106 protein-coding genes, 7 tRNA genes and 3 rRNA genes (2 of these 116 only partly in view) are annotated in these 115,343 nt (G+C 49.0%); 52 read left to right on the top strand and 64 right to left on the bottom strand.

What is annotated here, in order from left to right:
• A protein-coding gene (locus tag SPIBUDDY_RS05960) for a hypothetical protein (protein WP_013606853.1) crosses the window boundary here: on the bottom strand, positions 1-847 show its 5' portion. 353 nt of this gene lie to the left of the window's left edge; 847 of the gene's 1,200 nt are visible here — the first part of the coding sequence; its start codon is at positions 845-847; its stop codon lies off the left edge, out of view.
• A 600-nt stretch (positions 848-1,447) separates the two neighbouring features.
• Entirely contained in the window at positions 1,448-2,593 is a 1,146-nt protein-coding gene (locus SPIBUDDY_RS05955) for a hypothetical protein (protein ID WP_013606852.1), read from the bottom strand.
• 769 nt (positions 2,594-3,362) lie between these two features.
• Here SPIBUDDY_RS05955 and SPIBUDDY_RS05950 point away from each other — a divergent pair.
• A complete protein-coding gene (locus SPIBUDDY_RS05950; RefSeq protein ID WP_013606851.1) occupies positions 3,363-4,436 on the top strand; it encodes a hypothetical protein in 1,074 nt (357 codons plus the stop codon).
• Between the two features lie 84 nt (positions 4,437-4,520).
• Positions 4,521-6,641, top strand: coding sequence for a glutamine synthetase III family protein (locus tag SPIBUDDY_RS05945; RefSeq protein WP_013606850.1), 2,121 nt, complete (start codon positions 4,521-4,523; stop codon positions 6,639-6,641).
• Positions 6,642-6,660: 19 nt separating this feature from the next.
• Here SPIBUDDY_RS05945 and SPIBUDDY_RS05940 read toward each other — a convergent pair whose 3' ends face one another.
• The 5 genes from SPIBUDDY_RS05940 to SPIBUDDY_RS15635 form a co-directional block, all read right to left on the bottom strand.
• Positions 6,661-8,271, bottom strand: a complete 1,611-nt coding sequence (locus SPIBUDDY_RS05940) for an alpha-amylase family glycosyl hydrolase (protein ID WP_013606849.1) — start codon at positions 8,269-8,271, stop codon at positions 6,661-6,663.
• A gap of 477 nt (positions 8,272-8,748) precedes the next feature.
• A complete protein-coding gene (locus SPIBUDDY_RS05935) occupies positions 8,749-9,003 on the bottom strand; it encodes a hypothetical protein (RefSeq protein WP_013606848.1) in 255 nt (84 codons plus the stop codon).
• 2 nt (positions 9,004-9,005) lie between these two features.
• On the bottom strand, positions 9,006-9,767 hold the full coding sequence (locus SPIBUDDY_RS05930) for a ParA family protein (protein WP_013606847.1): 762 nt from the start codon (positions 9,765-9,767) through the stop codon (positions 9,006-9,008).
• Between the two features lie 935 nt (positions 9,768-10,702).
• Positions 10,703-12,031 carry a GH1 family beta-glucosidase gene (locus tag SPIBUDDY_RS05925; protein WP_013606846.1) on the bottom strand — a complete coding sequence of 443 codons (1,329 nt, stop codon included), beginning with the start codon at positions 12,029-12,031 and terminating at the stop codon, positions 10,703-10,705.
• Positions 12,032-12,212: 181 nt separating this feature from the next.
• Positions 12,213-12,833, bottom strand: coding sequence for an HAD family hydrolase (locus SPIBUDDY_RS15635; RefSeq protein ID WP_172634187.1), 621 nt, complete (start codon positions 12,831-12,833; stop codon positions 12,213-12,215).
• A gap of 91 nt (positions 12,834-12,924) precedes the next feature.
• Here SPIBUDDY_RS15635 and asnA point away from each other — a divergent pair, with 91 nt between their 5' ends.
• Together asnA and SPIBUDDY_RS05910 are read left to right on the top strand one after the other, a co-directional pair.
• Positions 12,925-13,959 (top strand): aspartate--ammonia ligase, encoded by a 1,035-nt coding sequence (asnA, locus tag SPIBUDDY_RS05915; protein WP_013606844.1) that lies wholly within the window; start codon positions 12,925-12,927, stop codon positions 13,957-13,959.
• Positions 13,960-13,967: 8 nt separating this feature from the next.
• Complete coding sequence (locus SPIBUDDY_RS05910; RefSeq protein ID WP_013606843.1) at positions 13,968-14,720, top strand: exodeoxyribonuclease III; 753 nt, start codon at positions 13,968-13,970, stop codon at positions 14,718-14,720.
• Between the two features lie 41 nt (positions 14,721-14,761).
• Here the strand turns inward: SPIBUDDY_RS05910 and typA are convergent, their stop codons facing one another.
• The 12 genes from typA to SPIBUDDY_RS05850 all read right to left on the bottom strand — a co-directional run bounded on the left by typA (position 14,762) and on the right by SPIBUDDY_RS05850 (position 28,509).
• Positions 14,762-16,603: a translational GTPase TypA gene (typA, locus tag SPIBUDDY_RS05905; RefSeq protein ID WP_013606842.1), complete on the bottom strand. Its 1,842-nt coding sequence runs from the start codon at positions 16,601-16,603 to the stop codon at positions 14,762-14,764.
• A gap of 18 nt (positions 16,604-16,621) precedes the next feature.
• A complete protein-coding gene (locus SPIBUDDY_RS05900) occupies positions 16,622-17,818 on the bottom strand; it encodes an MFS transporter (RefSeq protein ID WP_013606841.1) in 1,197 nt (398 codons plus the stop codon).
• Between the two features lie 217 nt (positions 17,819-18,035).
• Positions 18,036-18,971: a DMT family transporter gene (locus SPIBUDDY_RS05895; protein ID WP_013606840.1), complete on the bottom strand. Its 936-nt coding sequence runs from the start codon at positions 18,969-18,971 to the stop codon at positions 18,036-18,038.
• Between the two features lie 22 nt (positions 18,972-18,993).
• Positions 18,994-19,404, bottom strand: a complete 411-nt coding sequence (locus tag SPIBUDDY_RS05890; RefSeq protein WP_013606839.1) for an arsenate reductase ArsC — start codon at positions 19,402-19,404, stop codon at positions 18,994-18,996.
• Complete coding sequence (locus SPIBUDDY_RS05885; protein ID WP_013606838.1) at positions 19,404-19,700, bottom strand: thioredoxin family protein; 297 nt, start codon at positions 19,698-19,700, stop codon at positions 19,404-19,406. Before SPIBUDDY_RS05885 ends, SPIBUDDY_RS05890 begins: the two co-directional genes overlap by 1 nt.
• A 15-nt stretch (positions 19,701-19,715) precedes the next feature.
• Positions 19,716-20,720, bottom strand: coding sequence for a permease (locus SPIBUDDY_RS05880; protein WP_013606837.1), 1,005 nt, complete (start codon positions 20,718-20,720; stop codon positions 19,716-19,718).
• Positions 20,711-21,013 (bottom strand): ArsR/SmtB family transcription factor, encoded by a 303-nt coding sequence (locus tag SPIBUDDY_RS05875; RefSeq protein WP_013606836.1) that lies wholly within the window; start codon positions 21,011-21,013, stop codon positions 20,711-20,713. Before SPIBUDDY_RS05875 ends, SPIBUDDY_RS05880 begins: the two co-directional genes overlap by 10 nt.
• A 54-nt stretch (positions 21,014-21,067) precedes the next feature.
• Positions 21,068-22,603 carry an ATP-binding cassette domain-containing protein gene (locus SPIBUDDY_RS05870; protein WP_013606835.1) on the bottom strand — a complete coding sequence of 512 codons (1,536 nt, stop codon included), beginning with the start codon at positions 22,601-22,603 and terminating at the stop codon, positions 21,068-21,070.
• A gap of 179 nt (positions 22,604-22,782) precedes the next feature.
• Positions 22,783-23,508 carry a sulfite exporter TauE/SafE family protein gene (locus SPIBUDDY_RS05865; protein WP_013606834.1) on the bottom strand — a complete coding sequence of 242 codons (726 nt, stop codon included), beginning with the start codon at positions 23,506-23,508 and terminating at the stop codon, positions 22,783-22,785.
• Between the two features lie 99 nt (positions 23,509-23,607).
• A 5S ribosomal RNA gene (gene rrf / locus SPIBUDDY_RS05860) occupies positions 23,608-23,720 on the bottom strand.
• A 72-nt stretch (positions 23,721-23,792) separates the two neighbouring features.
• Positions 23,793-26,727: ribosomal RNA gene (locus SPIBUDDY_RS05855) — 23S ribosomal RNA — on the bottom strand.
• A 235-nt stretch (positions 26,728-26,962) separates the two neighbouring features.
• Positions 26,963-28,509 (bottom strand): 16S ribosomal RNA (locus tag SPIBUDDY_RS05850).
• Together the 16S, 23S and 5S rRNA genes form the textbook arrangement of a ribosomal RNA operon.
• Before the next feature lie 499 nt (positions 28,510-29,008).
• Here SPIBUDDY_RS05850 and SPIBUDDY_RS05845 point away from each other — a divergent pair.
• The gene (locus SPIBUDDY_RS05845) at positions 29,009-29,611 is read left to right on the top strand and encodes a GNAT family N-acetyltransferase (protein WP_013606833.1); all 603 of its coding nucleotides are present in this window, start codon (positions 29,009-29,011) and stop codon (positions 29,609-29,611) included.
• Here SPIBUDDY_RS05845 and SPIBUDDY_RS05840 read toward each other — a convergent pair.
• The gene (locus SPIBUDDY_RS05840; protein ID WP_013606832.1) at positions 29,608-31,287 is read right to left on the bottom strand and encodes an MBL fold metallo-hydrolase RNA specificity domain-containing protein; all 1,680 of its coding nucleotides are present in this window, start codon (positions 31,285-31,287) and stop codon (positions 29,608-29,610) included. The genes SPIBUDDY_RS05845 and SPIBUDDY_RS05840 overlap by 4 nt on opposite strands.
• Before the next feature lie 120 nt (positions 31,288-31,407).
• Between SPIBUDDY_RS05840 and SPIBUDDY_RS05835 the strand changes: the two genes are divergently transcribed.
• Together SPIBUDDY_RS05835 and SPIBUDDY_RS05830 are read left to right on the top strand one after the other, a co-directional pair.
• Positions 31,408-32,088, top strand: a complete 681-nt coding sequence (locus tag SPIBUDDY_RS05835) for a lactate utilization protein (protein WP_013606831.1) — start codon at positions 31,408-31,410, stop codon at positions 32,086-32,088.
• A gap of 11 nt (positions 32,089-32,099) precedes the next feature.
• Entirely contained in the window at positions 32,100-33,299 is a 1,200-nt protein-coding gene (locus tag SPIBUDDY_RS05830; protein WP_013606830.1) for an iron-containing alcohol dehydrogenase, read from the top strand.
• Here SPIBUDDY_RS05830 and SPIBUDDY_RS05825 read toward each other — a convergent pair.
• The 15 genes from SPIBUDDY_RS05825 to SPIBUDDY_RS05755 form a co-directional block, all read right to left on the bottom strand.
• Entirely contained in the window at positions 33,269-34,255 is a 987-nt protein-coding gene (locus tag SPIBUDDY_RS05825; RefSeq protein ID WP_013606829.1) for a hypothetical protein, read from the bottom strand. The genes SPIBUDDY_RS05830 and SPIBUDDY_RS05825 overlap by 31 nt on opposite strands.
• Before the next feature lie 127 nt (positions 34,256-34,382).
• Entirely contained in the window at positions 34,383-34,835 is a 453-nt protein-coding gene (locus tag SPIBUDDY_RS05820; RefSeq protein WP_013606828.1) for a PTS sugar transporter subunit IIA, read from the bottom strand.
• Between the two features lie 10 nt (positions 34,836-34,845).
• Entirely contained in the window at positions 34,846-35,328 is a 483-nt protein-coding gene (locus SPIBUDDY_RS05815; RefSeq protein ID WP_013606827.1) for a universal stress protein, read from the bottom strand.
• Positions 35,312-36,010 (bottom strand): V-type ATP synthase subunit D, encoded by a 699-nt coding sequence (locus tag SPIBUDDY_RS05810; protein WP_013606826.1) that lies wholly within the window; start codon positions 36,008-36,010, stop codon positions 35,312-35,314. The genes SPIBUDDY_RS05815 and SPIBUDDY_RS05810 overlap by 17 nt, the downstream gene beginning before the upstream one ends.
• Before the next feature lie 9 nt (positions 36,011-36,019).
• Entirely contained in the window at positions 36,020-37,441 is a 1,422-nt protein-coding gene (locus tag SPIBUDDY_RS05805) for a V-type ATP synthase subunit B (protein ID WP_013606825.1), read from the bottom strand.
• Positions 37,431-39,209, bottom strand: a complete 1,779-nt coding sequence (locus tag SPIBUDDY_RS05800; RefSeq protein ID WP_013606824.1) for a V-type ATP synthase subunit A — start codon at positions 39,207-39,209, stop codon at positions 37,431-37,433. Before SPIBUDDY_RS05800 ends, SPIBUDDY_RS05805 begins: the two co-directional genes overlap by 11 nt.
• On the bottom strand, positions 39,206-39,802 hold the full coding sequence (locus SPIBUDDY_RS05795; RefSeq protein ID WP_013606823.1) for a V-type ATP synthase subunit E family protein: 597 nt from the start codon (positions 39,800-39,802) through the stop codon (positions 39,206-39,208). Before SPIBUDDY_RS05795 ends, SPIBUDDY_RS05800 begins: the two co-directional genes overlap by 4 nt.
• A gap of 9 nt (positions 39,803-39,811) precedes the next feature.
• Positions 39,812-40,114 (bottom strand): V-type ATP synthase subunit F, encoded by a 303-nt coding sequence (locus SPIBUDDY_RS05790; RefSeq protein WP_013606822.1) that lies wholly within the window; start codon positions 40,112-40,114, stop codon positions 39,812-39,814.
• Between the two features lie 3 nt (positions 40,115-40,117).
• Positions 40,118-40,468, bottom strand: a complete 351-nt coding sequence (locus SPIBUDDY_RS05785; RefSeq protein WP_013606821.1) for an ATP synthase subunit C — start codon at positions 40,466-40,468, stop codon at positions 40,118-40,120.
• Between the two features lie 24 nt (positions 40,469-40,492).
• On the bottom strand, positions 40,493-42,484 hold the full coding sequence (locus SPIBUDDY_RS05780) for a V-type ATP synthase subunit I (RefSeq protein WP_013606820.1): 1,992 nt from the start codon (positions 42,482-42,484) through the stop codon (positions 40,493-40,495).
• The gene (locus SPIBUDDY_RS05775) at positions 42,481-43,575 is read right to left on the bottom strand and encodes a V0D/AC39 family V-type ATPase subunit (protein WP_013606819.1); all 1,095 of its coding nucleotides are present in this window, start codon (positions 43,573-43,575) and stop codon (positions 42,481-42,483) included. Before SPIBUDDY_RS05775 ends, SPIBUDDY_RS05780 begins: the two co-directional genes overlap by 4 nt.
• Complete coding sequence (locus SPIBUDDY_RS05770) at positions 43,572-43,901, bottom strand: hypothetical protein (RefSeq protein WP_013606818.1); 330 nt, start codon at positions 43,899-43,901, stop codon at positions 43,572-43,574. Before SPIBUDDY_RS05770 ends, SPIBUDDY_RS05775 begins: the two co-directional genes overlap by 4 nt.
• A gap of 76 nt (positions 43,902-43,977) precedes the next feature.
• Positions 43,978-47,283 carry a fimbria/pilus outer membrane usher protein gene (locus tag SPIBUDDY_RS05765; RefSeq protein WP_013606817.1) on the bottom strand — a complete coding sequence of 1,102 codons (3,306 nt, stop codon included), beginning with the start codon at positions 47,281-47,283 and terminating at the stop codon, positions 43,978-43,980.
• Positions 47,284-47,322: 39 nt separating this feature from the next.
• On the bottom strand, positions 47,323-48,087 hold the full coding sequence (locus SPIBUDDY_RS05760; protein WP_013606816.1) for a fimbrial biogenesis chaperone: 765 nt from the start codon (positions 48,085-48,087) through the stop codon (positions 47,323-47,325).
• 94 nt (positions 48,088-48,181) lie between these two features.
• Complete coding sequence (locus SPIBUDDY_RS05755; RefSeq protein ID WP_245523815.1) at positions 48,182-48,742, bottom strand: TetR/AcrR family transcriptional regulator C-terminal domain-containing protein; 561 nt, start codon at positions 48,740-48,742, stop codon at positions 48,182-48,184.
• A 185-nt stretch (positions 48,743-48,927) separates the two neighbouring features.
• On the opposite strand from SPIBUDDY_RS05755, the gene SPIBUDDY_RS05750 reads away from it, so the two are divergent.
• From SPIBUDDY_RS05750 to SPIBUDDY_RS05720, 7 genes are all read left to right on the top strand, one after another.
• Positions 48,928-49,001: transfer RNA gene (locus tag SPIBUDDY_RS05750), tRNA-Pro, on the top strand.
• A gap of 155 nt (positions 49,002-49,156) precedes the next feature.
• Positions 49,157-49,831 carry a lysoplasmalogenase family protein gene (locus tag SPIBUDDY_RS05745; protein ID WP_013606814.1) on the top strand — a complete coding sequence of 225 codons (675 nt, stop codon included), beginning with the start codon at positions 49,157-49,159 and terminating at the stop codon, positions 49,829-49,831.
• 100 nt (positions 49,832-49,931) lie between these two features.
• On the top strand, positions 49,932-50,654 hold the full coding sequence (locus SPIBUDDY_RS05740) for a metallophosphoesterase family protein (RefSeq protein ID WP_013606813.1): 723 nt from the start codon (positions 49,932-49,934) through the stop codon (positions 50,652-50,654).
• Positions 50,655-50,783: 129 nt separating this feature from the next.
• Positions 50,784-51,182, top strand: a complete 399-nt coding sequence (locus SPIBUDDY_RS05735) for an FMN-binding protein (RefSeq protein ID WP_013606812.1) — start codon at positions 50,784-50,786, stop codon at positions 51,180-51,182.
• Positions 51,183-51,184: 2 nt separating this feature from the next.
• A complete protein-coding gene (locus SPIBUDDY_RS05730) occupies positions 51,185-51,607 on the top strand; it encodes a hypothetical protein (RefSeq protein WP_013606811.1) in 423 nt (140 codons plus the stop codon).
• Between the two features lie 37 nt (positions 51,608-51,644).
• Positions 51,645-52,538 carry a DUF1295 domain-containing protein gene (locus SPIBUDDY_RS05725; RefSeq protein ID WP_013606810.1) on the top strand — a complete coding sequence of 298 codons (894 nt, stop codon included), beginning with the start codon at positions 51,645-51,647 and terminating at the stop codon, positions 52,536-52,538.
• Positions 52,539-52,557: 19 nt separating this feature from the next.
• A complete protein-coding gene (locus SPIBUDDY_RS05720) occupies positions 52,558-53,547 on the top strand; it encodes a bifunctional methionine sulfoxide reductase B/A protein (RefSeq protein ID WP_013606809.1) in 990 nt (329 codons plus the stop codon).
• Here the strand turns inward: SPIBUDDY_RS05720 and SPIBUDDY_RS05715 are convergent.
• The gene (locus tag SPIBUDDY_RS05715; RefSeq protein ID WP_013606808.1) at positions 53,544-54,308 is read right to left on the bottom strand and encodes a hypothetical protein; all 765 of its coding nucleotides are present in this window, start codon (positions 54,306-54,308) and stop codon (positions 53,544-53,546) included. The two genes, SPIBUDDY_RS05720 and SPIBUDDY_RS05715, sit on opposite strands and share 4 nt — an antisense overlap.
• Positions 54,309-54,384: 76 nt before the next feature.
• Between SPIBUDDY_RS05715 and SPIBUDDY_RS05710 the strand changes: the two genes are divergently transcribed.
• Genes SPIBUDDY_RS05710 through SPIBUDDY_RS05695 form a run of 4 tightly spaced genes read left to right on the top strand, consistent with a single transcriptional unit; the run spans position 54,385 to position 56,856 of the window.
• Positions 54,385-55,086 carry an AzlC family ABC transporter permease gene (locus SPIBUDDY_RS05710; RefSeq protein ID WP_013606807.1) on the top strand — a complete coding sequence of 234 codons (702 nt, stop codon included), beginning with the start codon at positions 54,385-54,387 and terminating at the stop codon, positions 55,084-55,086.
• Positions 55,083-55,394, top strand: coding sequence for an AzlD domain-containing protein (locus tag SPIBUDDY_RS05705; RefSeq protein ID WP_013606806.1), 312 nt, complete (start codon positions 55,083-55,085; stop codon positions 55,392-55,394). Before SPIBUDDY_RS05710 ends, SPIBUDDY_RS05705 begins: the two co-directional genes overlap by 4 nt.
• 36 nt (positions 55,395-55,430) lie before the next feature.
• Entirely contained in the window at positions 55,431-56,102 is a 672-nt protein-coding gene (locus SPIBUDDY_RS05700) for a TatD family hydrolase (protein WP_013606805.1), read from the top strand.
• Positions 56,059-56,856: a tRNA threonylcarbamoyladenosine dehydratase gene (locus tag SPIBUDDY_RS05695; RefSeq protein ID WP_013606804.1), complete on the top strand. Its 798-nt coding sequence runs from the start codon at positions 56,059-56,061 to the stop codon at positions 56,854-56,856. The genes SPIBUDDY_RS05700 and SPIBUDDY_RS05695 overlap by 44 nt, the downstream gene beginning before the upstream one ends.
• A gap of 32 nt (positions 56,857-56,888) precedes the next feature.
• Here the strand turns inward: SPIBUDDY_RS05695 and SPIBUDDY_RS05690 are convergent, their stop codons facing one another.
• The gene (locus SPIBUDDY_RS05690; RefSeq protein ID WP_013606803.1) at positions 56,889-57,476 is read right to left on the bottom strand and encodes a carbohydrate-binding family 9-like protein; all 588 of its coding nucleotides are present in this window, start codon (positions 57,474-57,476) and stop codon (positions 56,889-56,891) included.
• A 117-nt stretch (positions 57,477-57,593) separates the two neighbouring features.
• Between SPIBUDDY_RS05690 and SPIBUDDY_RS05685 the strand changes: the two genes are divergently transcribed.
• On the top strand, positions 57,594-58,583 hold the full coding sequence (locus SPIBUDDY_RS05685; protein ID WP_013606802.1) for a hypothetical protein: 990 nt from the start codon (positions 57,594-57,596) through the stop codon (positions 58,581-58,583).
• Here the strand turns inward: SPIBUDDY_RS05685 and ybgC are convergent.
• The 6 genes from ybgC to SPIBUDDY_RS05655 form a co-directional block, all read right to left on the bottom strand.
• Complete coding sequence (gene ybgC / locus SPIBUDDY_RS05680; RefSeq protein WP_013606801.1) at positions 58,576-58,992, bottom strand: tol-pal system-associated acyl-CoA thioesterase; 417 nt, start codon at positions 58,990-58,992, stop codon at positions 58,576-58,578. The genes SPIBUDDY_RS05685 and ybgC overlap by 8 nt on opposite strands.
• The gene (locus tag SPIBUDDY_RS05675; RefSeq protein WP_013606800.1) at positions 58,992-60,257 is read right to left on the bottom strand and encodes a diaminopimelate decarboxylase family protein; all 1,266 of its coding nucleotides are present in this window, start codon (positions 60,255-60,257) and stop codon (positions 58,992-58,994) included. Before SPIBUDDY_RS05675 ends, ybgC begins: the two co-directional genes overlap by 1 nt.
• Positions 60,254-61,483, bottom strand: a complete 1,230-nt coding sequence (locus SPIBUDDY_RS05670; protein ID WP_013606799.1) for an LL-diaminopimelate aminotransferase — start codon at positions 61,481-61,483, stop codon at positions 60,254-60,256. The genes SPIBUDDY_RS05675 and SPIBUDDY_RS05670 overlap by 4 nt, the downstream gene beginning before the upstream one ends.
• A gap of 6 nt (positions 61,484-61,489) precedes the next feature.
• The gene (gene dapA / locus SPIBUDDY_RS05665; protein WP_013606798.1) at positions 61,490-62,401 is read right to left on the bottom strand and encodes a 4-hydroxy-tetrahydrodipicolinate synthase; all 912 of its coding nucleotides are present in this window, start codon (positions 62,399-62,401) and stop codon (positions 61,490-61,492) included.
• Between the two features lie 27 nt (positions 62,402-62,428).
• Positions 62,429-63,190, bottom strand: a complete 762-nt coding sequence (gene dapB / locus SPIBUDDY_RS05660; RefSeq protein ID WP_013606797.1) for a 4-hydroxy-tetrahydrodipicolinate reductase — start codon at positions 63,188-63,190, stop codon at positions 62,429-62,431.
• 461 nt (positions 63,191-63,651) lie between these two features.
• Positions 63,652-64,401 carry a FadR/GntR family transcriptional regulator gene (locus tag SPIBUDDY_RS05655; protein WP_013606796.1) on the bottom strand — a complete coding sequence of 250 codons (750 nt, stop codon included), beginning with the start codon at positions 64,399-64,401 and terminating at the stop codon, positions 63,652-63,654.
• Between the two features lie 188 nt (positions 64,402-64,589).
• On the opposite strand from SPIBUDDY_RS05655, the gene dapA (SPIBUDDY_RS05650) reads away from it, so the two are divergent.
• Both dapA (SPIBUDDY_RS05650) and dapB (SPIBUDDY_RS16000) read left to right on the top strand, forming a co-directional pair.
• On the top strand, positions 64,590-65,453 hold the full coding sequence (gene dapA / locus SPIBUDDY_RS05650) for a 4-hydroxy-tetrahydrodipicolinate synthase (RefSeq protein ID WP_013606795.1): 864 nt from the start codon (positions 64,590-64,592) through the stop codon (positions 65,451-65,453).
• Positions 65,454-65,825: 372 nt separating this feature from the next.
• Complete coding sequence (gene dapB, locus SPIBUDDY_RS16000) at positions 65,826-67,040, top strand: 4-hydroxy-tetrahydrodipicolinate reductase (RefSeq protein WP_013606794.1); 1,215 nt, start codon at positions 65,826-65,828, stop codon at positions 67,038-67,040.
• Here the strand turns inward: dapB (SPIBUDDY_RS16000) and SPIBUDDY_RS05640 are convergent.
• The 9 genes from SPIBUDDY_RS05640 to SPIBUDDY_RS05600 form a co-directional block, all read right to left on the bottom strand.
• Complete coding sequence (locus SPIBUDDY_RS05640; protein WP_013606793.1) at positions 67,037-67,564, bottom strand: NADH-quinone oxidoreductase subunit I; 528 nt, start codon at positions 67,562-67,564, stop codon at positions 67,037-67,039. The two genes, dapB (SPIBUDDY_RS16000) and SPIBUDDY_RS05640, sit on opposite strands and share 4 nt — an antisense overlap.
• A 5-nt stretch (positions 67,565-67,569) precedes the next feature.
• Positions 67,570-68,661, bottom strand: coding sequence for an NAD(P)/FAD-dependent oxidoreductase (locus SPIBUDDY_RS05635; RefSeq protein WP_013606792.1), 1,092 nt, complete (start codon positions 68,659-68,661; stop codon positions 67,570-67,572).
• Positions 68,662-68,664: 3 nt separating this feature from the next.
• The gene (locus tag SPIBUDDY_RS05630; protein ID WP_013606791.1) at positions 68,665-68,985 is read right to left on the bottom strand and encodes a (2Fe-2S)-binding protein; all 321 of its coding nucleotides are present in this window, start codon (positions 68,983-68,985) and stop codon (positions 68,665-68,667) included.
• Complete coding sequence (locus SPIBUDDY_RS05625) at positions 68,969-69,274, bottom strand: (2Fe-2S)-binding protein (RefSeq protein WP_013606790.1); 306 nt, start codon at positions 69,272-69,274, stop codon at positions 68,969-68,971. Before SPIBUDDY_RS05625 ends, SPIBUDDY_RS05630 begins: the two co-directional genes overlap by 17 nt.
• 12 nt (positions 69,275-69,286) lie before the next feature.
• The gene (locus tag SPIBUDDY_RS05620; protein WP_013606789.1) at positions 69,287-70,462 is read right to left on the bottom strand and encodes an NAD(P)/FAD-dependent oxidoreductase; all 1,176 of its coding nucleotides are present in this window, start codon (positions 70,460-70,462) and stop codon (positions 69,287-69,289) included.
• A 34-nt stretch (positions 70,463-70,496) separates the two neighbouring features.
• Complete coding sequence (locus tag SPIBUDDY_RS05615; RefSeq protein ID WP_013606788.1) at positions 70,497-71,513, bottom strand: aspartate-semialdehyde dehydrogenase; 1,017 nt, start codon at positions 71,511-71,513, stop codon at positions 70,497-70,499.
• A 117-nt stretch (positions 71,514-71,630) separates the two neighbouring features.
• A complete protein-coding gene (locus SPIBUDDY_RS05610; RefSeq protein WP_013606787.1) occupies positions 71,631-73,544 on the bottom strand; it encodes a TRAP transporter permease in 1,914 nt (637 codons plus the stop codon).
• Between the two features lie 81 nt (positions 73,545-73,625).
• On the bottom strand, positions 73,626-74,678 hold the full coding sequence (locus tag SPIBUDDY_RS05605; protein ID WP_013606786.1) for a TAXI family TRAP transporter solute-binding subunit: 1,053 nt from the start codon (positions 74,676-74,678) through the stop codon (positions 73,626-73,628).
• Between the two features lie 502 nt (positions 74,679-75,180).
• The gene (locus SPIBUDDY_RS05600) at positions 75,181-77,505 is read right to left on the bottom strand and encodes a DNA topoisomerase III (protein WP_013606785.1); all 2,325 of its coding nucleotides are present in this window, start codon (positions 77,503-77,505) and stop codon (positions 75,181-75,183) included.
• A gap of 159 nt (positions 77,506-77,664) precedes the next feature.
• Here SPIBUDDY_RS05600 and SPIBUDDY_RS05595 point away from each other — a divergent pair, with 159 nt between their 5' ends.
• Together SPIBUDDY_RS05595 and SPIBUDDY_RS05590 are read left to right on the top strand one after the other, a co-directional pair.
• On the top strand, positions 77,665-77,907 hold the full coding sequence (locus SPIBUDDY_RS05595; RefSeq protein WP_013606784.1) for a hypothetical protein: 243 nt from the start codon (positions 77,665-77,667) through the stop codon (positions 77,905-77,907).
• Positions 77,904-78,476 (top strand): 4Fe-4S binding protein, encoded by a 573-nt coding sequence (locus SPIBUDDY_RS05590; protein ID WP_013606783.1) that lies wholly within the window; start codon positions 77,904-77,906, stop codon positions 78,474-78,476. Before SPIBUDDY_RS05595 ends, SPIBUDDY_RS05590 begins: the two co-directional genes overlap by 4 nt.
• Here the strand turns inward: SPIBUDDY_RS05590 and SPIBUDDY_RS05585 are convergent.
• Positions 78,473-79,687 (bottom strand): GGDEF domain-containing protein, encoded by a 1,215-nt coding sequence (locus SPIBUDDY_RS05585; RefSeq protein WP_013606782.1) that lies wholly within the window; start codon positions 79,685-79,687, stop codon positions 78,473-78,475. The two genes, SPIBUDDY_RS05590 and SPIBUDDY_RS05585, sit on opposite strands and share 4 nt — an antisense overlap.
• A 517-nt stretch (positions 79,688-80,204) precedes the next feature.
• Between SPIBUDDY_RS05585 and SPIBUDDY_RS05580 the strand changes: the two genes are divergently transcribed.
• From SPIBUDDY_RS05580 to purU, 5 genes are all read left to right on the top strand, one after another.
• Positions 80,205-80,372, top strand: coding sequence for a DUF362 domain-containing protein (locus tag SPIBUDDY_RS05580; RefSeq protein WP_013606780.1), 168 nt, complete (start codon positions 80,205-80,207; stop codon positions 80,370-80,372).
• 67 nt (positions 80,373-80,439) lie between these two features.
• Positions 80,440-81,105 (top strand): hypothetical protein, encoded by a 666-nt coding sequence (locus SPIBUDDY_RS05575; protein ID WP_013606779.1) that lies wholly within the window; start codon positions 80,440-80,442, stop codon positions 81,103-81,105.
• The gene (gene xseA, locus SPIBUDDY_RS05570; RefSeq protein WP_013606778.1) at positions 81,098-82,294 is read left to right on the top strand and encodes an exodeoxyribonuclease VII large subunit; all 1,197 of its coding nucleotides are present in this window, start codon (positions 81,098-81,100) and stop codon (positions 82,292-82,294) included. Before SPIBUDDY_RS05575 ends, xseA begins: the two co-directional genes overlap by 8 nt.
• 2 nt (positions 82,295-82,296) lie before the next feature.
• Positions 82,297-82,506: an exodeoxyribonuclease VII small subunit gene (gene xseB / locus SPIBUDDY_RS05565; RefSeq protein WP_013606777.1), complete on the top strand. Its 210-nt coding sequence runs from the start codon at positions 82,297-82,299 to the stop codon at positions 82,504-82,506.
• Between the two features lie 11 nt (positions 82,507-82,517).
• Positions 82,518-83,390 (top strand): formyltetrahydrofolate deformylase, encoded by an 873-nt coding sequence (gene purU / locus SPIBUDDY_RS05560; protein WP_013606776.1) that lies wholly within the window; start codon positions 82,518-82,520, stop codon positions 83,388-83,390.
• A 42-nt stretch (positions 83,391-83,432) separates the two neighbouring features.
• On the opposite strand, the gene SPIBUDDY_RS05555 is transcribed toward purU, so the two are convergent.
• From SPIBUDDY_RS05555 to SPIBUDDY_RS05545, 3 genes are all read right to left on the bottom strand, one after another.
• Positions 83,433-85,121: an ammonium transporter gene (locus SPIBUDDY_RS05555; RefSeq protein ID WP_013606775.1), complete on the bottom strand. Its 1,689-nt coding sequence runs from the start codon at positions 85,119-85,121 to the stop codon at positions 83,433-83,435.
• Positions 85,122-85,285: 164 nt separating this feature from the next.
• On the bottom strand, positions 85,286-86,395 hold the full coding sequence (locus SPIBUDDY_RS05550) for an aminopeptidase (protein ID WP_013606774.1): 1,110 nt from the start codon (positions 86,393-86,395) through the stop codon (positions 85,286-85,288).
• Between the two features lie 15 nt (positions 86,396-86,410).
• Positions 86,411-87,148, bottom strand: coding sequence for a pseudouridine synthase (locus tag SPIBUDDY_RS05545; protein ID WP_013606773.1), 738 nt, complete (start codon positions 87,146-87,148; stop codon positions 86,411-86,413).
• A 104-nt stretch (positions 87,149-87,252) separates the two neighbouring features.
• On the opposite strand from SPIBUDDY_RS05545, the gene SPIBUDDY_RS05540 reads away from it, so the two are divergent.
• From SPIBUDDY_RS05540 to SPIBUDDY_RS05530, 3 genes are read left to right on the top strand one after another with little or no spacing between them, the layout of a single operon-like run.
• Positions 87,253-88,179, top strand: coding sequence for a CBS domain-containing protein (locus tag SPIBUDDY_RS05540; RefSeq protein WP_013606772.1), 927 nt, complete (start codon positions 87,253-87,255; stop codon positions 88,177-88,179).
• A gap of 1 nt (position 88,180) precedes the next feature.
• A complete protein-coding gene (locus SPIBUDDY_RS05535; protein ID WP_013606771.1) occupies positions 88,181-88,531 on the top strand; it encodes a hypothetical protein in 351 nt (116 codons plus the stop codon).
• Entirely contained in the window at positions 88,515-89,225 is a 711-nt protein-coding gene (locus SPIBUDDY_RS05530; RefSeq protein ID WP_013606770.1) for a PHP domain-containing protein, read from the top strand. Before SPIBUDDY_RS05535 ends, SPIBUDDY_RS05530 begins: the two co-directional genes overlap by 17 nt.
• 46 nt (positions 89,226-89,271) lie before the next feature.
• Here the strand turns inward: SPIBUDDY_RS05530 and SPIBUDDY_RS05525 are convergent, their stop codons facing one another.
• Positions 89,272-89,982 carry a Bax inhibitor-1/YccA family protein gene (locus tag SPIBUDDY_RS05525; protein WP_013606769.1) on the bottom strand — a complete coding sequence of 237 codons (711 nt, stop codon included), beginning with the start codon at positions 89,980-89,982 and terminating at the stop codon, positions 89,272-89,274.
• 53 nt (positions 89,983-90,035) lie between these two features.
• Positions 90,036-91,388: an MATE family efflux transporter gene (locus tag SPIBUDDY_RS05520; protein WP_013606768.1), complete on the bottom strand. Its 1,353-nt coding sequence runs from the start codon at positions 91,386-91,388 to the stop codon at positions 90,036-90,038.
• Positions 91,389-91,452: 64 nt separating this feature from the next.
• On the opposite strand from SPIBUDDY_RS05520, the gene SPIBUDDY_RS05515 reads away from it, so the two are divergent.
• The 8 genes from SPIBUDDY_RS05515 to SPIBUDDY_RS05480 all read left to right on the top strand — a co-directional run bounded on the left by SPIBUDDY_RS05515 (position 91,453) and on the right by SPIBUDDY_RS05480 (position 96,097).
• A complete protein-coding gene (locus SPIBUDDY_RS05515) occupies positions 91,453-92,151 on the top strand; it encodes a hypothetical protein (protein ID WP_013606767.1) in 699 nt (232 codons plus the stop codon).
• Complete coding sequence (locus SPIBUDDY_RS05510) at positions 92,148-94,331, top strand: AAA family ATPase (protein ID WP_013606766.1); 2,184 nt, start codon at positions 92,148-92,150, stop codon at positions 94,329-94,331. Before SPIBUDDY_RS05515 ends, SPIBUDDY_RS05510 begins: the two co-directional genes overlap by 4 nt.
• A 183-nt stretch (positions 94,332-94,514) precedes the next feature.
• A tRNA-His gene (locus SPIBUDDY_RS05505) sits at positions 94,515-94,586 on the top strand.
• A gap of 18 nt (positions 94,587-94,604) precedes the next feature.
• Positions 94,605-94,678: transfer RNA gene (locus SPIBUDDY_RS05500), tRNA-Arg, on the top strand.
• Between the two features lie 39 nt (positions 94,679-94,717).
• Positions 94,718-94,790: transfer RNA gene (locus tag SPIBUDDY_RS05495), tRNA-Lys, on the top strand.
• Between the two features lie 37 nt (positions 94,791-94,827).
• Positions 94,828-94,909 (top strand) — tRNA-Leu (locus tag SPIBUDDY_RS05490).
• 43 nt (positions 94,910-94,952) lie between these two features.
• Positions 94,953-95,024 (top strand) — tRNA-Gly (locus tag SPIBUDDY_RS05485).
• A 92-nt stretch (positions 95,025-95,116) separates the two neighbouring features.
• Positions 95,117-96,097 (top strand): Fic family protein, encoded by a 981-nt coding sequence (locus SPIBUDDY_RS05480; protein WP_013606765.1) that lies wholly within the window; start codon positions 95,117-95,119, stop codon positions 96,095-96,097.
• Between the two features lie 68 nt (positions 96,098-96,165).
• Here the strand turns inward: SPIBUDDY_RS05480 and SPIBUDDY_RS05475 are convergent, their stop codons facing one another.
• On the bottom strand, positions 96,166-97,032 hold the full coding sequence (locus tag SPIBUDDY_RS05475; protein WP_013606764.1) for a LysR family transcriptional regulator: 867 nt from the start codon (positions 97,030-97,032) through the stop codon (positions 96,166-96,168).
• 111 nt (positions 97,033-97,143) lie between these two features.
• Here SPIBUDDY_RS05475 and SPIBUDDY_RS05470 point away from each other — a divergent pair, with 111 nt between their 5' ends.
• Positions 97,144-98,160: a YeiH family protein gene (locus tag SPIBUDDY_RS05470; protein ID WP_013606763.1), complete on the top strand. Its 1,017-nt coding sequence runs from the start codon at positions 97,144-97,146 to the stop codon at positions 98,158-98,160.
• Positions 98,161-98,198: 38 nt separating this feature from the next.
• Here SPIBUDDY_RS05470 and SPIBUDDY_RS05465 read toward each other — a convergent pair whose 3' ends face one another.
• Complete coding sequence (locus SPIBUDDY_RS05465; protein WP_013606762.1) at positions 98,199-99,152, bottom strand: pectinesterase family protein; 954 nt, start codon at positions 99,150-99,152, stop codon at positions 98,199-98,201.
• 107 nt (positions 99,153-99,259) lie between these two features.
• Here SPIBUDDY_RS05465 and SPIBUDDY_RS05460 point away from each other — a divergent pair, with 107 nt between their 5' ends.
• Positions 99,260-99,811: a GNAT family N-acetyltransferase gene (locus SPIBUDDY_RS05460; RefSeq protein ID WP_172634186.1), complete on the top strand. Its 552-nt coding sequence runs from the start codon at positions 99,260-99,262 to the stop codon at positions 99,809-99,811.
• Here SPIBUDDY_RS05460 and SPIBUDDY_RS05455 read toward each other — a convergent pair.
• Positions 99,789-100,157, bottom strand: coding sequence for an arsenate reductase family protein (locus tag SPIBUDDY_RS05455; protein ID WP_013606760.1), 369 nt, complete (start codon positions 100,155-100,157; stop codon positions 99,789-99,791). The genes SPIBUDDY_RS05460 and SPIBUDDY_RS05455 overlap by 23 nt on opposite strands.
• 267 nt (positions 100,158-100,424) lie before the next feature.
• Between SPIBUDDY_RS05455 and tig the strand changes: the two genes are divergently transcribed.
• The 8 genes from tig to SPIBUDDY_RS05415 all read left to right on the top strand — a co-directional run bounded on the left by tig (position 100,425) and on the right by SPIBUDDY_RS05415 (position 108,311).
• Positions 100,425-101,774: a trigger factor gene (gene tig / locus SPIBUDDY_RS05450; protein ID WP_013606759.1), complete on the top strand. Its 1,350-nt coding sequence runs from the start codon at positions 100,425-100,427 to the stop codon at positions 101,772-101,774.
• 90 nt (positions 101,775-101,864) lie between these two features.
• Positions 101,865-102,473, top strand: a complete 609-nt coding sequence (locus tag SPIBUDDY_RS05445) for an ATP-dependent Clp protease proteolytic subunit (protein ID WP_013606758.1) — start codon at positions 101,865-101,867, stop codon at positions 102,471-102,473.
• Complete coding sequence (clpX, locus tag SPIBUDDY_RS05440; protein ID WP_013606757.1) at positions 102,473-103,702, top strand: ATP-dependent Clp protease ATP-binding subunit ClpX; 1,230 nt, start codon at positions 102,473-102,475, stop codon at positions 103,700-103,702. The genes SPIBUDDY_RS05445 and clpX overlap by 1 nt, the downstream gene beginning before the upstream one ends.
• A gap of 1 nt (position 103,703) precedes the next feature.
• Positions 103,704-104,690, top strand: a complete 987-nt coding sequence (locus SPIBUDDY_RS05435) for a DHH family phosphoesterase (protein ID WP_013606756.1) — start codon at positions 103,704-103,706, stop codon at positions 104,688-104,690.
• A gap of 51 nt (positions 104,691-104,741) precedes the next feature.
• The gene (locus SPIBUDDY_RS05430; protein ID WP_013606755.1) at positions 104,742-105,740 is read left to right on the top strand and encodes a hypothetical protein; all 999 of its coding nucleotides are present in this window, start codon (positions 104,742-104,744) and stop codon (positions 105,738-105,740) included.
• A gap of 4 nt (positions 105,741-105,744) precedes the next feature.
• On the top strand, positions 105,745-106,350 hold the full coding sequence (locus tag SPIBUDDY_RS05425; RefSeq protein ID WP_041380598.1) for a non-canonical purine NTP pyrophosphatase: 606 nt from the start codon (positions 105,745-105,747) through the stop codon (positions 106,348-106,350).
• Positions 106,347-108,125 (top strand): oligoendopeptidase F, encoded by a 1,779-nt coding sequence (gene pepF, locus SPIBUDDY_RS05420; RefSeq protein WP_013606753.1) that lies wholly within the window; start codon positions 106,347-106,349, stop codon positions 108,123-108,125. Before SPIBUDDY_RS05425 ends, pepF begins: the two co-directional genes overlap by 4 nt.
• Positions 108,126-108,226: 101 nt before the next feature.
• A tRNA-Leu gene (locus tag SPIBUDDY_RS05415) sits at positions 108,227-108,311 on the top strand.
• Between the two features lie 57 nt (positions 108,312-108,368).
• Here SPIBUDDY_RS05415 and SPIBUDDY_RS05410 read toward each other — a convergent pair.
• On the bottom strand, positions 108,369-108,968 hold the full coding sequence (locus SPIBUDDY_RS05410; RefSeq protein ID WP_013606752.1) for a LysE family translocator: 600 nt from the start codon (positions 108,966-108,968) through the stop codon (positions 108,369-108,371).
• Between the two features lie 100 nt (positions 108,969-109,068).
• A complete protein-coding gene (locus SPIBUDDY_RS05405) occupies positions 109,069-110,379 on the bottom strand; it encodes a hypothetical protein (RefSeq protein ID WP_013606751.1) in 1,311 nt (436 codons plus the stop codon).
• A gap of 468 nt (positions 110,380-110,847) precedes the next feature.
• Here SPIBUDDY_RS05405 and SPIBUDDY_RS05400 point away from each other — a divergent pair, with 468 nt between their 5' ends.
• The 3 genes from SPIBUDDY_RS05400 to SPIBUDDY_RS05390 are packed head-to-tail and all read left to right on the top strand — an operon-like array spanning position 110,848 to position 114,226.
• Entirely contained in the window at positions 110,848-112,953 is a 2,106-nt protein-coding gene (locus SPIBUDDY_RS05400) for an FAD-dependent oxidoreductase (RefSeq protein ID WP_013606750.1), read from the top strand.
• A 6-nt stretch (positions 112,954-112,959) separates the two neighbouring features.
• Positions 112,960-113,946 carry a polyprenyl synthetase family protein gene (locus SPIBUDDY_RS05395; protein WP_013606749.1) on the top strand — a complete coding sequence of 329 codons (987 nt, stop codon included), beginning with the start codon at positions 112,960-112,962 and terminating at the stop codon, positions 113,944-113,946.
• 7 nt (positions 113,947-113,953) lie between these two features.
• The gene (locus tag SPIBUDDY_RS05390; protein ID WP_013606748.1) at positions 113,954-114,226 is read left to right on the top strand and encodes a hypothetical protein; all 273 of its coding nucleotides are present in this window, start codon (positions 113,954-113,956) and stop codon (positions 114,224-114,226) included.
• A gap of 37 nt (positions 114,227-114,263) precedes the next feature.
• On the opposite strand, the gene SPIBUDDY_RS05385 is transcribed toward SPIBUDDY_RS05390, so the two are convergent.
• Positions 114,264-115,343 carry the 3' portion of a DUF438 domain-containing protein gene (locus tag SPIBUDDY_RS05385; protein WP_013606747.1) on the bottom strand. It continues 144 nt past the right edge of the window, so only the last 1,080 of its 1,224 coding nucleotides appear in the window; the start codon falls outside the window, past its right edge; it ends in the stop codon at positions 114,264-114,266.

Genomic DNA, 115,343 nt, shown 5'->3' with positions numbered 1-115,343 from the left:
GTAAAAAAGATGCTTGCTGGGTATGGAAGTTAAAAACAAATGTTGGGAGTTCCGGCGCGTCTCCATAATAAAACCCCGGAGTCCCTGGATCTCCGGGGACAGCAGTGAATGAACTCGGATTGAGAATTGGTGTTGAATCCGGACCTGTAATCCCTTCTACGGATACATAGACTCCTTCAGTTGGATCAGTGATTGTGCTGTTGGCCCCGCTTGCATAGGTACCTACTCCGATTTCGGGAGAGACAGCAACCCCGATGCTGAAATAGGGACTAAAGGAACCATTAATGATATACGGCGTGTCAAGTTTGAAGAATCGGCCATCGGTGCCTAGATTTGCAGGTAAAGAAGCATCATACCTTCTGCCATTATCAGAATTAGTGTTGACCAAATAAATCTCAACATAAAAAGGCTTTGCTGTAATTGTCACACCATCCCACTGGTTATTTTGCTCAATCATAGGCCATTTATCACCATATAAGGTTTCAATAACTGGGGAACCCCCATAACCAGTAGGATAGGAAACACTTAAAACCTTGAAAGGTAAATATGTTCGAGTAGTATAAGCTCCGCCTTCCCAATCCTTGTAGAGTCCTGTCATGGTAATTCCACTTCCAATTTCGCTGGTATTGAGAAATGATGGATTGTAGAACGGACCATCAGAAGTGATGATAAAAGTCCCTAATTTAGTCCCTACAACCGACTGATCGGAAAAAATACCAGGGGCAAGTTCCAAATACAGGGGAGATTCCGGTACATACGACGCTTCGAGAACCAAAGCAACTAGCGGCACACTGACAGTTAGTGTTATGAGAAGTAGACATAAGAAATATCGCTTTCTCTTCATCATTGATAGTATTTCCTTTGAAAACACTCCTTGCATAAACGAAGCCACATCAAACTTCTTTATATCACTAAATTCTTACACTATCAAGTTGTAGTTTTGAAATTACATTCTCTACTTATAATGATTTGAGCAATTGAAACACAATTGTGTAAAGTATCAAGATCCCTAGACCTTCATTTGATAAAGACAAAAATGCACATCCAATGTGTGGCTACCGAACCCACCAGCAATCGCTGGTTGCGCTGGAATTGAAAGCCAGGGCAACTAAAGCCTAATCCATAGCCCTTTGGCAAGAGTCTGCTCGTTGAAGATTGCTGCCGAGAGGATGGAATACCCCAGGCTTCAGGACTGAGCTTCCACGTAGGTGGAGGCGAAATGGGAGACTTTTCTCATCGTAAGCAATGTCCTTGTCATCCTCTGCTGAAAGGTTTACTTCGAACTGAACTTGGGAAACAAAGAGACTACCAACCGTTGCTTTCGTTTCTTGGAAGAGATTCAAAATAGGTTTTTGATAAAGATGATCCTGCAGGAAAAACTTACCATCGAACTAATACTGAAAAAGCTAAGACTAGTACATGAACGGTTAGCATCAAGAATCAGCGGTTAGTTGGGTGTGCTAATTGTTACCGTAATCGTACCCGAGTATGTGCCGCTGACCTTGTTGATAACATCAGATTCATTGATACCACCGATCATCAAATCCTTGGCATTTAGTCCTGGATTAATATTTTGCCAAAGAAATGGCGTCCCTTTGGTGATTGGATCATTGTCCAAATAGAGCTGGTAATCGATTGGAGAAGCTGATCCAATTGAAGGGAAAAGTTGAAAACTGGTGGCAGTACTGGTGTCGGTAAAGGTCAAATTTTTTGTATACGTATCTCCTGCTACCCCATTATCCACTTGAATAATTGCTTGGTTGACTGTTACTTTTCCACTCCCAAAAGCTGACTCCAAAGAAAAAGAGACTTCAGGCTCAAAAAAATTGAAATAAAACGTAGGAAAGAGGGGAACATCCCCATAATAGAATCCTGGAGAACCAGGATCATCAGGATTGGTATACCCGCCTGATCCGATGATTGGCGTACTGTCCGGGCCATCAACACTATCGGTTACGACATAGTCCCCTTCAACTTCATTCACAGTACCATCATCATTAGTATATGATCCCAAGTTTGTGTCTTCATCCATAGCAACGGCTACACTGAATCGTGGGTTGAAACCGGAAGGCAGGAGATATGGAGAATCCAATTTGAAAAACTGTGCTTTCCGCCATAGACTCTGGGCGTTCCGATTTGTTTTATTCGTGTTTACCAGATACATTTCAACATAGAAAACCGACTGGGTTATCGTGTTGGAATCCCAATCAATAATCGGCCACAGGTTGTTGTATAGCGTTTGGAGTACAGGCTCTCCACCCAACCCACTTGGATATGCAGCGCTGATGATATAAAACGTATTGGTGTTTTGCACAAATGGGCCGTTTTGGTAGTCCTTCATTAAGCCAGTAACCTGTATGCCATCGCTGGCTTCACCAATATTTACCAGCGAGGGGGTATAAATCTCTCCCGTTGTAGAGGTGATAATAAATGTGCCCAGTTTTGCCCCTAAAACCGTATCACTGGTAAATGGCCCGGGAGCAATTTCTAAAGTAATCTGTGATTCTGGAACATATGTCGCTACTACGGCAGCAAACAAATGTGGAAATACCACACTTGATAAAAGCACTACTAAGATCAATTTTGCTCTCATATCCATTCATTCCTTCATATTCACCTATCATACTGCTACTACGCACATGATATGTCATATGTTATAGGTTAATTTCAACAACCATGGTACCAAGGACTATTTGTAGTCCATATTGGAATAGTAATAAGTATACACCATTGAGTAACTGTCTGTCTAATCCTTAACTATTAAGGAAATTCACTCTTTTATAATAGTTGGTTTGTAATTTAAACAAAAGGATAGGACATACATTCATCATTTCTGGTATGTCACACCTAGACCAATTCATAAGAAGATATCGATTCCCTAGCATGCTGGAATGTGAAACCCATTTATAAATTGTCAATACACCTTTTCCTGCATTGGAACTTTCTGCACTACCAAAAAGGCAACTGCATCCACCCATTTTGTACGCTATTATGAATAAGCTTTTATAGCTGTTTTGGAGAATAGATTGTTCATCACCTACCTCTCTTTTGAGGGATCTGTAGAGGTACATCCGTACACTAACAGCCGCTAGGGGCAAAGTTATCCAGAGTACCAATAGATTTGGGGGTGGGAATTTTGAAATGTAAGGAATTCTCAAAGCAAAGAAAATTGGAGTTGCCGGTATAGACCAGGGTATTGTGCAAAGGGCTCCTGAAGGCAGCTAAAGTAGCATAGGAGTAGTCAATACGCCTACCCCGTAAGCTTGGAGAAAAATTACCCTCTTTCGTTCAGAATCAAATGAACCCTGCTTATTCAACAACATCCTCTTGTCTTATGAAAGCTTCTTCGGTAGCATAAGGATATGGGAAAAATTCGGACACTCTTGCTAATATGCCTACTATTGTTATCTGCCCACCTGTCTGCTCAGATTACTGCTACGTGGGTACCCAAGGATGTGCTCTACTTTGAGCAAGGATTCAGTCCGCTCAATTCCAACAAGCTGGTTGCCCATATGGGTACCTTGACGATTACTACTGGGGGAAGCCAACTCTTTGATCCCAACATTCTCAACATAAACCTTTCGACTAGTTTTCAGTTCACCGGCCCCATCACCTGGAGCAATGATTGGCAAACCGGCTTACCTATTTACAACAATCAGGCCACCTACTTCACCTTGTACGCAGTATCAACAGTAAAGGGTGCCACCCAGGTCAATCCGTTATACCAAAGTGACGGGTCGCAACCCTTGCGTACAGAAAACGGCAATCTAAACCTTGCAGTGTTCATTGCCGACTTGTATTTGGTAAGCGACCAGGATTGGAGGCGTTTCCAGCCAGGGGCTCAGTACACGCTTACCAGCGGCACCTTTGGAGGTTTCCAAGTGGCTGTCGCCGATAACGGCGGCGGCTATTGGCCTGGGAATGACACCCTTATTCCCGTGAACAACAGCAGCCCTACCGATACCACCCCAATCTTGAGCAGTGGCACGTCCGCCCCTCCCCCGCCTGTCCCCTACGGAGAGCCGGTAAGCCAGGTTACGTACACGCTCAGCATTCTCGATGAGCAGAGCTTTACTATCACGGGTGCCTATGGAACAAGTATTGCGAAGGTGGCCCGCGCCCAACTGAGTGTGGCCAATGCACTCACCTCAAAAACATATGGGGTGAATGTTGTGTTCACCAACCAATACAACAGTCCCAGTTTCAGCCTGCATCTGGATGGGATTACCAACCAATATGCCATTCCCTATACACTGCGGTTCAACAGCCAGGATGTACTAGGAGGATCGCCGATCAGTTGGACCGGGCTGAACAACGGAACGTTTATCAGGGATATCGAAGCTACAAGGGTCGATAGTTTCAAAGCTGAAATGGCTCCTGCAGGCCTCTACTCTGATACCATTACTGTCAATATCACACCAATCGACACTATCTAGAATCAGCTAAGAAGCTTCTCTTCTTGCAATACTCCTACAAAAGTGTGTATTGTCAGAAACATACGATTAGGGAGGAAGGGCATCATGTTCGATATCGACTACGCAAAAACCCCGGTTACCGATTTCTACGGCATCAACTGCTTTACTGAAACAGAAATGGGTAAATATCTCAGCGACCCCACCATCAGGGAGCTGAAAGAGGTCCAGCGTGGTCAACGCGAACTTACCAGTGAGCTTGCTGATTATGTTGCCAGTGCAATGAAGCAATGGGCCCTTTCCAAGGGAGCAACGCATTTTTGCCATTGGTTCCAGCCGTTGACCGGGCTTACCGCTGAGAAGCATGACTCCTTCATCAGCCCTACCAAGGGGGGAAAAGTCTTGCTGGAATTTTCCGGCAAAGAGTTGATAAAAGGCGAAGGCGATGCTTCCTCATTCCCCAATGGAGGGCTCAGGGCCACATTTGAGGCGCGAGGCTACACTGCATGGGACACTTCATCACCTGCTTTTCTCAAGGATGTGAATGGAGTAAAAACCTTATACATCCCCACTGCATTCTTCTCCTACAATGGAGAGGCTCTGGACAAGAAAGTGCCCCTTCTGCGTTCCAATCAGGCTTTGGAAAAACAGACCTTGCGAGTCCTCAGGGCGTTGGGCAATACCAAGGCGAAACGAGTTGTAATCAATATCGGTCCTGAACAGGAGTACTTCCTGGTGGACAAGAAGTTCTACGATCAGAGACCCGACTTAAGGCTCTCCGGTCGGACTGTCATGGGAAACCTCGCAGCAAAAGGCCAGGAGCTCAACGACCATTACTATGGGACTATCGGAGACCGTGTTACGGTTTTTATGAGCGAGCTCAACTATGAGCTGTGGAAGCTCGGTATCAGCAGCAAGACACAGCACAAGGAAGCTGCTCCCAACCAGTTCGAGATTGCCGTCGTCTACGATGCTGCAAACTTATCCACCGACCACAACCAGCTGTTGATGGATGTACTGCAGATGGTAGCACTTCGGCATGGCATGGTAGCGCTTTTGCATGAGAAACCCTTTCTGGGTGTCAACGGGTCGGGCAAGCATGACAACTGGTCGCTCTCTACCGAAGACGGGACCAACCTGCTTGCACCGGGCAGCAATGTGGAGGACAATCTCCAGTTCTTGATTTTCCTCACCTCATTCATCAAAGCGATGGATGAGTATGCCCCACTCATCCGTTGTGGAGCGGCAACGGCCGGCAACGACCATCGCCTGGGTGCATCCGAAGCGCCTCCAGCCATTATCAGCATATACCTGGGTGATCAGCTTACTTCCATTCTCGATACCATTACCATGGAAGGATGCTGTGCCAAGAGTGACCGCCAGTTCGTCAAAATGGGTATGACCATGCTGCCGCAGCTGCCCAAGGATCTGACGGACCGCAACCGCACCAGCCCCATCGCCTTTACCGGAAACAAGTTTGAATATCGTATGGTAGGCTCTTCTCAATCGATGGCCGATCCCAACATCTATATCAATGCTGCTGTTGCCCATGTTCTGGAAGAAGTCGCCCTCCGTCTTGAGGGTGCACAGGATATCGCACTCGAGTCGCATGCAATCATCCGTGAATTCTATCAGGACCACAAACGAATCGTTTTCAACGGCAACGGCTATAGCAAGGAATGGAAGGAAGAAGCCCTTAGTAGAGGCCTTCCTGATTTCAAGGATACAGTAAGTGCACTGCCTCAGTTGGTAAACGAGAAAAGCATCGAGCTTTTTGAAAAGCAAAAGATTTTTACCCGATCGGAAATCTCCTCACGGCTGGAAATCAATTTGCAGACCTACAGCAAACAGATCAATATTGAAGCTTCCATCATGGTTGAAATGTGCAGAAAGTTTGTCATTCCTTCAGTCATACGCTACGTTGGCACTCTTGCTGACTCCATTGCGAAACAAGAGGCCATAGGGTTTGAGGTTGCAATTCAGCGGCAGACAATTTCTACGGTCCAAAACGCCTTGAATCAGGCAATCGAAGGAACGGAACTGTTGCATGTCTGTATTGCCAAGGCTCTTTCCTACAAGGATGAAGTACTCAAACAAGCACAAATCTATCGCGATGAAGTAGTTTCACAAATGCAAAACTTGAGAAGCCATCTCGACCTCATGGAAACCTACACGGATAAGACATTCTGGCCGTTCCCCAGTTATGACGATTTGCTTTTCAGGCTCTAGGAACTGAAGCACCCAGCATCTATTGTTTGGACACCAAACGATAGATGCTGCCTTGGTAGGGCTGCATGGTAATTGCATGCAGGCTGTCCATTTCAGGTTCCTGCACCATATGAGTAGAGAACAGCTTCTCACAGCGGATGTCTTTGTCCTGCAACAATGGGATACCGAACGTCTGTATCTTTCCACTCATATTGAGAAGAATCAGCCTTTGATCTTCATCAAGTTCCCTGCAATAGGCAAGAATATGGATGCAGGTCGTGTCAATGAACGAACACAAGCCAAGACGTAAAACAGAATCCTTATTGCGCAATCCTAACAGCTTTCTATAGAAATGAAGCATTGAATCATCTTCAAGTTCCTGATTCTCAACCGAATAACGGTTCGCTGCTTTTGCAAAGGGGAGCCAACTTTCTCCCGTAGTGAAACCGTTCCCTTCTCCCGTGCTCCAAATCATAGGACCACGCTCAGGATCACGACCTGGATGAAATGGCCAATACCGCTTTCCCAAAGGATCATACATTGCTGATCGGGATACCTTGGAGTTGGGGATTCCCAATTCCTCGCCATAATACAAGAAAATTGCACCACGCTGGGTGAGCAGAAACATCGCTGCCAATCGTGCCTTATTTTCATTTCCCCGTAAACGGCTTATTAGTCTCGGAAGGTCATGATTGTTTAATACCCAAGTCGGAACCCTATGTTTTCCTACAGCCTCATACCAACGCTTGGCTACTCTTTTCCATTTCAGAGCAGAAAACCGTGTATAGGCAAGCGAGAAATCAAAGCAAAGATGTAGCTCATCCTGAAACCTTCCCAAATATGAGGCAGCCAGCTCAGGCTCTCCTGGCAGCTCCACCATTATCTCGCCTACAAGCATACGCTGATCATAACCGTCGATCAGTTTACGCATCATTTTTAATTTCTGATGTGATTCAGGTCTGTTGCGGTCAAAAATATGGCGCTGCATATCATAGGGACGAGGACGGGATCCAAGTATTTTGGGATTATTTCGAAAGGCATCGTCTTTGATGATGCAATTGATGACGTCCAATCGAAACCCATCAACACCCTTATCCAACCAAAACTTCAACTGACTGAAAATCGCATCCACAGCTTTGGGATTTCTCCAGTTCAGATCCGGTTGATCAGGCAAAAACGAATGCAAGTAGTACTGTTTTCGAAGAGAATCATATGTCCAAGCCCGCCCGCCGAAGGCTGCATACCAATTGTTGGGAATGGTATCGGACCATATATAGAAATCTGACTTCTCAGTATCGCGGGATTGTTTACTTTCAATGAACCAAGGATGTTCCTTTGATGTATGATTGAGAACCAAATCGAATACAACCCGAATATTTCGCGTATGAGCTTCTGCAATAAGATTTTCAACGTCCTCCATGGTTCCAAAAACAGGATCGATTGCGCAGTAGTTTGAAACATCATACCCAAAATCAGCCATAGGAGAGAGAAAAATGGGACTGAGCCAAATAGCATCGATCAGCAGTGTTTGCAGGTAATCCAGTCGCTGAATAATTCCAGGGATATCCCCTATTCCATCCCCATTGCTATCCTGAAAACTCCTCGGATAGATTTGGTACACAACACAATCTTGATACCATGCTTCTGCCATGTTCTCGCTCCTCGCAGCCAGTATACTGTAGGTTATCTTTGGGGACAAAAGAATTTTACAGACCTATAAAATTTTTCTGTTATAGCATTACTTTCTAGTATGCTACTTTTTATATACTATTACAGTCTTTTATTATATATTTTTATTATATTACCATAGTGTATCCATTATTTTCTATATCGGTTAAGTATCTATATAATGCTATTTATTATATATTTAATATGTATATGATATATCTGTATTACTCATAACCAACTACAAATATTACCATAACTAATATATTATTTTGATATTTATTTTTATAGTATTTTGTATTATTTCGATACATTTTATATTCATATTTAAAATGATTATAATATATATTTAATAGCATAATTATTAACTATACCAGTAAATATTAATGACATACCAATAGAATTGTAGTAAAAACTACAATTCTTTCCTGGTTGCAAATCGACAGTGTTGCGAATATCAGTACTATTCCTGAGAATGCTTTTTGGAGAATTCTTTTAAAGAAAACCTTATTCCGGCAGCCCAACCCAACCCCATACTCGAGAACAGCTCTTCCAACTCCCGCTTGAATGACGGTTCGATTGAAAAGGTTGTTAACACCTTGTTCTCTTTCTTTGGAGCCCTTGTCTCCTGGGAAAAAAGTTGTTTAGCCTTTTGCCCGCTAATACTGTTTTCGGGGATTACTTCGTTCTCTGCCTCTGGGTTTCTCTTAAGTGCCATACCTATCTCCAAATCTCTTTATTAAGTGTCTGAATCGCGTCAACAGTGCTCTCTTTCAATCCTTTACCTCGTACCTTGAATAGTTGAGGCGCACAACCTGCTTCTTGTGCTTTTCTGAACAATGGATCAACCGGAATCTTATATACAGTAAAAACGCCTTCACATGCTGCAGAATAAATATCCCTATGCTGTCTGATCCTATTGTCAAAGGAATTTATAATAATCTTTGTATGCCTGACAGGTGAGCGTAAGTTTTTTCTCAACTTATTCAGCTCATCAATAAAAATCTCCAATCCATCTAGACTGAAAACTTCAGGGGTCATCGGTGTAATAACTTCGTCACTTGATATGAGTGCTGCGCGTTCTAGACGTCCTAAGCCCGGAGACAGATCAAGAATAATTCGATCATAATTTTCTGATACTTCTTTTATCAAATCTTGCAATACATACGGTTCTTCAGCCAATTTAGTTTCAGAATAAAGCTTGAGGGTTCCTCCGATCCCAAACGTAGGAAGAACAAAAAGGTTCGGTACTTGTGCAACAGATACAATTGCATCCTGGATAAAACACTTTCCTTGCACGACATCGGCCAATTCAAAGGTAGGCGCTTCATTGAGAAACCAAGACGATGCATTACCTTGGGGATCAACATCAACCAACAGAGTACGATACCCATCCAGAGCGGATTGGCATGCTAATGTACCTGAGATAGTAGTTTTCCCTACACCACCCTTTTGCAGGTGGAAAGATATCGTCCTCGCCATATTTTTAACCTTGGTAATTAGTATACTCCGAGTTTTTTCGTCGTACAAGTATTATTCTAAAACTTGTGTATCTACGTATATAATACTATATAAATACAATACAAATAAAAGTATTACTAAGTGTATTACAGTTAAAACAATATTATTTCACTTTTTTTACATGGTATTTCTATTTATTCTTATATATATCTTAATGTGTTTTTATATATATTCATACACAATCATCCATTTGTCTAAACGCATGTCAAATTATCCTGCTATTTCTGAATTATACACTAGAAATACTATTGGTTAAGCCATATTAGCATACGTTCCAACCGATTGTATTACAAAAGAATCCTTATAAGAATTTTCATGGAATCCAATTCTAGGAAGCAGGAAATATTTTGGTCCTCATATCTTTTGTATTCCAGAGCATAGGTGAGAGAGATTCCTTGGCTTGATCAAGACTCAGTGACTTCAAAGAATCACCAAGCCAGGAGACAACGAAAGCAGCTCGTTACGAATTACTCTACGTGCAATTTCTGGGCAATTTCAAACACATTAGTACTATATATTACTTTCACCAGTAATACTACGTAAAATACTATTGTATAAGTATTGTTTTAATTTTCATCTATTATTTTTCTATACGTTTTCTATATATTTATGATATGTTTTTAAAATTACTATTAACATTTCTCATACTATGCAATTGGTACGTAATACATATAGTACCTAGTGTTTAGACATAGTTATAGTATCTATCTGACTTAATTACATATTATATTTAAACTGTTTTTAATTATTTCCATATCGTTATAAATGTATATAACATCTATATCAATATTTTAGTTTATATTTTTCATATTCTTAAAATATAAAAATAAACCTATAACACATTCATATATTATAGGTTTATATAGTTATTTATATTACTTTACTATATTTTCTATCTAGTATTCACAGTATCCTGATATAATATCACGCATCATGTAGGCACTATCTTTGGGGAATCTTTCTTGACTTTCATAATCCACATAGATAATACCAAATCTTCTACTATATCCCCATGCCCATTCAAAATTATCCATGAACGACCAAACAAAGTATCCTTTGAGATTCACACCCTCATCGATTGCTTGCTTGCATGCAGCAAGATGCTCATTGATGTAATCACAGCGGAAATGGTCATGAACCCTGCCCTCAACAAGCTCATCATCACTGGCACAACCGTTCTCTGTGATGTACAGAGCAAGTCCGTTTGTAACCGTATCGAAATATTTGAGAATCCTGAGAAGCCCATAGGGTACAATCGGCCAATCCTGGTTGGTAGTTCGTTGCCATGAGGGGACTTCCCTATGAAGGAACAGATCCGACTCATCAAGAACTACCGCCCTTTCCATATAATAATTGATGCCGATGAAATCAATGGGTTGGGCGATGATTTGCATATCACCACTTTGGATTGGAAAACTGATATGCATGTCCTGTGTCACTTCCACGGGATATCCCTTTCCTACCAATGGTAACAGAAATACATCGGTGAAAATGGCTCTTGCATAGCGTGCGGCTCGCACATCCTCGGCCTTCCTGGATGCAGGTCTAGGAAGACTGGGATTGAGGGTGGTACCAATCTGAGCCTTCAGACCGCTCTTTCTATATTCCAGTATGGCTAAGCCATGTGCCAGGTTCAGATAATGGACAGCATTGTAGGCTTGTTGCGGATTTTTGATACCAGGAGCATGTATGCCTTGCAAATATCCAAGGTATGCGGTGCAGAACGGTTCATTGAGCGTGATCCACTGGTCCACGTAGGGACCAAGAGCTTCAAAGCAGACCTTCGCATACTCAGCAAATGCATATGCGGTGGAACGAACAGCCCAGCCTCCTTCATCCTGCAACACTTGCGGCAGGTCCCAATGGTAGAGTGTCGCCACTACTTTGATTCCCTTGCTGTGTAATTCCTGGCTGAGGTTGATGTAATATTCCAAACCCTTCTGGTTTACCGTACCACGTCCTTCAGGAAGGATGCGAGGCCATGCAATGGAGAAGCGATACGCCTGAAAATTCAGGTCGCTCATCAGTTGTACATCTTCCTTGTATCGATGATACTGATCGGCGGCTATGCTGCCATCATCTCCATTCATAATGGTTCCGTCTTGGCTGCAGAAGGTATCCCAAATGGAAGGTTTTCTTCCATCCTCTTCAATTGCCCCTTCCACCTGATAGCTGGCTGTAGCACAACCCCACAAGAAATCCTTATCAAACACAATGTTCTGCATGGCTTTTTCCTTCACAGTCCTTATTTTATCTCTGCAACAAATACACTAGGCATGCTACCATGGGTGAATCCACTAGACAAGCTTACGTAATTTGTAGAACAAAGTTCTACCAGTGTACCAACCAAACAAATACAATGGTTTCTGCATATTTTCATGTAATTACGACTTAAATTTTATATTACTATTGAATCATTTCCATATCTAAAAGAGCCCATCGTAAATCTGAAATATCTTCATAATGATATGCCCGGATACCAAGGCTGGAGGCCACTTCGCAGTTCTTTGCATTATCATCTATGAAAATCACCTGCTCGCCCTGGACATTCTCACATTGCAGTATATGGGTAAAGAACTCAGGTTCGGGCTTTGCCTTTCCGATCTCGCATGAAGCATAGACGGTATCGAAAACTGCATAGTGCTGCATAGTCTTATGGTGCTCATAATGAGCCGCCTCCGTATTGGTAGCACAGACCACCCGATACCCATTCTGTTTCAGCTCAGAAAGAAGTTGAAGCATTGCCTGATCAAGTTCCGGTTGGAAGTACTTAGCCCATAGCGAACCTTTGTAAGGGGGAACAACAATACCGGTTTTCTGGGTGAATCGTTCCCACATCTGTTCTTCAGTGATGCAATTCTTGCTATGTTCCTGCAGCAAGTCGGGAAGCGTAGGATCGAGCTCTGAAAAACTGTCATACTCTTGTAGGCCAAAATCCCTAAGCAGGAGTTTTTCCATACCGGTGTCGGTGTGAAGTGCAAGCACCCCACCCATATCAACCATAATCAGTGCAAAATTGGTATTCATAGAGAGCGATGATAGCATAGCAAACAGCTTCATTCCAGTGCTTTTCCTCTTTAATAAAATACAGTATGCTTCGTCAAATAAGGAGTCTTGTATGCCGAGGTTTTTCCCAGAAGGATACGTCCCTGCCATGGAGCAGAAGCAGACAGAGAAAGCGATTAAGTACGTCAAGGATACGTTTGAGCGTGAGCTCAGCGGAGGCTTGAAGCTCAGCAGGGTTACCAGCCCGTTATTTGTCCCCCGCGGATCGGGTATCAATGACGATTTGAACGGAGTAGAGAGACCTGTACGCTTTCAGATCGGAAACCTTGAGAATCGAGAGATGGAGATAGTGCAGTCACTGGCCAAGTGGAAACGAATGGCCCTTGCAGATCTTGGTTTCAAACATGGAACAGGACTCTATACCGACATGAACGCCATCCGACCGGATGATGACCTGGATGCCATCCATTCAATCTACGTAGACCAGTGGGACTGGGAGTTGGTTATGGCAAAACATGACCGAAACCTTGAATTCCTGAAGCAAGTCGTACGTAAGATTTATTCAGCAATGAAGCGGACCGAATTTTTGGTCAGCGAGATGTTTTCCTCCTGTCCCCCGACTCTTCCCGACCAGATCACCTTCATCCATACCGAGGATGCTCAGAAGCAGTATCCAAACCTTACTCCCCAACAGAGGGAGAAAGTTCTGGCACAGCAGTACGGGGCAATATTCCTTATCGGCATCGGCCTCCCCCTTGCTGATGGGATCAGCCAAGGCGGCAGAGCTCCCGACTATGACGATTGGTCGACAAAAACTGATGACCAGCATACCGGCCTGAACGGCGATATCATCGTATGGGATGCCGTTCGTCAGGATTCCATGGAACTCTCATCGATGGGAATCCGCGTTGATCGGGAAACCTTGCTCAGACAGCTACAGATACGCAATGCCCAAGATCGTGCCAATCTCTACTGGCATAAGCGTCTGCTTGCGGGAGAGCTTCCCCAGACAGTAGGTGGTGGTATCGGTCAGAGCCGGTTATGCATGTATTTACTGAAAAAAGCCCACATAGGAGAAGTCCAAGCGTCTGTTTGGCCTGAGGATGTTCTCTCGGAAGCGAAAACCCTGCAGGTTTTCCTGATGTAGGAGGAAGTATGAAACTCGTCAGTTGGAATGTAAACGGCCTTCGGGCAATACAGAAAAAGGGCTTCGATGAGTATTTGAAGCAGAGTAATGCCGACATTTTCTGTTTGCAAGAGACCAAACTGCAAGAGGACCAAATATCCTTGGTAACTGAGGGGTATCATACATATTGGAGTTTCGCCGAGAAAAAGGGATATAGCGGCACAGCTCTTTTCTCAAAGCAGGAGCCTGTGTCGGTACAACGCGGTATCGGTCATCCCTTGGACAACGAAGGCAGGACCGTTACTGCAGAATTTGAGCAGTTTTATGTTGTGTGCTGCTACACGCCGAACAGTCAGGAGGCTCTGGCCCGTCTGGACACCCGTATGGATTGGGATGAGGCGTTCAGAAGTTATGTATGCTCGCTCGCTTCAATGAAGCCCGTCATCATATGCGGGGACCTCAATGTAGCCCATCAGAGCATAGACTTGAGACACCCCAAAGCCAACGAACGAAATGCAGGGTACTCCATTGAAGAGAGGAATCAATTCACCAGTCTGCTGGATGCAGGATTCATAGATACCTTCCGCTACCTGTATCCGAATCGCGAGGGAATCTATTCCTGGTGGTCATACCGTTTCAAGGCAAGGGAGAATAATGCAGGGTGGCGTATCGACTACTGGCTGGTCAGTGAAGAGCTCAGGCAGAGTATCCTGGATAGCACCATCGATACGGAAACACAGGGAAGCGATCATGCTCCGGTGATTCTCTATCTTAATGCCTGATACTGCATAAAGGGAGCCTTTCGGCTCCCTTTAGTATAGTCTTACTTGTTCAACAAATACTGAGGAATTTCGCCTCGATTCTCGAATACTTTTCGCTGTTGCCCATCAAGGATTTTCTTGCACATCCGAATAGATAGAGGCGTAACCTCTACCAATTCATCATCCTTGATGAACTGGATCGCCTGTTCCAACGTAGGTTTGGCTACCGGCGTCAACGTCACTGCTTCGTCTTTTCCGCTCGCACGCATGTTAGTCAATTTCTTGGTGCGGGTCGGGTTAAGCAGCAAATCCCCATCGCGGTTGCGCTCACCGACTACCTGGCCTTCATAGATTGGATCACCGGGAACGATGAACCATCTACCACGGTCCTCGAGCTGCCACAACCCATAGGCTACAGCGTTGCCGCTTCGATCGCTGATCAATGAGCCGCTGAGACGGTCAGGGAAATCACCCTTATAGAGCTCATAGCCCTTCATGTACGTGTTCATGATTCCATTGCCTCTGGTGTCGGTCATGAACTCGTCATGATAGCCGATCAAGCCACGTGCAGGAATCTCAAACTTCATTTTCACCCTTCCATTTCCTGTATAGGTGATATCCCTCATCTGGGCCTTTCGTTTGGAAAGCTTATCCATGACAGTACCACTGTTTTCTTCCGGACAATCGACATACAAGAATTCTATCGGTTCGGTCTTTTTCCCATTCTCATCGGTTCTGAAAATTGTCCGGGGTCTTCCGACACAGAGTTCAAACCCTTCCCGCCGCATTTGCTCAACGATAATTGAGAGCTGGAACTCACCGCGTCCCTTCACACTGAAGGTGTCATCGGCATTTCTCTCCACCCGGATTGAAACGTTACGCAGACTTTCTTTCTGCAGACGTTCCCAGATTTTTGCAGATGTTACCTGGTTCCCGTCCTTACCTGAAAGAGGACTGATGTTCTTGGAGAACTGCATCGAAACGGTGGGTTCATCGATGTGAATCCGATCCAAAGCCTTGGGATAGTCGGCTGTACAGATGGTATCACCGATATGAACATCCTCAACACCGCTGAGCACGATAATATCCCCACTCTGTACCAGGGTGGTCTCCGAGAAGGTAGGACCACTATACGTTTGCAATTTCGTGACCCTCAGAGGTTTATGTACGTCATTTTCCTGAACACAGACTAAGCTGTCATAGATTGATGCACTACCATTGACTACCTTGCCGACAGCAAGACGTCCCAGATAATCGCTGTAGGAAAGATCACTGACCAGCATCTGGAACGGCTGTTCATCATCAAACACAGGAGCTGGGATATAGGAAAGAATGCAGTCCATCAAGGGGTGCAGGTTTTCACCCATGGTATCCGGAGAGAGACCGCAACGACCGCTCTTTCCGATGGCATAGAAAATGGGGACCTCGAGCATGCTGGAATCATTGGCAAGTTCCAGCAGCAGTTCATAGACTTCCTGGAGGACTTCCTCTCCACGGGCATCCTGACGGTCCACTTTGTTGATGATGATAATCGGCTTCAGATTGAGTCTGAGCGCTTTCTCAAGCACAAATCGTGTTTGGGGAAGGGGGCCTTCTGCCGCATCGACAAGCAATACTACTCCGTCGACCATCGAAAGTCCCCGTTCCACTTCACCACCGAAATCGGCGTGTCCGGGAGTATCGATGATATTGATCTTCACGCCTTTCCATGAAATGGCGCAGTTTTTGGCGCTGATGGTAATACCGCGCTCCCGCTCGATGGCGCCGCTGTCCATAATTCGGTCCTGGCCGCTATCCTTGACCAAGCCGCTCTGTCTGAACAGCCCGTCAACCAAGGTGGTCTTACCATGGTCGACGTGTGCGATAATGGCGATGTTCCGAATCTTTGTATTCTGAGTAATCATGAAATTCCTTACCTAGGCCTAGGCCTCCTCTCTTTCTGTATTGTGTTTTCTTGCGAGAACATATTTGACCAGGATAAGAGAGAACATACATAGGATGCTCAAGCTGATAGTAGCCAGTCCCCCGGCTATACCTACGGCTTGTGCAACCGAGCCGACAATAATCGGCATGGTGATTGCCCCTACAGTAGCAGTGGCAATACAGGTTCCTGTTGCGATGGTGGAAGCATTAAACTTCCTATCCATAGTTGAAAGCGTAGTTGGATACGTTCCACTCATAGCAAGCCCGAACCCGAACAGACTTATATAAATCAGTACAACGTTCTGTACGCTGATCATCATGACAAAAAAGACAATTTGCAGGAATCCCAAAACCACCAAAAGGAGATTTTTATTTATTTTTACGGAGAGAGAAGCACACGCAAGTCGTCCGATAAGGATAAAAATCCATAAAGCCGAGCTGGTGGTCTGTGCTAGAGCCGGACTGAGACGGCCTGTATCGGTAAAATACGTAACCAGCCATCCGATGACCGAAGCTTCCCCGCAGAGATAAAAGAACAGAATGAACGTATTGAGCCAAAAGCGGCCGCTCTTCATGAAATCAGTCCCACCATCTTTGTTCTTTGCTTTCGGCTTTCCAGAAAGTGTAGACCTACTGATAAAGAAAAGGACAAGCACCTCAAACATCACCAATATCCAAGCGCTGATCCTCCAATACACCCCAAAGACTGAGGTGGAGAGAATTGCAAGGAAGGGAGCAAGGAAAGCTCCTACGGCGAAGGAAGCATGCAGCAGATTCAAGCTTGCTGTCTTGTTCTCAGCTATTTCGCTCATCACAACGTTGGTAATATTGCTCATGGTTCCCCGGCCGATGCCGGTGAAAGCAAAAGCGATAAGCAGCAACACGGGATTGGAGGTCAGCGTCATCAACAAAAAACCAATCACAATGCCTAAGGACAGGGTCAGAGTGCTTCTCTTTCGGCCGATTATATAGGGCAGATACCCAGCGATGAGCAAAGCGCAGAAGTTGCCGATCTGATGGGCAGAAATGACTGCGCCGCTAAGCACATAACTCATGTTGTATTCGGTTTTCATGAAGGGAAGCAGGGCTCCGATGAGGGTACTCATCATCCCGCTGGTGAAAAAGGCAAAATAGACAGTATACATCAAGGGCACATCATCCCGTTTGACCTTGAGCAGGGATGCCAACGAGTTCATTATTCTCTCCTGGAGCATTCAATACGATAGGTAGTAGCGAGAGCTACCCCTATGTAATACCGTTATTTGGCATAAATGTCCACTACTGTCAGAACTTAAGCAAAGAAGAATTAGTGATAACCAAAAAGTTGCACTGGATGGTGCTGCAAGACAAAAATTTTTCTCCTTCAAGCCTGCAGGAAATACTCAAAAACATGCTAGTTCCGAGCCATTCCGATCACAGGGTTTCGGTGTTCGATTTCCCCTGATACTCTTGCTTTGCTTGGCCCGGACAAGGCAATGCTGATAACACTAAGGAACCAACAATGAGCAGGCCGCCAAGCAATGTAGAAATGGTTAATGATTCCCCCAAGAAAAGTATTGCACACAGTACGGTGACTAAAGGCTCGAGTGTCGACACCAAGGAAGCTTTTGCCGCCCCTATCCTCCCCAATCCTGCGAAAAAAGACCAAAAGGCCACTACCGTAGAGAAAAATGCAATTGCGAGAATTGCCATCGCACCGGAACCAGTCTTCGGCAGTGAGACACCTTTGAAAAGAGCTATGACGCAATAGGAAAGCGATGCTGAGAGGATGATGAAGGCACTACTGGCCATTGCCGTCCTTTTCCCCACCACCTGGGAACTGATGATAATGTACACTGAATACACAACGGCAGCAGTCAGTGCAAGCGCTAATCCCACGCTATCACCTTCGCCTGACAAGCCAATGACCAGGACGCATCCGCTGGTCGCACACAACAGGGCGATCAAGCTGGTTTTGGAAAGTTTTTCATGGATGAAGAAAAAGCCCAGCAAGGTCACCAAGGCGGGATAGGCATACAACAACAGGGCAACCAGTGAAGCTGAAGCATGGTTGAGGGCATTGAAATAACAGAATGAGGTTCCGGTATACCCTACTACTCCTAGCAAAAACAGAACCGGCCATGATTGCCTGGGTGGCAGTAAAGCATGGTTTCTCCATGCGATGAAAGAGAGAAGAAAGCCTCCAATGAGAAACCTGCCAAGCAGCAGCGTTGTGGTATCTACACCCGAAGCATAGGCGATGCGGGCAAAAATCGGCATTATGCCAAAACAACAGGCGGAAAGGGCTACCAGCGCGTATCCCTCAATTTTTTGAATATCCAGCTTCATAATGCTTGCATGCTGGTACACACCAGCATCCCCTGTCAAGCGATTAAGCGCCCAAACCCTGACGAATCCGCTCTGCCAAGTCCTCAAGCTTTGCTTCAATACTGCTGATTGTTTGCCTGAACGTTGCATCATCCTTGCCGCTGGGGTCGTCCAAACCCCAATCTTCCCTGCTTTTACACGGAAGATAAGGACAATTGACATTGCAACCCATGGTAACAACGATATCGATCGGAGGAAGTTCTTCCAGAAGCTTTGACTTCTGTGTTGATTCCATATCAATATCATACAATTCTTTCATAATTCTTACAGCATCTTGGTTTATTGCCGGCTTGGTCTCAGTCCCAGCTGAATACGCATTGAACAGGTGGCTGTACGTTGCTTTTGCCAATGCTTCGGCAATTTGGCTGCGACAAGAATTATGAACACATATGAAAGCAACATTCATTTTTTTCATTACAGCGCTCTTGCTTCCTTGATGAGTGAGACAATCTGATCAACCTCAGCCACCCTGCCTGATACCAGTACCTTCCCATCCACCACCAAAGCCGGTGTTGTCATCACACCATAGGTGGCAATCTTGGCAAAATCAGTGACATGCTCGACTTCCGTTTCCTGGCCGAGCAGGGAAAAAGCCTTCTTGGTATTCGCTTCCAAAGCATTGCAAGCTGCACATCCTGAGCCGAGAATCTTGATGGCTGAGGATTGCTCAGCACTTGTTTTCTGTTTTTTACCTAATCCAAAGAGTGCCATAATTTCTCCTTAATCCTATGCTAGGAATGGTCCTATGAAATTGAACAAATACCCGATGAGTATAATGCCTACCGTAACAATCACAAAGAACTGGGCAAGCAACCGTGGTTTCACTGCTTTGCGTAAGAGGATGAGAGATGGCAGGGAGAGTGCAGTCACCCCCATCATAAATGCCAGAATGGTACCCAGTCCCACACCCTTCGCCCATAAGGCTTCTGCAATCGGAAGCGTACCAAAAATATCGGCATACATCGGCACCCCCACAATCGTGGCAAGGATGACCGAGAAGGGATTGGATGAGCCGAGAACGGAAAGGATGAGAGACGTGGGAATCCAATTGTGGATGACCGCTCCAATACCCACTCCAACGATGACGTACCAGAATACCTTATGCACCGTCGATTTGACCTGACTGGATGCATACTCCAGCCGCTCCTTCCTTGTCATAGTCGATTCGGCTGTTTCCTGGACATTGATCGTCCTGATAAAGCCTTCAATATCCTCCTCACGACCAAAACGGTTGATCAGACTGCCTCCTACAACGGCGAGCACCAGACCAACAATGACATACACGATTGCAGTCTGAAAGCCGAAGATGCTGGAAAGTAGAAGCAGCGATCCGAGATCGACCAATGGCGAAGAAATCAGAAATGAGAAGGTTACCCCCAACGGCAAGCCGGCGGCGGTAAAGCCAATGAACAGGGGTATGGATGAACACGAGCAAAACGGGGTAACCGTTCCAAGCAAGGCTGAAAGGGTGTAAGCTTTCCAGCCCGAAAACCTGCCTAGAATGCGTTTGGTGCGTTCAGGTGGGAAATAGCTTTGGATGTAACTGATAAGAAAGATTAAAAACGAGAGGAGAATCAGTATTTTGGTAACATCGTAGATGAAAAACTGTACACTCAGCGTCACTTTGCTATCAGCGACCATACCCAAGGCGGCTAGCAGTTTGCCAACTGCATCGTTGAGCCAACGCATACCCAATACCTGATACTGGAGAAAATCAAAAATTACAGACATGCATACCCCTTTTTTTGATCTGAGGCAACAGAGATGGAAGCAACAAAGGTTTTGAATGCCTGTAGCAGCTCCTCGTTGATCGAATAGTGAATCCACTTTCCTTCCCTTCGGCCTTTCACCAAATCAGCATCCGATAGAATGCGCATATGATGGCTCAGCGTGGGCTGGGTGACAGAAAAGAGCTGAAGCAACTCGCATACGCAAGCCTCCCCTTCTGTAAGATGTTGGATAATGGCGAGCCTATTCGGGTCGGCCAAGGCTTTCAGTATCGTTACTTGTTCTTGAGCATCCATGCTTCCCTCTCATATCGATGTTTGTCTATATATTAAAAAAATGGGCCTTATCTGTCAATGCATCACAAGAAGAGAATCAATGTTTCCTTCCTTATAGGACAGATCCCACCAAGTGGTACATAGTGCATCAAGAAAAGGTTGGTCATGACTCACCAAAAGCAAGGCACCCGTAAAGGATTTGAGTTCCTGCTCCAAGCAAAGACGGGAAGGAAGGTCCAGGTGATTGGTGGGCTCATCGAGCACCAGCAAGGAAAGCTCTTGCTCCAGAGCTTGTGCAATAAGGAGCTTTCTGAGCTCGCCCGGACTTGGCAGGGCGGAACCCAAAAATAATTGCCCATTGCTGCCCAATCGCACCAAGGTCGAGACTATGCTTCCTTTTGCCTGTGCATCGAGCTGTTGGAAAGCACGATAGGAAGCCAGGCTTTCCTGTCCATCCAACTCCTGTTCAAGGTACCAATATCGTATGCTCTTTCGGGAGAATGCTGGAAGAAGATGTCTGATCAGGGTACTTTTTCCAATCCCATTCGGTCCCCTGATGCCCACCCTCTGGTTGTTCCCTAGTGTCAGGTGAGGCAAAAAGAGTCTTCGACCAGGAGCGATGGAAAGAATGGCAGGCTTTGCATCGAGCAAGATTTTCCCGCCATGAGGAAAGCTTTGGAGGGTAATGCCCCCAACAGATTTGGTAAGGTCCAATGCCCGTTGCTCGGAGAGTGAGTTAAACAGCGAACTCTTTGCAGCAAGGTTGCCAGACATGCGTGAATCCAACTGACGTGACAGCTTGCCGGCTACCTTGTCACCACCGCTTACCCGAAAACCATCGATACGTGCTTTCGCATCATGATCTTTGACATCAAGATGCCGCTTGGTATTGCGCACATCTTGTACACGGGCAAGATCCTTGCGACGTTGTTTTTCTTTTTCGATTCGCTTGAGCTCCTTGCCTTGCTCCTGATACACAGTTTCCATCGCTATGCGTTGTTTTTTGATCTCCTGTATAGCCTGGGATGGAGAACAGGAAAGCTTTTGCACGTAGGGAGCCAGCACCTGTATCGTATTGCTACAAAGCGCGTCCAAGACCTCACGGTCATGGCTAACCAACAACCCTATTCCCCGATAGGAACGAAGCGAATTGAGGATCTGATGCATTGCATCAGAATCGAGATGGTTGGTAGGTTCGTCGATGCATAAGAGATCACTCTCCTCATAGAGCGCCCAAGCGATTTGTGCACGTTTACGCTCTCCATGACTTAAGCTCCCCCATCGATCCAGGAAATCGCGCTCGATACCTAGTTGTCCGTGAAGCTTGCATGCCAAGGCATCATAGGAAGTAGCAAAATTACCATAGGAAAAGGGAAGCTCGTCGGTACGCTGTGGTACATAGATACACGAAGCCGAATGGAGGATAGTACCCGACAGTGGCTCAAGCATACTACAAGCAAGCTTGAGCAGGGTGCTTTTACCGCCTCCATTGGCTCCGATGACAGCAGTCCAGCCGGGTCCTATTGAAAGTGACAAAGCAGAGAACAAGTCAATGCTTTGATCTGGATAATGAAAAGTAACTTGTTGGAATTCCAAGGTTTGGATACTCATACTGCCTCCGTTCTGAGGCGTCACACGCAATGGTAATGAAATACAGAGAACACGCGGTGACGCAGACAATCGATGATGATTCGTTTTGTTGCGCTCTTAGGTGTTCTTCAGTTCTTCATTCGCTTGGTAAGCTCCTTGGATGTTGGTATTGTATAAAAGATTGTTTTGTATGGCAAGTATTACAATAGCTGCTGCAAAGCAATCCATAAGCCGCTCAAACCGACAAATAGATACACAATACGCTTAAGTAGATGATTGGAGACTCTGTTGAACAGCTTCAGCCCGGTAAAGGTGCCAAGACCTATGGCAGCCCATCCGACAAGGATCAAAGGAATATGGGTTACAAGAAGTGAGCCATAGAGGCTTCGTACCAAGATGCTATGCACATTACAGAAGAAAAAATACGCCTGGATGGTGGCAAGATAGGCTTTCTTGTCAGATATGGCAGCAAAAAGATAGAGTGCCACCGGGGGTCCTCCGATGCCAAAAAACCCATTGCCCAAGCCTGCCACCAAACCCATGAGCAACCCATTCCTTGGAGTTGCCGTGATATGGATTCTTTCACTGAAATAGGCAAAGTAGAGTGCAAGCAAAACCAAAAAGAATCCAAGCACTATGGTTAGGTGAGAAGCGTCGATGCTCAGGCTGAAAAGAATTACCACTTGAGCAACGATAAGTGAGGAACAAAGTAACGGAATTAGGATTCGCCATTGTATATGTTTTCGGTAGCTGATGGATATGAAGGCTGTGCTTGCTATTGCAATCACTTGATTAAGCGTTACTGCAGTTGAAAATGGAAAGAGTGAGGGAAAGAAAATCATGGCAAGTATGGGAAAACCGAACCCAATGTTTGCTTGGAGAAACGAACCTACCAATACAATCAAAGCAACACTCAGCAATAACACTTTCTGCCTCCCGAAGCAGTGTAACACAGACTGAACAACCTGGAGGCAAATAAAAACACCCTCCTAAGGAAGGAGGGTTGTTGAAGGGGAAAAAAAGAGGCCCGGCGGCTACCTACTCTCCCACGGCTAACCGTAGTACCATCGGCGTGAGGGTGCTTAACTTCCGTGTTCGGGATGGGAACGGGTGTGTCCACCCTGCTGTGGCCACCGGGCCGGCCAACGCCTGGGAGCGCGAGATAACTCGCACGACCGGCCTTGGCAGCCCACGGGACTGGAATAATGATATGGTCAAGCCTCTCGGATGATTAGTACCGGTGGGCTGAACGCGTTGCCGCGCTTGCACCCCCGGCCTATCGAACAGGTAGTCTCCCTGTTTCCTTGCGCCCGCTTGTGCGGGTGGGATGTCTCATCTTGGGGAGGGCTTCCCGCTTAGATGCTTTCAGCGGTTATCCCTTCCGAACGTAGCTACCCGGCAGCTGCCGTTGGCACGACAACCGGTACACCAGAGGTTCGTCCACTTCGGTCCTCTCGTACTAAAAGCAGAACCCCTCAAACATCCAACGCCCATGGCAGATAGGGACCGAACTGTCTCACGACGTTCTGAACCCAGCTCGCGTACCGCTTTAATTGGCGAACAGCCAAACCCTTGGGACCTGCTCCAGCCCCAGGATGCGATGAGCCGACATCGAGGTGCCAAACCTTGCCGTCGATATGAACTCTTGGGCAAGATCAGCCTGTTATCCCCGGAGTACCTTTTATCCGTTAAGTGACGGCGCTTCCACTCGCAACCGCCAGATCACTAAGACCTACTTTCGTACCTGCTCGGCTTGTTTGCCTCGCAGTCAAGCCACCTTGTGCCTTTACACTTGCCGGATGATTCCCAACCATCCTAAGGTGACCTTCGCGCGCCTCCGTTACTCTTTTGGAGGCGACCGCCCCAGTCAAACTTCCCGCCTGGCACTGTCCCGCTGCCGGATGACGGCAGCGGTTAGAAAATTGGACAGGCAAGGGTGGTATTTCACCGACGGCTCCGCGCAGGCTGACGCCCACGCCTCGCGGCCTCCCACCTATCCTACACATCCCTGCCCAAGTCTCCATGCCAAGTTGAAGTAAAGGTTCACGGGGTCTTTCCGTCTAACCACGGGTACCAGGCATCTTCACCTGGACTTCAATTTCACCGGATTTCGCGTTGAGACAGCGCCCATATCGTTACACCATTCGTGCGGGTCGGAACTTACCCGACAAGGAATTTCGCTACCTTAGGACCGTTATAGTTACGGCCGCCGTTTACTGGGGCTTGGATTCGCTGCTTCGATCGCTCTGACAACTCCTCTTGACCTTCCAGCACCGGGCAGGTGTCAGTCCATATACTTCCCGTTGCCGGTTCGCATGGACCTGTGTTTTTGGTAAACAGTCGCATGGGCCGTTTCTCTGCAACCCCCTTGCGGGGGCCATACTTATCCCGAAGTTACGTATGCATTTTGCCGAGTTCCTTAACGCGAATTCTTCCGTGCGCCTGTGCATTCTCAGCTCGCCCACCTGTGTCGGTTTGTAGTACGGTCCCCCAGGGCCGTTCCTTAGGGATTATTTCTCGGCACGACGACTACGCGCACTTCGCTGCACCGTGATGCAGCTCGCTCGCGGCTCGCCTCGGCCCCCGGATTTGCCTGGGGGCCTCGTCGGCTCGCCGTTTCGGCCGGGACTACCGTCGCCCGGCTGCGTTTCGCCCTATGCGTCATCCCATCGGAACCCTGGGAGGTGCGGGAATGTTGACCCGCTTCCCATCGGCTACGGCTCTCGCCCTCGCCTTAGGGGCCGACTGACCCTTGGGTAGATTGACTTTACCCTGGAAACCTTAGGCTTTCGGCGGACGGGGATCTCACCCGTCTTTTCGTTACTCATGCCTGCATTCTCTCTTCCGTCCCGTCCACGGGCGCTCCCGCCCCCGCTTCTTCCGTACACGGAATGCTCTCCTACCGACAGCATTGCTGCTGTCCCGCGGCTTCGGTGCCGTGCTTAGCCCCGTTACATTATCGGCGCATGACTACTCGACCAGTGAGCTGTTACGCACTCTTTGAAGGGGTGGCTGCTTCTGAGCCAACCTCCTGGCTGTCTGTGCAATCATACTTCCTTTCCCACTCAGCACGACTTTGGGACCTTAGCCGGCGGTCCGGGCTGTTTCCCTCTTGACGACGGCCCTTATCAGTCGCCGTCTGACTGCCGCACATTGTATCGCGGTATTCGGAGTTTGGTTAAGCTCGGTACCCAGTGACGGGCCCTCACCTATCCAGTGCTCTACCTCCGCGACAGTCCATGCGACGCTAGCCCTAAAGCTATTTCGGAGAGTACCAGCTATCTCCAAGTTTGTTTAGTCTTTCGCTCCGAGCCACAGCTCATCCCAACCCTTTTCAGCGGATTTAGGTTCGGCCCTCCACAGGATTTCACTCCTGCTTCAGCCTGGCCATGGCTAGATCACTTGGCTTCGGGTCTACCGCACGCGACTGAACGCCCTGTTCAGACTCGGTTTCCCTGCGGCTCCGGGACTCCCATCCCTTAACCTTGCCGCATACGGTAACTCGCAGGCTCATTCTACAAAAGGCACGCCATCACCCTCTCGGGCTCTGACCGCTTGCAGGTCCACGGTTTCAGGTTCTCTTTCACTCCCCTCCCGGGGTCCTTTTCACCTTTCCCTCACGGTACTATGCGCTATCGGTAGCTGCCGAGTATTTAGCCTTGGAGGGTGGTCCCCCCAGTTTCCGGCAGGATTTCTCGTGTCCCGCCGTACTCAGGTAACGCGGCCATGCAGCTGCAAGCGTTTCGCGTACGGGGCTTTCACCCGCTCTGGCCGGCCTTCCCAGGACCGTTCCGCTACACTTGCAGTTTCTGACTGCACGGGGCAAGCCCCCGCCGCATCCCTACAACCCCGCGCACCCGAAGGCACGCGGTTTGGGCTCCTCCCCGTTCGCTCGCCGCTACTGGGGGAATCTCAATTGATTTCTACTCCCGCTGGTACTTAGATGGTTCACTCCCCAGCGTATCTCCCATGCAGGCTATTTTATTCGCGTGCATGTGCATGTCATCCAGACATACGGGTTACCCCATTCGGAAATCCGCGGATCATCGGGTATTGGCCCCTTCCCGCGGCTTATCGCAGCTTATCGCGTCCTTCTTCGCCTGGCAGCTCCTAGGCATCCTCCGTGGACCCTTATTCACTTGACCATATCATTCTTCCAATCCCTGCGCTTGTACTGTAAAAAATCCTACAAACCTGTAAGGGAATCGAACCCTTCTCTGTACCTAAATTACATAAGGTTTTTATTGTTTAGGGAAGAATAAAGAGATTGGAACAGCTTCGTACCACGTTAATGGGCACTTTGTTGCAGGACTTGCACCTGCTGGTCGACGACCGTTGACGGCTGCGGCTGTGAGAGCCGCCGCCAGCCTTTCTTCTCAGAAAGGAGGTGATCCAGCCGCACCTTCCGGTACGGCTACCTTGTTACGACTTCACCCCCCTCACCGGACGTACCTTCGGAACCGCCCCCCCTTGCGGGTTGGGCTGGCGACTTCGGGTACCCCCGACTCGGATGGTGTGACGGGCGGTGTGTACAAGGCCCGGGAACGTATTCACCGCGCCATGCTGATGCGCGATTACTAGCGATTCCAACTTCATGGAGTCGGGTTGCAGACTCCAATCCGTACTGGGACCGGCTTTAAGCGATTCGCTCCGCCTCGCGGCCTCGCTGCGCTCTGTACCGGCCATTGTAGCACGTGTGTAGCCCAGGACATAAGGGCCATGATGACTTGACGTCGTCCCCACCTTCCTCCGGTTTGTCACCGGCAGTTCCGCCTGAGTCCCCACCTTCACGTGGTGGCAACAGACAGCAGGGGTTGCGCTCGTTGCGGGACTTAACCCAACACTTCACAGCACGAGCTGACGACAGCCATGCAGCACCTGTACGCCGGCCGCAAGCGGCACGCACCTTTCGGTGCGCTTCCAGCGTATGTCAAGCCCTGGTAAGGTTCCTCGCGTACCATCGAATTAAACCACATGCTCCACCGCTTGTGCGGGCCCCCGTCAATTCCTTTGAGTTTCACCCTTGCGAGCATACTCCCCAGGCGGTGCACTTAATGCGTTAGCTACGGTACCGGGGGTCGACCCCCCGCCACCTGGTGCACATCGTTTACTGTGCGGACTACCAGGGTAGTCTAAACCTAGTTTGTCTCCCCGCCACCTTCGCGTCTCAGCGTCAGTACATGGCCAGATGCCTGCCTTCGCCATTGGTGTTCTTCCAGATATCTACAGATTTCACCCCTACACCTGGAATTCCGGCATCCCCTCCTGTACTCAAGCCCTGCAGTTTCCAGCGCGTCCCCCCGGTTGGGCCGGGGTATTTCACGCCGGACTTGCAGGACCGCCTGCACGCCCTTTACGCCCAATGATTCCGAACAACGCTCGCCCCCTACGTGTTACCGCGGCTGCTGGCACGTAGTTAGCCGGGGCTTATTCCGGGATTCACGTCATCCCGCGGCCATTCCCTGCCACGGTTGTTCCCCCTCCCGAAAAAGAACTTTACAACCTCACGGCCTTTCTCGTTTCACGCGGCGTCGCTCCGTCAGGCTTTCGCCCATTGCGGAAGATTCTTAGCTGCTGCCTCCCGTAGGAGTCTGGACCGTGTCTCAGTTCCAATGTGGCCGTTCACCCTCTCAGGCCGGCTACCCATCGACGCCACGGTGGGCCGTTACCCCGCCGTCTAGCTAATGGGACGCAGACTCATCCCCCGGCGGCGCCGTAGCGCCTTTCCCGGATCCCGCCCTCGCGGGTCCCGTCTCATCCGGTATTAATCCAGGTTTCCCTGGGCTATCCCGGACCGGGGGGCAGATTGTCCACGTGTTACTCACCCGTCCGCCGCTCTAGGGGCCCGAAGGCCCTTGCCGCTCGACTTGCATGCTTAAAACGCGCCGCCAGCGTTCGTTCTGAGCCAGGATCAAACTCTCCGTCATAGGAATCCCGCCCCCGAAGGGGCGGGCTCTATTTCTTCAATAGTTCGCCCTGTCATTCCTCGCAAACGAACGTAGCTTTTATACTACCGTTCATCATTTCTTTCTTAGGTAATTGACTGGGAAGCCCATCTTGGTGGTCTTCCACTATTCCAATCTCTTTATTCTTCCCTACGCTTAGTTTGTCAATAAACTGATTATCAAAGCCTTGAAGGCCTTTCAAATCTCCCTCTTTTTTCAAAGCGGGCGTTCTTTAAGAGTACTCGATTCTTTCGCATTCCGTCAAGTGCCTTGCGGTACCCGCCGTATTTGAGTGATTTAGTTCTCGTTACCGAACGAGATGGGATACTACACCCTAACTCACATTTTGTCCAGCACTTTTTTGCGAAATTTATCAAACGTTTACTAATGTTTTTCTGCACAATAAAATAAATACTTAAAAAGAGTATTGAGAAAATACAGATTCAGCGATATTGTGTAAAAAAGAGAGGAAGCATGAACTATGCAGAATATCCGACAAGCCCTACCACAGGACCTACCCTATATGTATTCCATTGCCCTGCAAACCGCCTTTGCCGGGTTGGACGGCACCCCGTATTTTTACGATCAATGGTGTGTCGGACATTACTATGCAGCGCCCTATTTCTTTTATGAACCAGATGTATGCTTTATTGCACTTGACGAAAACAGCAGAGTCTCCGGCTATATCGTTGGTACCAGCGATACCAGGGCTTTCAACACATGGATGCAGCAACGTTGGCTCCCTGTCCTTCAAGACCACTATAGTCAGATAAAGGACTTTAAGAGTGAAGCCGAACAATCGGTAATCAAAACGTTACTCAAAGGGCCCGGCGAAGGGTTGTGGCAGAACCTCGGTTATCCAGCACACTTGCATATTGATATTTTGGAGCATCTGCAAGGGAAGGGAATAGGAAAAAGTCTTATGCTCACCTTCTTTGAAGCAGTAAAGAAAAAGGGTGCTTCTGGTGTCCACTTGGGAGTGGACGGCAGAAACACCCGTGCCTATGGATTCTACGAGAGAATGGGCTTTGAGATACTCGAACAGCAGAACTGGGGTTCCTTGTTTGGAAGGAAACTCACTTAATCCGCATCGGCAGCCCATTTCATTTTCAGATACTCCAAGTCGCTGGCAAGACGATGAATGGCATTGGTCAGGCGAACAGCACGCTTTTCGTCCATATGAAGCTCACTCCCTGAAGTTTGCATGCGCTGGACAACCGACAGCATTGAAGCTTCCTGCTTCTTCAATTCCTCCAAGGCCTCACGCAGTTCCCTAATGTATGGTACAACCTTGTCATCGACCTCCAGGCCGACCGGCAGCAAAGCCTCGTCCAACAAGTCAAAACGCTCCAGGGCCACCGGGGCATATGCCTGAATGTTCAGTGTCCGTGTTACAAAGGAAGCAAACCACGGAGCCACTTCTTTGTCTCCATGGACGATGAAGGCCCTTCTCGGTTCTTTCTTGAAGGAAGTCAGCCATTTGATCAACCCCTCTTGGTCGGCGTGCCCGCTTATGCCGTGCAATTCGCACACCTCGCAACGCACATCTATCTGCTCACCAAAAATGGTTACATGTCGTGCCCCGTCAAGAATCGACCGTCCCAGCGTACCTCCTGCCTGATATCCGCTGAAAAGTACGGTGCACTCACTTCTATAGAGATTATGTTTGAGGTGGTGCTTGATTCGTCCCGCTTCACACATACCGCTGGAGCTGATGATGACACAACTCTCCTTTCGTTTATTCAAGGCAATGGAATCGGCAACGTCGGTGATGGTCACCAGGGAGGGAAACAGGATCGGATTGATTCCCTTGTTCACCAACTCCATAGTCTCATCATCCATATACCCGAACAAATTACCGGCAAATACATGGGTTGCCTTCACGGATAGCGGACTGTCTACAAACACGGGAATATCTCGTACTGTGGGACAGAGTTTTTTTTCGATTACCACCCTGAGCAGATAAAGAATCTCTTGGGTCCTCCCTACTGCGAAGGAAGGGATAATAACATTTCCTCCGCGCTTGAACGTCCGTTCAATGATTTCTGCCAACTCCTGGGCACGGATATGGGTGGGAACACTGCTGCCTACAGCATTCTCAGGCTTCTTGTGAACCCTGTTCCCATAGGTTGACTCCATAATTACAAAGTCTGCTTCATCGATATAGTCGGGATCCTTGATCAGCGGTTGGTCAAAATTGCCGATATCACCGGAAAAAACCAATTTGCGTCGCTCTTTGCCTTCCTTCAACCAGAATTCAATGGAGGAGGACCCAAGCAAGTGGCCGGCATCATTGAACCTTACCTTGAGGCCTTCATCGATTTCGCAAATCTCTTCATAAACGCAACTTTCAAAAAATTGCATTGCGTTCTGGGCATCTTGTACTGTATAGAGCGGCTCCACTCCTTTTTTGCCTGCCCTGATAGCCTTGCGGCTCTTCCACTCCGCTTCCATCTCCTGAATATGACCGCTGTCAGCCAACATGATATCGCAAAGCTGCGCCGTCGCCGACGTGGCGAAAATCTTACCTTTGAACCCTTCCTTGACCAACAGAGGAATCCTTCCCGTATGATCGATATGTGCATGTGTGAGAAAAACATAATCGATGGCATCGGCTCTGAAGGGCAAATCCATACCCACCTCGCGTTCGTCGTTTCCCTGTGGAAGGCCGCAATCGACTAAAAGGTACTTGCCATTCACCTCGACCAGGGTACAACTACCGGTCACCTGCTGTGCTGCTCCAAAGAAAGTTATATGCATGTGTTGACTCCTAATCCAAAGATACGATTGATAGGCGTTTGATGCAACTTATATTGCAAATCCGTGTGACCTTGCTTAGACCGAAGGTATTGGGTATTCTTAGCAAAAGGGAGACTGGCAATGGACGCAAACAAGAAAGCAATAAAACTGCTGCAGGTTGAACGGACGATAAAATCACTGGCAAAGAACAATATTGAAGCCCAATTCGTTGTGTCGGTATCAGAAGTTGTCCCTACGCTGTCAACCTTGATGAAAGAGGGCGAGAGCGTAGCTGTAGGCGGTTCGGTGACCCTCGATGAAACTGGGGTGCTCAGCCATCTGAGAAACGGTTCGTATGTTTTTTACGACCGCTATAAGAAAGGAATCACCAAAGCGGAGCTTGATGAGGTGTTTTTGAAAAGTTTCTCCGTCGATACCTATCTCAGCAGCGCCAATGCACTTACCGAACACGGTGAAATCTATTGCGTCGACGGTAGGTCCAACCGGGTTTCGGCAATGCTTTACGGCCCGAAGCAAGTGATTTTGGTCGTCTCCTGGGATAAAATTGTTCCCGACCTCATCAGTGCCATCCTTCGGGTGAAGCAAATTGCCGCCCCGGCAAACGCAACGCGCCTATCCACCGGTGCCTATTGCACCCAGAACGGAAAGTGCATCAATGCCGGTTGCGATGACAGGCATCTAATGGCGTTGAGTGGCGGAGCCTGCGAACATACCATCTGCTCAAATTACGTTGTCTTTTCCCATCAGCAAATACAGGGAAGAATGAAAGTTCTCATCGTCGGTGAGAGCCTAGGATACTAACGGAGGATTGCATGATCTCAGATTTTACGTACTATACCCCAACCAAAGTCATGTTCGGCAAGAATACCGAATCGGAAGTCGGTTCGCTTATCGCAAAAGAAGGATGCAAAAAAGTCTTGGTCCATTATGGATCGGAAAGCGCCAAGAAATCCGGCTTGCTTGATCGTGTCACCTCTTCGCTTGCGAAAGCGGGAATTCAGTATGTCACCTTGGGTGGCGTAGTTCCCAATCCAAGGCTGAGCAAGGTGCATGAGGGTATTGAGCTGTGCAAAAAGGAAGGAGTGGACTTCCTCTTGGCCGTGGGCGGAGGATCGGTAATCGATTCAGCCAAGGCCATCGGATACGGTCTTTACCACGACGGCGAGGTTTGGGATTTCTATGACCAGAGCCGTCCGATCCAGGGTTGTTATCCCATCGGTGCAGTGCTGACCATTGCCGCTGCCGGCAGTGAGATGAGCAACTCCTCGGTCATCACCAACGAGGACGGGAATCTCAAGCGCGGGGCCAACCACGACTCTTCACGCTGCAGATTTGCCATTATGAATCCTGAGCTGACCTACACCCTGCCCGCCTATCAAACCATGAGCGGAGCTGTTGATATTATGATGCATACCATCGAGCGGTATTTCATCAACGGTCCAAGCATGGACCTGACGGACCAGATGGCTGAAGCTCTCCTGCGTTCAGTCATCCAAGCTGCAATAAAGCTGAAAGTGGACAGTAAGGATTACGATGCAAGAGCCACCCTGATGTGGGCAAGCAGCCTTTCTCACAATGGCCTGATGGGCTGTGGCAACAGCCAAAGAGGAGACTGGGCTCCCCATCAGCTGGAGCATGAGATGGGGGGGATGTTCGACGTAGCGCATGGTGCCGGACTTTCAGCTGTTTGGATTGCTTGGGCCACCTATGTCTATCAGCACAATGCGGCACGCTTTGCACGGTTTGGAGAGAAAGTCTTATTGCTGCAGAGAAGCGGCGATGACACTAAGGATGCCTTAAAAACCATCGATGCAATGCAGAACTTCTTCAGAAGCATCGATATGCCTACCAACTTTGCCGAGCTTGGCATTGAGCCTACTGAAGCCCAAATCGAAGAGATGGCTGAAAAAGCCACCTTCTTCGGAAAACGGACACTCGGGAATGTACTGGTGTTGGGCAAAGAGGAAATCAGGGCCATCTATCAATTGGCCGCATCCATGGACCAGAGATAGAGCAGCAGAAGCTGCTCGAGGGTGCGGCGGGGACCGGGACGGTCAGAGTCCCGTCGCAACCTTGCTAGTGCATTGCGCCTCAAGAAAGACCGATAGAGCCGAATGGCTGGAAGATCATCCTCATTGGATCCTTCCAGCAAGTGGTTCGACCTCAGGCTAAGCAACTGATGCGCTTCTTCCCTGCTTACGGCCATCACCTGTTTTTCCTCCATAATCCCTTGCAGATTTTTCAACTGCTCGAAACTAAGGGAAAACAGAAATTCGTTCAATGCATAGGCCACTTCTTCGTCTCTGCCCCGTGCTTGAAGAAACTCGTGCCACAATCGGGGAAGTCGGAACGAGAGCTGCAGCAATTCCACTGTACCCAGCAGGGTTCCAAGGACCGGTACCAAGGTATGCCTGACATCCCACAGCTGTTGTACCAAGGGCGCGAAGGAAGGGGCCTGGGCATTGCTGCGTTGTTCCCACATCACCACCAAGTCCCTGGTTGCACGGCGGGTCCAGCTCTCATTTCCCAAGCTGTCCGATATAATGGATATGTACAGGTCTTCAGCCATTAAGGAAAACAGAATCCCGTAATAACAGACAAGTATCTCCTCTTTTTGTGAGGCAAGACACTCGTTTTTCTGGCCGACTTTTAGCAGGAATCCATACAGATGCAATTTGGAGACCATATAGGACCGTCCCAAGGAAGCTTTTGCAGGAAGGTTCACCACTTCCTCTATCCCTTGATTGGCAAGCTTTGCAGCGAGGGTTTCCACACTCCGTACCGTATCTGAAAAACCTAGGTCTGTCGTCAGGGACGCAGAGCGACCGACAATTCCTGCAAGCATCCCCAAATCCTTCACTCTTCCTTCCAGAAGGGAGGCAAGGTCCGCATCAAATGCAAAAAGCAGCTCACGGCAATTCGCCAGCAAGCTGAGTTCTTGTTCGGTAAAGGCAATGATATTGCTCACGGAGCAGTAACCTCAATGAATCTGTAATACCAAAACCATAGGATGGAAACAACAAAATGTCCAGAGCAAAACAAAAGCACCACCTCCGGGGAAGCAGTGCCTGTATGAAAAGAATGAAATGATTGCATTATTCCATAAAAAGTCGCACAACCTCTTCACTATCCCTTGCTTGCTCAAGCATTCTCCTGAACACCTGGCTGGTGCAGGTGCGGGCAATGGAAGCGAGCAACTCAACGTGAGCGGATGCTCGCTTGGATGGAGCCAACACCAAAAAGAAAATTCTGCTCTTCTGTCCATCGGGGGAGTCAAAATCAACAGGGAATCGGCTTATGCCTACAACCATGGCAACTTGTTCGACTACATCGGTCTTGGCATGGGGAATGGCAATTCCATTGCCGATACCGGTCGATCCCAAGCTCTCTCGATTGAGAACAGCATCCAGAATCTGTTCGAACTGCTGTGTTGAATACCCCTTGGCTTTTGCTACCACTTCAACAAGCTCATTGATAATCCCACGCTTGTCGGTGTGCATGAGCGGCACTTTGACCAGGTTCTTGTCCAATACATCCAGTACATTCATGCAGAGCTCCTTACGCTTCAAACTCGAGCCAGATATCGTCATCATCCCGCACCACCAATACCGGACAGGGGGATGTGCGCATCATCCTATCAGTCTCACTGGCAAGCTCTTCACGACGGGAACGGATATCGGTAATCCCTCCAAGCACCAGCAAATCAGCTTTCTGTGTTTTCAACAGTTCCTTCATCACAATGTGCACTGCGCCTTCAAGCTTGACCGTTTCAATGTCTACCTCTTTCTGGGAAGCAAGTCGAGCAGCATGCCTAAGGTAGCGGTCGGCATCCTGTTGGAGGTCTTTCTGGTACTCATCGCGTTCAATTGCTACGAATATTCCGGCTTTGACCAACTCACTGAGTGCACGCGTATTGATTACATACACAGCCATCAGCTTCGCATCATGTTCCTTTGCCAGCTTGATCCCATACATGATGGCGGTCATAGAACTTTCCGAGCCATCTAAATACACGACAATCTGCCTAAATGGAACTCCCATGCAAGCCTCCCTTATCTATCGTATCATTATCGGATGAAGAGGTCAAAGCCTGCACCTGCGTCTTAGCCTGTTCCATACGGTCTTTGACAACTTTAAGCAGAATGAAATTCTCCCGCTCCTGTTCCTCGATGCGGCCTCGCATCCAAGTGATGGTTTCCTTATTCTGGGGAATAACAATTTTTTCCAGTGCATTGACCTTGCGGATGGTCTTCTTCACTTCCCTCGCAAGACGCATGATGGAAACCTTCAACTCAGCAAGCCTGCCCATCAACTGCAAGGTTGTACGGTAGCGGTCTATGGAGAGCTCGCTGAGTATGCTGGTATCCTCACTGCTGAAGTAGGGACTCTTGTCCACAAAGGTAGTTTCCACCTTGGGAACCGATACACCCATAACCCGTCTACTTCCAAGGGTGATGGTATAATCGATGTTTACAGCTCCTCCAAGGTTTCCCACTCTCAGCCGCCCCATCTGCATGATGGCATCCGACAAGGAAAGCTGAGCCTCTGAAAGAGCCTTGACAACCCTTTGCTCATAATCGACAGCCTGGTCGACCAAGGTGAGCAGTTCCACCACGAGAATCGACCGCTTTTGGTCGAGCAGCTCGTGACCCAGCTGGGCAAACTTGAGGTCTTCCAATAATTTGAGCAGGTTGCTCCTTGTAGGAGCAAGCGTGGTATTCACCCTTCCTCCTTACTTGCCATAGTACTGTGCTATCTCCTCGTCGGTCAGGCGCTGCAGTTCCTCACTGGGCAACTTGCCAAGTGCCTCCCATCCGAGATCGAGTGTCTGCTCAATGCTGCGATCTTCATCGAAGCCTTGATTCACAAATTTCTTCTCAAAGAAGTTGCCAAACTCCAAATACTGCTGATCAAGACTGGTCAGCTCTTCCTCACCGATGACCGATGCAAGGTTCTGTACATCCTTTACGTGGCTGTACGAAGCAAACAATTGGTTAGCCAAGTGAGGGTGATCGCCACGGGTCATGCCCTCCCCGATTCCATCCTTCATCAGACGGGAAAGCGAAGGCAGGCAATTGATTGGAGGATATATGCCTCGAGCCTGCATACCCCGTTCAAAAACAATCTGTCCTTCTGTAATATACCCGGTCAAGTCAGGTACCGGGTGACTGATATCATCGTTGGGCATGGAAAGAATGGGCAGCTGAGTAATGGAACCGCTGCGGCCGCTGATTTTTCCCGACCGTTCATACAGCTCGGCAAGGTTGGAGTACAAATACCCCGGGTACCCCTTGCGGGAGGGAATCTCGCCGCGCATGGTACCGATCTCCCGCAAAGACTCGCAGTAGTTGGTCATATCGGTCATGATCACCAATACCTGCTTGCCCTTGTCGAAAGCCAGATACTCTGCAAGGGTGAGGGCTGTCTTGGGCGTAATGGTTCGCTCAATGGAGGGGTCATCGGCGAGGGAGAGGAACAGCGCTACATTGTCGGTAACCCCGGTCTCCTCAAAGCTGTCGATGAAGAATCGAGCTACGTCATATTTTACACCCATGGCTGCAAATACAATACAGAAATCCCCCGAGCTGCCCCTTACTTTCGCCTGTCTGGCAATCTGAGCCGCAAGCTGGTTGTGATCCATGCCGTTTCCACTGAAAATGGGAAGCTTCTGGCCTTGAATGAGGGTTGTCATTCCATCGATGACGGAAATACCTGTCTGGATGAAATCCCTCGGATATTCGCGGGCTGTCGGGTTGATCGGTTCCCCGTTCACATCCCGTTCAGCAAACCCGTGGACAGTGCCCGAACCATCACGGCTTTTGCCCAAGCCGTTCATGACCCGGCCGAGCATCTGCTCTGAAACACTGAGTGTCAAAGGTTCACCCATGAACCGCATGCCCGTTCCCGGCAGTGTCAAACCGTCGGTTCCTTCAAAGACTTGTACGACTACCGCATCATCACTGGTGTCCAGGACCTGCCCCGACCGACGAGATCCATCGGGAGCAAGTATCTCAACAAGTTCGCCAAACCCCACGGCGTGGGTATTGCGCATATATACCAGAGGACCATCAATGCGACTTACGCCGCGATACTCTCTTCCACTGAGAAGCCGTCGGTCAGTTTGGGCCAGCAAGGTTTCAGCCTTAGTTCTCATAGATGCCTCCAATCTGATCAATCGAGCGTTCAAGGCGCAGTTGCAAACGGTCTATGTTTTCCAGTTCGTCGCCCTTGACGGTCAACCTCATGCGTACCATTTCCTGCACTGCCTTCAGACGCCTGATCTTAACCATGGGAACACCCTTGGTAATGGCCTCAAGCCCTTTCTCATAATAGGCAAGTATGACTGAGAGCATTTTCACCTGCTTCTCCACCGAACAGAACCGATCAACATCGTCAAAAGCGTTCTGTTGCAGGAATGCAGTCTTGAACAATGAACACACTTCAAGTATGAAATTTTGGGTATCAGGCAAGGCATCGGGGCCGACCAGCTTCACAATTTGTTGCAGTCGTACTTCTTTCTGCAGTAAATCCATGATTTTCTGTCGACTGAGGTACCATGTGCCGTCGCTATGGTCATTCCACCACTGCTTCACATCCCCAAGATACTCACTGTAGGACTCCAACCAGCTGATCGCAGGATAGTGTCGGCTACTGGCAAGCTGTCGATCAAGACCCCAGAAACAGCGTACGAAACGTTTGGTGTGCTGGGTTACCGGTTCGGAGAAATCACCACCGGGAGGACTTACCGCACCAATGATCGAGACCGATCCCTTGCTTCCCGAAAGGGTTTGCATGAACCCCGCCCGTTCATAGAACTGGGCGATACGGGTCGGCAGATAGGCCGGGAACCCTTCTTCGGCGGGCATCTCTTCCATACGACCGCTGAGTTCGCGCAATGCTTCAGCCCATCGGCTGGTCGAATCGGCCATGATGGCTACATGGTAGCCCTGGTCTCGGTAATACTCTGCCATCGTAATTCCCGTATAGATGGAGGCTTCACGGGCACTGACCGGCATGTTTGAAGTATTGGCAATAAGGATGGTTCGCTCCATCAACGAATGGCCGGTACGGGGATCGATAAGAAGCGGAAATTCCTTAAGTACATCGGTCATCTCATTGCCACGTTCGCCGCAGCCGATATAGACGATGAGATCCGCATCACACCACTGGGCGATTGAGTGCTGGGTCATGGTCTTGCCGGTTCCAAATCCACCAGGAATGGCTACCGTCCCTCCCTTTGCCAAAGGAAAGAGTGTATCGATGACCCTCAAGCCTGTGATCAGCGGCTGCTTGAGTGCAAGTCGCTTGTCCACCGGTCGGGGAATTCTGATCGGCCAGCGCTGCAGCATACAAATCTGCTGTTGATGCCCGTTGGGCAGCACAACCGTGGCTATTACATCTTCAACGGTATACTCACCCTGCACTGCTATTTCCACAATCACAGCACTTGCTATCGTGACAGGGACCAAGACTCGATGCTCAATTCTGCTGGTCTCCTGCACAGTGCCAAGAATCTGGCCGGCAGTTACAGCAGCACCTACCTCAAGTGAGGGTGTAAAAGTCCACCGCTTTTGGTGGTCGACTGCATCAAAGGTCAAGCCACGGGAAATAAAGGCCCCGCTGGCAGCCATCAATTGCTCAAGCGGTCGTTGGATTCCATCATAGATGGTTCCTATAAGACCGGGAGCGAGCTCGACGGACAAGCTCATGCCACTTCCATAGACATTGTCGCCCGGGCAAATACCGGTGGCATCCTCATAGACCTGAACGGTAGCCAACCCATCATAGAGTTTCACTACTTCTCCGACCAATTGCTGCTCACCGATACGCACCATTTCCATCATCATGGCATCCTTGATGTCCTTGACAATGAGAATTGGTCCGTTTACTCGTTTGACGCGTCCGATAATTCTCTCTTTCATGTATGTTCCTGAATCATAGCCCTAAGTACGCGGTCCAGCCGTCTGAGACGGATCTCGACCTGATTGTTGAACGAAACCATGCCGTCCAACGAGGAAACAACCACTCCTAGACTACGGATGGGTTTGGTATCAAGGTGTAAGACAATAGTACTGCCGGTAGCTTTCTTCACCAGTGCAGCTGCCATCGAAAGATGTGCCTCGGTAACAGGACACTGGGTACTACAGGAAACTTTTGCTTCCTTCAGATCCAGACCTAGAGCGGCTTCCGCAATCCATTGGGGTAAATATGGCTCAATGGTCTTTGCATCGAGCAAAGAGGTTACCCGCCCAAGCACTTCTTGATACCGATCATCCCCATGGCGCAGAATAGCCTTGCGCTTTGCGCTGGTCATATTTGCTTGGAGCCGAAGCTGAACCTGTTTCATCTTCTGCTCAAGAGTTCGCCGCTCTGCTTCCATCTCAGACTGCGCTCGCTTGTTGGCTTCCTCCACAATAGCTTTCGCTTGTCGATTGGCCTCCTGCAAAGTCTTGTTGGCAGCTTGGTCGGCTTGCTCCAGTATTCCGGTGAGCAGGCGACTGTCAGTTGTTTCCATACTATCTTCCTATAACGAAACCCCGATCGCTTGATTGACCAGGGATCGTAAATCTGGTGGCCCCTGCTTGGAGTTCGGAGAGGGTATCTCCACCACAAGCGGGAAGGTTTCACTGAAAAGATACCGGTTGACCACCGAACGAATCAAATTTGCAACTTCATCCGTTATGATGATAATGCCATGTTCCGGATTCTCCAATGCCTTTTCCCAAGCCTGCATCGCCTGCTGGGTAGTTGTCGCCTGCATGCCGAAAACACCGACAAGGGAGAACCCCAATACGGTATCTTCGTCACCGATGACAAAATACTTCATGCATTATACCTTTCCGAGAATCATCAGACTGGTGATGAAACCGAACACTACCAAACCTTCTGCAAGAGCGATGAAAATCAAAGCCTGGCTGGCAATTTCCGGCCTTTCGCTGATTGCACCCATGGCAGCGCTTCCTACCTTGCCGATAGCCATTCCTGCTGCAAGGGCTCCGACTGCGAAGGCAATCGCTGCACTGAAGCAAACAAGAGCAAGGTTGTAATCGTTACCGACTTGTGCGGCTTCAGTAGTTGCAGCATAAGCACTCGGGGCGAAAACAAAGGCGGATGCAAGCAACACAAGAGCCGTTGCAACAAAGGTCATCGATACTTTTCTTCTGAATTCGATGTTGGTCATACTGTGACCCTCCTAAAAAAATCTCTATCTCTTCTCGGAAGAGGTTGTATTGAGCCCCACCGGCTCATACGCTACACCCTTTCCGGTAAAATACCTTGAGAAGAATTCATAATAGTTCAAACGAAGCGACTGAATGCCGGCACTCAGACCCTCCAATACGATTACCAGGACATTGCCGAGAATGAAAATGCCAATACCGCCGAATCCATCCACCATGGATGAAAGCATTTTGAAGGATTCCATCAGAGATGCGTGTGCGATACCGAGTCCGGCTACTCGCATGAAGGAAAGCGTATTGGACATATACCCGGTAAAGATCTCCAACACATCAACCAGCCATTCCATCACGCAATCGAGCAAGAGCTTACCCACCTCATGCTTCGGCCCTCCCCTGCGAACTGACAGGAAGTACGAAAGGAAGCCGCGCACGAAAAGCAGGATTAGGCAGAGTGTTATCACAGGACCAATCCAGGTTGCTTGGGGGAACTGACGATAGCCGCTTCCTACGAAGCCAAAACCCATGTACAACCCGATGCCGAAGAGCAATCCACCAATCAAGCCATTCTTATCCAAGAACAAGGTGAGAAAGGCCCGCTTGCGAATCAGGTTGACCCAGTTGAGGAATAACCCTGTGTAGATGATGATTATACCGAATTTGATGGTAATGCCAAGAATTCCATATACATCATGAACCAACGCTCCCTCGGCATGACCGGCAACCGCCGCCTCATAGTTGAACCAGAGGGCGGGAAACAGGCCCAATCCAAAGTAGGAACCAAACAAGGCACCGAAAACCATGGAAGAGAGTCCCAAGTACACCAGCAACGAAGTAACGTTGCGGCTGAGCATCCCATCAGGCTTGAGAGGATTCTTCTTATACGAACGGGAACCGAGCAATCCTACGAGCAAAAGCACCAGACCTTGGCCGACATCGGCAAACATCAAGCCGAACATCGAGAGGTAGGCAACCATGACAAAAATTGTTGGGTTGACTGTTCCATACTCGGGTGTGCTGTAATTGTTGACAATATTCTGGAAGGGTCTGAGAGCTTTGGGAGAAGCGATCGCTACAGGGACTTCCTGCCGGGGAACTTCAGTGGCATTGGTCCACTCTATGACACTCTGTCCTTCACTGGCTTCAAGAATTGCATCCCTGACCCTGTCAGCCTGGTCGGAAGGAACCCAACCGGAGAACAAGGTCGTATTGCGGGTATAGGCAAAATAGGAACGAATCTGATCACATAGTTCATTCAACCGAAGATTCGACCATATAGTAAACAATTGGCTTTGCTGCTGCTTGACCACCGCATCGACCGCTTTTTCAACCTCGGTTCTGCTTTGTAAGGCCTTCTGATGCTCTGCATCCAGACGCCCCTTGATCAGGAAAATTGCCTTCTTTTGTAATTCGACATCACTGGATTCAACCCAGCCGAATTTCTCCAGCAAGGGATCGACTTGGGACACATCACGGCGAAGCGTGAGGCAGATATACTTCACAGTGGATGGAATCTGATCAAGCAGTCCACCGTACACAGCAAGTTTACTCCCAAGGTCTTCCATTTTGCCATGGGTAATTTCACCCACTCTCAAATCAAGGTATTCACCCTTGTTCTCATTGATGTACCGTCTCATCTCTTCGAGGCCCATCAATTGCTGATTGCTCTCTTTTTGCTTTTCCTTCAACGTGAGCAGATTCGAGGTAAGCTCGTCCAAAATTCGCTTATACTCTTCAAGCTCGGGTTTTTCCAGTTTCTTTACATCAAGTACTTCACTGGAGGGAATATCGAGATGGCCTTGGCGGAGCAACGCCTCCACACGCTTTCGCATTTCCTCCAAGTTGGCCCGGTTGACCGAACTGGGTCTGCTGGAAAGCTTTTCCATCTGCTGGGGATCAAGCTTATTGATATGGACAAAATCGAGCACACCCAACTCGAGCAGTGCCTTAACCACCGCCTCACTGGTTTGTTCCAGTACGACAGCTGTAAGCAATTTCATCGGCCTTGTGAACAAGTTCATCCCAATACCCCCCTGATGTATTCCTCATCGTATCCGTAATATTTACCGTTCAGAATAGCCTTGATCATGGCTGTCTCTTCCTTGAACAAGAAGAAGTATGCCAAACAGAGACCGATGGTAAAGGGATCGGTTGCAAGCATTTTCCTGTACAGGGCTTGCCTGCGAGTCGCCAAAAACCCTTCAATCTTAAGGTTCTCCAACACGCTTGCTTCATCCTGATGTACGTGCAAGCGATTCTCTTCAACCTGTATCTGCTCCAGACCAGGGAAGTATCGGTTGATGATATCAATCGGATTACGTTCCTCACTCTTTTGTGCAAGATATTTTTCAGTGTAGGAACTAGCAAAAACATTACCCCACGGCAAGAGTAGCTTCCTTAGCTTTTCTGCTTCCATTTGGTGGTACACACCATGGCGAACAAGGATGGTAAGGTTATGCAAATCTATTTCAAGCAGAAAGATTGAAGTTGCCACTTCCCTATCCTGCTTGGACAATGCGCTGGTACTCTGCATGAGTGAAACATACCACAATCGGTCCAGAGCACATTCGAGATCAAAAAGGCCGTCCGTTTCCAAATTTTGGACCGTAACGTCTTTAAGAATCTCCCAGTATGGAGTTTGTTTGACTGCCTTGAGAACAGAATCCCACGTAGTTGCATTGATCAAGGCTGTCCAGTCTATCGGATGCAGTATGATATCCTTGAAAAGGTACTCACTTCGATGTCTGATCGGTCGGTGTCTGATGATGCTGCTGTACCAGAGTCTGATACAGTTCTTCAGATTATCCACTTCAATTTTGCCCAAAAGGTGTTGGACAAAAGTTGCAGGACTACCTTCCAGATACTTTTGGACTTCCCGATACATTTCAATCTCTTTCTGCAGGAGGACCAACTCCATCTGCTGCAGATCTCCAGTCAGGTCATAGGCTTGGGCCACCTGCTGGTAGCGACTATCGCGCAAAACACCCACAGCCTCCACAAGAGAGGCTGACTTAAGCAGAGATTCTGCTAAACAGTCTTGACGCATCAAGCCAATTTTTGCTCGAAGCTTGGCGTTGATGAATCCATATACGGATACAGGGTCTCTGCTCATTGCATTCCCAGATAGCTTTCAAGGTCGGTTTTGCACACCTTTTCTACAATGACTTTAGCAATCCGATCAAGTTCTTCTTCTTGCAAAGTCTCGACACGTTGCAAACCTGCTTCAAACTCAGATAGTTGGAGAGCGGCATCGGCCTCAGCTTCTTGCAGCAAGGCATGACAACGTTCACGCTCCTGCCTGAGGGAGGATCGAACAAGTTCATTGGCTTCGGTCTGGGCGTCGGTAATAGTATCTCTTGCTGTTCGTTCGGCGTCTCTTATGATCTTCTGCGCTCTATCCTCAACTGATAATACCTCGTTGATTATATCGCTCCGCACGTTGTTACTTCCTTGATTGAATTCGTACAATAACGTCCCTATACTCTACCTTTTGGAAGTAAGTGTCAAGCAAGGTTTAGGGAGCTGCAGTGAACACCTGTTGGGCTGTTTCATCCTGCTCGGGAATTCCGACCATTTCCTCGAATGTACTCTCATCGAACTGGAAATCAGCATCAGTAACATAGTTTTCATCGAACTGCTCGAAACTGAAGTCACTCTCTTCAAACGGTGGGAAAATGATATTCCAGAAAGTCTCCTCACTAATTCGGTCAATGCTGGAGAGTGTCACTTCAGCATCGTAACCGACGGCTAGTTCAGATCCGAATACATTCTCTTCTTCTGCTACTTGGGCTCCTGTGAATACATCCTTGACAATAATCCGTTCAACAAAGGCCGGGTCGGCTACCCAGAAATCCTCCAGCAGGAGAACACGGTCCAAACCCAGTTCCTCAGAATCCAACTCCGGAACGGTAAACCGTACCGCGTACCATAGATCCTGGACCTGCAAATCAAACAAATAGGTACCGTTCTTTACTTCGCTGAGGATGAACCGCCCTTCCTGATCAGTGAATAAGTACAACGAATCGTCACGGACAAGTTCCTCATTGCCGTTCTCATCAATTGCAATCTTGTAGACAGGAGAAGAATACTGGACGTACGGGCTTCCATCAGTCATCAGCAATCTTGCGCTTACGGTGAAGGAAGGCTGTACATCAAGCTTGGCAACAAAGGACTGCCTGCTTCTGGGAGTAATCTCGAAGACAAAGGAAGAACCGGTAGAAAATTCGGTAGCACCGCTGGAAAACACTACCACACTATTCTTTACGTTGGTGGAGATACTATTGTACAGTGCACTGCCCAAAGGCCTTGGCAGGTAAGACGGAGCACTATCTAGGCTGCGGGCAACCGAAATTTCGCTCTTCCTGAGTTCCCCGACAGGCTTAACCAGCAAGAAAGAGTCGTTCACCGACTTGCCAATGGCGAAGGCCCCACCTGCATAGGCGAACGAGGTACTGGCCGTGAAGGTGGTTGACATGTTCTGATACGAGTTGGAAACCTGCTGTCTCAACGAGAAGGAACTGAGATTACCGCTGTGCGACCAGGAACCGACGACTGAATGGTTCTTGGGATCATCAAACTTGAAGGAACTTAGCGAAAGATTAAGGTTGTCATTACTCGATGGCCGCCAGCTCAGACCGGCAGAGCTCGTGGCGGAAACATCAAAGAAAGGAGTACCACTTTGGACGCTGGTCGAAGAGTTGGCGCTGAGCTTGGGATTGAGGGAGTAACTGCCGCTGACCTGTGCCGTGACAGTGGGTTTGAACGGATTGGTATCCGATCCGTTTGCTGTAATTGAACCGCTGAGGGAGAAACCCTTGAAGGGAGAGAAGCCTGAGGCGAAGGAGAGACTCCAACTGGGCCCTGCAGCAGCAGTATTATAGATGATATTGCTCGATAACGTATAGCGGATCTTCTCGGTGAAGCTTCCGGAATAGGAAAGAGAGAGAGTTGATACGGAATTGTAGGCCACCCCTGATGCACGAGCAGGTATGCTGTGATTCAACGTAGCACTGAGGGTTCCAAACTTGCTATCCTGCTTACCGCTGAATCTATGGCTCAAACTTCCCGTAAACGAAGGAGTCTGCTTGCTCGCATCCAGACCCAAGGTGATCTGAACCTGTGAGGTTCCCACCAAGGTGGCAAGCACTCCGTTCACCGTACCGCTGAAGATACCAGGAGTGAATGCAAGTTCGGTGGTGAAGGTAAAGGTGTCGGTCAGACCGGTCTGTTGATAGTATGTTGCGGTGAACTTGTCAAGATAATAGGAAAGATACTGACTATTCAGCCAAGGCAAATTGATAGTTCCCCCGGCTGTTGTACTCTTGACTTTAGGAACGCTGAAACCGAAACCATACAAGCTGTCACCCTTTCCAAGGAGACGGTAGTCGTAGCCCATGTCGACGTATTCCACTTTTATATCATCAGGATGGGCATCAGGAGTGGTAGTAATTTTGATCTGGTTGGCACCTTGTGTAAAAACAAAATCACGCAATCGGTATGTTCCAGCTTGGAACTTACGGGTAAACACCGTCTCCCCATTGATGGAAATTTCCACATTTGAGGGTTCCACGAGCACAATCCGGTATTCAAATTGGTTTCCCTTGGCACTGCCGGTACCATATGCATAGTTCTTTTCGAAGGTTAAGCCGAAATTGGAGGAAGAACCAGAAACTGAACTGAGGTTGGTCCCAACGTTGCCGAAGCTCAAACGATGATTCGATTCAACGAAATCATAAAAACCGTTCCAGCTTCCGGGGTTGAAAACAGGGGCTTTTGAAGAGAGTGAGAAATAGAAGTTCAGCCCGATACCCAAAACTGATGCCCTATTGGAGACTGAAAGTGATACAAGGCGGTTGTTGATCTGTGAAAAATCTGAGGGATAATCCATCATTGCATAGAGGCTTAAAGAACTTGCCAAAGCAAATTTTACGGGCTTAAGCACAATAGCTCCACTCATACCGTACTGCTCCCTTCGGTTGATTGAAGAGGCTGTTACACTGACCGAACGTTCAGGCATATCGGCGATATCAAAACTTAGATAAATAGCGAATCCAGCGGCATCATAGCGCGCATCCACCCCACGGCTTATCAAATCCTTCAGGGAGAGGAATTGCAAACCATCCCCAAAAACCCGCTCATACGCAGCTTTGGTGATATAGGAACCGACATAATAGGTAAGATCCTCCGCGCTGAGAAGGCGGCGTTCCTGGCTGAATTCCACCTCAATATCACCAACCCGCTCATCATTTACAAACAGGTCGAGGAAGTAAAATCCATCTTCGTAAGCAATTGTTGCATCTTCACCTACAACAAAGAAGTCTGCCCAGAAATCGTCAGAAAGCGGTTCTTCGGAGCTCGGCTCTGGATAGAACATAGCAAACTCTTCTTCGGAAAGCACCAAAGGTTCAAACATATAGGGAGGATCAGGAATAAAAGCTTTACTGGTTGGTGGTCCTTTAAAGGTTGGCACAGCAGGAATCCTAGGCTCTTCGACTTCTACAATTGGTTCAAAGAGGGGGAAAGAGACCAGATGGACCGGAGGAGGCAAAGGTTTAACGGCAATCTTGAGTTCTTCGATTGCTGGCACTGCTTTGAAACGTGGTACAGAAGGTATACTTGGAAGGACTTTTGGTTCTTCTTGTGCCGGAGCAACAGGTGCTGTAGGTTTGCCTGACACAGGGGAAACTACTTTGATGCTTGAGACCTGCTGCGTCCCGGCAGGCTGATGAAAACAGGTCCACATGAAGGCAGAAAGAAAGAGGGTCAAAAGCACAAGCAAGACCACCAGGAACACTGCGTGTGCAAACCCTCTTCTCTTCATGTGAAAGTCCTTTCTTTACCAGGAAGGAGAAAACTCTTCCTATTTTGTATACTTGATGGTGGCTTGGTAGGTTACCCCGGCATCGCGGGAAAGTCCCTCAGGCCAGGGAACCTTCTTGGTAATCGTTTTCTTTGCCAATATATTCATGCCATCAACACCGGGAAGAGCTTCAGCACCTTGCAATACTACTGAATTTCCTTTGCTGTCCTTAATTTCTACAATTGCAGAGATAAGAAGTTGGTGAACCGTCCCCAGGTTGGCCAACGTAACAGAGAGAGCAGGAGATCCATCTTCCATAGTGGAGGCGGCCAATGTTCTGATTGCTACATTTTCCACAACACGGGAAGGGAGTACGTATAAGCTGGTTGTATAAATATAGAGGAAATTGAACATTCCCTTATCAGTACTCGCCCTACCTTGAGAATAAGGTATCTGCTCAGCCTTCAGTCGAAAAGAAAGCTCGTTGGTAACCGTGCGCGGCCCACGATACTGAACCCGTACAACCCAGCTGCTCTGCGGAGGAACTACCAACTTGTTGGGAACGACAGAAAAATAGGCATCAGCAGGAGTGTTGACTTCATTGCCTTGTTCATCCTGATCGCGAATGAGAGCGGAGATACTTATGGCAATTGAATCGTTGCTATCATTGACGATGGTATACGTTTTCGTACTTTCTGCACCGGTTGGCTGAAATGATTGTTCCAACGGAGAAAACTGATACGCATGTACAGAAGAAAGCAAGAACAAGAGCACACCAAGTGTGAGCAGAGCCTTCTTCATTGTTTTATGAGCACTTTGATTCATATTCTTCTCTCTTTCACTACAAGCATGACGTTTGTGATAGTGTACGCCATCGATTTAGATTCATCAAGACTGGAATCTAAAGCAATACCACTATTTAACGGCTTAAAGCCATCCTTTTAAGGGCAGCATCGAAGGTTCCCTGCAATAAAGGAACCATTTTCTGCACGATTTCGTCAATATTGCCATCAAGTTCATCATGCACCCAATCCAGAATAGATCCAACAAAAGCATGCTTGTAGAAGGAAATTAAATAAGCAAGGTCACTCTCCGAGGCTCCGAAGACTTGTGCCCGGTAACTGAGCGTGGTATGCAAAAGCTTGGACATCTCCCCGCACAGATAGCGATCAAGCAACTCACGTCCAAGACTATGGTAAATATTGATCACCATCTGCTTGTTATCTTTCAAATAGGTGCACATATTGCGAATGGCCGACTCACCATCATCGTTGGTTTTCGTTTCGGGATAACTGCGGGAAAACTCTTGTCCCTCGTTAGTAAACATCCAGTCCAGCAAATCATAGATATCTTTGAAATGGTAATAAAACGTTTGCCGATTGACTCCGCAACGGGTAACTATCTCCTTGACGGTAATCTTGTCCAAGGTTCGTTCAGCCATCAATTGCTTCAGTGATTGGGCAAGTGCTAGTTTGGTCATCTGTGCCATTGGTATCCCTCACATTACTCTACGTACGTTATTTTTCCGCTCTACCTGAGTTAGTTATTAAAAATTAGTACTAATACTACTGTAAAAATCTTTCTTTGGCTACCTATCTTTCATTTATTGACACAAGTAGGCTTCTATGCTAAGGTTCGTTCCTGTCGGGTGACCGATATTATGTTCGGGCTGTAGCGCAGGGGTTTAGCGTACTAGTCTGGGGGACTAGGGGTCGACGGTTCAAATCCGTCCAGCCCGACTCTGCAAGGAACTGCTGAAAAGCGGTTCCTTTTTTTTTACTCATCGGGTGCACCCTCCCCTGCATCGACTCACCAATGGATTTGTTTTTCTTGGCAATCGAACGGTATGTACCTATACTGACCTAGTAGTTTCAAAAAAGGGGGAAATCATCCGATGAGGTACATGCTTATTGCTATTCTTTCTTTGGTTCTTGCTGCTTTTTTCATGTATGAGGAGTATAAGAAGAACTATGTCCTAGCTGTTGTCCTAAAAGGGTTTGCCTCCTTTTGTTTTATACTTTTCGGTATTCTTTCCGGTTCCCTGGGGGGTGACAGCCTTTTTGTCAATCGCATTATCACCGGACTAGTTCTAGGTGGTGTTGCAGATATTCTGCTTAATCTGCGTTTTGTCTTTGAAAAGAAGGGTAAGCTGATATTTCTGGTTGGGATTCTGTTCTTTCTAAGCGGCCATATCCTCTATCTGGCTGCCCTTATTCCCCAGAGTAGTTCCTTATTGCTGTATTTGGTCATCGGCATCGTTCTGACAGCTTTGATTCTGGTTTGGATGTTCAGCTTAATCACGGTAACCAAAGCATTCAAGATTTTTGGAATACTCTATATTGGTGCAATCATGCTGATGAACAGCGTTGCATTTGGCATTTTGATTGCTTCCCCATCCATGCAGAGTGCTTTGTTTGCCATGGGAGCTGTTTTTTTCCTGGTAAGCGACATAGTCTTGATTCTCAACACTTTTGGACCAAAACAACAACAAAAACTACGGATCACAAACCTATCTCTTTACTATATGGGACAACTTCTCATGGGCTTGAGTCTGCAATTTCTCGTATGACCATTCACTCTCGCTTGACCTTGCCGGTCGAATACACTGAAGGTAGTGCTACCTATACTTTGTTTTTTATGCATTGCATCGTATACTCGAAATTCCTGACATGAAAGCGAGGGTTACCGTGGTATTGGCTCACATAACAGATATACATCTAGGACATAGGTTTGCACAGAAATTCGGTGTGGACATACAGAGAAACTTCATCACTGTATTGGAAGATATCAAACGAAGAGGCATTACCGAGGTAGTATGTACCGGCGATATTGCCGAGGATGAAATGGCCTCTTGGTTTTTCGATACGATTAAAGAATACGGATTTCTGACACATATCGTACTCGGCAATCATGACAATCCGGTGATTATGGAACTGAGCAACGAGCAGGGAATCGCCAATCACTACTACAGAATCCCATGCGACCAAGCCGTCCTGCTCTTCTGTGATACCCGACAAGCGTATATGGATGAAGAGCAACTCAGCTGGCTGACCGAAGAAATTTCATCCAGCGACCTTCCTATTTTGCTTTTCCTCCACCATCCGGTTCTCGACTATGACAACTCCTTCATGGATCAGAAGTATGCTCTCAAGAATCGCGATGCAGTCAAATCAGCCCTCTGTGCCACAAACAAAGAAATCCATCTGTTCTGTGGTCACTATCATGCTACTGATGAACGCAGTTTTGCGAACATCCACCAGTATATCACCCCATCCATTTTCTATCAGATCAAGAAATACTCAGAGAAATTGGAGAGGGATGAAAAGCCATTCGGGTATCGCATTATCCAGATGGAAAGAACGATACAGACAGAAGTAATCAACTTTTTCTAATAGGAGCAACATTTCTTTTCCCAGAGTTATATGTACGATAATTCCTATACAAATTGTTACAAATGTGGGGATTCATGTCTTCAATGCAGCCCCAATATAGTATATGGTTGCCAACGTGGGGGAATACAAATGCCAAAGGGAGCAATCATTGTCTTGGTCGTTGTAGCAGGTCTCATCCTACTTATTATAGCTGGAAGGCTCGCCTTCAAACGTGTAGAGCAGAATCTGGAAGGTTTGAAACAGCTAGCTCTGGTTACACCTACAGTTTCCACCTTGAAAGAGGGTACCTATGAAGGAAACTTCGCTACCTTTCCCGTAAAAGTAAAAATTGAAGCCACCCTGAAAGAAGGCACTATCGCAAACCTTACTCTCATCGAACACCGCAGCGGTCAAGGGCAGCCGGCTGAAGCAATCCTTACCTCGGTTCTGACTGAACAAAAACTGGATGTAGACACCATCAGTGGAGCAACCTACAGTAGTATCGTTATCCTAAAAGCCATCGAAGATGCGTTAAAAAAGGCACAATAGCCATGAATTGGATTCGAAAAACCCTCATTATTGTACACATTCTCGTAGGAATTGGAGCGTTGGCGGGCGGGTATGGATGTCTTGCAGACATCTATAATCCCTTGGGGGCACCCCTCTCGCTTTTGGAGCATTCCCCTTTCACCTCATTTTTTTTCCCTGGGTTGTTTCTGTTTGGTGTCATTGGTTTGGGAAACCTTGTATGTATTCTCATGGTTTGGAAGTTTCCCATCGTGGGCCTGCTGAGCAGTCTTGCTCTGGGACTTTTTTTAAGCGCCTGGATTGTCATCCAATGTTTTATATTGCAAGAAATAGTTGCTCTGCATATCATATTCTTGGTAGTAGGTTTGGTGCAAACAGCCCTTGCCTTATGGCAACTGATCCAAAGCGGAGACTTGGTCTATCTTTTGAGAGAGCTGGTCAATTAACTTGCCGCTTCAGCACTCGCTTTGGTATAGTGTGTGCATGAAGGCAACAAAAACAACCATTCTCCTGTTTTTCATCCTTATCAGTGCCTGTATCGGCTTCACGATGCTTCAGGCAGCACCAACTACGGCACCTTTGGTACACGTCGGAGTCATCACTGCATGCTCCATCGGTCTGACGTTCCTCTTCTCGCTGGTTACTTCTGATTATTCTTGGACTGACAGGCTTTGGAGTACCCTGCCTGTTGCGTATGCATGGATATATGCATCGGCTGCCGGCTTTACGGTACCCTCCCTCACCGCTATGGCGCTCATCACGCTGTGGGGAGCCAGACTGACCTATAACTTTGCAAGGCGTGGCGGGTATACAGGAGAGGAAGACTATCGTTGGACTATCCTCAGACAGAGAATCAACAATCCGGTGTTGTGGCTGGTGTTCAACCTGCTCTTCATCGCCTTCTACCAGCAGTTCCTCTTCATCGCCTTCACCAGCCCTTTGATGCTGCTCGTTCAGTCATCCAGCCTTACCTTTACACCGCTCTCCTATGTGGCAATTCTGTTGTTTGCCCTCTGCTTGGGTATCGAGACACTGGCTGACCAACAGCAATATACCTTCCAACAGGCCAAATACAACCTGCTACCGAGAACAGAGGAGCATGAAGAGGATTATGAACGGGGTTTCAGAACTTCAGGGCTTTTCAAATTCAGCAGGCATCCCAATTACTTCGGGGAGCTGGGTGTCTGGTATGCAATCTACCTGTTTTGCGTTTCGTTCTCCCCCTCACTTTTCCATTTCAGCCTCGTCGGTCCACTTCTGCTGACGTTGTTGTTCATCGGATCGACCATCTTCACCGAAAGCATCACCGCCGGCAAATATCCTGCGTACAAAGCCTATCAGCAATCGGTCCCCCCGATTCTTCTCAAATTCTGGTAAATCCAGAAGGAGGATGCCCATGAACCGTTACCTACTTGTCCTGTTCATCGTTCTCATCCTTATCGCAATCATCGTATTCTTCAAACCCAAAGTGCAAGCACAAGCACAACAAGAGGAACCTATGGCAACTACAACCCAACGATTCACCTTTCAACCCCTGGACAACAGCCTGAAAGCTGAGCTCAATGCTCAGGAAGCCCAAGTCATTATCAATAAAGGAACCGAGCGGGCTTTCACAGGAGCCTATACCGACACAACAGAAGAGGGAACCTACTACTGCAAATGGTGTAATTCACCCCTCTACAGTTCCGAGAGCAAATTCCACTCGGGTTGCGGCTGGCCTTCTTTTGACGATGAAATCCCCTTTGCCGTCGAGCGTCACACCGATGCCGACGGAAGTCGGACCGAAATCGTTTGCGCAACCTGCAAGGCCCACCTTGGTCACGTATTTTTAGGAGAGCGGTTCACCGAAAAGGATACCCGGCACTGCGTCAATTCCATCTCCTTGGTTTTCCGCCAGGAAAAGCCCGTAGCCCAGGCAGTATTCGCCGGTGGCTGCTTCTGGGGGGTTGAGCACCTCTTTGCACAGAAAAAAGGTGTTTACTCAGCAGTAAGCGGATATACAGGCGGTACAACGGTGAATCCGACCTACCAAGACGTATTGACGCACACCACCGGCCATTTGGAAGCGGTAATGGTATATTACAATCCACTGGAAATTTCTTATGAGGAACTGACAAAGTACTTTCTGGAAATTCATGACCCGACCCAAACAAACGGGCAGGGACCGGATATCGGCAACCAGTACCTCTCTGCCATTTTCTATCGCAGCAAGAGCGAATTCGACACCTCCGTACGCCTGATAGAAATCCTGGAAGGGAAAGGACTCAAGATAGCAACGACTCTCAGAGCCGCTGCCATCTTCTACCCTGCCGAGGAGTACCATCAGGATTACTATGAAAACAAGGGTACCCAGCCGTACTGCCACGCCTACACAAAGCGATTCTAGTCAGCCAGTACATCGGCGCTGATAGCGCAGCTGGCCACAACATAGGAGCCTTTCTGTAAGGGCTTGGCCAGTTGCTTGGCTGAGAATACCAAGTCAAGGTGTCCCATCTGGGTTGCTATGGTTGCAACCATGCATTTGGTATTGCGATACCCGTGCATCCGTTCCTGGACGTCAAGAACGGGACCGCACAGCAGGACCATGCGCTCCTGTTGTGCGAACTTTTGTCGATCTTCTTCACTGAGGCTCTCATCACGGGCCATGATGTAGTTGAAAGGAAGCAGCTTCTTATCCTCCAACCTTCCCTTATCATCGGTGGCAGCTTCATATGCCTGACGGCTGTCAAAAGCATCGAGGGCTTGGGGGAATGCACAGACTTGCACATTGAGAATGGTATCCTCATCTATTTGCTCCAAGGTTGCGGCATGCACCAAGGTTGCAATAAAGGCACTTTTCTCGGAGGGATTGGTCATCAACAGAGTAATGGAAAGAGCTTCGCCCTCCCCGATCCGAACCAAGGGTTTTGCAGACCATACGCAGCGCCCGCTCATATGCATATCCACTCCGGCTATTTCGGTAGCATTATTTTTTGTTAGCACGCGAAATACAATAGTGAGCCCGCTCTGCAGCACCTTGGTTGCATAAAACCCATAACTGGTAGGAATACGCTTCGCCTTCTCAAACCAAGCGAGCATCTGTTTCTGGTCCAACGATCCGTCCTTAAGCAGACATTCCAACCCGGTATTTGCAAGATAAACAGCCATAGGCACCTCCAAAAGTAAGGAATGATAGCACACCTAAGGCTTGCAAGAAAGGGTGTAAAAGAATACTCTGGCTCACATGCAACCAGAGCTTACCTTCAAACAGGGCTGCCAAGAGGGCTTTCCCATCTTTGTCGGATACTTTCCTACCGCCATGGCCTTCGGCTTGGTGTGCAGGGATCTTGGACTGAGAATCTGGGAAGCTGTACTTTTTTCCCTAACAAACTTTGCAGGAAGCGGCCAGTTCCTTGCCGCAAATCTTATGGGCAAGGGAGCCATACTCGCTGAGATTTTTATCAGCGTCATGTTGGTCAATCTTCGCTACTCCTTCATGGGAGCGGAACTCTCGCGCAAGCTGGCAAAGGGAATCGGAGGTTGGCAGCGCGTACTGCTTGCCCATGGAACCACCGATGAAGTCTTCAGCGTGGCAGTCCTCCACGCCCAACCTATAACAAAACAGTATCTTGCCGGTTTGGAAGGAACAGCCTACCTAGGCTGGGTCAGCGGTACTGCGGTCGGTTTTCTGGTCGGTATGATTCTCCCCAGCGCCTTGCAACTGGCAGTCGGGGTGACCTTGTATGCCATGTTCAGCTCCCTGCTTGCCCAGGAGTTCCGCCAGAAGGGAGGCAGGGTTCTTTTGATAGCAGGCCTTTCAGCGGTTCTGAATAGCATTCTCATCATTGTCTGCAAGTTCGGAGTCGGCTGGGCCTTCGTCATCTCCATGCTTGCCGCCAGTTTCATAGGGGCAGCCCTAACCGATGAAGTACAGGAGTACGTATGACAGAAAGCCATCCCTTCATGGTACCCATCCTGCTCAGCGCCCTAGCCACATTTCTCGTTCGTGCCCTGCCCTACTACGCAACATTTCTTGACCGCCTTCCCAAGTTCCTCTCCAAAAGTCTCAAGCTGCTACCCATAGCCGCCCTCGGTCCTTTGATTTTCCCCGGTGTAATCCTCGACTACCAACAAAATTGGTATGCCGGGTTGCTGGGAATTCTTGCCGCCTCAATCTTTGCCTATAGAAAGCGGGGGATGATCATCCCGATATTGCTGAGTATCGGAGTAACCTATCTGGCGCTTCTCGTCTAACTTGACCTACAGCAGGCCTAAACCGTACGATAAGGCATGTTTGATGCCCACCGACACCTCAGCTTAGCGTTTCCCAAAGAAAATGCGCTGTATGCCACCAGCAAAAAAAGCGAGTGGCCCAGGTTGCTGGAAAGCGGGGATAAGGCAATGGGAGGTATCGGAATACTGCCTCCTGAACTTCCTATAGACGTTTCAGACATCTATGATCTGTTACGTGCCCATCCAGAATTACAGATAGCAGAAGTGGGATTGGACCGGCGCTATCCTGACACCGATGGGCAAGCCCTCTTTTTAAGAACCATGCTGCACATCGGTTTTGAACTAGGCCGCAGCGTGAGCCTGCACTGTGTCAGAGAGGATGGCCTCTTGCTTTCCCTACTGGGAAGTGAGGCCAAATACCTGCCACCTCTTCTCTGGCATGGGTGTACAGCGAGCTTGGAAACAGTTACACAAGCAGTACGCTATACAGTAATTCCTTCCTATGGACCGTCCTTGTACACAAGCCGCTTGGCGCAGGAAATCAAACACCTTATTCGTATGCCCTTTGTATTGGAAACCGACTTTACTGGTCAGGAACAAGACTATACAACAACATTTTCACGCCATATCGCAGCCTTCAGCCGCCATAGCGGGTACAGTGAAGAGCAATTGGAGACACATAACAATGAGATCAGAGCAATTCTTACGCATAACCAGACTTCTCGGTGAAGAAGCCGTACAATCACTGCACGAAAAGCGTGTTGTTCTGGTAGGACTGGGAGCCGTGGGAGGCATGTGCCTTGAATCCTTGGTCCGCAGCGGCATAGGAAATCTACGTATTGTCGATTTCGATACGGTGGGCATCACCAATCTCAACAGGCAGATCCTTGCAACCTACGAGACCCTCGGAAGGCCGAAAACAGAAGTGGCAGCAGAGCGCGTGAAGGCGATCAATCCCGATTGCAACCTTGAAGTATTGTCACTCTTTGCCAACCAGGAGACATTGGGCCAAATTCTGGATGGGGATGTGGATCTTGTCATCGATGCCATAGACTCGGTAAATCCCAAGTGTGCGTTGCTCGAACAAGCATATAAACGCAACATGAACGTTGTCAGCAGCATGGGTGCAGCCCTCAGGCGCGACCCCTTTCTTATCAGAAAAGGTGACTTGATGGATACGTATGGGTGTCCCCTGGCACGGGTGGTTCGAACCAATCTCAAAAAACGAGGCATCGGCAGGGGAATTGAAGTCATCTACAGTCCAGAACTGGTTCAATTCACCTACCGAAAGCCCGAAGAAGAGGAACAGGCAGATTTCAATGAGCAGATACTGGACCTTGGAAGAAAGCGCAATGTGCTGGGAAGCCTTCCCACTGTTACCGCCATATTCGGACAGCAGTTGGCCCACTTGGCGCTTGGCAAGTTGCTGCAGGGCTCATTGCTTTCGGGCCAAGAGGCTTTCAACCCAAAGAGTGGAACATAGCTCTTTTGATAAAAAGGGGCTAGAATAAGAACTTAGGCGAACGTGAGGGGAACAAAGTACGACGGGCAATGAAAATCCGGTTTCAACGTCCCGATTTCCGAGGCTGCAAGAAAATGGGGGACAGCAAGCTTGTCACCACAGCAGTAAAAGTTTCCCCTCAGCTGTACATTTCTCAAGTCCTCCCCTTCTTCAACCAGACCCAATGCAAGAAGTGGCAGGCTTATCTCAAGAGTCCAGCGGCTCTGAGTATTTGAATTTTCCAGAATCTGGACTGAATGTTCAATCGTTTGCAGGAAATCCACGGGGAACAAGGTTCTGTTGGCCCGTCCTTCTCCTTTGCCGGCCAGAATGCTTGTACTTGCACTGCATTCGATATTCACATACTCAGCTCTTCCTTCACGCTGTAAAAAAGCTTCTACACAACTGTCTTCCCATACCCTGCCATTATGCAGGGTGACCATACGTCGCATTTGAGGTTCACGGACTTGGTAGCGCAGCTTCAAGCTCTGATCCTGCCACTGCATACGCACAGCAGCCTCCACACCCTCATACTCGCCCCAGAGAGGAATCAGGCTTATCGGAAGGGTTTGCTCAAGCGGACGGTTGTAGATAGTTATCATGGTTTCATGCTCCCTGCCCAAGAGTATAGACGAGAGAGACAAGCAAGCCTAGCGCATTTTGAAGCAAAAACACAGGGTTTTTCCCTTGAGTAGCAATGTTACATGAGGAGAAATACTATGAAAAATCGAACGTTGCTAGTCCTTGCGCTCTCGTTGCTGCTTACCTTGGTTACCGGTTGTGACAACAGTATGGAAAGTGAAAGCGCCACCTTGCGTCTGAATCTTGCTTCCGAGCGATTCAGGACATCCCGAAGTTTGCTGCCGACACAGGAAGACCTTACCATTGCTTCGGTAAGGATTACCGGAAGCGGGCCGAAAGGTCAGAACATTGACATTCAATCGGCTGATCAGTCGGTGGAAATCGGTAACCTGGCAATCGGAACGTGGAATCTGCATGCTGTGGGCTCCAACAGCAAGGGAATACAGCTCGTAAGCGGCGATGTAACCACCTTGCTGTCCAAGGTGACTAGTGAAGCGACCTTGCACTTGACCCAGCTTGTAGGAGCAGGGGAACTGAGCATTCAACTTTTTTGGGATCCCGACCAGGTGGCAACCGATGTAAGGCTGGAAGCCCAGCTTTTCGACCAAACAGGAAGCTCGATTGCACTGACCGCAGGAGAACTGAGTATAGCAGAAGGAACTGCAAGACTGCAAAAGGCGCTTCCCGCCGGGTCGTATTACCTTAAGGTGCAGCTTTTCAGCCAGGACGTACTGGTCAGCGGTTTCGGCCATGCCCTTAGGATTCTCGACACGGTGACCAGTGATGAATCCATGGAGATGGTCATAGGAGATCTATCCACTGAGTTTACCATCATGGTAGTGAACAACACCATGCTTCCACTCGAAGGAACAATCGGAGCAACTCCACTGGATGCCGTAAGGGATCAGGAAGTGACACTCACCTATGATCCGAGCAACCTCCCCTTCGATGTCGGCATTGAGGACCTGCTAATCGATTGGTATTGCGAAGGAGAGCTAGTCTCACAGGGTAGTGCAGCCTATACCAGCTTCCCCCTACCTGGAGTGCATCGCTATGATGTCATCGTCAATCATGCGCGTCTGGGAAGTCTGGGATCGGCGAGCATTCTTGTGGATATGCCTATCTAGCAGCTTCGAAGGCTGGAATAAACCAAGGGGGCATCGGCATCGGACGGTGCGTCTCTGTATTGATGGAGGCAACTTTAACTTGGAGAACACACAACGTCTGTCCATCTCGGAGTACCGTCTGCCTGAAGACGATGGAGAATCGTTTTGCACTCTCAAGTTCGGTCTGCACTTCCAAAAGATCATCAAGGTGTGCAGGGCTTTGGTAGTCAACCGCAATCGACTTTACGACAAAAACCAAACCTTCCGATTCCATCAAGCTGGTTTGCGACCCCGAAAGCCCATGCTGCCTGCCCAGTTCGCGCAGCAGCTCGGTCCGTGCATGTTCTGCAAAATCAAGATACCGGCCGTGGTAGACAATACCACCACAGTCGGTATCGCTGTAATACACGCGAATCGGAAACCGGTGCATCAGACCTCCACCATTGAGCCCTCAAAACGAAGGGTCTCTACATAATCCTCGTAGGTCTGCGCCCTGCGAATCATAACCACCGATCCATCGCGTTTGAGCAGATATTCGGCGCTGCGTAGTTTTGCGTTGTAATTGAAACCCATGCTGTGCCCGTGGGCCCCTGCATCGTGCAGTACTACGACATCACCCTTCTGCATCGCTGGAAGCTTGCGGTCGATGGCAAACTTGTCATTGTTCTCACACAGCGACCCGGTCACATCGTAGGTGTGGTCGCAAGGTTGCTTGTCCTTTCCCAGAACAGTAATGTGGTGATACGAGCCATACAGAGCCGGGCGCATGAGATTTGCCATTGAAGCATCAAGGCCGACATAATCCTTGTATTTGTTCGTTACATGCAGCACCTTGCTTACCAGGTATCCATAGGGACCGGTGATAACCCGTCCACATTCAAAGACTATCTGAAGCGGGTCCAAGCCGGCAGGAACGACAATCGTCTCATAGAGCTTCTGCATCTCTTTGCTGACCATCGCAAGGTCCATCGCCTCTTGGTCGAGACGATACGGGATACCGATGCCTCCGCCCATATCGATGAATTCAATGCGTATCCCTGCTTCTTTCTGGATGCGGACGCACAAGTCAAACAGCATGCGTGCTGTTTCTACAATGTACGACCCATCCAATTCATTGGAGGCGACCATGGTGTGCAGGCCGAAGTGCTTGACGCCCTTTTCCTTCATGATCCGATAGCAATCGACAATCTGGGAGGAAGTGACCCCATACTTCGCCTCAACAGGATTGCCGATGATGGCATTGCCTGTCCGGTCAGGTCCGGGGTTGTACCTAAAACAGATGGTTTCGGGAACGGTGCCTATAGCCTCTTCAAGTGCTTGAATATGGGTGATGTCATCCAGATTGATGATTGCTCCCAGCTCATAGGCTGCCTTGAATTCATCGGCGGGAGTATCATTGCTGGTAAGCATGATTTTCTTACCGGTAATTCCACTTGCCTTGCTCAGCAGAAGCTCCGGCAAGGAAGAACAGTCAGCACCAAAGCCCTCTTGACTGAGCAATTTGAGAATAGTGGGGTTTGGACATGCCTTAACTGCATAGTAATTGCAGAAACCAGGAGCCCACGAAAACAGCTTCTTCAAATTCCTGGCATTATCGACAATGGCTTTTTCATCATACAGATAGAAAGGGGTAGGAAGTTGGTAGGCCAACTCCAGCATTTCACCGTGACCGATCGGAAGCGTTTTCTTACTCATATCTTCAAATTCTCCTCAATCATTTGCATTGCCTTGATAACCTGCTCACGATGGCCGTACGAGGAAACACGAACAAAATTCTTACCTGCAGGACCAAAACCGCCACCCGGTGTTACCACCACATGGCAGGAATCAAGCAAGAGATCGAAGAAATCCCAGCTCTCCATTCCATTGGGTGTCCTTGCCCAGATATAGGGGCTGTTCACCCCGCCGTACACCGTCAAACCTACTTTGGAAAGACCTTCCCTGATAATTCTGGCATTCTCCAGGTAATAAGCCACCAAGGCTCTGCTCTGTTCATACCCCGCTCCGCTCAAAGCTGCAAAACCACCCTTTTGGGCGATGTTGCTCGCCCCATTGAAGAAGGTGCATTGTCTGCGGTTCCACATTGCATTCAGTACTCCCGCCTGGGCATCCTCGCAGCGAAGGGCTTTGGGAACAATGGTCCAACCAAGCCTGACACCGGTGAAGCCTGAGAACTTGGAAAAACTATTGATCTCGATGGCACATTCCTTGGCTCCCTCAACTTCATAAATGGAACGGGGATAACCATCCTCGGTGATATATTCACTATAGGCACTGTCAAAGATAATGACACTTTTATTCTCTCTGGCATAGTCGACAAAGGCCTTCAGCTGGTCGTAGGTTGCTACTGCCCCGGTGGGGTTGTTCGGGCTGCACAGGTATAGCAAGTCGACCTTTTGCTTGGGAGGCTCGGGGATGAATCCATTTTCCTCGGTGCTGGCTAGATAGACGAAACCGTCATAACACCCCTTTTCCTTGTTGAAAAGCCCGGTGCGCCCACCCACTACATTGCTGTCCACATACACCGGATACGCAGGATCCTGAATGGCAACGATGTTGTGCTCCCCAAAAAGGTCCTGAATATTGGCTGCATCGCTTTTGGCTCCATCGCTGACAAAGAACTCAGTACTTTGCAGCTCAACACCGTAGCGCTGATAGTAGGCAACCAGGGCTTCGCGCAAATAGGTATCGCCTTGCTCATCCCCGTAACCTGTATAGGTGGTGCGATCGGAAAGCGAATCAATTTTCTCCTTCATCGCTTCACACACGGCCTCGGGAAGTGCTTCGGTGGTATTGCCGATGCCCAGGCGCAACACAGGTACCCCGGGATGGGCTTTCTGCCAGAGGCTTGTCCTGCGGGCTATCTCGGGAAAGAGGTACCCGCTTGCAAGCTTTTGGTAATTGGTATTGATTGTTGCCATGAATGCTTATCTCCTTGTAATAGCTCCGAGCACTTCCAATGCATCCAGTTCAGCATAGAGCCGGGCCCTGTTCTCTTCATTCTCAAAAGTGCACATGGGAAGCCTGAACGACTCCTCACACCAACCATACCGCGCCATCGCCGTCTTGATCGGGATGGGGTTGGTTTCCAAAAAGCAGGCTTTGAAGAAACCTGCCAGGTTTGCTTCCATCGCCCTGGCTGCAGCGAACTTACCTTCCAAAGCAAGATGAATCATGTTGGAGATATAGGCTGGGCATATGTTCGAACCAACGCTGATCACTCCATCCCCGCCGCTTTCGATCAGAGGCAGAGAGAGGTTGTCATCACCGCTGAGGACATGGAACTCGCCATGCGTCGCATCGATGACGGCCCGCATCTGCTCCAGGCTGCCGCTGGCCTCTTTCACCCCAACGATGTTTGCACATGCATCACTGAGTGCCTTCACCGTCTCAGTTTCGATATTAACACCGGTTCTTCCCTTGATGTTGTACAGGATGCAGGGAATGTCGACGCTTTCAGCAATTGCCTTGAAGTGCAAGTACAACCCCTTCTGGGTTGGCTTGTTATAGTACGGATTGACCAGCAATACTGCATCGGCTCCCACTTGCTGGGCGTGCCGGGATAGTCTGATCGCCTCACTGGTTGCATTGGACCCGGTACCGGCAATGACCGGCACCCTGCCATTGGCAAACTTGACTGTCAGAGCAATGGTACGGTCGTGCTCATCGTGGCTGAGGGTCGGGCTTTCCCCGGTGGTTCCACAGGGAACCAACCCGTCGATACCACTCTGAATCTGCGCCTCAATGATTTGCTCAAGGCGCTCCTCATCCAAATTGTCCTTCTTGGTAAATGGGGTTATCAGGGCAGTGTGTACACCTGAAAACTGTCCTTTCTTCATACTCATTCCTCGTTTTTCAAAGTAGTATTAATTTGATCCCAGCAAGTCGTCAAGCATATCGTCGATGGAAAAGAATCCGTGCTTTTGTGCAGTAATCCATGTTGCGGCTTTCAATGCTCCTGTGACAAAGCCTTCTCTGCTGCGGGCTGTATGGCTTAGCTCGATAGTATCCACCGGGCTATCGAATAGAACCGTATGCACACCTGGAGTGTACCCCCCGCGAACCGAAGAGACATGTATTTCACGTTGTTCCCGCTTTCGGTCGAGTCGAGCCGTCTCAAGCGTGGTTTTTCCATCAAGCTGTTGAGTCAGAATGTTCCCCAGCATCACCGCAGTACCTGAGGGACTATCAGCTTTTGCCGCATGAAACCATTCCTGGACCAACGAATCGTATTCCGGAAACCTATTCATCAAGCTTGCAGCTTTCCGTACAATCGCAAAATAAAGCTGTACTCCGATCGAGAAGTTTCCAGACCAGATGATTGCACATTCGGGACGAGAATAGAGCGCCTTGAGGGCATTAAGCTTATCGTACCATCCGGTAGTAGCAATGACAGCAGGTGTCGAGGTGTCGCAGTACAGCTTCATCCGTTCCTCGATCCCATCGGCTACAGAAAATTCGATAGCTACGTCTACACCGGACAACGCCTGCCTAGTCAGCGTGTGGTGTGTCACTCTCGAATCCGTAGAATGGGGATCGATGATTGAGACAACCTCATGTCCGCTTGTAATTGCAGCCTCATGCAATTGCTTTCCCATCTTACCAAATCCTACTATTGCAATATGCATTCTGGTCTCCTCTGTTTGTATTGATTGGGAGTGTATCATTTCAATAACATTTTGTCCACAATCACAACAAAATGTTTTTTATGCAACTACTCCAATGCCATTTTCTTTCAAGTATCCCCTCTATATTTTGTACCTGCCTGTCTGAAAGCTATAGTTTGCTGGAAAACAAGACCTGCACAGAGCATCGAAAAAGGAGGAAACAAAACACCAAAAACCTGGTTGTGTCGACGAAGCTACACGCACAACAGTGGTCCCATCGAGCCTGCTGCTTCTCAGCTAAAGCAAGTCGAAAAGCGAGCAGCATCTGAAAGCTCAAAAATGGCTCTGTCAGAAATCCTTGAAGTCCAAAAAAATGAAGCCCGGAATGCCGGCTTTAACGGATTCCAGGCGTCGAGTGGCTGATGCACCGGCTACATAATCTCAAAAAAGGTAGAGAAAGCAACGTCAGATCATCTTAATTATTATTTCCCTTTACTATCTTTACGCTTACGCATGTACTCGTTCCAGTACTGATTGACGTCGTGCGTCAGTTTCTGAATGTGCTCCATCATACAGGTCTCAGCTTGATCGGGGTCATGATTCTCGATTGCCTCAAGAATGCTGAGGTGATACGTGCGATAGTTATCACCTACCCGATGCCTGAGTTGTTCAAACAATTCCGACTGCTGTCCCATAGTAGAAAGCATCATATACAATGATACCAGCGCTTTGTTTTTTGATGCTCTGGCGATACAACTATGGAAAGCCACATCATCGTTTGCAATACTTTGCCTGTCAGACGAATGCATCTGCTGGTTTTCATAACAACGTTTGAGTTCTGCCAATTCCCCATCAGTAATACGTTCGGCTGCAAGGCGTGCTGTTTGGCGCTCAATGGCGGACCTCGCTTCAAGCACCATGACAAAATTGTCCAGCATATCGCTGCTTAGCAGGGAGTCCAAGCTTGTCTTGTAGTAATCGAGTTCGAGCGTTGTGCGTGCATCCTCGATGACTTTCCGTCCGAGCGGAGTAATCAAGCGCCCTTTAAAACCGATTTTTTCGAGATATCCGAGTGTTTCCAACTCGTTGAGCTCTCGTCCAATCGTTGCACTACTCACTTCAATACCGTTTTTTTTAAAGTTGTTGACTATATACCAAGATCCAACCGGTTCCTCAGAAGTCCCGACGAGTTCCAGAATAGGCTTCTTCCATTTATCCTTAGAAATATCCACGATTTTACCTCCGTGCCAGTCTAACGAATCTAAAACATTGTCGCAAGGCGTTATTATTTTCCCTATCTATTCAATCGCTCTTCACTAAGTTCTTTCGACGGTTTTACTTGACTGCAGGAATTCGGCGGTTTACACTACTACCACTCACAGTATGAGTAGTGTTTTAAATAAAATCAAGGAGAATCGCCATGTTGCATGGAGTTTTTACTGCGCTAGTCACACCGTTTTCCCAAAATGGAACTATTGATATCGGTGCGCTTAAGGCAATCGTCCAAAAACAACTGGAATCAGGTATCGATGGCTTAGTACCGATTGGTACAACCGGAGAAAGTCCGACTCTTGACAGCAAAGAGAAAGAGCTGATTATCAAGACTGTTGCCCAACTTGCGAAAGGAAAAGTTCCTATCATTGCCGGCAGCGGTTCCAACTGCACGAAATCGGCGATAGAAGCAACAAAAATAGCAAAGGATGCTGGTGCCGATTACACACTGCAAGTTGCTCCTTACTACAACAAACCATCCGAAGAAGGTTTATATCGACATTTTGTCGAAATCGCGGAAAAGGGCGAATTACCGGTAGTTTTATACAATATTCCAGGCCGCAGTGCGGTCAACATGTCAGTAAACCTTGTGCTCAGACTAGCACAGCATCCGCTTATCGTCGCAGATAAGGAAGCTTGTGGAAATATGGGACAGATACAGGATTTACTGCATAGGAAGCCTTCTGATTTCGCTGTGTTATCAGGAGACGATGCCCTTACCCTACCAATGATGGTATGCGGTGCACAAGGCATCATTTCGGTAGCCAGCAACATGTTCCCATCCGAAATGGTGAAGATGACCCACGCTGCCGCCATAGGTGATTTTTCGACGGCATTGGAAGTCTACAACTGGATCTATCCATTTTTTGTGAATCAGTTCATCGAGACAAACCCTGTTCCTGTTAAGACCTATATGGCGTCCAAGGGTATGCTCGAGGAGGTATTCAGACTTCCGCTGGTGCCGCTACAGGCATCGCATAAGGAAACGCTACTCGCTACATTTAAGAATTGAGTCATTGCAAGAGCTCCTATAAACGCATACAACCCTATGACCCCCAACCTGGCATGATTGCTATGGTGGGGGTCATAGCTAATCAGGCAGCCAATAGCGTTTCCTACTCATTTGGTCCCCTACTGCGATATCTTCTTGCTACCAATATGCAACCTCATTCCATGAGTACCTTACTCACTTGTATAGGCCATTGTGCGGAATGAAGGATTTTTTGATTCTTCCATAAAAGAAGCGGGTGTAGCAGCTAGTTTTTGCTCTCTAGCATGATCGTAAGAAAATCAGATAGAAATGTATAAATATTTTGATGTTATTATTGATTCATTCGTGTTTTAAGAATAACATATAGACAAATATTATAACAGGATGTTTTGTATGGTTAGAGTAATTCTTTACGGTTGCAGTGGAAGGATGGGACAAGTTATCACAACGATGGTAGAGCGAATTGACAATCTTTGCATCGTTGCAGGAATTGATGTATGTCCAAGCGAACGGGAGTACCAGGTGTATCCGAGCCTTTTTACCTGTCCCGTTGAAGCCGATGTCCTGCTTGACTTTTCCTCACCCAAATCTCTGCACGACTATCTTGACGTTGCAATCGAGCGTAGGCTCGCTGTTGTTGTGGCAACAACCGGACTCGAGACTCTCGAATTGAACTTATTGGCAGCAGCATCTGAAAAGATTCCCGTATTTCGTTCTGGAAGTATGTCGCTTGGAGTCAACCTCGTCCAGCAATTGATAAAAAATGCAGCGAAAGTGTTGGGCGAACAATTCGATGTAGAAATAATCGAAAAGCATCATAATCTGAAAAAGGATGCACCCAGCGGTACGGCATTAATGCTTGCTGACTCGGTTAACGAGGGCCGGACAAATAAACTGAGATACGTATACGGCCGACACGGCAACGACTCGCTGCGTAAGAACGATGAGCTGGGAATCCACTCATTGCGCGGGGGGACGATTGTTGGAGAGCACGAAGTATCGTTTGCAGGCAAAGATGAGGTGATAACCATCGCACATCAAGCCTTTTCTCGGCAAGTGTTCGCCACCGGAGCTGTTTTGGCAACTTCCTACATTTTCGAGAAAAAACCCGGTATGTATACGATGCAGGATATGATTACCGCAAAAAGTGCAATAACGACATTATTGGCGCAACCGGAACAGATACTGGTATCGATTGAAAATATTCCCAGGGACATGACGCTGGTGACAGACCTCTACGGTGCATTGGCTTCGAACGATGTATTCATCGACATGATCAGCCATACCGGTGCAACCAATGGACATATCGCGATTGCGTTCACCATTAATCGCAAAGATCTGGAAAAGACGAGAAACGTGATTGCAAAGCTTACCGAGATGCAGGCTCAAACCAAGGCCACGATTTCTGAGAATATTACGAAGTTGACTGTAGAAGGACCCGGTATGGAATTCCAGTCCGGTGTAGCTTACAAGGTATTCTCGTGCATGGCAAAAGCCGATATTTCGATTTTCGCTGTAACAACGTCGGAGAATAAGATTGAGTACGCAATCCATTCCACCGACGTCGATAAGGCAATCAGAATCATCAAGGAAGAATTTGCTATCTAGTTGCGAGCCAATCTCTGCATATTCACAACATGTTCGTATTGCTTGACTGGGTAGGAAGCATGGATGATAGCGGTTCGGTTGAACCGCTTGATTGTCACCACCTTGATCACGGTTCCCTCGCATACTACCTGGCCGTAGCGATTGACCATGTTGACTGTTTGTCCCGCTTCAGGAAGCGGCACATATTCGAACGGGAAAGCAATGAAGGACAAATCTGTCGTATAGTTCTTTTGCTTGAGATAAATTGCCAAGCCCGGACATGCCGCAACACACAAACCGCACCCGGTACATTTTTCGATGTCAATGACCGGCAGGTTGGTAATCTCGGAACCTACCGTGATGGCATGAACGGGACAAGCTGTCTCGCATGGATTACAGGGGATTGCCTCGATGCATTCGATTACCGCAACAGGATGCTTCATGCGCTCATCAGGAAGGATATATTCCTTCGTCGCATGCAATTCGGCCAGGCTTGCTGCACCGGTAGTCTTGAGTCTTCCTTCTGTATCGTTTTGATAATCCATGTCGTTCATCCTTTCCTGGCAGCCATGATGGCTGCTTTCGCATCACGCCTTTTTTGTCCAAACATGCCGGAACGCAACGCCAACAAGTTATGGTTGATTGCTTCAAATCGAGACGTATACCGTGCAGCCTCAAGAAATCCAAGCGATTGGGCGGCCGAAAGTCCGGCCATGCGCCCTTCCTCCATCGCAGTACTGGCTTCTTCAACACCCGAAACATCCCCAGCGATATAGATTGAAGGTATGCTGGTACGCATCGTTTCATCATGCCACGGCACCAACCCACCCAACACAGGACTGTTCACCGAGCGGCAACCTGCTCCAAAGGCTAGTTCCACTGCAGGGGTAAGACCGGCAGCAATGCAGATGGTGTCTACATCCAATTCGAATTCGGTGCCTAGAATCGGTTTCCACGCAGCATCAAGTTTTACAATGACAGCCGACGATACATGATCGGTTCCCCTAGCTTCCAATACGGTATGACCAGTATAGAAAGGGACTCCTGCACGTTTGACCTTGGCGGTATGGACACCATACCCACCAAGTTGCGGGGCTGCTTCAACAACTGCCTTGACTTGTGCACCGGCTTGAAGCAACTGATACGACACAATGACGCCGACATTCCCCGAGCCTATCATGAGGATTTTCTGACCGGGCAGAACCCGGTGGATGTTGATCATGGTCTGGGCGGCACCGGCTCCCATAACGCCAGGGAGTGTCCAGCCGGGAAAATTTACAGCATTCTCGTTGGCTCCGGTAGCCAGAATGATGCGTTTCGCATGAATCGTTACTGATTTGCTTTTATCACGCACGACCCAGACTTTATCCTGGTCGAAAATTCCACAGGCTTCGGTGTTGAGCCAGACTTCAATATTCAGTTCTTCTGCCTGTTTCAACAACAATGTTCCGATATCGATTCCACGGACACCGGCATTATGTTCTCGAGAACCGAAGAATTTATGTATCTGTTTGAACAATTGTCCGCCGGGCTTGGCGTTTTCGTCAACCAACAGCACATTTGCCCCGGCTTGGGCAGCTTCAATGGCCGCACACAATCCCGCCGGCCCAGAGCCGATAACAACTATATCTCTTTCTATCATTTGTTATCGTTTCCCTCCCCAATCGCCAAGTCCCATTTGCGTCTCTATCACCATCCCGTCTTCGACGGCCGTCACACAGGTGCGGACATTGGGAATTCCGTTGACTGTCATCACGCAATCGGTACAACGACCGATGCCGCAGAAAATACTACGCGGTTCATGGGTTTTTACCGTCTTGCGAAAATAAGGTTTTCCGGCAGCTATGAGGGCTGCGGCAATCATTTCCCCTTTACGCGCTTCAACAGGCTCGCCGTCAACATACATGATTACCTTCTGTTCATCGGGAAGCGGACCAAGTATCGGATGATCAAGAATTCTTTGCATCGTCAAACTCCTCATTTTCGACAGCCATCATCTTTTCGGGTCGTACAGGATATCGGAAGGATTTCGGTAATATCTCTTCAAGCGGCTTGCCGGTACGTTGCGCAATGATTCTCGCGATGGTCTTGGAGCAAGTTCTCCCTTGGCAGAGGCCCATACCTGCTCGCGTCACACGTTTGACGTCTTTGACAGTAACAAAGCCGTCGTCTATTGCCTGTTCTATCTCACGAAGGGTAACTTCCTCACAACGGCAGATGAACATGTCCTTATCTTTATCCTTATCGTCAGTCATAATCGGTCCTCCTTAAGGGTTAGCGAATCGATTGGGCGACAATTCGTCCAAGCGATGATCGACCGGGTCCCGGCATACCATCGAAGCCAAAAGCTTGCCGGTAATCGGGGCAAGTGCGATTCCATCGCCTTCGTGTCCCGCTGCAGTAAAGAATCCTTCGATGCCGGCATGCTCACCCAAGAGCATCCTACCGTCGGGAGTCGAAGGCCGCAATCCAGCCATCGCGCGGATGAAGTTGACATCCCGCAATTTCGGCAAATAGGTAAGCGTCTGTTTGATGATTGCTCGAATTCCCGCGATTGTAGTATTCTTATCGAAACCTACAAACTCGCGGGTACTCCCTATCAGATAGGTATCACCGGAGGAACGGGTTATTGCCATCGACAATCCCATGCTCCGCTCATCTTCATTGAGATCAACAACGACATCACTCCGTAATTTGGTTACCAGATATTTCGCACTCCAAAGATTGGTGTCACCTATCTGGGGAATACGTTCGGTCACAATAATCTGACCACGTTTGGGCTTGATCGGTATAGTGGCACCGACCATCTCACCAATCTGGCCTGCCCATGTTCCTGCAGCATTTACGACAATCGGAGCTTGATAGATACTTCCATCTTCGGTGACAACCTGGTAATCACCGGTACCGATGCGATCGATACCGACTACCCCATTACGCCTGAAGACTTTCATGCCGTATGAGCCACCTTTTCTCTCAAAGCCCCGCATGACAGAAAATGGGTCTACCTGAGAATCCATTTTGCTGTACGTGGATGCAATGATATGGTCACTGAGAAAGGGTTGTTTCTTGAGCATCGCGCGCTTATCGATCACCTCGACATCCAGACCATATGAGCGTTGCTGGGCAACGAATTCCTCCATGATCTCCAACTCTTGTTGGTTTTCTATAAGCACCATTCCACCCATGTTTGCAAAGCCAAGATCGTCATCCAGCTCGGTAAGCAGTGATTTATAGAGTTCCAAGCTTTCAAAGGTCAATGCCAGATTAATCCCGGGCTTTTTGGACTGGAACAGTATCATGTCGTCACAGGCACCGGATGCGCCGTCGGCAAATCCGCCTGAATCAAGTACAAACACCCGCTTACCTCGTTTTGAGAGGTAAAAACCACAAGAAAGGCCAATAATGCCTCCCCCGATAACCAATACGTCGGCAGCATATGTCATGTACTTCGTCTCCTCTAGTATGTCGAGTGCAGGATCAACGGCTGATCAAATCCATTTCGACCAGTTTTTCGGCTATCTGTACTGTGTTAAGCGCTGCTCCTTTGAGAAGGTTATCAGAAACCACCCACATATTCAGGCCGTTTTGGACTGTGGGATCTCTTCTAAGTCTTCCTACAAAGACTTCATAGCGATCCTCAGAATTAATTGCCATCGGATACGCAAGCTGGGCAGGATCGTCTACAAGCAGTATACCCGGGGCCTTTTTATATATCTCAACTATCTGTTCAATCTCAAATGGCTTTTCAAACTCAAGGTTGATGGACTCGCTGTGACCTCTGAATACCGGAATTCGAACAGCTGTCGGGCTGACAAGAATATTTGGATCCAGCATCTTATGCGTTTCGTTGACCATCTTCATCTCTTCTTTGGTATACCCGTTATCCAAGAAAACGTCTATTTGGGGTATTGCGTTAAAAGCAATCGGATGCGGATACACATTTGCAACCGGTTGCTTGCCATCCAATATCGACTGTGATTGTTCACGCAATTCGCGGATTGCAGCAGCTCCGCTCCCTGAGACAGCCTGGTACGTCGAAACTACGACACGCTTGATCGTAAACGCAGCATGCAAAGGCTTCAATGCAACCAACATCTGAATGGTTGAGCAGTTGGGGTTGGCGATCAGGCCTTTATGAGATCGCAATGCTTGTGGGTTAACTTCGGGAATCACCAAGGGAACACCATCGGTCATTCGCCACTGACTTGAGTTATCGATTACGATCGCTCCTTCTGAAACGGCAATCGGAGCCAGTATTTCACTTGCTTCCGCTCCAGCAGAAAATAAAGCGATATCGACATCAAGGAACTTTCCTTTACCCGATGTCTCGACTGTCCACATCTTGTTCCTAAACGATACTTGCTTCCCGGCATTCTGCTCAATATCCAGCGGTTTGAGCGAAGATACGGCCAAAGAGGACCGTTCGAGAGTCTTCATCATCTGCTGACCTACTGCTCCAAGTGCACCAACAATCGCAACTCGATAAGATTTCATATGTACCACCTTCTCTGCCGGTTACGCGTACTAATTCTTTTAGTTCTTTTACCTATCACGTAACCAGCTAAACCATCTTGTATGATGGCGTCATTACTCGGTAACGAATTCTCTCAATCAAGCCGGCATGGCAGGCGGGAGAATCTTCTTTTTCATTTTTGCCAGGACAAGAAACACTATGATAACGATAGCGGAAATAATTATGGCAATATCAACCGTATAGGAGTGCATGATTTTTGGTGTACATGCAACGATGATCATAGCTATCGTCAAGGCTCCTAATGCTGATCGTTTCCATAGTTTCAAAATCCTATTGAAGTACCCGCGCATCGATGACGCCATGGTAATGACGGCATAGAATACGAGAATGCAAAGCGCGACAACCTCCAGGAATGTTCCCCGCATCAAGAATGCAGGATTAAATACAAAAATATAGGGGATGATGAATCCTACCAATGCCAGGCGCAACGCTTCCCATCCGGTCTTCAGCGGGTCGGAGCCTGCAATTGCAGCTCCGCAGTAGCTGGCAATACTCACAGGAGGAGTTACTTCCGCGAGAATAGCGAAATAGAATACAAATAGGTGGGCTGTCAGTACATCGATACCCAGTGCCTGCAGAGCAGGGCCGCCGATTGTTACGGCGACGATATAGGCAGGAGTACACGGCATACCCATGCCCATCAATATTGATGTAACCATAATCAGCATCAACGCAGGAAGCAAGAAACCGCCGGACCAAGACTGGATGACCGAGGCAACTCCCAAAGCTAGACCAGTATAGGTCACAATACTGATTACCATTCCGGCTCCGGCACAGGTGACTGCCAGCATGATAAGATTCTTTCCCGCCAACTCGAACGTTTCATACAGTTTCTTGGGAGTCATCCACGTGGCACGCTTGAAGAATGTCACCAAGAACGTAGCGAGTATTCCATAGACAGCCGCCATGAACGGTGAATACCCGATGACCAAGAAAATGACGAGCAGAATAAGGGGAATCAACTGATACGAGTCTTTTAGCACCTGTTTCGTTGAAATGATTTCACTTTCATCCATGCCCCGAAGATTCTCTTTCTTTGCTTCGAAGTGGACTTTAATAAGAATGCTAAGATAATAGAAAATTGCTCCGATGACAGCTGCCTTGATGATATGGACATATGCAATACCGGTGATTTCCGACATCACAAAGGCTCCGGCACCCATGATCGGAGGCATGATCAAGCCTCCTGTTGAGGCAGCTGCTTCGACTGCACCGGCGAATTGCTTGCGATATCCCAACCGTTTCATAAGCGGAATGGTGAACACACCCGTTGCATATACGTTGGCTGCGGCTACGCCACTGATGGAACCAAACAGACCGCTTGAGATAACGGCAATCTTCGCAGGACCACCAATGGATCTTCCCGCAAGAGCGACTGCGAGGTTTGTAAAGTACTCTCCGGTCTTCGTATTCTGCATGAACGCACCGAAGATAACAAATACGGCGACTAGTGTTGCCGTAACCCCAATGATGGACCCATAGATTCCCTCACTGGTAAATAGATAGAGAATTTCAACCATACGGCTGATAGGCATCGGCTTTGAGTAAAAAATGCCGCCAAGAAGCGGTGCAGCTACCAGGTACACAATAAAGCCGCCAATCAGGATCGCCATTGCAGGTACGACAACCCGGCGTACGGCTTCAATTAACAATATGATATTGATAAGGCCCAGAACCGTCTCAAGAATGGAGACCGGGTCGATCAACTCATACCGCAAGTTCAGTCTCGCATCCGCCAACATAAGATACAGCGGTGGGAGAATTGCCAGAATGGCTAAGATAATATCCAAGACAGACGGCCGATCCTTAGGTGATTTATCTTTCGTAGCCGGAAATAAAATAAATGCCATCGGCAAGAGAACCATCAGGTGGATACCACGTTGAATTCTTGGCTGAAATACTCCGAATATTGCGGTATATAAATGGAATACGGCCACCGCAACAAGGCAAAAACTGATAAACCACCTCAACCATCCCTTCAATTCACGCATAGAATCCACCCCACTTATGTTTTAGGCATTTTTGAAAACGGACCCTTTTAGGAAGGTCCGTTTTTGATAGACAATGTTCGATTACTTCAATAACCCAACTTCTCTGTAATACTTTTCTGCACCTGGATGAAGCGGAACCATCGTAACGGGAGCAGTCTCGGCAGTGAAATACTTCCCAAACGAAGGATTGATAGCCTTTACATCGCCAATGTTCTCAATGAGAGCTTTGACAAAGTGGTAGGCAACAGTTTCGGGCAGTTTGGCTGAAGCAATGATTTCAGTAGAATGGCCGATAGCCTTCTTGTTTGCATCAATACCCTTGTAGGTGCCGGCAGGAATCACATTCAAACCGCTTTCGAGGGCAACGGTACCATAGGTGTTGGCACTCCATTTGATCAAATCATCGCTAGCTTCAAGAATGGTGGATTCTCTTGAAATCGTCATTTCAGTAATTGCTGCACCGGGGAGTCCGAGACAAGCAATAACGTAATCAACGTGTCGGTCCTTATAATAGTTGACCATATCCCCGTATACTGCCTGGAACAGTTTGCCACCATTTTTCTCAATTTGTTCGTACGAAATACCATAGTAGTTTTCGAGGATGAACGTGGTAAGGGCACGTTCACTGGTTCCCGGCATCGGAGCGGCAACGTTGAGTTTCTCTCCAGCCTTGATTTTCGCTGCAAATTCGTCGATGGTGTTTACTCCCGTCGATTTCGCGGCTAAGAAGTGATAGAAGTCCACCGAGAATCCGCCCAAAAGGCCTCTGATGTTCTTGACTTCTTTGTCATACAAAGGAGCGACGCCATTGTACGCTGCTTTGTCGACATACCCTACTCCCCAACCAAAATCATCTTTGCCCTGATCGACGGCCAGCGGGTTTGCTGTTCCACCACCAGGAATGACCTTGATAGTAATTTCGGGGAATGTGTTTTTCACGATTGCCGACATTGCTCCGGCCTGTGTGTACCAACCGCCGCCCATTCCGCCAGCTGTCCACGAATACGTGGCCGCCTTGAGTGGCTCCATTCCTCCTGCCGTCGGAGAAGCGGTCTCAGCCTGCGCAGCCGCAAAGAGCAACCCTGATACCAGTATCAACGCAAGCACTAGTAAACCTGTTCGGTTCCTTTTCATGTCTTCCTCCTGTAGTAGTGACGCATGTGTCCATATTTGCTACTTCTTATAGTGTGAGTAGCGACTATATCTTAGCATGGCTGAGCCAGTTGTCAACGCAATATTTTCTAAACCAACAATATGTATTGTATGAAAATTATCACTTCCAGACAGCAACTATAGGATTATCCCTTGCTACATGAGAGCAGTGGCTACCCAGAGGAAAAACGCAGGGATTGAAATATCTGAAGGATAGATGAAGAGGAACCGTACCTATGCATGCACTTGATTTACAGGAGCAATAAACCAGAACTGGCTTGAAAGGTCGGAAACCTCTGTATTTGGGGGTCAACGGAAAATGCAAACTGTAACTTTGTAAACCAGTAGTCTTGTTCTTAAAAAAGATAACAAATAGGGTTTCAATGTGCTTTAGTTGATTGGTTGGAGACACCAAAAAGACAGTACACTAAAAGCACCGGCACTGGCTCACGCAAATACCCGTGCTTTTAGTAATTAGTTCCGATTACTTACGCTTTTTATCGCGATCGCGCTTCTTTCTTTCTTCATTCAGCTTAAGAAAATCAGCAAAGCTTCCACCCTCGGAAGGAGTCTGCTCCACCAGATGTGACGATTGAACCGGGGATCTCCACCCACCCCTGTTTTCAGGTGGCCGTTCATTCCTCTCTGCGCGGAAAGCAAGTTTGCTTGGCCTTACCACCTCGATGACCGTCTCCCACGTATAGGACGGAGCCTCAACTTCATCAGGCAGGGAAAAAGCTTGGACGGGAGCCTTCTTTTTCACTACCACCCGTTTTTTCACACTGTCGGTTTCGACTGCCTTAACCTTGACCACCATTTTCTTTTCCGGTTCCACCGGCTTTGCAGCTTGGGGTTTTGGTACTCGTTTCTTGACTTCCATCTCCTCATAACTGCAAGAAAGCTTCTGGCAGAGATAGTGATTCTGCCCGATCTCATCAACAACCTTCATCATGGGTGTTTTGCAGTAGGGACACTGCTTGGCGTCGGGAAAATGCGGCGAAAAGACATCGCTGCTACCGGTCACCTGAGTAACCAGGGCTGAAGCATTACGCTTGATATCCTGAATGAACAAATCGCCATTCTCTTTCCCTTCTGCGATATTGCCAAGTCTCTCTTCCCAACGACCGGTCAATTCAGGTGAGCGAAGCTCTTCCGGGGCAAGGCGAACCAGTTCCCTTCCCTTTGGGGTGGGAACCAGTTCCTTGCCTGCCCGCTCGATGTAATGGTTCTGGATCAGCTTCTCAATAATATCTGCGCGGGTGGCAGGAGTACCTAAACCATTGGACAGCCGCTTTTTCAGTTTTGCGTCATCGACAAACCGTCCTGCATGTTCCATGGCAGAGAGCAAGGTTGCTTCGGTATAGCGGGAGGGAGCGGTTGTGGCAAGCTTTCTGAGCTTGAGCGATGAAATGGTAAGTCCATCACCCTGCTTCAGGCTCAACAAGGCAGGACTTGCCTCATCCTCCTCGCCCAATGAAGCCTGGGCGCTTCGCTTGCCGATCAAGGTGGCTACACTTCTCCACCCTTGCTGGACAGGGATGGTGAGCCGGGTCTTGAACCGGCTTTCCTCAACCTCGGCTATCAAGGTAGTGGTCTGGTAGATGTAATCGGGACTGAGCACTTCCAAAAAGCGCAGAACTATCAACTCCCAGAGAGCCTTTTCTTGGGCATTGAGCCTTGATAGATTCACCCGTTGTTCGGTTGGGATAATGGCATGGTGATCGGTTACCTGCAGATCCTGGACAAAGCGCTCCTCGTCTACACGGAACCCGTCCTTGACAAAACCACTGCAGAGAGGAGCGAATGGTGTGTCCGCCAGGGAACGGAGGCGATCGGGAAGCGTAGCTACAATATCGGTGGTGATGTAACGGCTATCGGTTCTCGGATAGGTAACTATCTTATGTTGCTCATACAGGGCCTGCAGCACATCCAATGTCTGTTTGGCACTGAAGTCAAGTAAGTTGTTTGCATCGCGCTGCAGTTCGGTCAGGTCATAGGCAAGTGGAGGCTGTTCATTCCTCTGTACCGTTTCCAAACTCACCACCCTTCCCTGCTTGCCGACCAGTGAGGCCTCCAAAGCCTTGGCCGTTGCCTCCTCGGTGATCCTGATCGTATCCTCCGTTGGATAATAGGAAGCACTGAAATGGATGAAATCTGCCTTGAGTGTCCAATAGAATTGTCCGCTGAAAGCTTCAATCTCATCTTCACGCCTGGTCATGAGGGCCAAAGTCGGAGTCTGTACTCTGCCTGCGGAAAGCTTTGCATCGTAATGGCAGGTTAGGGCTCTGGTGACATTCATACCGACATACCAATCGGCGGCGGCCCTGCTTTCGGCTGCCTTGTACAGGTTGTCATACAAGCTTGCTTCCTTGAGGTTGGCAAACCCTTCCTTAATGGCCCCTTCAGTCTGGCTGCTGATCCATAGTCGGTGCGCTGGGCCTTGATAGTCTGCAAGCTTCATAATCCAGCGGGCTACCAATTCCCCTTCGCGTCCGGCATCGGTTGCAATGACCAGACTCTCGATATCGGGGCGCTTGATCAAGCTTTTTACCACTGCAAACTGGTCCTTGCTCTGCTCGATGACTTCCTGTTGCAAAACAGGGGGCAGCATGGGGAGATCACGCAGCGACCATCGCTTATAGCGTTCACTGTACGCTGCCGGCTGTGCCAATTCCACCAGATGTCCCAAGGCCCAGGTGACGATGTAGTGCTCGCCTTCTATATATCCGGTTTCCCGTTTATAGCAATTCAGAACACGTGCCAACTCTCTTCCAACACTCGGCTTTTCAGCAAGTACAAGCTTTTTCAATGCTCACTCCTCCACTCTGCTTGACTATATAACCAAGAATGAGGAAGTGGCAAGGGAGAAAAACCAATGTTAATTGTCATACACAATTGTTGCTATTAACAATCATTTGACAGAATCCGGTATTTTCGCTATGGTACGAGCAATACCCGGGAGGACTTTATGGCATTCACGCTTGCTTCACTGTTTGGCTTCAAAACACCTGACAAAACCCCAAAAACTTTGAATATTCTCAAACATCGCTGCCCGCAGAACCACCGTTGTCCTGCAGTCTCTGCATGCCCTGTCGGGGCATTGAGCCAAAAAGGCCAGAAAGCCCCAACGGCTGACCGAGCTCTCTGCATCAATTGTGGAAAATGCACCCGTTATTGCTTTCCCAAGGCATTGGTGATGGAGAAGGTATGAACAGAAAAGGTTTGCTGCCCAACCTCTTCATCATTACCCTCTCCTACTTTGCACTCGGCTTCGTTTCCATCCTTTTCGCCAACCTTGCCTTACTGTGCATGGTCCTTCCCTTCATCCTGCTTGCCAAGGCGAAAAAGAAACTCTGGTGTCAGACCTACTGTCCCCGTGCAAGCCTGCTCGATGCCGCAGGAAAAAAGACAAACTGGAGAAAGAATCCCTCTTTGATCACGAGTGGCAAACTCAGGGGCATCATGCTCTGGTACTTTGGACTGAACTTGCTCTTCATTACCGGCTCCACCATCCAGGTGGCAATGCTCAGGATGGAAGCAATGCAATACATCAGGCTCTTCATCGCTATTAAGCTCTTCAGCCTGCCCCAGCTCATTACCTTCCAAGCTCCCCTGTTTCTTATGCACCTCTCTTACCGCTTCTATGGCATGATGGCATCGACAACCATCCTTGCCTTGGTGCTCTCACGCATCTATAGACCCAGGATTTGGTGTGCAGTCTGTCCGATTGGGACGATCAGTGATGCAACACTGAGAGTACAGCGAAAAATGAAGCCTTAGGGGCCGACTGACTGATTTCTTCCGTTTTGTTTTGCAGTATAGAGATGCACGTCTATTGTCCGAAGAATATCTTTTTTTGATTCCTTACCGCTACAAAATGTATACCCGCTTGAAATGCCAATCTTGAGGTTTGGGATGTGTAAGTTGCTCGACCAATCGAAGGTTGACACCCCGTCATGAAGCCGCCGGATCAGTTCGGGAGCTTCTTCGATGGAGACATCCTGCAGTATGAAAAGAAATTCATCGCCACCCCATCGACCGACCGTATCCTGCTTGCGAATAATTCGAGAAAATATGGCTGCAAGGTTTACGAGCACCAAATCTCCCGTTTCATGCCCATAGGTATCGTTGATGGCTTTGAAGTTGTCGATATCAACCATGTTCACCATGCATTGAAAGCTGACTTCCATCTGGTCCAACACTGATGACAAATAGCTATCGGTGGTGTTCCTATTGAGTAATCCGGTAAGTCCATCATGCTCGGCGGAAATTTTCAGCCTTTGCATGATGGTATCCTTCTGCTGACTTTCCTCAGCCAAATCGGAGAGCAATTTGTTATTAGTCAGCATAAGTACGCAAAAGTTGACTCCGCTAAGCAGCGCGAGGGTGAGAAACTGGCTAATGCGCAACAACGAAGAATCAAAGGTGCGCAATTGTTCGCCTCGCAGCAAGAAGATTCCATCCATGGAAATTCTTACAATATTGAAAAGAGTTAGGATGCTGTATAAAACAAACAAAAGAAGAAATGGCCTGAAAAACCATGGATTGATCCTCAGGTTTTTCCAAATAATTGATAGGTATCTGAGGGAAATAAGCAGCACGAACAATCCATAGACCAGTGAACGACCATATGCATTGGTTACGCTGGTGACGCTCCAGATGATTATCGATGCCACTACAAAGAATAATACGTAGTAGAATTTCTTATTGATGGCAGTACCCGTAAAAGCTGCCAGTCCAAAGTAGAAGAAAATCGCACCACAGCTTATCAGCAGATATCCCAAAATGGTTGCAACCTGGGCATTGGGTATGAGAGCAGAGACAGCAAGGCTTTTTCCCAGAACTTGCAATACAAGATTGACGGTCCAATACCCCAAGCCTGCAACGTGTTTGTGATTGCCCAGCCAAAGAGAGAAATAGAAGAGAGCAAACATCGCATAGAAAAACAGGCTGAAGAAAGTGATGGTGGGTTGGTCGTAAGGAAACACCATAGGCGAGTTACCTCATTATGCATAGCAGTGGTTTAACTATAGAAGCCGCCTCACACTAAGTAAAGGTTTTTCATGCAGTAGGGTATCCTGAGGAAATGCAAACCATACAAGGCCTTTGCAGAGTTCAAAATGAGCTACAATGTGTTGTACTCTTTTGTGTCAGCAGCACGGCCGAAGTTCATATAATAAGACCCTCCACCAGAGAGGGCCCTAGGCTACTCGGAAGGCGTACTAGCCCCCGGACTTCGCCGCTATGCATAGGATACAAGAAAAGAGCGTCACAGCCAAGTCAGATTCAAGTAGTGTACAATCCTATTGCAACAAAGAAATATATGAGATACTTATATATTGAGAATACGTGCGAACAGTCAGCAATAAAATGGTTTGTACTCATACTTATAGTTTTTAATTTTGATTTCTATTGTACTGATAGTACAGCTTTTTCAAATTCCTTGACTTGCAAGCAAAGCCGGTATATAGTCAGAAGCAACGAAAACGAAGTAAGGAGTCAATAATCATGGCTTACAAAATCACTGATGCTTGCGTGGCTTGCGGAACCTGCCAGCCCGAGTGCCCTACCGGTGCTATCTCTGAAGGCGATATCTATGTAATCGACGCTGATGCATGCATCGATTGCGGCACTTGTGCCGATGTCTGCCCCACAGCAGCTATCATCCAGGGCTAAGCCAACCAGCTTGGTTGAGAGACAGCGTTTTGTGCTGTCTCTTTTTTTTTCCATACAAGGATAATGCATGCAAGGTGATGGTATGACACTCTCGGCTCCGGTGATGTTCATCGGGCTATTGCTCGGGTTTTTCCTCTGTTTCTACGGCTATGTTGCCAAGCGCCTCTTGGTAAGCATCCGCAGCATCTTTGCGGGCAGCCTGGTTTTTCTTGCCATTGCCCTCCTGCTTTCCCAACAGCAATCCCTCCTGCAAAGCCTCGCTTCCCCCACCCCCCTTACCGAACTTTGGAATGTTATTTTCAATACCCAGGACTATACGGGTGTGCTGATCAATCTGCTTTCCTTCAGCGTCGGCGGCTTATTGCTGTTTTACCTCTCACGAACAAAATCGAATTCCCTGCAGTTGGTGGTCGCCTCCTTTACCGGTGTGAGCATGGGTTTGGTCATTTTCCTGCTTATCCTGGGCTTTTTGCCTCTGCAAACCAGTTTCGTCATCTTTCTGATTCTGCAGGTCATCATACTCGCCTACTGCCTGATCAGGTTCACCTCCTACATGGCCCTGGAAAGCGCCATTGCAGGCTCCCTGATCGTTGCCTACCTGCTCTCCCAATTCTGGTATCTCGGATTCTGGCTCTTTTTCGCCTTGTGGGCCATCCTTGCTTTTCTGGGAATTCTGAATCAAATGCACAGACTTGGACACCGGAAGCAGAGCAAGGAGCAGGCGAATGGATAGCTTACTACAAACCGAACTCTCGGTCTCCGACCTTACCAGTCTGATTAAGCAGACCTTGGAGCAAGGCTTTTACGGACTCAAGGTTACCGGTGAGATTTCCAATTTCCGCCCCTCCTCCACCGGCCATTGGTTTTTCACCCTCAAGGATGAAACCTGTTCCATCAGCGCCGTCATGTTCAAAGGCTCAACCTGGAAGGTGGATTTCACCCCCCAGGAGGGTGACAAGGTAACGGTGACCGGAAGCCTGGATGTATACGGGGCACGGGGAACCTATCAGCTTAAATGTGAAAGCATGGAGAAGTCCGGGTTCGGACAACTCTTGGCAATGCTGGAGATGCGTAAGCGCCAGTATGCAGCGCTGGGGTACTTCGACGAGAAAACAAAGAAACCCATCCCCAAGCGGCCTCTTCGGGTCGGCGTGGTGACCAGCCCAACCGGAGCAGCGCTGCAGGATATATTGAACATCCTTGGGCGAAGGGCTCCCTCGCTCGACATTCTGGTTCTTCCTGCCACTGTACAGGGAGAGAGTGCTGCACCATCGATCGCAAACCGCATCCTCCAAGCCAATGATTTGCTGCTCTGCGACGTGTTGATCGTCGGACGCGGCGGCGGCTCGATCGAAGACCTGTTGCCCTTCAGCGAAGAGTGCGTAATCGAGGCAATCCATTGCTCACAGATTCCCATCATCAGCGCTGTAGGGCATGAAATCGACTGGGCCCTCTCGGATTTCGTAGCCGATTTAAGGGCTCCCACCCCTTCCGCTGCTGCGGAATTGGTCAGCCAAGGGTACATGGATTACCGAAATCAGGTACAAAACCTGTATGAGCAACTGCAAAAAAGCATGCAAAGTCGGCTTCTTCTAGCTGAGAGCAAGGTCAAGCGTTTTGACACCAAGGCAATGCAGGTGAGAATCAGCAATATTATCAGCACCAAGGAGTACTTGCTTGCCAACGCAGGCAACAATTTGGTCATTGCACAAAAACAACTCCTTAAAAGCCATGACGCCCGGGTGGAACTTGCCATCAGAGAGTTGCAAGCCCTCAGCCCCCTTGCTATACTTGCCCGAGGCTATACGGTCGTACAAAACCAGGAAGGCAAGCTCGTTGCATCCAAGGAGCAAGCCGAACCGGGATCCATGCTTACGCTGACATTCGCCGACGGAAAACGCAAGGCGCTGGTAAAGGAGTGACAATGAGTTTTGAAACTGATATTTCCAGAATTGAGGAGATCGCCCAAAAGCTCAATGCCTCCGACACCTCTCTTGAAGAGAGCATTGCTTTGTTCGAAGAGGGAATGCGCCTAGCCAAAGCCTTGGAAAAGGCATTGGCAGAGGCAAAGCGAAGTGTTGAGATTGTTTTGGGCGAAAATCCCCAGGAAGCTGAAATTACATCCCTAGCATAGAGGCACCATTCATGACAGACAACCAGAAGAAAATCATCTTCCTCATCCAGTGTGAGGATCGCAAGGGCATACTCAGTGCGACCTCGACCTGGTTTTTCCAGCGCAGCTACAACATTGTGCACTGCCAGCAGCATACCGACAACATAGAAGGCCGCTATTTCATGCGCATCGAGCTGGACATGCACGACCTGAAGACCACCCGCAAGGAACTCGAAGAGGATTTTGGTGCGTTTGCAAACCAGTACAACCTGACATGGGAGTGCCATTACAGTGACTACAATGCGCGGGTGGCCATCATGGTCAGCAAAACCAGCCACTGCCTGTATGATTTGATAGCTCGCAAGAACGAAGGCGACCTTAAGTGTGATATTTCCTTGATCATCAGCAACCACCCCGATTTGGAAGTGATTGCAAACCAGTTCCGTATCCCCTTCTACTACCTGCCCGTCACCAATGAGAGCAAGGCTGAGCAGGAAGCAAAGGTAATGACTTTGCTTAAGCGTTTTGATATCGACTTGGTCGTCCTGGCCCGCTACATGCAAATTTTGAGCCCTGCGTTCACCCATCAATGGCAGGGAAAAATCATCAACATCCACCATGGCTTCCTTCCCGCGTTCCAAGGGGCGAATCCCTACCGGCAGGCATATGAGCGTGGGGTAAAAATGATTGGCGCCACAGCCCATTATGCCAGCGAGGAGCTCGACCAGGGGCCGATCATCGACCAGGATGTAGTGCGGGTAAACCACGAGCTCAGCCCCAACGGCCTCAGGGATGTGGGAAAGGATGTCGAGCGCAGGGTGCTGGCCAAAGCAGTGCAGGCTCACCTCGAGAGCAGAATCATCATGTTCAAGAACCGTACCGTTGTCTTCGATGTAGAGCGATAGAGTAAGAAAGGGGGCCGATCGGCCCCCTTCCTCATGCTAGGTTCAGTCAGGAAGTATCTCATCCTGCAGTGCATCATATCCTTCCTCACCGGTGCGGACTTTGATTACATTGTCTACGGTATAGACGAAAATCTTGCCATCCCCGATATGTCCGGTATACAAAGCTTTCTTGGCAGCCTCAATGACTGAACGCACGGGAACTTTGCTTACCACCGTCTCCAGCTGCATCTTCGGAAGCAGTGTGGGAGAGACGGCTACCCCTCGGTAATACTCCTTCTGCCCCTTCTGCATGCCGCAACCCATGACTTGGGTAACCGTCATACCCATGACCCCGATTCCATTCAAAGCCTCCTTGAGCTCGTTGAACTTGCTCTGCCGGCTGACTATGACCACCTTGGTCAGAGGAGCCTCACGGCTGCTCTTTTGCATCGGAGGAACCTCGACAACAGGAATTGCCACATCCTCAGGAACACCAGATCCAAGCACCGATGGGACGGCAGGCATGAAATCGGCATAGCTTGAACATAGCCCATGTTCCTTCAGATCCAGACCTGCAATTTCTTCGGAGTGGGACACTCTCAAGCCGACGGTCTTCTCCAGCAGGATGAACAAACATACCATGGTAACAGAGACCCAGAGCACTACCGAACCTACTCCCAACGCCTGGATTCCCAAAAGGGTGAACCCACCGCCATAGAACAAGCCACCATCAACGGCGAACAAGCCTACAAGGAGTGTTCCAAGCGCCCCGCAGATGCCATGTACGGAAATGGCTCCCACAGGATCGTCTATATGAGCCACTTTCTCAAAGAATTCAACGGCGAAGACAACAACAACCCCGCTGATAAGGCCGATGGCGGCAGCACCTAAGGGAGAAACAGCGTCACAGCCGGCGGTAATACCAACCAGACCCGCCAGAGCGCCGTTGAGCGTCATGGAAACATCGGGTTTCTTGTACCGCCACCACGTAAGGAGCATGGTTGCACATGCTGCCATGGCCGCAGCCAGGTTTGTGTTGAAGAATATTGCAGATGCACTGACTTGACTGGCATCCGAGCTCATACCAAGGGTGGAACCACCGTTGAAGCCAAACCAACAGAACCAAAGGATGAACACACCCAAGGCACCGAGGGTCAGACTATGGCCGGGAATTGCCTGGGCTCGTTTTTCACTATCATACTTGCCTATTCTCGCTCCGATGCGTTTGGCCCCCCAGAAAGCCGCCACCCCGCCAACCATATGCACCGCGGTGGAACCGGCAAAATCATGGAAACCCAATTGGGCGAGCCAACCGCCGCCCCATATCCAGTGGCCGCTGACCGGATAGATCAAGGCACTGATGATCAGCGAATAGACACAATACGAAACAAACTTGGTACGCTCAGCCATTGCACCGCTGACGATGGTCGCAGCCGTAGCACAGAAGACTGTCTGAAACATGATGAACGCATAGGAAGGGATGGCGGAACCGTATTCTCGGAGAATGAAAAAATCCAGCATACCGAACAGCGGATGTGTCTGACCGTCCTTGCCGAGGCCGAACATGAGGCCAAATCCTACAACCCAGAAGGCCACACTGCCCAAACAGAAATCCATCAAGTTTTTCATGATGATGTTGCCGGCGTTCTTCGCCCGGGTGAAACCGGTCTCCACCATGGCAAAACCTGCTTGCATGAAAAACACGAGCGCCGTACCCAACAGGACCCAGAGCGTGTCTACCGAAGTGTACATACATCCCCTCCAAAACAAAAAAAGAGGCGTGCAGTGAAAATCACCGCACACCTTTGTACGAAGCCCAACGGGCTTGAAATGACTAAGGGCGATGCGGATTGCTCCACATCGCCCTTGACGTTTGCCTTGTTGTACCAGAGCTTTGCACTCTGTGTCAATCGGCTTTACAGCGAAAGATTCAAACAGGTAAGCTTCGGATGTACGAATACACCATCCTTACGAACCAGAACTCCGTCAAAATACATCTCACCACCGCCATATTCGGGCCTTTGGATCTGCACCAGATCCCAGTGCACTGAGCTACGGTTGGTATTGTCGCAATCGTCATAGGCGTTGCCCGGGGTGAAGTGAATCGACCCGAAAATCTTCTCATCGAAGAGCGTGTTGTCCATAGGTTTGAGAATACCGGGATTGCAACCCAAGGCAAATTCACCGATGTAACGGGCTCCCTCATCAATATCGAGGATATCGTTCAACAGTGCATCGTCATCGGCATGGGCTTGTACGATTTTCCCATCCTTGAAGGTGAAACTCACCTCCTTGAAGCAGTGACCGTGATAGGTGCTTTCGGTATTGTAGGTAATCGTTCCCTGTACTGAATCCTTGACCGGGCAGGAATAGATTTCGCCATCGGGAATATTCATCCGGCCTGCACAGGGAATCCAGGGCATACCTTTGACCGAAAAAGTCAAATCAGTATTCTTTGCCTTGATGTGCACCTGGTCGACGGTATCCAAAAAGGTTTTGGCTTCTTCCATTGCAGAGGCCATGGCAGCATAATCGACCTGGGTGCAAACCTTGTAGAAAAACTCTTCGAATTCCACGGTTCCCAGACCTGCCTGCATTGCCATGATCTCGGTCGGATAGCGCAGAACCACCCATTTGGTGTGCGGCAACCGTGTTTTCATATGCACCGGGGTGTTGTAATACGTGCTTGCCAAATTTGATTTCTCAGGAATGGTCGCCAGCTCTCTCACGTTTGCAATACCGCGAATACCGATGAAGGCATCCATTTGCTTCATGCGGTACACATCGACATCAGCCCACTTCTCCAAGGAAGCCTGCGTTGCATTCTCACACATCGCACGCTCGATTCGCTGGTTCCACAGGTTGACCACCGGATACCCCCCTACAGCATAGACAGCCTTGATCAAGGCCTCAGTCATGCTGGTTGGAATATCGACTGCGTTGATAAGACACGATTCACCCTTCTGAAGGTGTACCGAATATTGGACAAGTAGTTCTGCCAACTTCTGTTCTCTTGGATCTGCCATGAATATACTCCTCTCTTACGTATCTATTCGAATTTCCATTTTTTGTGATGTCACCGGATGGGGAAACTCAACGGCAACGGCCCGCAGTGCCAGATTTGGCTGCTGCTTGCCGAGATAGATGGCATCGCCGTCGATCGGATGGCCGCTCCATGCCATATGCACCCTGACCTGGTGGCGAAACCCCGAGGTAAGCCTACAGGTGAAAAGCTTCGCTCCCTTTCCTTCTCCTGCATACCACACCCTGGTCATATACCAAGCACCGGTGGATTTATCGAGCAACTGTTTGGGACTGTCTGCAAGCACCGGTCTCACTTGTCTGCGATTATCCCCATAATGTCTGAAAAGACTTCCAATGGTAACTTCCCGTCCACCGCAGGCAACTGGATCCTCGTACGGAAAGGGAGGGAAGGCAGGAAGTGAAATTGACTGTGGTGCTGAACTTTGGCATTGGTATTCTTTCACAAAGAGTTCAGCTTTCCCGATCGCCTGCAAGGAAGCATACGCCTCTTTGGTTCTGGCTATGACCACCAAACCACTGGTCGGTGTATCGAGGCGGTGAAGCACACCACCCTCCCAAGCATTCTTTCCCTCGACACAAAGGACCTCCGGAAAGGAGCGGGCAACCATCCCCAGCAAGGTAGGCTTATCGGGCGGATCATCCTTGAGGGGAACCGTGGGCAGCAGCCCAGGTTTATCCACGACCAGAATATAGGGGTCTTCATAGACGAGCGTCGGCGTTGAAACAATATCCATACCCAATCAATATACCAAAGAAATCCACTTTAGGCAGTAAGAAAACACAAATCAGGGAATCAACCTTTCTTTGCACGCCTGCAAAGCTGTTGTATACTCACCCTATGCAAGAGATACCCATCAATACCATTACCTCACCGAATGTCATCCTTGAATTGATTTACCGATTGAAGGTGAAGGATGTCATGACCACTGATCTGGTTACTGCCTCCAAAGATACGACGCTGAGGCAGATTCAGTACATCATGCGAGAAAAACAGGTTACAGGCCTACCCATCGTTGTGGGCAAGCGACTGATAGGCATTGTGAGCATGGACGACATTATCCAGGCACTCGACAAGGGATACATCGAGGAGAAGGCGCAGGACCATATGACCCGCAACCTCATCGTTCTCGAGGACGACATGCCGATTTCTTTTGCGATCAGCTATTTCGACCGATTCAGCTACCATCGGTTCCCGGTGCTCAACAAGCACAAGGAATTGGTGGGCATGATCACCAGCCGCGACATCACCAGCACGTTGTTGGTGGAAATCAACCGGGAGATCGAGGAACTGGAAAAGAGAACCCGCACCACCAGCCTGAGCGAGGAGATGAGCGGGGAAATCCATACGTACTCGATTATGAAAAATGATTTCGAGAATGCCGGCTATGCCAGTACCGAAATCAAGAAACGGCTCAAGAGCGCCGGGATTGCCCCACACATCATCCGAAGGGCTGCGATTGCCAGTTACGAGTTGGAAATGAACCTGGTGGTGCATTCCGACGGGGGAGAACTGATCGCCGAGTACTCACCGCAGACAATGCAGATCACAGCCAGGGACAGCGGGCCGGGCATCAGCGATGTAGAAGCAGCAATGACGCCGGGGTGGTCCACTGCAAGTGAATGGATACGCTCTCTCGGCTTCGGAGCGGGAATGGGACTGCCCAATGTCAAATCAGTCGCCGATGAATTTACCATTGAAAGCACGAGAAGCGGGACTACCGTGGTGTGCAGCATAGAATTACACCCCAAACAAGAGGAGAAATAGGATGGTCGTTCAGGATTTAGCGCAATTGGAAGGGTTTACCACCCACTGCATGGGAGATGGAACATTGGAAATACAGGATGCCTACACCGGTGACTTGCTCAGCGATGTGATGGGCAATGCCCCTTCCGAGAGTGTATTGATAACCATCCAGGCACATAAGAATACCGTCGCGGTAGCTTCACTTGCAGGTATCCTAGCCTTGGTAATTTGCAATAACCGCAGCATCCCTTCTGATATGCTGCAAGCTGCAAAGGATGAGGGAATCGCCATTTTTGCTACAACGGAGACACAATTCGAGGCAAGCTGCCGCATTGCAGCAGCCTTGGGAAGGATCAATGCAGGTAAAGCTTGACCTTCATAATCACAGCTGTCTCTCACCTTGCGCAAACGATGACTTCAGCCCTGCCCTTCTGGCTGTGGAAGCGATGGAACAAGGCATTCAAATCCTTGCCCTGACCGACCACAACAGTGCTCGAAATCTTGCCCCGTTCCAAGAAGCTTGTCAGCTGTGCGGTATTCTCCCGCTGTTCGGTCTGGAAGTCTCCACCGTTGAGGAAGTGCATGTACTCACCCTCTTTTCCCATCTAAAGGATGCACAGCAGTTTGGGTCCTTCATCGAGTTCCTGCTCCCCGAGCAGAAGAACCGCACCGACCTCTTCGGCAATCAGCTGGTGGTCGACATTGATGGTGAAGTGATTGAAACGGTGGACAAGCTTTTGGTCGGTTCCACGTCCCTCGCCTTCAGCGATGTGGTGGAGGAAGCACTCAGTCGCGATGCCTTGGTCATCCCCGCCCATATCGACCGGTTTGCCAACAGCGTGCTTGCCAACCTGGGTTTCCTTCCCGACCTCCCTTATACCGCATTGGAGGCGATTCATCTCCCCGTCCAAGCGGACACCCATCATCTGGCCATCCTCACCGGTTCGGACGCCCATTGCCTGGAACAGGTGGGAAGAAGAAGCTGTTTTATCGAAATGGAAGAGATCAGCTACGAAGCCTTGAAAAAAAGTCTCTCTGAAGCGAAAAACATCAGCTACCGCCAATAACAAAGCAGGCTGCCTTGCGGCAGCCCGGTGTATGTAGTCGATCAGCCTATCGATTGTTTGAACGACCAAAGATTCTCAGAAGGAAAAGAAAGAGGTTCAAGAAATCGAGATAGAGCGAAAGGGCTCCGATGATGCTGAGCTTGGTAAAGGTCTCCTCATCGATGGCAGACCCATACTGCTCGTTCATCCTGATGATTTTTTGCGTATCCCATGCAGTAAGCCCAAGGAAAATGCCAACGCCGATGAAACTGATTAAGTAGTCCAAACCGGATGAACGGAAAAACATGTTGATCAGAGAGGCGATGATCAAGCCCCACAAGCCCATGACCAGATACGAACCAATTTTGTTCAAATCGCGTTTGGTAGTCATGGCATACAGACTCATGCCACCGAACATAAGGGCGGTGGTAAAGAAGGTCTTATAGATGACCACCCCGGCATACACAGCGAATAGGGTACTGAGCATGATGCCGTTCAAAGCTGAATAGGCAAGGAATGCTCCAATTGCACTACTCTGGCTCATTCTGTCAAGCCGTGCCGAAAGATAGAATACAAGGGCGAATTGACCTACGACTATCAAGAGAAAGCCCAGGGTGTTTCCAACCAACGCCCTCAAAAGAGAAGGATTGCTGGCCACAAAAAAGGCGACCAAGGCAGTTAGGCCCAACCCTGCGGTCATCCAAAGGTATACATTCTTCAGGATGGTTCGCTCACGCGCCGTTACATTCTGGAGTATTGAAGAGTTTCGTTCTGACATAGTGCTAGCCTCCTGTGCTATCACGTATAATGTCGCAATAAATCAGACAAACGTCAACGCTCTTCCTTCCAATCACCCAAACGGAAATACCGATACCGTAGAAGACAATCCAGAGAATCACCGATCAGATAGGCCGACCATAGCCAAGGAAGCGGGAGTTTGAAGACCAGAACGACCAGCAAGGCATAGGGAAGCTGTACCATCCAGCCGCTGATCAGCGAAGTATAGAGAATGGGACGGGTGTGTCCAGAGCCAAAGAAGGCAGAGCCCAACCCTCCGGAGATTGCAAGAAAGACCAAACACAGGGCGTACACGCGAAGCAGCGCGCTGGCCTCACTGGATATGACCCCTCCCCCGAGAAACAAACTGATCAGAGGACCGGGTGCTAGGAGGAGCAACAAAATGAAGGGAAGGGAGAAAAGCAGCCCGTTGAAGCAGGACAACAGGGTGACTTCCTTCGCCTGCTTGTATTGTTTCGCTCCCAGACGCTGTCCGACCAAAATCCCCGAACCCATGCTCAAACCGTTGGAGGGCATACCGCAAAACTGATAGATTCGGTTTGCGATGCCCAGTGCTGCAATGGCTGTTGTTCCGTACAGGGCGACGAGCTTGAGGAAAATGATGGTTATCAGGGACCTGAGCAACATGTTTATTCCACTGGGGAGGCCTATGATGAGCAACTTCTTATCAATGGCCCAATCGAGGTGCAAGAGACCCTTTACCCTGATGGTCAGTGGAGCTTTCCCGCTCTGCAAATACCAGAATCCAACAACAAAAGCAAATGCATAGGAGATGCAGGTCGCAAAGGCTGCACCGAACATACCCCATCCCAAACCCGCGATCGAAGTACCGGGGATGGTACTAAACATGAAAATCGGGTCAAGCACCATATTGAGAACCGCACTTGCCAAAAGAAGTAGCATGGGAGTTTTTGCATCCCCGGTACTTCTGAGGATGGTATTGACCGTATAGGAAGAAAAGAAAATCGGGACAAAAATGGAGCGTAGGTATCCATATTGCATGCCATGAAAAATTACCTTTGCATCATCGGTGTACAGTCGATAGAAGAAGGGAAGAATGAGAATCAACACCAAGGCACCAAGACTGCCCAGCAGAGCTTTGAATACAAAGGTCTGCTCCCCGATCCTTCTGGTGAGCTCGATATCACCGGAGCCCCAACTTCTACTGAGCAAGGAGACGCTGCTCGTCCCTACCACTTCATTGAGGATTTCCAATGCCAAAAAAAGGGTCAGGTAGATGGTGATGGCGGCAACGGCCTCCTTGTCCAACATACCTATCCAGAACATGTCCACCATGTCGTACAGAGCGGTAAACAACATTCCGTACATAGTGGGCAGACTCATGGCACGAATCTGCCTGTTCATGGTTTTGTATTGGGTAAGCATGCTGCGATTGTACAAATCTCCATTCAGCTATGCAAGAGACAAGTCGGATGCTATAGTAACAACCATGAAACGGACGTCATGTGTATACCTTTTACTTGCGCTGGTGCTCCTGATTGGATGCTCCACGACCAAGAATGACCAAGCGTTGCTTGCCCCTGATGCAACGTATGCCCTTACCGAAGTGGTGAAACTTGCCAGTCAATCCATCGATGTAAACCTGTATGCAAACACCCCGCTCGCAACACTGCTCCCACTGCAAACAGCACACTTTTTGCAGATGCAGGAAATCCCGCTGTTTCACGACCACCTTACTACCTGGAGCAACCAAGTCCTTGGGGCCTTCCGTCAGGTGGTGGTGATGCTTCCCTCCTTGGTGGAAACATCGGTTTCTTCCGTAGTCTGGGACGACAGCGAAGCTCTTTTGAAGGAAAGCAACACCAGTGCTACCAATCGCTTGATCACTGAACAGGGAAGCATGTTGGCACAAGAAGTGAAAACAATGCTCCAGGATGCTTTGACCAACAGCAGCATCACGTGGGATTTAATACTCGATCGCTACGATATCTGGCAGAAAGGTACCACTCTTTGGGGCCGTGAAGCACTCCCCTCCGTCACAGCCGATCCTTTTGAACACTTATATTCCTACTTTGCAACAACCTATCTTGCTCAGCTGGGACTTGAGGAAGAACGGTTGAGAACCACGCCGGTGCCCAAAGGGAGCGGTTCCTTCCTGGAAATCTTCCAACAGGACGGTCAGCAATGAACCTCTTTACCGAGGCCAGCGAGAAAGACCAACTGGCGAACCAGCCCCTTGCCTATCGGATGCGTCCCCGTACACTGGACGAATACATCGGACAGGACGCCATTATCGGTGCGGGACGGCTGCTAAGGCGTGCCATCCAGGCCGACCAGCTCTCCTCGGTCATTTTTTATGGACCTCCGGGAACAGGCAAGACCACCCTCGCCCGTGTCATTGCCAATACCACAAAACGTCACTTCTCAACGCTCAATGCCGTGTTGTCCGGGGTTAAGGAATTGCGCTATGAGATAGAGGAAGCGCGTCAGCGCCTGGAACTATACAACCGCGGAACCATTCTCTTCATCGATGAAGTGCACCGATGGAACAAGAGTCAGCAGGATGCCCTGCTGCCTTGGGTTGAGAATGGCACCGTCATTCTTATCGGGGCAACGACTGAGAATCCATACTTTGAGGTAAATGCTGCCTTGGTCAGCAGATCCAGGATTTTTCAGCTCAAGAGTCTGGATACTGATGACCTGCTGGCCATCGCAAAGCAAGCACTCGCTGACAAAGAACGAGGTTACGGCAATTATCAGGTGACATTCGAAACCGGGGCGCTGGAGCACCTTTGTGAAGTTGCCAACGGTGATGCACGAAGCCTGCTCAATGCCCTGCAGTTGGCGGTCGAGACCTCAGGTGATTCGTTTCCCCCAAAAAATGGGAATGCCATCCATATTTCCAAGGATGCTGCTGAGCAATCCATCCAGCGAAAGGCAGTATTGTACGACAAGGAAGGAGACTATCACTTCGATGTGATCAGCGCTTTCATCAAAAGCATTCGGGGAAGCGATCCCGATGCAACCCTTTACTGGCTGGCACGTATGATCAGTGCAGGAGAAGACCCAAAATTCATCTTCCGTCGCATGCTTATCAGTTCTTGCGAGGATGTCGGGCTTGCCGACCCCAATGCAATCGTCGTAGTGGAAGCGGACGCGCAGGCTTTTGAACGCATCGGCCTGCCGGAGGGGAGGTTCCACCTCACCCATGCAGCCCTGTATCTGGCAACTGCGGAGAAAAGCAACTCTACCCTTGCATTCTTCGATGCCCTCAAGGGCGTCGAGCAGCAGGCTCAGGATGAGGTGCCCAATCATCTGCGTGATGCAAGCCGCGATGCCAAGGGCTTCGGTCATGGCCAGGGATACCTATATCCCCACTCCTATCAAGACCACTGGGTTGCCCAGCAATATCTTCCTTCAGGCCTGCAAGGCAAGGTGTATTATCAACCGAGCAATCAAGGCTATGAGAGCACCATCCAAGAAAAGGTACAACGTCACCGTGAGCAACAGCTTGAGAGTGTTGAAGTGGATGCATTCGTAGAAAACCTTACCTTCTCCCCGGGTGACAAGCAACGCCAGCAATGGGTGAATCGCACGGTAAGTGAACGGGGAAAGCTGTTGGCTACCATTCGTTCCACCTTGTATGAACCGGTGAAATTCCGTCGAAGCGACCGGGTGTTGGTCTGCAATGCCGGGCATGGGCTGTTGGTTTGGGAAGCATACCGTAAGACTGCTGAGGGGTTGGTTGTCGCCCAAGTGCGAACAAAGGACCAGCTTGACCATATAAACCACTATGCTGATTCCCTTCCTGATTTGGAAAAACCGCATGTCCATGCCATCGAGCTGAAGAAGCTATTGAACACACTTCAGAAAGATCTACGTTTTGAGGTCATTCTCGGCCGTAATGTATTCTCTCGTGCAAGACAGGAGAGAGAACTGTGTACTGCCTTGGTCTCACGTCTTAGCAAACAAGGCTCGTTGCATATCTGTGAAAGTGTTCCGTGCAAAGGATCACGACTTTCAGACTTCCTCCCCCCTGATTTGCAGGACTTGTTCAGACAGGCTGAAAAAGTGCTGTACAGCGAGCCTGACAACGCACTGACCAACTGGGATGAGCACTACTTGCAGGAAATGTTTGAAGAAGAGGGGCTGAAAGTGGTAAGTACCTCTCTCGATTTGGCTGAGCAGAGGATGATGAGCCCTGAGGACATACAGCGCTATATGACGGTCTCTTACACCCCCGCTTTTGAGAAACTGGGTATTGCTGTCGAATCACAAGCACTTGAGGCTAAGCTCAATGAACTTCTGGCCAACCGTTCTTTGGCATGGAACCATCACCTGGCCTTTGTCCATGCCGATTTCAAATAAGCCCTGGAAAGAGCAAGAGCGCAAAAAGGGCAAATAGGCAATTGATTGCGGGAAAAACAGTTGCCTTGCATACCTCAAAATTTTGCAAAATTTCAACAAGGGTTGTTGACAAACAAAAGTCTTTAGGGCATAGTATGCAACGTTGAAACGCACTGGTGAGTAACCACTGCTTCAGCTACCATGGTGGGAGTAGTTCAATGGTAGAGCACCAGATTGTGGATCTGGCTGTTGCGGGTTCGAGCCCCGTCTCTCACCCTTGATCGGGTCGTGAACGCGCTCGTAGCTCAGCTGGATAGAGCGCCGGACTTCGAATCCGTAGGTCGAAGGTTCGAATCCTTCCGGGCGCATTGGTTTTGGTTTTGGTTTTTGAAATTGTATTTTGTCATGGGCCGCTAGCTCAGCTGGTAGAGCAGCAGACTCTTAATCTGCGGGTCAAAGGTTCGATCCCTTTGCGGCTCAAAACATGGCGAACCTCGAATGGGGCAAGGCATGCACCGCGAGAGTGGTGAAATTGGCAGACACGCCAGACTTAGGATCTGGTACCTTACGGTGTAGGGGTTCAAGTCCCCTCTCTCGCAAAGGACAATCCGGAAGGGCTGTCTGACGAATGGTAGGTTTTTTGCGAAAGTAGCTCAGTGGTAGAGCTCCACCTTGCCAAGGTGGATGTCGCGGGTTCAAGTCCCGTCTTTCGCTCTTAAGCAGTCAGAGAAATCTGGCTGCTTCTTTTTTTACTCGGCAGTTGCTGGTCTCTCAGTCATGTAGTAGTCTGACGTAGGAGGGAGAAAATGCAGAAATATCAGCCAGTCTTTATCTCGGACAATACCATTCTTACGTTGACGGCCGCAATCCTTGAGAAACTGCATGCATTTTCCCACCAGCTGAATTTCAATGTTGCCTCTCCCAAACTCAGACGCGATAATCTTGCAAAAACCATTCAGGGCTCTTTGGCAATCGAGGCAAATACTCTTACGTTGGAGCAGGTAACAGCCTTGGTGAACGGGAAACACATTGCAGGACCGAACAAGGATGTGCTGGAGGTGCAAAATGCGATTGCCTCGTATCAGGTGCTCTATTCCAAGAACCCGTACAGCATGGATGACATGCTCGGCCTTCACGGCATGCTGACCAAAGGATTGGTTGCTGAATCAGGAATCTTCCGGACAGGCTCAGTCGGCGTTATGAAGGAACAACAAGTAATCCACATCGCACCTCCTGCATCGTTGGTGCCGCATCTCATTGCCGATCTGCTTGCATGGGTGAAGGCATCTGCATATCCAATGCTTATAAAAAGTGCAATCTTCCACTATGAGTTTGAATACATTCATCCCTTTTCCGATGGAAATGGCCGCATGGGTCGCATGTGGCAGACTCTGCTGCTCTCAACCTGGAATCCACTTTTCTCGTACCTGGCAGTAGAGGAAATAGTGAAGAATCGACAACAACAATACTATGACGCCATCAATGCCTCGACTGCGATGAACAACTGTGCCCCGTTTGTCACATTCATGCTAAGCGCCATTGATCAGGCACTGGACGAACTGGGCCCTTCAACTGATCTTCTTTCCCCCTTTCTGGAAAAGCTGCTTGCATCGATAGGCAACCGAACGCTAACCGCAAAGGAAATCATGCAGGCACTGCATCTTGCAAACCGTCAATCATTCATGCGGGTGTACCTGCATCCTGCCCTGGAGTTGGGACTGGTAGAAATGACCATTCCTGATAAGCCGAACAGCCGATTACAGCAGTATCGAGTTCGATCCAACTAAGATGTACCTTGCACTCTGACTTGTATCCTCACTTGCATGGTTACTTGTATGGTGTGCAGGCAGGAGATTCACTGGTTGTCGTTTTCCTGCTTCTGGAAAAATGCATCTACATAGTGCAAGGCGGTTGTATTTTTCAGCCAGACTATGGTGAATTCGTGCTCTTCGACCATACCCTCAACGGTGAATTGGGCGAGATTCTCATCGACTTGTGCGATTGATTGGTAGACAAAGCTGATACCAAGACCTTGGGAAACCAACTTTTTCAAAGGTTGGAAACTCGATATTTCTGTCACCCGGCTGAATATGGACAGATTATACCCGTGAGATTGCAACTCCTGCTCAAAGATGTTTCTTGTTCCCGAACCCTGTTCCCTCAGCAGGAGGTTGTGATCGCGCAGCTCTTCAAACCGAATACTCTTTCCAGCAAAAGGGTGGCTGCTGGAACAAAGACCGACGAAGCGTTCACGCCGTAAAAGGCGAAAATCATAGTTTTCTTTCTGAAAAAGGCCCTCTACCACAATAAAATCCAAAGCTGAAGCTTCCAGAAGACTAAAAAGATTGGTGGTGTTTTCCACGATCAGCGACAGGTTTTGGGATTCGTCCTGTAAATACCTTTTCAGATACGCATCCAATACACTATCGCCGATGCTTTTTGTGGCACCAAGACGTAACACCCGCTTCTCCGTTCGGCAAAGAAGCCGAAGCAACTCAGTTTCATTATAATAGTGCGATTCTGCATAGTGCTTGAGAAGCAATCCTTGCTCGGTAAGCGTAAGCGTACGCCCGGTATAGTTGAATAGCTTGACGTTGTATTCCTCTTGGAGCGACTGTATCTGCTTGGTTACCGCCGGCTGTGTCAGGTTCACAAGAGAAGCAGTCTCACGGTAATTCATGGTTTTGCACAGCGATAGAAATGTTCGTAACCGAGTTTCCATACATGTATCCTTTTGATAACTTTTTGGAATTGAAGTATTGTAATATTTCATTAGATTTTATCATCGATTGTAACTATCATCAACTCCAACACCACTACCAAGGAAGTCAACATGACTACAAACGAAACAATACAGGCATATGCACCGGGTCTTTTCCTCGCCACCATGATTGCCTGTTCGGCAAAATGGATTGAGGGACTGTTGCCCGAGGGAATTATCAGCGCTTCAGTACTTGCACTATTCATCGGGATGCTCCTTCACACCATCAGAAAGCCCGACCCTGAATACCAAAAGGGAATAGCATTCTCCTCAAAGAAACTGCTTAAATTTGCCATTATCCTGTTAGGGGCGAGCTTGAACATCTCCACCATCATGCAGGTTGGAAGAATGTCGCTGTTTATCATGGTCTTTACCCTGACCACGTGTTTCGGCGTTGGATATTTTGTGGGAAAAGCGTTCCATCTCAATTGGAAAATGTCCAATCTCATCTCAGCGGGAACCGGCATCTGCGGGGGATCGGCCATTGCAGCAATTGCACCCGTCATTGAGGCAGAGGACCGGGATATCGCATTTGCCATGAGTGCAACGTTCATTTTCGACATGGTGATGATTGTTGTATTCCCCTTGCTCGGGACCTGGCTGGGGATGAGCGACACAGCATATGGGCTGTGGGCCGGTACTGCAGTCAACGATACCTCATCGGTGGTAGCCGCCGGCTATACGTTCAGTGAACGGGCCGGCGATTTTGCCGTAATGGTAAAACTCACCCGCACGTTGGCGATCATCCCTACGGTGTTGATCTTCAGTGCCATCCAATTCCATAGTGCTCATAAAGCCGCCGATACAGATTTGAAGAACGGTAAGATTACCGCAATTATCCCCTACTTCATCCTTCTCTTTTTGTGTATGGCAGGCCTCAACAGCCTTGGCTTCATACCTGAGGCCATCGCCTCGGGCATGAAACATCTCAGCAAGTTCTGCATGGTTACCGCTCTTGCGGCGATCGGGCTGAATACCAGTTTGCGGGATATGAGAAAAGGAGGGGCAGGCCCGATGCTTCACGGCTTCATCATATCTCTCTTGGTTGTATTGGTGGCATACGTTGCCATCCAGATGCAGCAGGCATGACAGAGAGGAAAGTTCGGCACCTGCTCAGACATGGGATGTCACACATCCCCGTAGAGGCTTTGGTGGAATACTTTGCAGCGTTGCTCGATGGCATCCAAAAGCGAGATCGCCTGGATGCTGGAAAGCTCGAAAGCCTTATCGGTACGGCCTTGGTCTGTATAATGACATTGATGACAGCTGAGGGTCCCCTCACCAAGGCCTTCATGGCCGGGCCAATCGATGCGTAGTTTCTTGTTGATATGGTCACCGAGGGTACACGACAAGAAGGCTGCCTTGCCTTCTTCCCTCCAAGGACGCATCAAGTACACCGATTCGGGCGGGACAGACTCTTTAGCTGTGAAGGTACAATGATCGAACACCAAACCAATATCTTTTTTGCATGTCGAGGGGGCCGTCACAAAGCCTGTTGCACTACTGCAAATCTCCGTATGCCGAAAGAGTGCATCAGCACCCCCGAAAATGAAATCGACGTCGCCTTGGATATACCCCTGGTCGAAAAAAAGCGTATTCAGCTTGCGTTTGGCAAAGCATCGCGGTCCATAAAACCCATTCGCTTCGCGCTCCCTCTCTGGAAGCGGAGCGACAAAAAGGGTATCCTGGCAGCCTAAAAGACGGACATCGGTGAGGTAGGAACAGTCGACATCGAGATACAGGGCTACCCCCTGCCCCGCCTCACTTCCCGCCCCGGCGTTGTTCTGTATGGTAACATGTTCCATTCTCAGGAATTCACCACTGAAAAAAGCAGTATAGGAGCGAAACGTACCCCGCTTGGGAAGTACATCAATTTTCTCTTTTGCGCCGTCGGAATTGCTGATGACCACCTCTCCCCTTCCCACCAGATGCACGTTGCGTTTATCGCAGAAAAGCTTTTCGTGGTATACGCCTTGTTCGATGATGATCATGGCCTGTTCAGCATAGGGAACGGCATCCAATGCTTCCTGGATGCTGCAGTAATGCCCCTTGCCTGATTGGTCGACAGTCAGTGTGTTCATACCTCGATACTATACCAAGAATGAAAATCCCGACAGCCTAGAGGATGGAAATTTTCTCCCATTGTCTGCTTCTTGCACGAAAAATAAAGAGTTGGTATGCTTCTGCCATGAAAATTGAAGCAATTGAGCACAAACTTCAGGATGGAACAATCGTACAGCTGCGTTCGCTGGAAAACACGGATGCCCCGCTGGCGATAGCCTATGTGGCCACTATGTATTCCTCCTCTCGCTTTCTGGCACGCGAAATTGAAGAGTGGGTTATAACCGTTGACGAAGAAACGGCATGGATTGAGAAGGCCAACTCTGATGACAAGCGCGTCATCATTGGCGCCATGTCCGGCGGACAGCTCATCGGCTTGTGTGATTTTGCACCAGTTGCATCGATGAAGCGCATGGCCCATCGAGCCCAATGCGGTCTCTCGGTCGCCCCTGAATTCCAGCACAAGGGCATCGGGACCTTGCTCATGCAAACGTTGCTGCAAACTGCAAGGCAAGCAGGCTATGAACAGATGGAACTGGAAGTAGTTTCCCTTAACCACAAAGCCATCGATCTCTATAAAAAGCTCAATTTCTCCAAGTGCGGTACCATCGAGTACGGCATGAAGTACAAGGACGGTACGTACGGCGATCTTGACATCATGATGCATCGCCTCGTCTGATAAAAAAGGCGTCCCATTCCGATTCCTTGAATCCAACGAGCACCCCTTGTTCACAGACGAGCAAGGGCCTTTTTACCAGCATGCCGTCGGAACTGAGCAGCTCCAGGATCTGGTCATCCTTCAGGTGCGACAGCTTTTCCTTGAGGGCCAAGCTTCGGTATACTTGGCCGCTGGTATTGAAAAATTTCTTACTGTCCTTACCACTTTGTCTGATGATGGCTTCAAGTTCTCGTTTGTCGGGTCTCTGAGTCTGTATGTTCCTATAGCTATAGGAAATGCCGTTGCTTTCCAAATACGCAATGGCACGCTTGCAGGTTGAACAGTTGGGATAACAAAAGATGGTCACTTACGGCCTCCGCCCTTGCATGGTAGCAGATGAAAGGCCGACCGGCAATCGGACAAAATGGAGCATTCCCCTAGACCAAAGAGGAAAAAGTTGCTATATACAATATGTTTCCGGTAAAAGGGTTTTCCCAATCTACCCTCTACAGGGTGGTCGAGCTTTTCTGGTTGTAGTATACTCCATGGTAGCTAGACCAAAGAAGGAAGCAACATAAGGGCTTTGCCTGAGGATATACATGGTCCAGAGTCGGACCGAAAGGATGAACATAGGATGATCGCTGATAAGAGTATCAAAGAATTGGAGAATTCCTCCGTCGCACTGACGGTCACCGTGACCGCCCCCACCATCGAGAATGATTACAAGGCTGCACTGCAAAAGTACGCCGCTACCATCCAACTCAAGGGCTTCCGCAAAGGAAAGGCCCCTGTTTCTGTTTTGGAAGGCAAGTTCGGCAAGGCCATTCGCGAGGAAAGCACTTTCAACACCATCGAGGAAGCCCTCAAGGAAGCTCTGCAAGGAGTTGAGGACAAGTACAAGCCCCTCTCTTTCAGCACTCCCGAGTTGCAGGACGAAGAGACCCTGCTCCCCTTTCAGGCAGATAAAGACATCACCTTTACCGTTACGTATGATGTAATGCCCACCTTTGAGCTTCCCGCCTACAAGGGCTTGAGTGTCACCTATCCAAAAGTAGCTGTTTCCGATGAGGCGGTGAATGCTGAGATCGACAAGTTGCGCGAGCAGAACGCCATGGTCATCGACAAGCAGGATGCTGCCGCCATGGGCGACATTGTCACCGTTGACTATGTCGAGCTTGACGATCAGAACAATGAAGTTGCAGGAACCGAGCGCAAGGAGTTCGTCTTCACCCTCGGCAGCACCTACAATTTCTACCAGATTGACAGCGACTTGGTCGGCATGAAGGCCGGTGAAGAGAAGACTTTCTCCAAAACCTATGCCGAGGATTCCACCATTGAAGGGTATGCAGGTAAGACCATCACCCTCAAGGTTGCAGTCTCTGCTGTGAAGTTCCGTGACGTTCCCGTTCTGGACAACGATTTTGCCCAGGACGTAAAGGAAGAATACAAGACTGTCGAAGACTTGGTTAAGGCTACCCGCGAGAAGCTTCAGAAGGCATTGGATGCCAAGCTTGAGCAGGAGAAGCTCAACGCCCTCAGCGAAGAACTGCTGAAAGGCACCACCATCGCAGTTCCCGCCAGCATGATTGATCTTGAGATCGACCAGAGTTGGAACCGCTATGTGAAGCAGACCGGCCTCAGCGAAGAGCAGATTCTGCAGTTCCTGCAGTTCCAGCAGAAAACCAAGGAAGACGTCACCGCACCTTGGAGAGAAGCTGCCGAAAAGAATCTTCGCGTCCAGCTGATCATGGACAAAATCAAGGATACTGAAAAGTTCACTGTTGACGAGGAAGAACTGAACAAGGCTTTGGAAGAACAGCTGAAGGACGTTACCGACGAAAGTCAGCGGGAGTACTACAAGGCCATGATCGAGGACGACATGCGATTCCAGAAGATTGCACCGTTCTTGCAGGAAAACAACACCTTTGTTGAAGGTGATGAGGTTGCCTACGAGGTCTTCATGAGTCAGACCTACGGTGCGTAAGAGCGCATCCGACAGTGTTTTACGTTGTGAGAAGGCGGGTCCACACTGGTTCCGCCTTTTCAATCTCAGCTTTAAAAGGGGGCTTTTGCCATGAATAACCATCCTTTGAGGATGCAATCCACCATACCGATGGTCGTCGAGCAGTCTGGAGTCGGCGAACGTGCCTACGACATCTTCAGCCGTCTGCTCAAGGATCGCATCATTTTTCTTGATGGCGAGATCCATGACGCCAATGCTGATCTTGTGGTAGCACAAATGCTCTTTCTCGATTCCGAGGATTCCACCAAGGACATCAGCCTCTATATCAACAGCCCCGGCGGCTCTGTTACCGCCGGTCTTGCGATTTATGATACCATTCAGTACCTGCACTGCAAAGTGCAGACCATCTGCATGGGACAAGCCGCCAGCATGGCAGCCCTGCTGCTCGCCAGCGGTTCGGAGGGAAAGCGATTCATGCTGCCTTCTGCAAGAGTCATGATCCACCAGCCTTGGGGTGGTGTCGAGGGTCAATCCACCGACATCTCCATCCATGCAAAGGAGATCAGCCGATTGAAGAAACTGACCATCGACATCATCGCCCAACATACGCATAAGAGCTTTGAGCAGGTGTCCAAGGATGTCGAGCGGGATTTCTTCCTTTCAAGCGATGATGCTGTCAGCTATGGTATTGTCGACAGCGTCATGAGAAGGAGTAACTGATGGCACGAAACGCGAAAGTCTGTTCTTTCTGCGGCAAAGGCCAGGAAGAAGTAAAAAGGCTCATCAACGGTCCCGGTGTGGCCATTTGTGATGAGTGCATCAAAGTGTGCAACGATATGCTCGCCGGTGATCCTACGTTCCAGGAGGATGCATTGGGACTTCCCGAACGCATCCCCACCCCGAAGGAACTCAAGGACTACATGGATGAGTATGTCATCGGCCAGGATGATGCAAAACGTGTACTGGCCGTTGCAGTGTACAACCACTACAAACGAGTCAAGTTCCAGAAGCAAATCGCTGAACAAGGCGTCGAGCTGGACAAGTCGAACATCCTCATGGTCGGGCCTACCGGTACCGGTAAGACTTTGCTAGCTTCCACGCTAGCCAAAAAGCTGCAGGTTCCCTTCGCCATCGCCGATGCTACCACCCTCACCGAGGCTGGATATGTCGGTGAGGACGTTGAGAACATTCTGCTTAAGCTCATTCAGAATGCCAACGACAATATCAAGGCGGCTGAGTACGGGATTATCTTCATCGATGAGATCGACAAGATTGCCAAGAAAGGTGAAAATCCGTCCATCACCCGCGATGTAAGCGGTGAAGGCGTACAGCAAGCCCTCTTGAAAATCATCGAGGGAACCGATGCATCCGTGCCTCCCCAGGGCGGCAGAAAGCATCCCAACCAGGAGATGCTGAAGATCAATACACGCAACATCCTCTTTATCTGTGGTGGAGCCTTTGTGGGCTTGGACAAGGTCATTGAGAAGCGGGTTTCCAGCCATGCCATGGGTTTTGGCGCCAGCATTATCAATGCCCAGGACAAGGACCTGCATGCCTTGTACAGCAAGATGATGCCGGATGATCTGATCAAATTCGGTCTGATCCCCGAATTCATCGGCAGACTTCCCATTCACGTTGCCTTGGACAACCTGTCCAAGAAGGATTTGATGAGAATCATCGTAGAGCCGAAGAATTCAATTCTCAGGCAATATGAAGCTGCATTCCGTCTTGACGGCATTGAGTTCATCTTCAAAAGTGAAGCTGTCGAAGCTGTGGCGGAGAAAGCGTTCGAGCAAAAGACCGGTGCCCGAGGCTTGCGGTCCATTGTGGAGAACATCATGATGGGAATCATGTACGATATTCCTTCCATTCAACAGGTGAAACAGGTGATTGTAGGACGGGAGTGTGTGCTTGAAGGCAAACAACCCGAGGTTATTCGTGGAGCGTGAAATGTTTAGCTACCCCCCATTTGACGAGCAGATTCTGGATCTGTTGAGAAGTCGGGACGAGTTCATCGTTCTGGGACACATAAGCCCTGATGGGGATTGCCTATCGAGCCAGATGGCTGCAGGATCGCTCTTGCTTAAAATGGGCAAGACCGTCCATATGGCCAACGCTGGTCCATTCGACCGTTCAGAAATCTCTCACCTGCGAGCGGATTTTCTTGCACACATTGATGAGGAGCTGTACAACCGCAATCCGATCGTGGTTGTGGTTGACTGCTCTTCCCCTGAAAGACTTGGCCATCTTGCCAAGGAAATCGAAGGGCTGACCACCATCGTGTTGGATCATCACAGCAGCGGGGAGCAGTTTGGAAATCATCGCTACATTGTACCCCGTTCAGTTTCCACCACCCTGATCATTATGCAGTTGTACAAAGCTCTCGAGGTGGAAATCTCTCAAGAAATTGCCGAACACCTGTTTTTCGGGTTTGCAACTGACTCAGGCTTTTTCCGATTCATCAATGCATATCGGGGAGAAACCCTGCGTCTTGCAGCGGAACTTGTAGATCTGGGAGTCTCTCCCAATACCATGGCCGACCGAATGACCGGTGGCAAGAGTCTTGGATATGTCAAATATTTGGGCAAACTCATCGACCGCAGTGAAAGTCTTTTTGACGGAAAATTGATGTACTCCTCCTCCTGCCTCAAGGATAGGGACACCTACATCACTACCGATAAACCCAGTGATTCGCTCTATGCCATGTTGCTCTCAGTCAAGAATGTCGAGGTTGTGCTCTTCTTCAAGGAACTTGAGGGAGGCAGCACCGAGGTGGGCTTTCGGTCTTCCCATCAGAGCAGTGTCGATGTAGGTGCATTGGCTGAACGTTTCGGCGGCGGCGGACACAAGAAAGCTGCAGGGGCGACGGTGAATGAAGAGATCGACATAGTACGGAAAAAATTGATCGATGCTGTCGGGGAACTACTGCACGGCTAAGTTGGCATACACATTGCATACAGATGTGAGAAATCACCGAAGGAGTATGCAATGCACCTCTTACCCCTATCCGAAAGCGCATCAACGTTCCTGACTAAATCTGTTGTACGATATCAGACGCTGCCTACAGACCAAAGTCTCTTCCATTCATTGCATGAACAAACCCAGCAACTATTGTATGAACTCCCCTCTTTTTTACACCTCATTGAAGAAGAGGATTGCTGTGAGTTCCTGTTTTTCTGCTACGACGCAATTCCCTATTACCTGAATACCTATCGTGAGGGAAGACTCTCCTATATCGGCTATCTGAGCCAGGTGGTTCGTAAGCGTAGCCGGTACTTCATGGCCCAACAACAGATACAACGAAAGAAAGAACTCTTGGTCGCCGAAAGCGATTACTATCAGCAACAAGTATCCCAGATGCCTCTCCAAACTGCCGAGCATGCAACATACTGCAGTTTCTCTTCCGTTCCCCAACAGGAAATCCAAGCTTTGCCGGATCTCTTCAGCCAACTCATGCAACGTTGCAGCAATCCAATAAACCCCACCAATGCAAAGCTGAGAAAATTGCAGGCGGTTCTCCAGTTGCCGGTGAACCGAAAACGATTCCTGATCATGCTCACCCTCTCCCCTCATTTGGCTGGCGAGTACCTGCTGGAAGACTTGGCTTCGCTTTTGGAAGTAGAGGCTCCCCTGCTTTCACAATATCTGAATACGGCCAACTCGGTGCTTGCCCACAAACAAGCATGCAAAGAGGAATTTGAAACCATAAGCCATCGACATTTCAGAAGGTTGCTGGAGATTGAATCGGAGCTCCTTCGTGAGGACGATGAGGGTAAGCGACGTAAGCTTGAGGAACTGCTTAGCTGGACACGACGTGTATACAAGATCAAAATCCACCAAATCCGGACCATGGAACTCAATTTAAGCCATAGCGAGCTAGGAGCTCTTCTCGGAATTCCCAAAGGGACCATCGATAGTTCGGTGCACTATATGAAACGTCTGCTTTCCAAGTATATGGACGAAAAAGAGGACAATGAGTATCTTTAGACCCATGAATATTCTTTTGGCATCCAACAATCTCCATAAACGGGAAGAATTCTCCCGCATGCTTTCGGGCCATACGCTTGTGGTACCCTCTGAATTGGGGCTGCATTTTGATTTTGAGGAAGATAAGGCGACGTTCACCGAGAATGCCTTAGGCAAGGCTTTGGCACTGTTTGAGCAAGCACCAAAGGGCTTTGTCGTCCTTGCCGATGATTCAGGACTCTGCGTCGACGCACTGGGTGGCGGTCCGGGTGTAAGAACAGCCCGGTATGGTATGGAAACGTTCGGCAGACAGCTGGAAAGCGCTGAACGCAATCAGTTCCTTTTGGAAAATCTGAACCACTTGCAATCACCAAGTGAGCGAGGGGCACAGTTTGTGTGTGCCTTGGCCTTGGTGGTCGATACGCATCGAATTTTTACGTTGTGTGAATCCGTGAAGGGCTCAATTGCCACCACCAGTTTCGGAAAGGGTGGTTTTGGGTACGATCCGGTTTTCATCGTCACCGAGGCGGGAAAGACAATGGCCGAGCTTAGTGAAGAAGAGAAGGACCGCTACAGTCACCGAGGCTGCGCAACCCGACACCTTATAACCTTGTTAGGAGAAATTGCATGAAGACACTCAACCGTGCTGAACAAAATAGTGCAGACACCTGGGACCTTGGAAGCCTCTTTGAGAATCACCAGGCTTGGGATGAAAGTCTCACCTTGCTCATAGAGCGAATCCAAGAGGCCTCTAAGCTGAAGGGAACCCTACAGGGAGGGAAAACTTCCTTCCTCTCGACGATGCGATGGTATGAAGAGACCTCGATCCTTGCAGAGAGGTTGTACAACTACGCGTTCTTGCTGTACGCAGGGGACGCCTCGGACAACGATAATGTCAGACGCTATTCGCTTGCATCCCAGTACCTCAGCCAGCTCAGTGCCGCCATGGCCTTCTTTGATCCGGAACTGCTGGGAATTGAGGATAAGGTAATCGATGCCTACCTTCAGGATGACGCATTCGCCGACTATGCCATCTTTATCCAGAAAGCGAGAAGGTTCAAGGAACATGTGCTCAGTGAGCGTGAAGAGCGTCTGATGGCCCTCCAGGGGGAAGTAGGCTCGGTGATGCGAACCACCTTCGGTGATTTGACGAACGTGGATTTTAATTTCGGCGAGCTTGAGGGAAAACCACTCACGCAGAGTTCGTTCAGCAGTTTCTTGATGCAGGATGACAGGGACTTGCGGAAAAGGGCTTACAAGCAGTTTTATGCCGTGTACGACAAGAGCAAGCATGCCATCGCCAGGCTCTATGAAGGCCAAGTAAAGCAGGATATTTTCCGCAGCAAGGCACGCGGCTATGAGAGTTCGAGAAGCATGGCCCTCTTCGGTGACAAAGTTCCCTTGTCCGTGTATGACAACCTCATACAGGCAGTACACGAGGCATTGCCCTCCCTTCACCGCTACTATGCACTCAGAGCCCGCCTGTTGGGTCTGGACAAGCTTGCTCACTATGATGTCTATGTCCCCTTGGTCAAAGGCATCAAGGCGCATACAAGCTATGAGAGGGCAGTCCAGATTATCGGCGAAGCGCTCAAGCCGTTGGGCCAAGACTATGTAACGACACTTACAAAGGGTCTTACCACCGACCGCTGGGTCGACCGGTATGAGAATACTGGAAAGCGCAGTGGAGCCTTCAGCAGCGGTACCTATACCTCAAAGCCGTATATTCTGCTCAACTACAAGGAAGATGTACTTCGCGATCTCTTTACCGTCGCCCATGAAGGCGGGCACTCCATGCACAGTTACTACAGTGCACGGAACAACCCCTATTTCCACTACGATTACACCATTTTCGAAGCTGAGGTTGCATCGACATTCAATGAGCAACTGGTTGCCAAGTATATGATCGAGACTTCCTCGGACAGCAAGACCAAGGCCTACATCCTGGGCAAGCAGATTGATGATATTGTAGCTACGCTCTTCAGGCAGACCATGTTTGCCGAGTATGAGATGATCACCCACCAGATTGCTGAATCGAATACACCTTTGACTCTGGAGTTGCTCAGAGAGGAGTATCGCAAGCTATTGGTCGCCTATTTCGGTCCGAAGGTGGAGTTTGAAGAAGAGAGCGATATGGAAGGCCTGAGGATTCCGCACTTTTACAGTCCCTTCTATGTCTACAAGTATGCTACCGGCATCAGTGCGGCAATCGCCTTGAGCCAGAAGGTACTCAAAGGAGGAGAGGCTGAGCGCAATGATTACCTTTCCTTCCTTTCAAGCGGAGGCAGTTCCTACCCTATCGATTCACTATGCAAGGCAGGTGTCGATATGGCCAGCGTAAAACCGGTCCAGGATGCACTGAAAACGTTTGAGAATCTGCTTGATCAATTCGAAGCACTGCTCTAGCAGAATTCAAGCCTTCTTTTTTAAAAGAGGGCTTGACTCAAATCCCAACGGTGTTGTATTGTAGCCACGTTCGGTTTGAAAGAACCGGAAAACCTCAGAATGCGGTAGTGGTGGAATTTGGTAGACACGCTAGCTTGAGGTGCTAGTGGGCTAACGCTTGTGCTGGTTCAAGTCCAGTCTACCGCAATCATATAAACCCTTGCTAAGATAGAACTTAGCGAGGGTTTATTTTTATACTCAGACTCAGATCAGAGCCAGCAGCATCCTCGCCGCAGTATACACCAACAACAACGACAGAACTGCATTGACAAGTCGGCGTGTAGCTTCAGTCTTCAAAAGCCGGGAAAGGCCCAATCCAAAGAGGGCCCAGGTGGAAAGAGCTGAAAAACTCATCAGGGTAAAACAAAGCGCACTGAGTATCAGATTGATGGGTGTACGACTCATATCCTTCAGGAAGGTTGCATATACCGTCAAACCAAGGACGATGACCTTCGGATTGAGCAGCTGCAAGAGCAGGCCGTTGCTATACCCAAGTGGTTTGACAGCCGTCTGGGAGAATGCATAGGAGCTCGTGAGCACATGATAGGCCAGATAGAGGATGTACAGGCTGCCCGCCACCGTGAGGAAGGACACCATTCGGGGCATCACTTGCTGAAAAAATGTAGCCAAAGCAGCGCTGATCAGCATGATTGAGAAGAAACCCGTAGCAATGCCGAAGAAATACGGCAAGGACCTGCGGTAACCATAGTTGAGACCCATCGCATGACTGCTGATCGTATTCGGACCCGGGCTGAAGGTTGTGATGAAGGCAAACATGAAGGTGGAGAAAAGGTCGATCTGCATATCAAAGGATTGTATCAGCAAAAACCTGGTTGGACTATTGAAAAAAGGACCCCGGGATGATTTTGTCTCCCGGGGTCCTGATGGATTCAAGCGTTTGGGCTTAGTACTTCTTTACTCCATTGGCGAGAGCTTTCTCAACCAAGGCATAGAAGTCATTTACGTGAACGCTGGCTCCGGCGATGTCGTCGGTATGACCGGCATCGTCCTTGTAGGTGATCTTCTTGGGATCCTGGGTGGAGAGGAGATGGTTCTGAACAACCACAGCCTGCTCGTGCCATTCCTTGCCGATCTTGCTTGCCTTGAGCATGCCGTAGCCGCCTTCAGCAGCAACTGTCTGCTTGTCACGGTTGTCCTTGTCCACGGCACTCCAGTATACGTTGACGAGGTTGCCGTTGCTTACGAACAGTGAGGCAAATCCCTTCCAGCCCGATGAGCCGAAGGCTTCCTCGGTGGCATAGTATCCGCCGTTGGCAAAGGGTCCGAGACCGACAGGACCGTTGTCCAAAGCCTTCTTGACGAGGTCGAAGAGGGGGTTCACGTGAACCGATACTCCTGCGATATCATCGGTGTGGCCGGCATCATCCTTGTAGGTGATGGCAGTGAGGTCCTGGGTCTTGAGCAAGTACTCCTCAGTCTTCTGGGCCTGAACATACCACTCATCCTGGGCCTTGCCGAACTTGACCATGTTGTACTTTCCAGCCTTGTCGTAGGCCTTCTTGTCGTCGCCATTGCGGTTCACAGCACTCCAGTTAACGCTGGCGATGCGGCCGTTGAGAACGGTCAAGGAGACATATTCCTTCCAACCGGAAGAGGGATAGCTTGCATCGATGGCGAAGTATGCACCATCGGCATACGATCCGCGACCGACAGGACCGGCAGCCAAAGCCTTGGCGGCAAGTTCAAAGAAAGCATTCACGTGTACAGAAACGCCAGCGATGTCATCGGTGTGGCCTTCGCTGTCCTTGTAACTGATCTGTGCGGGATCCTGGGTCTTCAGCAGGTGGGCCTCGGCCTTCTCTGCCTGTTGGTACCACTCAGCCTGAGCCTTACCAAACTTGACCATGTTATACTTTCCAGCCTTATCATAGGTCTTCTTGTCAGCACCGCCGGAAACGTTGACAGCGTTCCAATCAGCTTCGACAATCTTCCCACCAGAAACGGTCAAGGTCACAGTTTCCTTCCAACCTGAAGAGGCGAAAGCATCGTCGGCGGCAAAATAGATGCCATCAGCATACTTTGCAGCGGCCACAGCCGGGGCAGGTGCTGGTGCAACGGGAGCCGGTGCGGCCACAGCCGGGGCGGCAGCGGGAGCCGGGGTCGCGGTTTTCGCTTCAGACTTCGAACAGCCGGTGAAGACGAACAGAGAGATCAAAACAACTGCTGCAAGAACAGCAAACACGTTCTTTCTCATGGTCATGTACTCCTAGGTAATATCAACATTCTTACATATAATCATATACAGATTTATTACACCTTTGCAATATCGTCCTAAAATTATCAATATACATTCGCAATTACTACTATATCTTGTTAAGTAATTGTAATATATAGAGTTCTTTTGACAAGTAATCCGATTACTTTACTTTGATATAAAAATATCGATTTATTTTTTTTATGGACTTTCATAATAAATTGTTTCCCAAAGAGATTTTTTGTTTTTTTACCTCCTAGAGTATGGCGCTAATGAAGAAAATGTGGAAAACTATATTCGATAAAAAAGGACACAATTGCATAAAATCCTACTTCTGTGCTAGAGTGTTTTTCTGCCAAAGCAAAAAGGTTCCGTGACTGTACATCTGAAAATGAGCCTGGTTGCAACGCAATACCGAAATTACCATATTGCAAGCCCTTGCCTACAAGGGTCATTAAGGAAGGAACAATGGACAAGAAACAGATTGTGGTATTAGGCGGGGGATACGCCGGAGTACACGCTGCAAAAACCTTGCACAAAGCATTCAGGAAACACCAAGACAAGGTAGAGATTACCTTGATCGATAAGGGCCGCCACCACATTCTCATGACGGAACTGCATGAAGTTGCAGGAAACCGAGTCGAAGAAGATTCAGTTAAAATTTCCTTCGACCGCATATTCGCCGGCAAAATGGTCAAGGTAGTACAGGATACCATTGCCACCATTGATTTCAAGAATCAAACCCTCAAAGGCGAACGGGCCCATTACTCCTATGACCAGCTGATCATCGGTACCGGCGCCACCACTGCCGACTTCAATATTCCCGGTGTCAAGGAGCATGCCTTCTACCTGTGGAGTCTCGAGGACGCACTACGCATCCGCTGCCACATTGAGCAGGTAGTCAAGGATGCAAGCCGCGAAGCGGACCCTGAGAAGCGCAAGCAGATGCTTACCTTCGTTGTAGCCGGAGGCGGATTCACCGGCATTGAGCTGGTAGGTGAATTGATTGAATGGCTGCCCATCCTTTGCAAGGAAAATGGTATTGACTTTAAAAAAGAAGGCAAGCTGATCAGTGCTGAGGCATTGGGAAGCATCCTGAATATGTTGCCGGAAAAGCCTCGTGCCAAAGCCGTCAAATACCTTGAGAAGAAGGGTGTGGAGATTAAGCTCAACTCCCTGATCACCCAAGTCGATGCAGAAGGCTTCTCGATCAAGAGCGGTGAAGTGATCAAGACCAAGACACTGGTCTGGACCTGTGGAGTTCGCGGCACCGAATTTTGTGAAAAGCTTCCCCTTACCGATGGAAAAATCGGCAGAAAGCTTGTGAATGAATATATGCAGAGCCCTGACTACCAGAACGTCTACTTAGTCGGTGATGGTATGTGGTTCTTGGAAAACAATCGTGCAGTGCCCCAGATTGTCGAAGCCGCCGAGCAGACTGCAAAGACTGCCGCCGATGGCGTTGCCTATGCAATAAAGAGTGAACTCGGCCTGAAAACCGAGCATCCCAAACCGTTCAAGTCAAATTTCCACGGCTTCATGGTCTCCATCGGGGGAACCTATGCAGTCAGCCATACCGCAGGAATGTCTTTGTCAGGGTTCTTTGCCATGGCCCTCAAGCATATGGTAAACATTTACTATCAGAGCGGAGTCTGCGGCGTCAACGGTGCTTGGGCGTATATCAAACACGAAATTTTGGAAATCAGACACAACCGCTCCCTTATCGGAGGCTTGGCTTCCTACAAGGTTCCCTCCTACTGGACGACCTTCCTCAGAATGTATCTGGGTGTAATGTGGTTCATCGAAGGAATCGGCAAGATCAAGGACGGCTGGCTTACCGACACCACCGGTTCAAAAGTCTATTGGGGTGCCCCAAAAGCCGATGGCATCGCCGATGCCTGGGCTTCAGCAAGCCAAAGTGTTGCTGAAACAGTTGCCTCAGCAAGTCAGGCTGTTGCCGATAGCGTAGCCTCCGTAAGCCAGACTGCTGCATACTCCAGTCAGCCAGTGGTGCAAGCTGTTGCATCTGCCAGCCAAAGTGCTGTTGAAGCTTCCTCCTCAGCCACCCAGTGGGTTGTCGAAACTGCGGCATCCGCCAGCCAAACGGTAGTCGATACCGTTGCCTCTGTCAGCCAAGCCTTGGCTGAAACCGGCGCTGTCAAGCAATTTGCACCTCCCCTGCTTTCCGAGCCGTTGGCTATCTTTACCTGGATCAACGATACCTTTGTGGCTCAGGCTCCGTATCTGTTCCAATTGATGATCGTACTCGCTGAAGTCGGTATCGGACTTGCCCTCTTTGCAGGCCTGTTTACCTTCCCTGCAGCCATTGTCTCCATCGGCCTGTCGATTATGTTCCTCATAGGAGCTCTTGCAGGCAAGGAGATTCTTTGGTACATGGCAGTCTCCATTATCATGCTCGGAGGAGCCGGTAAGGCCTTCGGTCTGGACTATTGGGTGATGCCCTACCTGAAGAGGCTGTGGAATAAGACTCCTCTTGCCAAGAAAACCTACTTCTATCTCGATGAACCTGAGTTCACCAAACGACAGATGGAACGGAAACTCGGGAAAAAGTAGGAAGGCATGACCGATTTCTGGGATGACGAGCAGGAACTCAAAAAAAACCTGATGAACGTAAGCAGTACCATCGAGAGCACGGTGGCTACTGCTCACGGCTTTATCCGCCCCATTTTGCTTGACCATGTGCAATCGGTGGGGAAAATGTTGCGTCCCGCCCTGATTCTCATAACCAGTGCCTTGGGTGAACAAGAAGTAACAGAGGATGCTATACGAGTCGGATCCATTCTTGAGCTGATTCATCTCGCTTCCTTGGTCCACGACGATATTATTGACTCCGCTGCAAAACGCAGGGGAAAATCGACGGTGTTCGCTAAAGTGGGAGCCAAACAGGCAGTACTCGCCGGTGACTTCCTGCTGGCGAAAGCCTTGATGCTAACCAGCGGCAAGGAACGGGGAATGGACAGCAGGGTTGTCTCTCGTGCACTGAGTCGGCTTTGCGAAAGTGAACTGGAACAGGATGCAGGCCAAGGCGACTTTTTTATATCCCATCACACGTATCTGCGCCGGATAGCAGGGAAAACGGCAAGCCTGTTTGCCTTAAGTTGTTACGCTGGTGTCGCACTGCAGGAATCGGAACCGACCAGGCAGATGCTGTGCCATCGAATTGGATACTGCATGGGAATGGCCTTCCAGATCCAGGACGACATCCTTGATTATGCAGGCAGTTCCTCAAAGTTGGGAAAACATACAGGCAATGACCTCAAGTGCGGGATCCCCACCCTGCCGCTCATCTATGCGCTGAAGCAGGAACGAGAAAACGGACAAACACAGTTGCACGATCTTTTGTATCAGGCTTCGACTCCTCTGAAGGAAAAAACCGTCAAACAGGCACTTATTCTGGTTGAATCGTTGGGTGGTGTACAAAAAGCTCAAATTCTTGCAGAATCATACAAAAAGAGAGCCTTCTCCGATATCAAGCGCCTCGCACACCCCCAGGTGGAGAGACAACTCAGCACTCTTTTTACCAAATTATCTACACGATCAGTATAGGAACAGCATGAACAATACACACAATGATTACGATTCAGACCTCACTGGAGAGGAGCAGGCCTTCCGTGAAGCATATGAAACTACGTTGCTTTATTTGGAGACTAGGCAGAAAATAAGTCCGCTGAATGTAATCGACCTCGAAGGAGAATTTCACCACCTCACCATCTATGAGGGACAGGATTGGGGCGGCAGGGGCGTTTTGAAGAATGCGGAGATCCAGGGACAAATCTATGCCTATTTGGCATTCATCAACCAGCTGAAACAACCAAAAGGGCTGTAGGGAGAGTAGCCAGTACTCTCCCCCAGAACTCGTCTGCTTAACTGAGCAGTGTCTTCTGACCTTCCAAACTCCTCAGTGAGGAAATTTCTTCGGTCACTTCGACAACACCCAAATACTCTTGTTTCTCGTTTCGTACGGCAAAATAGCGGATGAGGATGAAGCTGGTCCCTTTCTGGATCCAAAAGGATTCACTGTCTTTCAGGCCGGCTTTAAAATCCTCCACCAGTTTTTGTACAACTGCAAGGCTCTTGGGAGGATGGCAATACGCTACTTCGCGACCAACAATGCTGCGAGTCCGCGGAAATACCCTGTCCTTGCCCTCGCTGAAATACCGGACTTTGTCATCCACTCCTACAAAGGTAACATCACCAGGAAGCGTGTTGAGCATCCAAGTCAATTCCTCGAGGTTAAAATGACCACTGGGCAATACGATTTCACCGCTGTCCTCCTGCTTCACAGCAAAATCCTGCTTGCCGCTCATGCTTGCATTCCAACGATACCAAGTAAGAGCATCTGAAGGGCTTGCCCCCTCAATGCCACCGTTGAAACAGTAACCGATATCGGCGCTATCACGGGCGACAGTAAGCCATGCATCACCATCCATGACACCCTGCAGCATCGGCATAAGGATATTGTTCTCCTTGTTGATCATGCTGTGCACCTGTTCTAGTAGCTTATCCAGCACAGATTCCTGCACGCTGCCATCAGTTTGGAGGCTATGGATAGCAGCTTTCCACAGATCCCGAATTTCATCATCCACTCCCCACATGACTTTCGGAGGGGCGGTTATGCCGGCCTTCTCCATATACGGGAAAAAGAGATTCTCCTTGCGGGCATAGTGTTTGTCCAGCTTGCTCAAACTCTTCAATGCAGAAAGAAGATTGGCTTTAGCATCATCACTTTTCTTCTGTTTGTAGGCCATTACGGCAGAACTGAATTCAGTATCGAGGAACTCAGTCAAACCGGCATTTTCCTGGATGAATACAAAAGCGGGATGGCCCGGTGTCTTGTCAGCCTGCTTGCCTTGGTGAATCTCCTCTATGCTGGAGCCAAAGACTGAGGCGTGGACATCACACAGCTTTTGCACCTGCTCCACTTGGATGGCACCGCTTTCCAT

The organism is Sphaerochaeta globosa str. Buddy (genome assembly GCF_000190435.1).
Taxonomy (GTDB): Bacteria; Spirochaetota; Spirochaetia; order Sphaerochaetales; family Sphaerochaetaceae; genus Sphaerochaeta; species Sphaerochaeta globosa.
The sequence above is the reverse complement of the archived record's forward strand: the minus strand, read 5'-3'. Positions and strand labels throughout refer to the sequence as shown.

Coding starts and splice junctions, on each gene's coding strand:
- SPIBUDDY_RS05535 (WP_013606771.1), top strand. CDS start 88,181: ATGGTCGTTCAGGATTTAGCGCAATTGGAAGGGTTTACCACCCACTGC.
- ybgC (WP_013606801.1), bottom strand. CDS start 58,992: ATGCACCGGTTTCCGATTCGCGTGTATTACAGCGATACCGACTGTGGT.
- asnA (WP_013606844.1), top strand. CDS start 12,925: ATGCCGAGGTTTTTCCCAGAAGGATACGTCCCTGCCATGGAGCAGAAG.
- SPIBUDDY_RS05730 (WP_013606811.1), top strand. CDS start 51,185: ATGAATTGGATTCGAAAAACCCTCATTATTGTACACATTCTCGTAGGA.
- dapB (WP_013606794.1), top strand. CDS start 65,826: ATGGTTAGAGTAATTCTTTACGGTTGCAGTGGAAGGATGGGACAAGTT.
- SPIBUDDY_RS05875 (WP_013606836.1), bottom strand. CDS start 21,013: ATGGATGCTCAAGAACAAGTAACGATACTGAAAGCCTTGGCCGACCCG.
- SPIBUDDY_RS05555 (WP_013606775.1), bottom strand. CDS start 85,121: ATGTACACTTCGGTAGACACGCTCTGGGTCCTGTTGGGTACGGCGCTC.
- SPIBUDDY_RS05935 (WP_013606848.1), bottom strand. CDS start 9,003: ATGGCACTTAAGAGAAACCCAGAGGCAGAGAACGAAGTAATCCCCGAA.
- SPIBUDDY_RS05630 (WP_013606791.1), bottom strand. CDS start 68,985: ATGCAAAGAATTCTTGATCATCCGATACTTGGTCCGCTTCCCGATGAA.
- SPIBUDDY_RS05475 (WP_013606764.1), bottom strand. CDS start 97,032: ATGGAAACTCGGTTACGAACATTTCTATCGCTGTGCAAAACCATGAAT.
- SPIBUDDY_RS05695 (WP_013606804.1), top strand. CDS start 56,059: ATGAGATCAGAGCAATTCTTACGCATAACCAGACTTCTCGGTGAAGAA.
- SPIBUDDY_RS05755 (WP_245523815.1), bottom strand. CDS start 48,742: ATGACCAAACTAGCACTTGCCCAATCACTGAAGCAATTGATGGCTGAA.
- SPIBUDDY_RS05900 (WP_013606841.1), bottom strand. CDS start 17,818: ATGAACTCGTTGGCATCCCTGCTCAAGGTCAAACGGGATGATGTGCCC.
- SPIBUDDY_RS05890 (WP_013606839.1), bottom strand. CDS start 19,404: ATGAAAAAAATGAATGTTGCTTTCATATGTGTTCATAATTCTTGTCGC.
- SPIBUDDY_RS05550 (WP_013606774.1), bottom strand. CDS start 86,395: ATGGCAGATCCAAGAGAACAGAAGTTGGCAGAACTACTTGTCCAATAT.
- SPIBUDDY_RS05765 (WP_013606817.1), bottom strand. CDS start 47,283: ATGAAGAGAAGAGGGTTTGCACACGCAGTGTTCCTGGTGGTCTTGCTT.
- SPIBUDDY_RS15635 (WP_172634187.1), bottom strand. CDS start 12,833: ATGAATACCAATTTTGCACTGATTATGGTTGATATGGGTGGGGTGCTT.
- SPIBUDDY_RS05620 (WP_013606789.1), bottom strand. CDS start 70,462: ATGACATATGCTGCCGACGTATTGGTTATCGGGGGAGGCATTATTGGC.
- SPIBUDDY_RS05615 (WP_013606788.1), bottom strand. CDS start 71,513: ATGAAATCTTATCGAGTTGCGATTGTTGGTGCACTTGGAGCAGTAGGT.
- SPIBUDDY_RS05635 (WP_013606792.1), bottom strand. CDS start 68,661: ATGATAGAAAGAGATATAGTTGTTATCGGCTCTGGGCCGGCGGGATTG.
- dapA (WP_013606795.1), top strand. CDS start 64,590: ATGTTGCATGGAGTTTTTACTGCGCTAGTCACACCGTTTTCCCAAAAT.
- SPIBUDDY_RS05815 (WP_013606827.1), bottom strand. CDS start 35,328: ATGGGAGTTCCATTTAGGCAGATTGTCGTGTATTTAGATGGCTCGGAA.
- SPIBUDDY_RS05510 (WP_013606766.1), top strand. CDS start 92,148: ATGAACCTCTTTACCGAGGCCAGCGAGAAAGACCAACTGGCGAACCAG.
- xseA (WP_013606778.1), top strand. CDS start 81,098: ATGGATAGCTTACTACAAACCGAACTCTCGGTCTCCGACCTTACCAGT.
- SPIBUDDY_RS05530 (WP_013606770.1), top strand. CDS start 88,515: ATGCAGGTAAAGCTTGACCTTCATAATCACAGCTGTCTCTCACCTTGC.
- SPIBUDDY_RS05785 (WP_013606821.1), bottom strand. CDS start 40,468: ATGACCAACATCGAATTCAGAAGAAAAGTATCGATGACCTTTGTTGCA.
- SPIBUDDY_RS05400 (WP_013606750.1), top strand. CDS start 110,848: ATGGACAAGAAACAGATTGTGGTATTAGGCGGGGGATACGCCGGAGTA.
- SPIBUDDY_RS05715 (WP_013606808.1), bottom strand. CDS start 54,308: ATGGCTGTTTATCTTGCAAATACCGGGTTGGAATGTCTGCTTAAGGAC.
- SPIBUDDY_RS05745 (WP_013606814.1), top strand. CDS start 49,157: ATGAGGTACATGCTTATTGCTATTCTTTCTTTGGTTCTTGCTGCTTTT.
- SPIBUDDY_RS05540 (WP_013606772.1), top strand. CDS start 87,253: ATGCAAGAGATACCCATCAATACCATTACCTCACCGAATGTCATCCTT.
- SPIBUDDY_RS05870 (WP_013606835.1), bottom strand. CDS start 22,603: ATGAGTATCCAAACCTTGGAATTCCAACAAGTTACTTTTCATTATCCA.
- SPIBUDDY_RS05930 (WP_013606847.1), bottom strand. CDS start 9,767: ATGGCGAGGACGATATCTTTCCACCTGCAAAAGGGTGGTGTAGGGAAA.
- SPIBUDDY_RS05580 (WP_013606780.1), top strand. CDS start 80,205: ATGGCTTACAAAATCACTGATGCTTGCGTGGCTTGCGGAACCTGCCAG.
- SPIBUDDY_RS05575 (WP_013606779.1), top strand. CDS start 80,440: ATGCAAGGTGATGGTATGACACTCTCGGCTCCGGTGATGTTCATCGGG.
- typA (WP_013606842.1), bottom strand. CDS start 16,603: ATGATTACTCAGAATACAAAGATTCGGAACATCGCCATTATCGCACAC.
- SPIBUDDY_RS05845 (WP_013606833.1), top strand. CDS start 29,009: ATGCAGAATATCCGACAAGCCCTACCACAGGACCTACCCTATATGTAT.
- SPIBUDDY_RS05700 (WP_013606805.1), top strand. CDS start 55,431: ATGTTTGATGCCCACCGACACCTCAGCTTAGCGTTTCCCAAAGAAAAT.
- SPIBUDDY_RS05405 (WP_013606751.1), bottom strand. CDS start 110,379: ATGAGAAAGAACGTGTTTGCTGTTCTTGCAGCAGTTGTTTTGATCTCT.
- SPIBUDDY_RS05465 (WP_013606762.1), bottom strand. CDS start 99,152: ATGAACACACTGACTGTCGACCAATCAGGCAAGGGGCATTACTGCAGC.
- SPIBUDDY_RS05795 (WP_013606823.1), bottom strand. CDS start 39,802: ATGGAAACAACTGACAGTCGCCTGCTCACCGGAATACTGGAGCAAGCC.
- SPIBUDDY_RS05775 (WP_013606819.1), bottom strand. CDS start 43,575: ATGAGCAGAGACCCTGTATCCGTATATGGATTCATCAACGCCAAGCTT.
- clpX (WP_013606757.1), top strand. CDS start 102,473: ATGGCACGAAACGCGAAAGTCTGTTCTTTCTGCGGCAAAGGCCAGGAA.
- SPIBUDDY_RS05515 (WP_013606767.1), top strand. CDS start 91,453: ATGAAACGGACGTCATGTGTATACCTTTTACTTGCGCTGGTGCTCCTG.
- xseB (WP_013606777.1), top strand. CDS start 82,297: ATGAGTTTTGAAACTGATATTTCCAGAATTGAGGAGATCGCCCAAAAG.
- SPIBUDDY_RS05725 (WP_013606810.1), top strand. CDS start 51,645: ATGAAGGCAACAAAAACAACCATTCTCCTGTTTTTCATCCTTATCAGT.
- SPIBUDDY_RS05395 (WP_013606749.1), top strand. CDS start 112,960: ATGACCGATTTCTGGGATGACGAGCAGGAACTCAAAAAAAACCTGATG.
- SPIBUDDY_RS05735 (WP_013606812.1), top strand. CDS start 50,784: ATGCCAAAGGGAGCAATCATTGTCTTGGTCGTTGTAGCAGGTCTCATC.
- pepF (WP_013606753.1), top strand. CDS start 106,347: ATGAAGACACTCAACCGTGCTGAACAAAATAGTGCAGACACCTGGGAC.
- SPIBUDDY_RS05430 (WP_013606755.1), top strand. CDS start 104,742: ATGCACCTCTTACCCCTATCCGAAAGCGCATCAACGTTCCTGACTAAA.
- SPIBUDDY_RS05390 (WP_013606748.1), top strand. CDS start 113,954: ATGAACAATACACACAATGATTACGATTCAGACCTCACTGGAGAGGAG.
- dapA (WP_013606798.1), bottom strand. CDS start 62,401: ATGAAGAAAGGACAGTTTTCAGGTGTACACACTGCCCTGATAACCCCA.
- SPIBUDDY_RS05590 (WP_013606783.1), top strand. CDS start 77,904: ATGAACAGAAAAGGTTTGCTGCCCAACCTCTTCATCATTACCCTCTCC.
- SPIBUDDY_RS05610 (WP_013606787.1), bottom strand. CDS start 73,544: ATGCGTGAATTGAAGGGATGGTTGAGGTGGTTTATCAGTTTTTGCCTT.
- SPIBUDDY_RS05800 (WP_013606824.1), bottom strand. CDS start 39,209: ATGAAAGAGAGAATTATCGGACGCGTCAAACGAGTAAACGGACCAATT.
- SPIBUDDY_RS05605 (WP_013606786.1), bottom strand. CDS start 74,678: ATGAAAAGGAACCGAACAGGTTTACTAGTGCTTGCGTTGATACTGGTA.
- tig (WP_013606759.1), top strand. CDS start 100,425: ATGATCGCTGATAAGAGTATCAAAGAATTGGAGAATTCCTCCGTCGCA.
- SPIBUDDY_RS05830 (WP_013606830.1), top strand. CDS start 32,100: ATGATCTCAGATTTTACGTACTATACCCCAACCAAAGTCATGTTCGGC.
- SPIBUDDY_RS05945 (WP_013606850.1), top strand. CDS start 4,521: ATGTTCGATATCGACTACGCAAAAACCCCGGTTACCGATTTCTACGGC.
- SPIBUDDY_RS05595 (WP_013606784.1), top strand. CDS start 77,665: ATGGCATTCACGCTTGCTTCACTGTTTGGCTTCAAAACACCTGACAAA.
- SPIBUDDY_RS05835 (WP_013606831.1), top strand. CDS start 31,408: ATGGACGCAAACAAGAAAGCAATAAAACTGCTGCAGGTTGAACGGACG.
- dapB (WP_013606797.1), bottom strand. CDS start 63,190: ATGCATATTGCAATAGTAGGATTTGGTAAGATGGGAAAGCAATTGCAT.
- SPIBUDDY_RS05625 (WP_013606790.1), bottom strand. CDS start 69,274: ATGACTGACGATAAGGATAAAGATAAGGACATGTTCATCTGCCGTTGT.
- SPIBUDDY_RS05470 (WP_013606763.1), top strand. CDS start 97,144: ATGACTACAAACGAAACAATACAGGCATATGCACCGGGTCTTTTCCTC.
- SPIBUDDY_RS05925 (WP_013606846.1), bottom strand. CDS start 12,031: ATGCAGAACATTGTGTTTGATAAGGATTTCTTGTGGGGTTGTGCTACA.
- SPIBUDDY_RS05685 (WP_013606802.1), top strand. CDS start 57,594: ATGAAAAATCGAACGTTGCTAGTCCTTGCGCTCTCGTTGCTGCTTACC.
- SPIBUDDY_RS05885 (WP_013606838.1), bottom strand. CDS start 19,700: ATGGCACTCTTTGGATTAGGTAAAAAACAGAAAACAAGTGCTGAGCAA.
- SPIBUDDY_RS05585 (WP_013606782.1), bottom strand. CDS start 79,687: ATGGTGTTTCCTTACGACCAACCCACCATCACTTTCTTCAGCCTGTTT.
- SPIBUDDY_RS05805 (WP_013606825.1), bottom strand. CDS start 37,441: ATGAGAACTAAGGCTGAAACCTTGCTGGCCCAAACTGACCGACGGCTT.
- SPIBUDDY_RS05460 (WP_172634186.1), top strand. CDS start 99,260: ATGAAAATTGAAGCAATTGAGCACAAACTTCAGGATGGAACAATCGTA.
- SPIBUDDY_RS05435 (WP_013606756.1), top strand. CDS start 103,704: ATGTTTAGCTACCCCCCATTTGACGAGCAGATTCTGGATCTGTTGAGA.
- SPIBUDDY_RS05940 (WP_013606849.1), bottom strand. CDS start 8,271: ATGGCAGAAGCATGGTATCAAGATTGTGTTGTGTACCAAATCTATCCG.
- SPIBUDDY_RS05910 (WP_013606843.1), top strand. CDS start 13,968: ATGAAACTCGTCAGTTGGAATGTAAACGGCCTTCGGGCAATACAGAAA.
- SPIBUDDY_RS05880 (WP_013606837.1), bottom strand. CDS start 20,720: ATGTCTGTAATTTTTGATTTTCTCCAGTATCAGGTATTGGGTATGCGT.
- SPIBUDDY_RS05640 (WP_013606793.1), bottom strand. CDS start 67,564: ATGGATTATCAAAACGATACAGAAGGAAGACTCAAGACTACCGGTGCA.
- SPIBUDDY_RS05425 (WP_041380598.1), top strand. CDS start 105,745: ATGAATATTCTTTTGGCATCCAACAATCTCCATAAACGGGAAGAATTC.
- SPIBUDDY_RS05690 (WP_013606803.1), bottom strand. CDS start 57,476: ATGATAACTATCTACAACCGTCCGCTTGAGCAAACCCTTCCGATAAGC.
- SPIBUDDY_RS05955 (WP_013606852.1), bottom strand. CDS start 2,593: ATGAGAGCAAAATTGATCTTAGTAGTGCTTTTATCAAGTGTGGTATTT.
- purU (WP_013606776.1), top strand. CDS start 82,518: ATGACAGACAACCAGAAGAAAATCATCTTCCTCATCCAGTGTGAGGAT.
- SPIBUDDY_RS05705 (WP_013606806.1), top strand. CDS start 55,083: ATGACAGAAAGCCATCCCTTCATGGTACCCATCCTGCTCAGCGCCCTA.
- SPIBUDDY_RS05780 (WP_013606820.1), bottom strand. CDS start 42,484: ATGAACTTGTTCACAAGGCCGATGAAATTGCTTACAGCTGTCGTACTG.
- SPIBUDDY_RS05760 (WP_013606816.1), bottom strand. CDS start 48,087: ATGAATCAAAGTGCTCATAAAACAATGAAGAAGGCTCTGCTCACACTT.
- SPIBUDDY_RS05520 (WP_013606768.1), bottom strand. CDS start 91,388: ATGCTTACCCAATACAAAACCATGAACAGGCAGATTCGTGCCATGAGT.
- SPIBUDDY_RS05445 (WP_013606758.1), top strand. CDS start 101,865: ATGAATAACCATCCTTTGAGGATGCAATCCACCATACCGATGGTCGTC.
- SPIBUDDY_RS05950 (WP_013606851.1), top strand. CDS start 3,363: ATGGGAAAAATTCGGACACTCTTGCTAATATGCCTACTATTGTTATCT.
- SPIBUDDY_RS05740 (WP_013606813.1), top strand. CDS start 49,932: ATGAAAGCGAGGGTTACCGTGGTATTGGCTCACATAACAGATATACAT.
- SPIBUDDY_RS05480 (WP_013606765.1), top strand. CDS start 95,117: ATGCAGAAATATCAGCCAGTCTTTATCTCGGACAATACCATTCTTACG.
- SPIBUDDY_RS05410 (WP_013606752.1), bottom strand. CDS start 108,968: ATGCAGATCGACCTTTTCTCCACCTTCATGTTTGCCTTCATCACAACC.
- SPIBUDDY_RS05525 (WP_013606769.1), bottom strand. CDS start 89,982: ATGTCAGAACGAAACTCTTCAATACTCCAGAATGTAACGGCGCGTGAG.
- SPIBUDDY_RS05545 (WP_013606773.1), bottom strand. CDS start 87,148: ATGGATATTGTTTCAACGCCGACGCTCGTCTATGAAGACCCCTATATT.
- SPIBUDDY_RS05670 (WP_013606799.1), bottom strand. CDS start 61,483: ATGGCAACAATCAATACCAATTACCAAAAGCTTGCAAGCGGGTACCTC.
- SPIBUDDY_RS05840 (WP_013606832.1), bottom strand. CDS start 31,287: ATGCATATAACTTTCTTTGGAGCAGCACAGCAGGTGACCGGTAGTTGT.
- SPIBUDDY_RS05790 (WP_013606822.1), bottom strand. CDS start 40,114: ATGAAGTATTTTGTCATCGGTGACGAAGATACCGTATTGGGGTTCTCC.
- SPIBUDDY_RS05710 (WP_013606807.1), top strand. CDS start 54,385: ATGCAACCAGAGCTTACCTTCAAACAGGGCTGCCAAGAGGGCTTTCCC.
- SPIBUDDY_RS05720 (WP_013606809.1), top strand. CDS start 52,558: ATGAACCGTTACCTACTTGTCCTGTTCATCGTTCTCATCCTTATCGCA.
- SPIBUDDY_RS05675 (WP_013606800.1), bottom strand. CDS start 60,257: ATGAGTAAGAAAACGCTTCCGATCGGTCACGGTGAAATGCTGGAGTTG.
- SPIBUDDY_RS05820 (WP_013606828.1), bottom strand. CDS start 34,835: ATGAATGTACTGGATGTATTGGACAAGAACCTGGTCAAAGTGCCGCTC.